Origin of the sequence: Algoriphagus oliviformis (assembly GCF_017254915.1) — a bacterium.
Classification (GTDB): Bacteria; Bacteroidota; Bacteroidia; order Cytophagales; family Cyclobacteriaceae; genus Algoriphagus; species Algoriphagus oliviformis.
Map to the genome: position 1 here is coordinate 115,343 of NZ_JAFKCT010000002.1, position 115,343 is coordinate 230,685.

A 115,343-nucleotide genomic window follows, 5' to 3' on the forward strand; every position below is an offset into this window, starting at 1 on the left:
AGGTTTGCTCGGCCCAGCTGCTCCATGTTGATCTTGGTGATGGGCATGCCCAGGTGCTGGTCGAGCAGGTTCCAGATTTCTCCCGCTTCGTAGGAGTTGATTCCGGTGCCCACGACCATGAGGATCTTGGGTTGCTGGATGGCGGAGACTGAGTTGGAGCCGAGGTCGATCCCGCTGAGGTTGAGTCCGGTGGTGACGGCGTACACCTTCTGGCTGTTTTTTGCCGCCAATTCTTTGATCTTGGCGCTGACTTCATCGGCTTTGAGCTTTTGGAAGCCCATGGGGATCATGAGCGTTCCTGCTGAAAAGTCCACCTTGCCGTCTTGGGTTTGGGAGGAAAAGGCCCCATGGACAGCTTCCACGTGGATGCCCGCTTTTTGGAGGTCGTAGAGCATTTTTGGCGCGTAGTAGTCTGACCAGTCGATGAGGTAGGCGTAGGCTTTTCCCTCGGGAAAAGAAAAACTTTGGCTCGACAGCTCGGTGACTTCCGTTCCTGCTTTTGCGCCAGCGGCAGCTGAAAAAGGCATCCCATAGGCGGCGGCCATGGTCCAGGCGGAAGCGTCATAAAAGACCGAATCGGCAAAGTCCTTCACATACTCAAACATGGTGCGTACCATACGGTATTGCGTCTGGTTGGTCGGGACGACCCAGGACTTGCCTTTCTTGAAAGACTGCCCACCAGCACTCAGGTCTGTGCTGTTTTCATAGACTTTGATCTTGTGGTCGAGGAGGAATTGGACAAAAAGCCGGTTTCTGCTTTCGTCGTATTCGTCGCCGAAGACATAGCTTTTCGCCGCGTCTTTGGCTCCCTCGGCTTTTGCGCTTTGGAAAAACTCCCGCAGGTACTCGTGCATGTATTCGCGGTTGTCCACGGCAGCTTCCATCGTGGCGAGGGAGTTGACGACGTGGTTTCGGATGGTGAAGGCAAAGGTGATGTCTCCCCGCTGGCTGCTCTGCACGTGGCCGCGGGAGCTGGCGGTTTCAAACACCAGCCCCAGCCCTCCATGGATGTCTGGATAGGTGGAGCCATAGCCCGGATAGCTGTTGTCAAAGACCTCTTTGGTCCAATACAGCGCACCGATCTCGTCCATGTATTTTGCAAAATAGGTGGCAAATCTCGGGTTGATGTCGTCGTAGTTTTTGCGCGGAACGACGGGGTTTTCCGAGCCATAGGGCTTCGTGGGTTCGAAGAAATAGGTGCTGTTGGTGCCCATTTCATGGAAGTCCGTTGTGACGTTGGGATACCACTGGTGGTACCACTCGACCTTGGCGCGGGACTCAGGATGGGCGAGGGGCAGCCAGTCCCGGTTGAGGTCAAACCAGTAGTGGTTTGTCCGCCCGCCTGGCCAGGCTTCGTTGTGCTCCCGGTCTAGCGGGTCGGCCACAGGGGGAAAGCCCTTGTTGGAATTGGCCCAAAGGCTGTGGCGGTCGCGCCCATCAGGGTTCAGGGTGGGGTCGATGTGGATGACCGCGTTTTCACGGATGTTTTTGGCGAGGTCGGACTGCGCGGCGAGCAGCCAGTAGGCGGTCAGCATGGCTGCTTCGGCCGAGGATGGCTCGTTGCCGTGGACTCCGTAGCCCAAATGGATGATCGACGGCATGGAGCTGAGGTCGGGCTTGGCCTGACTGGGGTCTGCCAGCTGGATTTGCTTCAGGCGGATTGCCTCCAGATTTCCCATATTGGCCGCAGAGGCCAGGGTGAGGATGACTTTTGGCCTATGCTCATGGGTATGGCCGATGGTCTGGAGCTGGGCCATATCGGTCACTTCGTCCAGCTTTTCGAAGTATTTGACAATGAGGTCGTAGCGGGTATGCCAATCCCCGATTTCGTAGCCCAAGAAGTCGGAGGGTGAGGGGATGGCGGGGTCGAATTTTTCCCCCGGAAAGTAATACTCCTCCTGAGCCAGCGCCGCAGGAGTGATCAAAAAGGCCAAAATCAGCCAGAGTAAAGGTTTATTCATGGTGGTCAATTTTCGATTAAAGTAAAAAAGGAAAGGCGCAATTCCCGCAAAAATCCATCAGCGGCTTTCCGATTCACGGCATTTTTCCAGTAATTTATCGGGTTAACAAACATCTCCTAAAATAATCTATTGTATGAAGAAGCAAGTATTTGCCCTGTCGCTGTTGGCAGTCGGCCTTAGCCTCAGTTCCTTGTCCCTGGCCCAAGAGCAGACTCCCCCCAAACTTCCGCCCCAAGCTACCGAGTTTTATACGCCTGTGCCTCCCAAGGTGACTCCGGGAGCCAACAATACCGCCCCGCCTTCGGATGCCATCGTGCTTTTTGACGGCAGCAGCCTCAATGGCTTTGTGAGCGCCAAGGAAGGAAATGGCCCGGCTGAGTGGACCATTGAAAACGGCGAGCTGGTCGTGGCGAGAGGCAAGGGGGATATCCAGTCCAAACTGGGTTTTGGAGACGCGCAGTACCATGTGGAATGGTCCGCGCCTACCGAGATCGTGGGCGAAGGACAGGGCCGTGGCAACTCCGGATTTTTCCTGATGGGAATGTACGAGGTGCAGGTGCTGGACAGCTACGAAAGCAAGACCTACACCAACGGTCAGGCAGGCTCTATCTACAAGCAACATCCGCCGCTCGTGAATCCGCTTCGCGCGCCAGGTGAGTGGAACTACTACGACATCATCTTCAAGGCGCCCCGCTTTGACAAAAACGGCATGGTGACCTCCCCGGCCACAGTGACGCTCCTGATCAACGGCGTGCTGGTGCAAAACAACGTGATCCTCAAAGGTCCAACCGAATACATCGGCATCCCCAACTACAAGGCCCACGCCGAGGAACTGCCCATCAAGCTCCAAGACCACGGCAACCCGGTCAGATTTCGGAATATCTGGGTAAGACCGCTATAATTTATGATTTGGGATTTTTGATTTACGACCTCAAACACTTAGTCTCAGCTTTTTTCTCCAGTTTAAACGGATTGTCAGGTTTGAAACTTAAAGAGCTATGACTTGGTGTTTGTGGTAATCTACAACGAATGACGTCGTAAATCGTAAATCAAAAATCTTACATTTCCGATATTTTTCTCAACAACCCAAAAACCTATCCCCCAATGTCTTCACGAAGAAAATTCCTCCAAAATACCATGCTGTTGGGAGCGGGGCTGAGCATGCCCTCGGTCCTCACGGCGGCGGATTTCGGGACTTTTACCCGGAAAATCAAGGCCTCCGACCAGATCAACTATGGCCTGATCGGCGCCAAAGGAATGGGCTGGTCCAATATGAACGCGCACCTCAAGATTCCCAATGCCAACTGCGTGGCCATCGCGGACATCGACCAGTCTGTGCTCGACCAGCGTACCGAAGATGTCTTCAAGCTGCGCGGCACACGCCCCAAGCAGTACAAAGACTACCGCAAGCTGCTCGAAGACAAGGATATCGACGTGGTGATCATCGGTACGCCGGATCACTGGCACTGTCTGAACATGGTAGATGCCGTCTCTGCGGGCAAGCATGTCTATGTGGAGAAGCCCATCGCCAATACCATCGAGGAATGCCAGCTCATGGTCAAGGCCCAAGAGCGCTATGGCAAAGTGGTGCAGGTAGGGCAGTGGCAGCGCTCGGGTTCGCAGTATGACGAAGCCATCCAGTACGTCAAGTCGGGCAAACTCGGCCAGATCCGTCTCGTCAAGTGCTGGGCCTACCAGGGCTGGATGAAGCCCGTGCCCGTACTTCCTGACGCGACGGTGCCTGCCGGCGTGGACTACGACATGTGGCTGGGCCCGGCGCCGAAGCGGCCTTTCAATCCCAACCGTTTCCACTTCAACTTCCGCTGGTTTTGGGACTATGCGGGCGGGCTGATGACCGACTGGGGCGTGCATGAGATCGACATTGCGCTCTATGCCATGGGCGTAAGTGCTCCCAAGTCGGTGATGGCTTCGGGAGGCAAGTTTGCTTATCCCAATGACGCCTCCGAGACTCCCGACACCTTGCAGACCGTGTACGAGTATGACGGGTTCAACATGCTGTGGGAGCACGCGACCGGCATCGATGGCGGCAACTACGGCACGACCGAGGGCATTGCCTTTATCGGTAACAATGCGACTTTGGTCGTCAACCGTGGAGGCTGGAAGGTCATCCCGGAGACCCAAACCGTGGATGGCAAAAAGGAAAACAAAGTCGAGGAAGTGCCCCACACCAAACCCCAAGGGAATGCGCTGGACCTTCATGCGGTGAACTTTGTGGAGGCGGTGACGGCCAACGATCCCTCCAAGCTCAAGTGCGCCATCCAGACCGGTTCGGTGGCAGCGATCAACGCCCAGATGGGCAACATCGCCTACAAGACCGGCAAGAAAGTGTATTGGGATGCGGGCAAAAACCAGTTTACCGACTCGGAAGCCAACCAGCTGATCAAGGCGCACTACCACAATGGCTGGAACCTGCCCAAAGTATAACGTCATTGCGAGAAAAGCCCCTCGACGATAGGAGAGGGGATTTGCGAAGCAATCTCATTTGTATTTATGAGTTTTGATTTGAGATTTACGAGCCCTCCAGAGAGATTTGGAGGGTTTTCTTTTAGTTTGGACTATGGATGAAGTGAGGTTTCCGCTATTTATAGAAAAGAAGGGCGGAATGCGAGTGTCGAGAAGTGTTTGGCTCTTTGGTCTTCTTATGGGAAGCTTACTGGCCTTATAGGCGAATCAAAAATATTTCAATTTAGACTGGATTGAATCCATCTTCTATCCAGTCGTATGGCTAGCCTTTTTGACATGGGTTTTTTTTATTTTTTATTCCCAAAACGAAATGGAGAAACTAACGGGTGATTTTAGCGGGCTGTTGATTTTTCGAAAAAGATCTATAAAGGTTGTTGATGATGAAATCGATCTGGATGAAATACAAAAGATGGAATTCAATGCTTCAGACTTTGACGGGAAAAAATGGATGAATTTTAGATCTCCTGATCCAAAATTGTCCAACGGGATAAACAATCGCGCTTCCTTAGTGACTAAGAAAGGAGTGAGGCTCGATTTCAATTTCCAACAAGCCTATGAGGACGAATTTCATCTGAAAATGAGAAATCTGTTGATTTCCTACCACTTAGCCGACAAGATCTCATGATCCAATACATCGGGATCTCGGATAGCTACGAGCGTATCCAAGAGTTTAAGAAGGAGCTGGAAGTTCGAAGACAGGCTCAGATATAAGGCTTTTTTGGTTGTAGTTCTCAACGGACCCACCCACGGTTACTGAAGGGTTTGACCCTTTCAGGGTCTTTAGTGTTCGTAGTCAATTTCGGATGAACGACCACGGAGTGGTCAAACCCTCAATAGCCTTGGGCTTAAGCCCAAGGAAATGAGGTCGGTTTCCGTCCCGCAAGCCCAAAGGGCTGGAACCATGGCAGCTGGGATGGTCAGATTTGGGATATCTCCCCTACTTCACTGCCTTGATCCAAACATTCCTGTACAGTACATCATGTCCCTCGGCTTGGAGCTTGAGGCCCCCAGGCGTGTCCGTGATGCCCTTTCCGCCATCGTTTCCCCCGTCTATCCCAGAGTTTGGTCCGCCCCAGACTTGCTGGATTTCCACATTGTCATGGATTTTTACCCCGTTGAAAAATACCGTCACACGAGCCTTTTCGGTCAGCTGGCCATCGACAAAGCGGGCAGCTCTAAACTGGATGTCGTAGGCATTCCACTTGCCAATGCCGCGGTATTCCTCGGAGGTAGGCAGGTGTTCGTTGATCACAGCGGCCATGCCGTGGGTGCCGTAGTCTCCGTCCAGTACCTGGATTTCGTAGCGGTTTTGGAGGTACACGCCGCTATTTCCGCCTTCCTTTTGTATCAAAAACTCCACGTGCGCCTCAAAGTCCCTGAACTCGTCCTTGGTCACGATGTCCGCTGAGCCGTACTTTCCGCCCGCGGCGGCTGGATCGTTGCTGCTGATGGCCGTGCCACCGTCCACCGGGTCGGAGACTTCCGGCCACTTGATCGGCATCTCGGCGCTGAAGCGTGGGCCTTCCCAATACTTCCAGTTTTTATGCAGGGATTTGGCGGTGCCGTCGAGGTATACTTTGGCTCCTTTGGGGGCTTTGGTACCCAGGTAGTCGGTGCTTTGGGCCAAAGCAGCCGTGGAGGCAAGGAGCAGGGCGGCCAGTGGGTAGGCAAAAAACTTCAGTTTCATAGGTTAGGGGTATTGTTTGTAGGTTTCGGTGAAATTCAAACATGATTATCCACAATCTTGCCAGTAAGCGAATTTGCTTCTATAGTCGGGCCTGCCTGAGCAGACAGGCTGGAAGACCCCGACACGTCGGGCAGGCGATGATCGAAGACCGAAGTAGGGCAAAGCCCCAATTTTAGCGTTCTTTCGGATTGTCGCGGCTGTCTACGGGCATAAAAGCGGATAATCATAAATTCAAATCAGGACAGTTCCATGATCGACCAATTTGGTTAAATTTAGCCGAATTCAAACTTTTTATCCCATGAAATCGAGCCTGCGGCAAAAGTCCCCGACGAACGGTGGGGAGACCCGCGGGATTTCGGTACACCTCTCAAATCAAATTACAGGCATATGAAATGGCAAGGCAGAAGACAAAGCTCAAATATCGATGACAGAAGAGGTCAGGGTGGCTCTGGAATGGGCGGAGGGGGATTCAATCCCCTCCTGATCGGGCCGCTGCTCAAGCTGCTTTTCTCCAAGACAGGCCTGATCCTCATTGCGGTCTTCATAGGCGGATCGCTTTTGCTGGGCTACAATCCGCTGAGCCTGATCGGAGGGATGATGGGGGCTGGCGGCAGCCAGGGACTGACTTCCGAGAGCTATGCCCCGACTGCGGCGGAGGAGGAGATGGCTGCCTTTTCCGCAACGATTCTGGCGGACACGGAAGACGTCTGGAACCAGCAGCTGCAAAACTACCGCGAGCCGACCTTGGTCTTGTTTACCGGCTCGGTCAATTCCGCCTGCGGATCTGCCAGCAGTGCGACGGGGCCTTTTTATTGCCCGGCAGATGAGAAGCTCTACCTCGACCTCAGCTTTTTCGAAGACATGGAGACCAAGCTGCGGGCAGGAGGGGATTTTGCCTATGCCTACGTGATAGCCCATGAAGTGGGACACCATATCCAGAAAATCATGGGAATCACCGACGAGGTGCATAGCCTCCGTGGCCGGGTGAGCGAAAAAGAATACAACCAAAACTCCGTCATGCTGGAGCTACAGGCCGATTTCCTCGCGGGAGTGTGGGCGCATCATAGCCAGCAGACCGCGGGCATGATGGAGGCGGGAGACTTGGAGGAAGCACTCAATGCCGCCAACGCAATCGGCGATGACCGTTTGCAAAAGCAGGCTAGCGGTCGCGTGGTACCGGACTCTTTCACGCATGGCACCTCCGCCCAAAGGATGAAGTGGTTTAAGAAAGGCTTTGAATCCGGCGACCTGCGCCAAGGCGATACCTTCAATGCGCCTGATCTGTGAAGATTCCAAGTTTGAGATTTGAGATTTGAAATTTGAGGTGCCTCTTTTTGCGTGGCACCGTTCCCTTGTTCCCCGTGACTCCTATTTCGTAGATCGTGGATTCTTTAAAACCATCCCAAGACCGTCCCCACGCTTTTGATCCCCAGTACCAGCGTGATCAGCCAGATGAGTATGGCCACGGCGGTAGCTAAGGGCGAGTTTTTGTATTTTCCCAAGACCGATGACTGAGCGGCGATCCAGATGATCCAGGCACTGATCAGCGGGAGCAGTACTCCATTCGCCAGCTGGGCCAGGGTGATCAGCTGCACCGGCTTGATGCCCAGAGAGGAAAATACGAGCCCCAAACCCACGATCAGCCCCATGCTCCAGCGCATGGCGTTTGACCTGATCTCGGTGTCCCAGCCCATCATCCCACAGACCACCAAGGCGGCAGCCAGGGGAGCGGTCATCGCCGAGGTCATGCCCGCAGCCAGCAGGCCAAAGCCCATCAAGTATCCGGCAAATCGCCCGAACACGGACTCCAAGCCTTTGGAAACGTCCATTGCGGAGCTGATTTCCTCGCTGGTATTGGCGGCTCCCACGATCAGTATTGCCATGGAGACCAAGCCGCCGAGGATCACAGAGAGCGCGATGTCCCTTCTCATCAGCGGTAGCTCTGATTCGCTTTTCCACTGCTTTTGGACCAGGGAGGCGTAGAGGAACAGGTTGTAGGGCACGACCGTCGTACCGATCAGCGCGACGAGGGTCGGGATTTCCTTTTCGCGCCAGCTGGGAACAAATCCCCGCAAAAGCTGCGTCCAGTCGGGCTGGGTCATGAGTGCTGTGCCCACGAAAGCAAAGGACATCAGGATGACCAGGGCGACAAGAACCCGCTCCAGCACACGATAGTTTCCACTCCAGAGCAGCAGAAAGGCCAAGGCGCCCAATACGAAGTTGCCCAGCTGGATCTGAAAACTGCCGACTTGGATACTCGGCGCTTCCCAGTAAAAGCCGAGGCCGAGGTTGGCTCCGGAGATATTGCCGGATTCATAGGCGGCGTTGCCCAGCACGATGGCGACGAGCACCAAGGTCATCGCGGCCAGTCTGACCAGGGGTTTGCCCTTTTGGCCTCGGATGAGGGTGCTCAGGTCCTTGCCGGTGACGATTCCTATCCGCCCGGAGATTTCCTGTAGGATGACTGTCGCCGTGATCGAGAGTGCCATCGCCCAGAGCAGCGAAAAGCCAAAATTGGCGCTTGCCAGGGTGCAGACCGTGACGGTGCCTGGCCCGATGAATGCGGCTGCGACCAGCGGCCCCGGCCCGATGTTTCTTAGTGGATTTTTCAGTTTCAAGGAAGGAATTTTGCTGAAAATAGAGATTTGAGAAGAATTTTTGTAGGTTTTGGTAAAAGGCTGGAAATATTCCGAGATCAGGCCTGAGTCCGTTTTGGATGGACGGCGAAGTCTGCAAAGAATAGAAGAGCCTGGGCAGGCGATTTTCAACCAATTTATCCGATGGCTTTTTCTATGAAATGGATCAACCGTATAGCCAAGCTCTTGGCGGTTTTGCTGTTGAGTTGCGTGTTCTTTTTTCTGCTGCTCTACCGTGGGGATATCCCTGCTGAGGAGCTTCTGGCCAAGTACAGGACTCCGGAATCCCATTTTGTAAAAGTCGACGGGGTGAATGTCCATATCCGGATGATGGGGGAGGGGCAGCCGATCATCCTGCTTCACGGCAGCTTTGCGTCCCTCCATACCTGGGAGGCCTGGCAAAAGGAATTGAGTCAGCATTTTCTCACCATTTCCCTGGATTTTCCGGGACATGGACTTACTGGTCCGGATGAGCTGAAGCGCTATACAGTGCAGGATTACAGGGACTTGGTGCTGTCCTTGGCAGAAAAGCTCAATGTGGAACGCTTCCATCTGGCGGGTAATTCCATGGGAGGCGCGGTGGCTTTGGAGGTAGCGGCGACGCGGCCCGACAAGGTGCTGACGCTGGCCTTGGTAGATGCTTCAGGCGCTCCGCGCAGGCGGGTGAGGACACTGGAGACGGAGGCCGATTCCCTCGAGACCGAAAAGCCCTGGATCATGAGCTTGATCCAAAACCGCCTCTTTTCCCAAATTCTCCTCAAATGCACTCCCAAATTTCTCTTTGCGATGAACCTCCGGGATGTGTATGGCGACGAATCCAGAATCCGGGCGGAGACCGTGGAGCGCTACTACGAGCTCATGCTCAGGGAGGGCAATCGCGAAGCTACCCTGGCTAGAGTCGGGGTCGACCGAAAGCCGTTTTCCGACTTTGGCCGACTGAATATGCCCACCCTGATTCTTTGGGGCGGAAAAGATGCCTGGATTCCAGTTTCCGATGCCTATGAGTTTGAGAAGTCCATTCCGGGGTCTAATCTGGTGGTCTTCGAGGAGGCGGGGCACGTACCGATGGAGGAAATCCCGACGGAATCTGTCGCGGAATACCTGTCCTTTCTCGGCGTGAGGGTGAGAAAAAACTACCTTGAGCCTCCAAAACAAATGGCCTATGCCCACTGAAGTGCTGCTGTTCATCGTCATCGGGATTCAGGTTTTGCTCCTGATCGTGGTGCTGATGAAGGGGAAGGGAGACCGGGAACAGGTTTTTCTCCAAAATGAACTGGCTCGGATGAGCAAAGACCTGGCTCAGGCGCTGGGTGAGGCGCGGCGGGAGTCCGGCGAAAACCTCAGCCGTCAGTTTGGCCTGATCTTCGAAACCCAACGCGCCGGAGCCAAAGACCAAAACGAGGCCTTGAAGGCTTTTGGGGAAGTGGTGCGCAACACCATGCAGGATCTGAACAACCTCCAGCGGGAGAAATTTGGCGAGCTGAGTCGACGGCAGGATGAGCTGGTGCGAAATACCGAGACGCGGCTGGAAAAAATCCGGGAAACGGTGGAGGAAAAGCTCCAAAAAACACTTGAGGCCCGACTAGGGCAGTCCTTTGAGTTGGTGAGCAATCAGCTGCAGGCGGTGCAAAAAGGCCTGGGGGAAATGCAGTCCCTGGCCAACGGCGTCGGAGATCTCAAGCGTGTCCTGAGCAATGTCAAAAGTCGCGGCGTGCTGGGTGAATACCAGCTGCAGGCCTTGCTGGAAAACATGCTTTCCCCCGACCAATACCTGTCCAATGCCTCGGTCAACGGCAGCCGGGAGCGGGTGGAGTTTGCCGTGAAGATGCCCGGTCAGGACGCACAGGTGCTTTTGCCCATCGATTCCAAGTTTCCGCAGGAGTCCTATCTCCGGCTGGTGGATGCCTATGACCTGGGGGAAAAGCAGGCGATAGAAGCCTGTCGCGCCGAGCTGATCCGCGCGGTGAGAAAGTCCGCCTTGGACATCCAGTCCAAATACATCCATCCTCCGGGGACGACCGATTTTGCCATACTTTTCCTCCCTGTGGAGAGCCTCTACGCTGAGATCCTCCGCGAGCCGGGGCTGGCCCAGCAGCTCCAGCAGGACTTCAAGGTCATCGTGACTGGGCCGGCGACCTTGTCGGCGATTCTGAATTCGCTCCAAATGGGCTTCCGTACTTTGGCGATCCAGAAGCGGAGCTCGGAGGTGTGGCAGATCCTGGGGGCGATCAAGACCGAGTTTGGCAAGTTTGGCGATCTGCTGGAAAAGACCCAAAAGAAGCTCAACGAGGCCAATTCCGAGCTGGACAAGCTGGTGGGGGTCCGTACGAGGATCATTCAAAGGAAACTCAAGGAGGTTCAGGAACTTCCGGACTCGGAGAGCAAAACGCTGCTGGAAGACTGAGGAATGCCAGGGCGAGAAAATCCCAAAAAGAGTAGGATGGGAGGGGGACTTATATTTACCTTTTAGGTCGTTTGGCAAAAGAAAAACCCTTATACCCTGAAAACCATGAATAAAGGTTATAATTTTGCCACCCTTCAAGATCACACGGGAATACCTCTATGGGGATGAACATTGTAATCGCAGGAGCCGGAGACATGGGCTACCATCTGGCTGAGCGGTTGAGCTACGACAACAAGGATATCACGCTGATAGATACCGACCGAAGTGTGTTGGACTATGTGGCTTCAAAGCTTGACGTGATGACCATCCAAGGAGACGCGACCTCCATCGACGTGCTACAGCAGGCCAATGTGGAGGACACCAGCATGCTCCTGGCAGTCACGACCTCCGAAAAGACCAATCTGGTCACGGCGGTTTTGGCCAAGCAGCTGGGGGCCAAGCGGGTGATGGCCCGGGTCAGAAACCACTCCTACCTGAATGAGGAAAATGTGCCCTACTTCCAAAATCTGGGCATAGACAACCTGATCTCTCCCACGATGCTCTGCTCCAGGGAAATCCACAAGATGGTGGAAAATTCCAGCTTTACCGAAGTTTTCGACTTTGGTGGAGGCAAGCTCAACATTGTGGGGATCACCCTCGACCAATACAGTCCGCTCGTCAACCAGCGGATCATGGACACCAAAGAGGATCCGATCTACGAGGATATCCGCATCATCGCCATCGTGCGGGATCAGAAGACCATCATCCCTCGGGGCAGTACCATCATCCGAAACAACGACCACGCTTTTTTCATCTCGCACAAGAAAAACACCGAAACCATCATCGAAGCGCTTGGCCAGAAGAAGGTCAAGATCAAAAACGTGATGATCATCGGCGGGGATGACATGGCGGTCACCACGGCACTCAAGCTGCAGAAGGACTACCGCGTGACCCTCGTCAACAACGAAAAGGATCGCTGCAAGTGGCTCGCTGAGCAGCTGCCCAATACCCTGGTGATCAACGGGGACTACAAAAACATCGAGCTCCTGGTGGAAGAGGGATTGGAGCAGATGGACGCGTTTTTGGCTTTGACCATGTCCTCCGAGACCAATATCATCACCAGCCTCTCCGCCAAAAACCACGGGGTCTACAAGACCATCGCCCATGTCGATACCCGCGAATACATCCATATCTCGCACAGCATCGGGGTGGATTCCCTGATCAACAAGAAGCTGGTCGCGGCTAACGAAATCACACGATACCTCAGAAAGGGTACTGTCGATGCCGTCTCGGGGATCTACGGCGTCGATGCGGAATTTATCCAATACAGCGTCTGCAAGACCAACCGCCTGACCAAGCATCCGCTGCGCGAACTCCATTTTCCGTCCACGGCTATCGTGGCTGGGGTCATCCGGGGGGAAAACGTCCACATTCCCGACGGGGACTTCATCCTTCAGGTGGATGACAAGGCCATTGTTTTGGCGCTGCCGGAAGCGAAACAGGCCCTAGAAAAACTCTTCCACTAAGCATGATCCATTTCAAAGCCATTGGGAAAATCATGGGCGCCCTGATGTTTTTGATCGGGGTGCTGATGCTGCCGGCGGTGTTTTTCTCCTGGATCTATGGGGAGAATTCCACTCCGATTGTCATTTCGGCGGCGATTTCCCTCTTTATCGGAACCATCTTTTACTTCTCTTTTGCCAAATACGACCAGCTGATCCGCAAGCGGGAGGGCTACTTGGTGGTCACCCTGAGCTGGGTGATCATGACCATCTTTGGGATGCTCCCGTTTTTTCTCTCAGCCGAGGTGAGCAGCATCAGCGACGCGGTATTTGAGACCGTTTCGGGGCTGACCACCACTGGCGCTTCCATCCTCACCGACATCGAGGCCATGCCCAAAGGGCTTCTTTTTTGGCGGAGCATGACGCAGTGGATCGGTGGTTTGGGGATCATCGTGCTGACGGTGGCGATCTTTCCGCTCTTGGGAATCGGGGGTAGTGAACTGTTTGTCGCGGAGTCGCCGGGGCCCACTTCCGACAAGGTGCACCCGAGGATCTCCGAGACTGCCAAGCGGCTTTGGTACATCTATGTGGGCCTTACGGTGCTGGCGACTTTGCTCTATTGGGTGGGGGGGATGACCTTTTACGACGCGATCAACCATAGCTTGACGACCATGGCCACTGGAGGATTTTCCACCAAAAATGCCAGCATGGCCTTCTACGACTCGGCATTTATCCAGTATGTGGCGATTGTGTTCATGTTTTTGGCAGGGACTAACTTTACCCTGATCTACTTCGGCTTGGTCGGCAAGTTTTCCAGGGTTTTGAAAAGCGACGAATTCAAAGCCTACGCCGGAGCCTTGATCCTTTTGACATTGGTGATTTTCATCGGCATTCTCATGCGCTCGGATTATCCCGGTGAATTGGCCTTTCGAAAGGCCGCCTTCCAGGTCGTCTCCATCGTCACCACCACGGGCTTTGTGACCGATGACTACACCCAATACGGCATGGGAATCACGTTCATCTGCTTCATGATGCTCTTTTTGGGCGGCTCTGCGGGTTCTACTGCGGGTAGTATCAAGTTTGTCCGGCATGTGGTGTTTTTGAAAAACTCCTGGCTCGAGTTCAAGCGCATCGTGCATCCGCGTGCCATCGTACCGCTGATCATCAACGGGGAAATGGTAACCGGCCGGATCATCAACAATATCATGAACTTCCTGCTGATCTACCTCAGCACCTTTGTGGTGGGGGCCCTCACGATCTCCGTTTTGGGCTACGATCTGGAGACTTCGCTTGGCGCGGTGGCAACCTGTCTGGGGAATGTTGGCCCGGCAATCGGCAAGGTCGGCCCAGTGGATAATTTCGCCTTCTTTTCTCCCGCCGCCAAAAACATCCTTTCCTTCCTCATGCTTCTTGGCCGACTGGAGCTCTTCACCATCCTCATCCTCTTCACGCCTTTCTTCTGGCGCGCCAACTAATCGGCTTCTCTCATCTGTGCCAAAATCTTCACCACCTGATCCTCGACCGTCTCCGAGCTGATGCTGGAGCGGCTTAGCCGGTCGACCATCAGCGGGAAGGAGAAGGGGGTAAATTGCACCGGATGCTTGATTGCTATCCTCAGCCCGTTGAGCTTTCGCATGGCTTGCACAAATTTCTCCTGCTCCATCTGCTGGTTGAGCGCTTCCTTGTGGGCTTGTTTGAGAAGGAGGTTTTCGGGATCGTATTGCTCAAAAACTTGGAAAAGAAGGCTTGCATTGGCTTGGATATGCTTGAAGCTGGTAGGCTTGCCGGGATATCCTTGGAATACCAGTCCGGCGATGCTGGCGATTTCGCGGAACTTGCGCCGGGACATCTCGCTCTCGTTGACGCAGTGCAGGATGTCCCGTTCGATGTTTTTTAGGGAAAAAATATCCTCCTCCATCACTTCCTCTGGGGAGACGTACACGTCCGACAAGAGCTCAAAACCATAGTCGTTCATCGCCATGCTGAAGGAGACCGGGAAGCTCTGGGAAATCCGATAGGCGATCAGCGCAGCCATGAGCTCGTGGATCATGCGGCCTTCGAAAGGGTAGAAAAACAGGTGGAAGCCTTCCTCGCTTCGGTGCGTCTCGATCAGAAAGGTGTCCCTATCCGGCACTAGGGAAAGCTTTGCCTGCAAATCCAACACCGGCAGCACCCGGCGGACTTCCTCCGACTGGACTATCCCATGGTTGTAGTCTTGGAAGACCTGGCGGATCTTGTCTGCCAGCTTGGAGGAAAGAGACATCCGGGCGCCAGACCAACTGACCACGTTTTTGGTTTTCTTTTCCGCAAGTCGGGTGATGGCGGTGAGGTCTTTTACCTGTACCAGCTCGAGACTTCGCCCTGCGAAAAAGAAGCGGTCGCCGATTTTCATTTTGGCGATGAAGTGCTCCTCGACTGTGCCTAGGTAGGCTCCGTTTTTCAGCTTGACTTTCAGCACCGGGTCGGAGACAATCGTGCCCATGGAGAGGCGGTGCTTCATGGCGATGCGTTTGTTTTTCACCCGGAAAAGGCCATCCTCGTCCCGCACGACCTTCAAAAAGTCCTCGTAGCTTCCCAGGGAATTGCCGCCCTTGGTGATGAAATCCATCATCCAGTCCATTTCTTCCCGTGTCAAGGCCCGAAAGGAAAGGGATCTTTTTGCTACCTGGAAGACAAAATCCGGGTCAAAACCCGAGCCCACAGCCAAGGTGACCAGAAACTGGATCAGTACGTCGTAGGGAAGATCCGGAGGGTACTGGGACTCCATTTCCTCCTTTTCTATCGCATCCCGGAGCGCCGCTGCCTCGATCAGTTCCAGGGAGTTGGTGGGGACAAAGAAGATCTCCGAGGGCAATCCCGGCTGGTGGCCTGCGCGGCCCGCCCGCTGGACAAAGCGCGCAACGCCCTTGGGACTTCCCACTTGGATCACGCGATCCACCGGCCGAAAATCCACGCCCAGATCTAGGCTGGAGGTGCAGACGACGAGCTTGAGCTTGCCTTCGTGCAGGGAGTTTTCCACCCAAGCCCGGACCGTATTGTCCAGCGAGCCGTGGTGCATGGCGATCCATCCCGCCCAGTCCGGACGCTCCGCCAGGATCTTTTGGTACCAGATCTCGGTCTGCGAGCGGGTGTTGGTAAACATCAGGACGGTCTTGCCTGCTTCGATGACGGGGATGACCTGATCCATCATGCGGATGCCGAGATGGCCCGACCAGGGATATTTCTCGATTTCCTCGGGAAAGACAGAATGCAGGACGATCTCCTTGTCGACTTTGGCCTTGATGATGTGGATGGGAAGCTCCGCTCCCAAGAGCGCCTTGGCAGCCTCCTCCAGGTTCCCGATGGTCGCAGAGATCGCCCAGCGACGGAACGTGTGCGGGCAGATGGCTTGGATGTATTCGAGGGCCAGCTGCATCTGTACACCGCGCTTGTTGCCCACCAGTTCATGCCATTCGTCCACGACCACGGCCTTCACCGTCTGGAAGAGGTGGTGATGGTCTTTTTGCGAAAGCAGCACGTGCAGGGTCTCGGGAGTGGTGATGAGGCACTCCGGTGGGCGGCGGTTCATCGCGGCCCGGGTTTTGGGATCGGTGTCGCCGTTGCGGACGGCCACTTGCCAAGGCAGGCCGATGACCTCGCAAACTTCCTGCATGGCCTTTTGGATATCCTGTGCCAAAGCACGGAGCGGTGTGACCCAGATGAGCTGTATGCCGTTGTTGCGCTGCTTTTGCCAAGAGTCGGGATGGTTTTGGATAAACTCCAAAATGGCCGGAAACCACAGCGCAAAGGTCTTTCCCGAGCCGGTGGGCGCATTGAGCAGGCCGGACTTTCCGTCCAAAAAATCCCTCCAGGTATCAAGCTGGAATGGAAATGGAGTCCATCCCTTTTTCTGAAAATACTCCAGGCCCAGACTCAGTCGCTTATCTTCCATGGTTTTGTTTCACGCCTCGCAAATTCGCCTGAAATAACGGTTTTGGGTTAAGACGTGACGCTATTTGTCGATGAATTTGGTATTTTTCCAAAGTAATCAAACAGGATACGAAAGCATTTCGTTACTTGGGATAAAACTACACCGCATGAGAAAGTTGATCCTTGCCTTTTTTATAGCCCTCGGACTGGGAGCCTGCTCCGAGCAGGAGCCCGATCTGTACACCGGCCAGCAATTGGAGTTTGACCTGTTCAAGTCCAGTGATTTTGACTCCAACGGCACGCTGACCGTGAAGGAGCTCCGGGACGGCAAGCTGGAGTTTGATATTCAGCTCGAGGGTGCGAAGTCTTCTACAGCATACGATTTTCCCGCCCACCTGCATTTCGGAGGCTATGATCAGGCGGATGCACCGATAGCTTTTTTGCTTAATCCGGTTTCTTCCAAAGACTTGGAAAGCCACACGGTCTTGGGCAGCTTGTCAGATGGTACGAGCTTGGATTTCGAGCAAATGAAGACCTTCGACGGGCACGTGAAAATCCACCTGGCCAGCGAAGGACCGGACTACGCCGTGATTTTGGTGGCTGGTAACCTTGGCTCAAACACCTATGGGGAAGTCGGCTTTGATGCCTCCCGGATCGCGGTTTGCGGCAAGAGTTTTTAAGCCAAACAAAGAACTTATCCAAAAGGCAGTCTTCGGGCTGCCTTTTGAGTTTGTGTACTATTGCAGCTTTGTGCAATAACCCGAGATATTGCAGGATTCCACAATAATTCGAAATATTGTAGGATCCCGCAATAATTGATAATATTGCAGGATTGTGCAATAATTGAAATTATTGCATATTACTGCAATAATTTTGTGACCGAGCTACTATGATTGCTGTATTAAAAGGGGATATCGTCGCGTCCAGAAAGCTGGAAAACCAAGAGTATTGGCTTCAGCCACTGAAGGAGCTACTTGGAAGCTGGGGGAGTACCCCCGAGAATTGGGAGCTGGTCTGGGGTGATTTTTTCCAAGTAGAAATAGCCAATCCGGAGGAAGCACTGCACAAGGCCTTTGAGATCAAGGCGCTCATCAAGAAGACCAAATCCCCCGACAGCCCAAAGCTGGTGGGTGCGATAGATGTACGGATGGCCATCGGGATCGGTGAGAAAACCTACTCCGGACAGCGAATCTCCGAAAGCAACGGCTCGGCCTTTATCCATTCGGGCGAAAAATTTGACTCGCTCAAGAAGGAAAACACCTTCCTGGCGGTCAAAAGCAAATGGGAGACCTTTGACGAGGAAATCAACCTGTACCTGAAGCTGGCCGAGACCTTCCTGGAGCGCTGGACGGTATCTTCGGCCGAGCTGGCGGAGATCGTCCTGCAAAACCCCGACATCACCCAAGAGGAGATAGGCAGGCGCATGGGCATCAAGCAAAGCGCCGTCAGCGGAAGATGGGGCAGGGCCAATTTGGATGAACTTTTGAAAATCGAGCAGGTCTTCCGCCGCAAAATCAAGGAACTGCTGCCATGATGGTGTTGCTGAAGCTGGTTTGTGCGCACTTTATCGGAGACTTTGTCTTACAGCCGAAGTCCTGGGTTTGGGAAAAAGAGCGAAACAAGGCCCAATCCCGCAAGCTCTACCTGCATGTCCTCATTCATGGCTTGCTGGTAGGCTTGTTTCTCTGGGATCGAAGCGGCTGGGCTTGGGCGCTGGCGGTGATGCTTTTTCACCTCACCATCGACTTGGTCAAGCTCTATGCGCAAAAGCCGGACAGCAAGGCGAGATGGTTTTTGATCGATCAGGCGATGCACCTGCTGAGCCTGATTGGGATCTGGATGGTGGGTTCTGGTGTGGATGTGTCGGAGATTTACTCTCGTACTGAGCCAAGTGTGCTATGGCTTTTTGGAACGGCGATACTGTTTTTGACGGCGGTCAGCGGCATCGTCGTACAAGTCCTGCTTTCGACTTGGTCGAGGGTTTTGGAAAAGGAATTTGACGATTCCCTGAGCAATGCGGGCAAGTATATCGGGATTTTGGAGCGCTTGTTTGTCTTTACCTTCGTCGTCACCGGCAACTGGGCCGCAATCGGGTTTCTGCTCGCCGCGAAGTCCGTGTTTCGGTTTGGAGACCTGAAGGAATCCAAAGACCGCAAGCTGACCGAATACATTCTGATTGGGACTTTGCTCAGCTTTGGGATAGCGATTGCTACGGGAATGTTGGTTGCAAGCCTTAGCTAAGATGGATGTAAACGGAGAAAAGCTAATGGACGGAGCTTTTGCAAAGTCGTCGCAGGTACGCACAAAGGGAAATCCGGCGTAGTCCGCGATATCAACACCAGCAAAACCGGCCATATCACGATCACTGTGGTGCAGGCGGATGGAGTTAGGTTTAAGACGCTTGGGAGGAATGTGGAAGTTCTGAGGGAAAGTTAATGATAGGCGTATGGCCGGATTTACCACTAGGAGTCAAAATCCGTCGAATTCGACGGGTTTAGCTTTGGTACTAAAACGGAAAAACCATAGACGACATAAGTTCTTAAAATGAAAAAGGCAGCTTTTCGGCTGCCTTTTGTAATTCAATAAGTTTTCTGATCAATTCTCGATCACGACCGGAAAGGTGATGTCCAGGTCTGTTTCTCCGCCTGCTTGCTCGTAGGTCGGGAAGTTGGGGTTGGTGGCACCGGGATAGCTTTTGTCCAGGGCATGTCTCAGGACGATTTGCATCTGGGTGTTGTTGGTGCCGGGAGAGGAAGATACGCCCAGCTCGGTCTGTAGACCGATGAGCTCCCCGCTAGGATCGTCATAGGCGATAGTGAGGATATTGCCGGCAAAAGCACCTCCGACGAAGAAGAACTGGTGCTCGTCGGCTTCTTCCAGAATCTCTTCGGTGATGTCCTCGCCCGCGATGCTGTTGGTTACGGTGATGTTCATGCGGTAGGTCTTTCCTTTTTTCACGGTGACCGTCTCGATGGTCGGAGTGGCGCCGATCTCGATGCCTTCCGGATCGCTGGCCTTTGCAGAGAAAGGTGTACCTACTGCGTTGCCGCTCGCGTCAAGCTCCTGAAACGTCAAGGTCACGTCAGTGATCACTTCGGCGTCGTTTTCCGGAACCGGATCATCGCTTTCGCAGGAGGCAAATCCCATCGCCAGGATGGAAAAAAGGTAGATCGGGAGCTTTTGGAGATTTTTCATAAGTGGTTAGTTAAAATTGGTAATTGAGTTTTAGCAAGATATTTCTGCCCATGTCCGCGGTAAAATAGCGGAATCGATTCATGTATTCTTTGTATTCGGTATCGAAGAGATTGTTGACCTGAAGTCCGATATTGAATTGGTTTTTAGCCAATTGTATTTTTTTCTGGTAGCCAATGTTGAAAAGCGCATAGCCTGGAGGGGCAGGAGCCAGGTCAAAGTCCGGTTCGCGCGTTTGCTGGGCCACCAGGACATTGCTGATGGTGATCTTGTCGGAGTTGATATTCTCTTTTTTCCCAAGGGCATAGGAAAAGCCCCAGTCCATGCGGTCGGAGGGAATGAAAGGGAAGTAGTTGTCCGCGTCTGTATTCTTGGCCCGGATGATCGATCCTTTCAGATAGGCGCTTGCCCGGTCGGTGAAGTTGTAGCTGCCCGAGAGGTCAAAGCCATAGAAGAAGGCATCCGCCTGAAGGTACTCGTAGACGTTGAACGTCCCGCGCAGGGAGACGTAGGTTTCGCCGGTAGGATTCAGATAGATGTAGTTGTTGATCTGGTTGACGTAGGCGGTCAGTTCGACCAGTGCTTTGTCACTTTCGTATTCCAGGCCGTTGACCCACTTGATGGACTTCTCGGAGACCATAGTCGGATCGCCGATTTCCACTGCCGCAGCACCGTGGTGCAGCCCTTGGCTGAAAAGCTCGTTCACGTTGGGCGGTCTCCAGGCCGTGCCTAGATTGCTGGTGAAGGCAAAATAGGGGCTCAACTGGTACAGCCCGCCGACAAAAGCCGAGAAGTTTTGGTACTCCAGATTGGACTGCTGCAGCTCTTCCTCCACATAGCGCGCGGCTTCCACTGTTCGATAGTCATAGCGCAGTCCCGCCTCCAGCTCCAAGGGACCTTTGAGGTATTTTTCCATCGCATAGATCCCGCCGTTGAAGAGGTCATAGTTCGGGATCAGCGGGGTGACTCCGGTGCCGGGCACATTGGAATTGGCCTGCTGGATCACGTTCAGCCCAAAGGAGCCGCTCCAGTTTGGCTTCAGGTTGTGGTCGAGGAAGAGGTCAACTGTGTTGGTGAAAAGCTCCAAATCCAAGCTGGGTTTGGCATTGAGGTCGCCGCGTCTCTTGTCATATTCCTGTCGGTTGTTGAGCTGGAATCCATATTGGAAGTTGAGCTTCCAGTTGGGATTGAGGTGATAGTGGGACTTGAGCTTGGCCAGGTGGTGCGTGACCTGCTGCTTGGGATTTTTTATTTCGTAGGAAAAGTCCGCGTCCGTAAACGGCCTTCCATTTTCGATGATGTCTTCCAGATCGGAAAGGTTGCCGGTATGGGCATCCGTGAGAATACCGATTTCGGTATTGAAATAGCTGTAGTAGGCTTCCACGCCGAGTTTTTCCGAGCTGTAGCCCGCCGATCCCGAAAAGTTGTATTCAGCCATCCCGGTATTGTCTTGGTAATAGTCGGGAGACTTGACGTTTCCGGCTCTTTTGGCGGAGCCCTGCACCCGATAGCCGAGGCCTTTGATCTTGCCGGAGCCGCCGAGATAGGAGGCGGAAAGATTGCCCATGCCTCCGTTGGTGGCACCGAGCAGGTGGATGTCGGTTTGGCTGGTCTTGGTGGTCGGCAGGGCAGGGGGATTGACCAGGATCACGCCGCCCATGGCCTCTGGCCCAAAGCGAACGGTTTCCGCGCCTTTGATCACCGTGATTTCGTCGGCGAGAAAAGGATCGATCTCCGGTGCATGCTCGGCGCCCCACTGCTGGCCTTCCAGTCGGATGCCGTTGTTGAGGATCATGATTCGATTGCTGTGCATGCCGTGGATCACGGGCTTGGAGATGGTATTTCCGGTGGAAAAGGTCGTCACCCCGGCTACGCGCTTGAGGCTTTCGCCTAGGCTTTCGCCCCGCGCTTGAAGCATCTGGTCTCCGTACAGCGACGTGACCGCTGTGGTCGTCTGCACCGCATCCCGGTGTCCATGCACTTCCACCGAGCCCAGGTCTAGGGACTCTTCCTCCAGTCGGAAGGTCTGCGCCGTGGAGTTGCCGGATAGGTTGACGGTTTGCCGGATTTCCTTGTGTCCGAGAAACTTCACGCTGACGGTGTAGGTGCCCGGGCAGAGATCCCGGACGACGAAATTGCCGTTTTGGTCGGAGACCGCCCCGGTGCGGGTTTCCAAAATCCAGACATACGCCGCCTCAATGGCCTCATCGTTTTCCAGATGCAGGATTTTGCCCCGCAGCACCAGGTCACAGGTCTGGGACATCCCGAGCTGCGAGAGGAGAAATAAGATGAGAAAGAGGGCCGGAGTACTGTACTTCGATTTCACGCCCCAAAAATAGAATCAGTTCGAGGATAAACCCAAGCTTTTTGAAACAAAGTTGCAGAAAGTGATAAATGGCAAAAAAGAGCCAAAAGGCAAGGTCAACACCGGGACAAAAAAAAGCCTGCGCCTTCCTACGGGCACAGGCAAAAAAAATCAACACAACCCAATCTATGTTGTCTTTTACTCCTCTCGGAGCTTTGTATTTCTATATTCGGTTGGCAGCACGCCGGTTTCCTTTTGAAAAACACTTGCGAAAGTGGGCTGGGAGTCAAAGCCAGACTTGCTGGCAAGCTTTCCAAGGGAGACATTTTCCAATACGCCCTGCTCAATCTGCTTTTTGGCGAAATCCACTCTGTACATGTCCAGCAGCTCGCCAAAGGAATGGCCATACAGCTGTCGAATCAGCTCCTCCGCCTTGGAGTACTCTATATCCAGTTTATTGGCCAGCTGATCCAGGGAAAAATCCCGGCTCAGGTAGAGGCTGTCTTTTCCGAAGGCTTCATTGAGTCCCTCGACTAGTTTCGCTTGATCTTTCATCGCTCTTGAGTTTGGTTCGCGGGAGTGGTTGGACACTCCACCGCTCGGGTAGCCAAGCGCGGATGTTGGAGTCGGCCCCTGAGGTTTGCCAGGATGGTGATGCCCAGGTCGAGTAGTGATACCATACCCAGGACGATAGTGAGGCTCAAAAGCAGGCTTGACATTTCCATTTTTTCAGTGGTTTAGAATACTGTTTGGCAATAACTCCCTCCAATCCGATGCGAAAATTCTTTTTCGAATTCCCTTAGCAACACGGCAAAACTAGTGGTACTGTTACCGAATAGTCCTAGACCTGTCTTGGTTTGTAAATAAACTGCGGAGGTGTAAACCAAAGAAAATCAGTCGATTTGGTTTTTGTTGACGGGAATTTCTTCCTCGGAGAGCGTATTGAAAACTGCGGCGATGCCCGGACTGTTTAGCCCTGTAAATGAAAAAATCCGGCTTTTGGCCGGATTTGAAGTGTTGTTTTTGCAAGGCTCAATTGAGCCAGTTGGCCCAAGGAATGCGGCTCAGGATGAGTACCAGGCCGACAGCGTACATCATGTAGATGCTTCGGAACTTTGCCCTGGAGCTGCCGAGTTTTTTGGCGCGGCTGTAGCCGATGGTGATCAGGACGATCGCCACGATGTTGATCAGGGGATGCTCCACGGCAGTCAGTCGCGCAGCCGGATCAGACATGGCTCCGCCGCCTTGCAGGAGGGAGAATCCCAGGGGGCTGACGAAATAAAGGATCAAGCCTACCAGCAGCTGGATGTGGGAAAGGATAAAGGCGATCAGGGCGATTTTTCTGTCCTTCTCGGTGAATTCCCTGCCGGAAAGTGCTCCGATCAGCGCATAGATGATCACGACGATCAAGGCGAGCAGCGCCAGATAGGCGACTCCCGAGTGGAGATGTTGGATTCCTGTGTACATGAGTTTGAGTTTATGGGGTTGAAAATAGCAGAATTGCCGGTGAAAATGCGTCTCGCACGCGCCGAATCCTAGTCTACGTAGAGCACGAGGCCCTTGAGGTATTCAGTCTCAGGGTGAAAGATGTTCACCGGATGGTCGGCAGGCTGGCTGAGCTGATGGAGGATTTTGACCCTTCGCCCGCTCTCCATGGCTGCCGCGGTGATCGTGTGTGCAAAAAGGCTCTTGTCCACCACCTGCGAGCAGGAGAAGGTAAAGAGAATTCCTCCCGGCTTGATCTTGCGAAAAGCCTCGGCGTTTAGGCGCTTGTAGGCCTGCACGGCGTTGTGACGGGCTTTGATGTTTTTGGCGAAAGCCGGGGGATCTAGCACGATCAGGTCAAAGTCATCGCCGATCTCGCGGATGTACTTTACCACATCGGCCACGATGGATTCGTGCTTTCCGGCAAAGCCGGGATTCAACGCGACATTTTGCTCGGTGAGCTCGATGGCCTTGGCCGAGATGTCCACGGAGTGAACCTCAGAAGCTCCTTCATTCAGTGCCAAGACCGAAAATCCGCCCGAATAGCAAAAGGTGTTCAGCACTTTCTTTCCCTTGGAATAGGCCGAAACCAGCTTTCGGTTTTCCCGCTGGTCGATGAAAAAGCCGGTCTTTTGGCCTTTTTCCCAATCGATCTTGTAGGTCGCGCCATATTCTTTGACCAGGTCGGTTTCGGCATTGCCCCAAACCCAGTCGTTGGATTCGATGCCCAGGTTTTTGGGAAGGGTCTCGGCACTCTTGTCGTACACGCCTTTCAGCTTTTCTCCCAACACCGCACGCATCGCCTCGGTGATCTGCGCCACGTGGCGATGCATTCCGATTTGATGCGCTTGGATCACGGCGGTGCCGTTGTAGTAGTCGATGATCAGTCCCGGCAGCAAGTCGCCTTCCCCATGGACCAGGCGAAAAACGTTGGTTTCTGGATTGTCGGTGAGTCCCAGGCTTTTTCTCAAAGCATAAGCAGCAGCCATTCTCTCCTCCCAAAAAGCCGCATCGATCTCCCGCTCTTCGAAGGAAATGATCCGCACCATGATGGAGCCCTGGGCGAAATGGCCGATGCCGAGAAAATCGTTTTTGGAAGAGTAAACGGAGACCAGGTCGCCGTTTTCTATGCCAGGCTCGGCCTTGGCGATGGCTCCGGAAAACACCCAGTGGTGGCGACGGAGCAGGGAGACTTCTTTTCCTTTTTGTAATACTAGTCTAGGATAGTTCATCAGGGCTGTGGGTTGGGTCGGGGAAGAGCAGGCTTCCCAAGATCATCGCAAAGATACTCGCCAGGAGTCCTAAAACATGCGAATCTATCGCGAATTCGACGCTGTCGCAGATCAGGTAGGTGGCCATGCCGATGACCATGGAGGCGATTGCTCCGAGTTTGGAGGCTTTTTTCCAATACAATCCCGCCGTGAGCGGGGCAAAAAGCGAAACGAGGAGCAGGATGGAAGCGCCGGCCACCAGCTCGTAGATGTTGGAATCGCGGGTAGCCATGTAGGTGGAAAGTGCGGCGACCAGCAGCACATTGCAGCGAAGTAGCCAGAGCAAGTGCCTGTCAGTGAGTTTGTTTTTGAAAAGGGGCTTGACGAGGTTTTCGGAGATCAACGCGGCCGGGGCGAGGAGGCCGGAGCTCGCTGTGCTCATCACCGCGGAGATCAGCGCGCCAAAGAAGATGATCTGAACCGGCGGTCCTCCGTGTGCCAAAACCATGGATGGGAGGAGCATCTGCTTGTTTTCCAGATAAAGCTCGGGATAGAGCGTTTTTGCGCCCAGCGCGATGAAAAGCGGCAAAAGCCCGAAGGTCAGGTAAAATCCGCCCGCGAGATAGGTGGAGCGAACGGCCACTTTTTCCGACTTGGAGGACATCACCCGCTGGTAGATATCCTGGCTGGGAATGCTTCCCAAGCCGAGAATAATCCAGGCGCCGAAGTAATTGGTCCAGCTAGTCAGGCCTCCCTCGGGAATAAAGCGAAAGGTCTCTGTCGGGGCTTCGCTGAGGATTTTTCCCACGCCGCCTGCTTCCTGGGCGATCATTACACTGACTGCAAGAAGCCCAATCACGATCATGGCGGTTTGGATAAAGTCCGTGATAGACACCGCCCACATTCCTCCCATGAATGTATAAATCACGACGATCCCCGCTGAGAGAAAGATCCCTTCGCTGAGCGAAAGTCCGGTCACCGTCCCGAAGATGAGGCTCAGAGCGACCAATTGTGCGGCGACATAGCCGAAGAAAACCGGCACCATGAACACGGTGGCGAAGAACTCCACGCGCTTTCCGAAGGCCTGCTTAAACACATCCCCGATGGTCAGCACGCCCATGCGGTACATGGGGCGGAGATAGAACATTCCAAAAAGGATCAAACACAAGGCTCCTCCAAAGGGATCCTCGATCACGCCGATGAGACCTTCCTCCAAAAAAACAGAAGAGGCTCCGAAAATCGTTTCGGAGCCAAACCAGGTTGCAAAGAGCGCGGATGCGGAAAGGAAGAGCGGCAGGGAGCGTCCCGCCAACACGAAATCATTGGAGCTTTTTACCAGCCGGGAGGCCCAGGCTCCGATGGCGATGGTGATCGCCAGATAGCAGATGATCGCGGTCAGCAGCACAGGCTCGCGCGCTTAGCCTTTGGCGTACATTTTTTCACGAAGTGCCTTGATCTCCTCGCTGGCCAGGTAGTCTTCGTAAGGCATGCGTCGGTCTATCGTCCCGTTGGGGGTAAACTCGATGATGCGGTTGGCGGAAGACTGCACGAAGGCGTGGTCATAGGAGCTCATCAGCACGGTGCCGCCGAATTCGATGATGGCGTTGTTGAAGGCCGTGATGGATTCCAAGTCCAGGTGGTTGGTCGGCTCGTCCATCACCAGCAGATTGGGGTTTTGCAGCATCATGCGGGAGATCATGCAGCGCACTTTTTCACCCCCGGAGAGAACGGTACACTTCTTAAAAGTCTCCTCGCCGGTGAAGAGCATTCGGCCCAAGAAGGTTCTCACGTAGGCTTCCTCTTGGTTGCTGGAGTATTGGCGCAGCCAGTCGATCAGGTTGAGATCGGTCTGGAAGTACTTGGAGTTGTCGTTGGGCAAGTAGGCCTTGTTGATGGTCACGCCCCACTTGAAGGAACCCTTGGTCGCCGGGATCTCCTCCATGATGGTTTGGAAAAACTTGTTGACCGCCTGCTTGGTCTTGGAGATAAAGGCAATCTTGTCGCCCTTGTCCACCATCAGGTTCACGTCGGTGAAGTAGGTCACGCCATCATCCTTCAGCTCGAGCTGCTCGGTCATGAAGATCTGGTCACCGGCTTCGCGCTCAGGCTTGAAGATGATGCCAGGATACTTCCTGGAAGATGGCTCGATCTCGTCGATGTTGAGTTTTTCGATCATCTTCTTACGAGCGGTCGCCTGCTTGGACTTGGCCACGTTGGCGGAGAAGCGGTCGATGAAAGACTGGAGTTCCTTGCGCTTGTCTTCGGCCTTCTTGTTGGCGTCGGAGCGCTGCTTGAGGGCAAGCTGGGAGGACTCGTACCAGAAGGTATAGTTACCGGAGAAGATCTTGATCTTGCCAAAGTCTATATCCACCACGTGCGTAGAGACGACGTCGAGGAAGTGACGGTCGTGGGAGACGACGATCACGATGTTTTTGAAGTCCAATAGGAAGTTTTCCAGCCACTCGATGGTGTCGGCATCGAGGTCGTTGGTAGGTTCGTCAAGGATGAGGATGTCCGGGTTGCCAAAAAGGGCCTGCGCGAGCAATACCCGCACTTTTTGGTTACCGGCCAGCTGGTTCATGGTCTGGTAGTGCAGGTCTTCGGTGATGCCCAGGCCGGAGAGGAGGGAAGCGGCGTCTGACTCGGCATTCCAGCCATCCATCTCAGCAAATTCCGCTTCCAGCTCGGAAGCACGGATGCCGTCCGCCTCGCTGAAGTCTTCCTTCATATACAGCGCGTCCTTCTCTGACATGATCGCGAAGAGCTTCTTGTGGCCCATGAGGACGGTTTTGAGGACTTCGACTTCGTCAAAGGCAAAGTGGTTTTGGCTCAGGACGGCCATGCGCTGGCCGGGGGTGATGTTGACCGAGCCGCTGGTGGAGTCGATTTCCCCGGCGAGAATCTTCAAAAAAGTGGATTTTCCCGCTCCATTGGCACCGATCACCCCGTAGCAGTTGCCTTGGGTAAATTTCAGGCTGACATCTTCAAAAAGGGTTCGCTTGCCAAACTTGAGGGATAAATTATCTACTGAGATCATGAATAGTTCTTGGTTTTAGGAGGCGCAAAGATAGGAAATAATATTTGGTGACTTTCTCCAAACTTATTGACGGACGAGGTAAATCTGTTTTGATTTGGCCATGAATTAGGTCAAGCCGACGCTTGCCCACGCGCAAAGGAATCTCTTGTCGCATTTTTTTTTTGGGCCAATCCAACGTGTTTCAGGCAATTCTTTTTCTTTGTTTTTTTTTTTTTTTGATAAAAAAGAACGAATCCCGATGGCCATCGGGACAAGACGCAGCAAAGCTCCAGCCGCACGAGGCCGAACGCCGGCCCGCTGCTGCGTCTGCCCACCGCGCCTATCCGACTGGGAGCTATTACTAGGTGAAGGGATTCGAACGTTTAATCCAAAGTTGAAAGTATTGGGTTTGGGCTATGGATTTAAGAGACAGGGTTGAGTGCAACAGAGTTTGCGTGACTATTACTTCCAGTACTTTCTTTTTTCGCAGATTTCTTTGGTGATTTCCTAGTCCTGCATTTTGTGGGAATGGAAATAGCCGCTCTCAGTCCTATCCCGAACCTTGGCATAAAAATATGCCTTGATCCAAGTCTTTGGACTATTTTTACCAATAACCCGATTCCAACCCAAAAGCATCATGCCCAAAAAACTTCTCCTTCTCATTCTTATGGCCTTTTCCTTAAGCGTATCCGCGCAGGAGAAATTTGACCTGATCATCGTCGGCGGAGGAGCCAGTGGCACGGCGGCCGGCATTTCGGCTGCAAGAATGGGGATCAAAACCATCATCATTGAGCCTGGCACGTGGCTGGGAGGAATGCTGACCTCGGCGGGCGTGTCGGCAATAGACGGAAACCATCGCTTGCCTTCAGGGATTTGGGGAGAGTTTAGATCCCAGCTGATCTCGCACTACGGTTCTCAGGAAGCGCTGTCCACCGGCTGGGTTTCCCATACGCTTTTCGAACCGAAAGTAGGGAATGACATCCTTCAAGACCTAGTCCGAAAAGAGCGGCATTTGCAGGTTTCCTTCGAAAGTGAGTGGAAAAATGCCAGCTACACGAATGGAGTCTGGAAAGTGGGCTATGTCAAGAACGGGGCTGAGCACCATTTGGAAGCGCCCATCCTGATCGATGCCACCGAGCTGGGGGATGTCGCCGCGTCCTTGGGCATGCCCTACCGATTGGGGATGGATGCGAGGGATGAGATCGCTGAGGAGTATGCTCCCGAGCAGGCCAACGACATCGTGCAGGACTTGACCTATGTGGTGACATTGGCCGATTTTGGGCAGGACAGCGACCGCACGATCCCCGAGCCGGCAGGCTATGATCCTGCCGAGTTTGCCTGTGCCTGCGCCCATGCAGACCCGATTTCTGACGATGATCCCACGCTGGATTGCGACAAGATGATCAGCTATGGCAGGTTGCCCAATGGGAAATACATGATCAACTGGCCCAACTGCGGTAATGACCACTATGTGAATCTGGTCAATCTAAACCCAGAGGAAAGGGCCGTGGAAATCGAAAAAGCCAAGCAGACCAGCCTTCGGTTTGTGTATTACATCCAACATGAGTTGGGTTATAAAAACCTGGGGATTGCCGAGGGAGAATATCCTACGCCGGACGGCTTGCCTATGATTCCCTACCACCGAGAATCCAGGAGATTTTTGGGGAAAGTGGACTTTACCCTGCCTTTCGTCAGGACTCCCTACGAGGCTGCCACACCGCTCTATCGCACGGGCGTAGCGGTGGGAGACTATACCATAGACCATCACCACAAGAAAAATCCCGAAGCTCCAGCCATCGATTTTATCAAAATCCGTGTGCCATCCTATACCATTCCCCTGGGAGCCTTGGTGCCAAAAGACCAGCCAGGCTTGATCCTCGCGGAAAAAAGCATCTCGGTGTCCAACATCGTCAACGGAGCCACGCGGCTTCAACCGGTGGTGTTGGGAATCGGGCATGCGGCTGGAGCGCTGGCGGCTGTTTCCATCAAAAACGGAAAGTCCCTGGACCAGATTTCGATTCGGGAGGTGCAGCAGGCGCTGTTGGATCAGCAGGGGTATATCATGCCCTTTTTGGACATGAATCCTACGGATCGCCATTTTCAGGCGATGCAACGAATTGGAGCCACTGGAATATTGAAGGGGGAGGGAGTGCCGTATCTATGGGCAAACCAAACCTGGTTTTACCCGGAAGTGGAAGTAACCGAATACGAGCTGGTATCAGGCCTTAAAAGCTACTATTCCCAATTGGACGGATTTTGGGGAGCATCTGGGGATTACCTGAGCTTGGATAGGCTTGCCGTGTTTTTGAAGATGATAGACCCAAGCCTGACTATGGAAAGCTTGGAAAAGAGCTGGATCCAATCGGATTTGGCCGGAGACTTCAAAGCCGAGCGGAAGCTGAGCCGAAGGGAAGTTTCTGTCTTGTTGGATCAGGTACTGAATCCCTTTGCAATTCCAGTGGATTGGGAGGGGAATATTAAAAGGTGAGCACTTGGAAGGAGGTAGCTCTTTGTTAAAACCATTGAAATGGTTTTCGTCAAACGTGCCGCCGTCCATAGCCCCCGGCTTAAGCCGGGGGCTATGGAGTCGCTGCCGACCGGGCAATGGCTTTAGCCATTTGTGATTACATCATACTACATATTTCGACAAGACAGGAAGGCTTATTGCTCCCGATGGCTTACTGCGTCTAAACAATCGTTAGGCGACTCCCAGCCGAAAACGCCTTTATCGGTAGTTTTTTTAATTCACATGATCCAAATCAATCAGGAATCGATAAGGCTTCGATCCATTAAAAGGGCCATTGTTAGTGTCATAGATTAAATCATATACAGCTCCTACCGAATTTGAAAAAGATGTAAATACCAGATTCAGTTCGGTAATTGAAGCTGGTTTGGAGAATTTGCCTCCAATCGATAAGTCATTTAATGCTTGACTGTTAACTTCATCTGCGTTTCCAATGAAGCCAACGGTATAGCTTCTGATCGATGATTGTTTTAAAGCATTTATAACAACTTGTCTATCGTCGTTATTTGGATCAAATTGAAAATTATTAGCCCCATCTGTGAATGTGATCAACCCTTGGCCTCTTGAATTGGAATTGTTCAGTATTTCGATTCCTTTGAGCATAGCTTCGTACAATGCCGTCTCATTTTTGTTTTCAAGTTGATATGAGCCACCGCCAAGTTTACTATCTGAATAGGTTTGTTGCTGCGCTATGAACTGACTCAATTCAAACTCATTTGATGATAGAGCATGAGCCAAATTACCTCTTGAAAACTTGACAATTGCAACCTTCGCATTTGGATTGTTTTTAAAAATCTGGTTAAGAACCTGTCTGGCACTATTTTTTACATCGTCTAAATTATCTCCAAGAGAAGAACTGACGTCTAGGACAAGAACAAGACTCAAACTTTTAGAAGGTTCATAGTCTAAAAAATTTTCACTATCAACTTGCCATCGGTTTTCCTCAAATTTTTCACTAACAATCTTGTTTACTTCGAAGACATTTTCACCTTCTAAAAAAGTAACTCCAGAAAATACAAAATTATATCTTGACCCTACTGGATTTAGAGTGACTTGATTCTCTATTTGTATTGGTCCATCTGTTTTGGTTTCATTTAGGATTAAAGCTTGCGTATTGCCATTATTAGTAAAATCAGCGTATAGGATTGCATCATAATTTGGGCAATCTGCACAATCATCACATTCTTGCCCAATAAATCCAAGGAAGCAGTCACAGCCGTAAAGTGCAACTGCCAAAAAAAGAATTGACAAGTTTTTTGCTTTCATGATAGGTGTTTTTTAATTTATAACTAATTATATATTTTTATTTTAAAATTAAATACAGTTGGCATCAACAATTGAAATAATATTGCAGCAATTATATTTTTACGACTTGTGCGTTATTACCAAATTAGACTTAATGGAATAGGTGATTTTGTTTTTTTAAGAAAAGTGGTATCCAAAACAGGAAAAACAGATTTTTCAATACAAATTAAAGATTGCGAAACTTCCACTAGGGATTTCGGTAAGTTGACAGTTTTCTTTCTGGGAACTTTGGCTAATAAAGGAAATTTATTGAAATGAAAAATACCCTGTACTGGGTATTTTTCATGAGTTGGATCGAAATCCTCTTTCGATAAAATCTATACAAAGAAATGTAGCTGGCACGCTCCCACTGGGAGTAATTTGCGACGATTCCCAAATATCCCTTCCATTTTTCTAATTGGCTACTTTTCTATGCTTCTGTCAATTAGCGAATATCAAATTCAAAGGGATAACTAGGCATTTTGCTCCCGATGAACATCGAAGATTACGCCTAGCCAGTTACGGTTACTTCCTCTTCTTCTGCCCAGCCATCCACTCCATAATGGTTACTGGTCTGCCTTCCAGCATGACGGGTGAGCCATCCAGGTCTTTTCTGGCTACGTTGGCATGGGAGTAGATCCAAGACCAGTGGCCTGGGTAGCGGAAGTCGTCCCCGCCATAGAATCCGGTGATGTCCGTGACGTTGTCGTAATAGGAGAAGTGGACGTTTTTGGCTCCGGCTTTTTTCAGCCGGTCGAACAGGGGAACCACCGTCTCGTCCGGCTTGGTCGTCATGTCGTCCTTGGAGTGGACAAACCACATCGGCACGTTTTTGATTTTCTGCACCATCGCATCGGTGACAAACTCATTGTTGTACGCCAAAGCGCTGATATAGCCCGCGGCAAAGTAGTCAGGATGCTCCAGGATCAGCTTCAAGGACATGTAGCCACCGTTGGAGCAGCCACCCACGTAGATCCGGGTAGGGTCTATGTTTGGGTTTTTGGCTACGAAATCCTGAAACAGGGCAAATAATGCCTCATTGTAAATGTCATTGGTCTGTCCACGGGTCATGCCCTCGGCGGCCTGCATCCAGAAGGTCGGAGCCTGTGGCACCAGCACGTAGGCGCCCTGTCCGAAGAGTGTCTGAATCTCGGGGGACGCATAGTTGAAGGACTTGTTGCCCAAGAGTGGGATCGTCGGATCATCGCCTCCCTCGCCGCCTCCATGCAGCCAGATGATCAGCGGGGCTTTGGCGGTCAATCCTTTCGGCGTAAATGCCGCATAGGGCAGGGTGACATTCCCATGGGTGAATTTTCCGGTCAGGTCAAAGTCGTCCACGATAGGCAGGATTCGCCCGGCTTCCTCATTCCAGATCTTGCCGGACTTGGTATCCATCACGGTCACGGCATAGTCTATCCACACGTTTCCGCCCCGGTTGCCCATGCGGAGGTACTGGATAGGCGAACCGATGGGAGCGACGGGACTGACCGCCAAGACCAAGGTAGCGTGGTTCCCTTCGGCAACTCGATTTCCCTTTTCATCAGAAATGTAGGAATAGACCACCGTTCTCTTTCCGGAAGTCTGGGCAGCTGGGATCTCCCCGTCCTGGGAGCTTCTGTTTACAAAAACCTCAAAGTCTGCGGCGCTGATTTCCTTTGTGGGCTGGTCGAGGTTTAGGATGATTTTGTTCACCGCTGGGCCCCAGTCAAAGCCCTCGATGATCAGCTTGTAAGAGCCTGCGGGCGGGTTGTTTTCGTTTGAAATCGCGAGGAGCGGGATCAGAAAGACGATCCAGAGGAAGTATAGGCTTTTTTTCATCAGGTTTTTGGGTTTGAAATGGTTGATGCTTGGCACTAGCCGCAGATGCACAGAGAGATCCGCGCATCAGTGGGACTTAATTAAGTCATTTTTGGCCAACAAGGCACTGGTTATTTGTGAAACGGTACCCAAAAAATGTTTTGCGGGATATGAAGTCAGGGCGACGGTGCGATTGTCTTGGAAATGCCGCCGCAGGAAGCTTGGCCGTCCGATTTTGCTTTGGTAGGCCTTTCTGAACGAAGAGTCGAGAGCGAAATCCTTTGGCCCGAGGCTGAAGAAAAGACCGAAGTGGTGAAATAGCGCAAATCCGGAACTTTGCCCACCTAGTCTAAGCCGCCTACCCAAAAATCCCACCGGGCTGATTTCGCCATTTAACATCTTTTTCGGAAGAATATTTTCCGCTCTTCGCTATATTGAAATCCTTATTTTCCGTCACCCAACCATGACTAAAAAGCTACTGAGGCTGTTTTTTTTGATTCTTTTTTTGGGCCAAAGCTTGACCGCCAGCGCACAGATCTCCACCGTGGGCAAGGAGTTTTGGGTGGGTTTCATGGAAAACAACCGGGTGATCGGCGGAGGACAGGGAGGGGGCGCTCCGGATTTTGCCGTTTTGGTCGTCACCGCCAACGAGACCACCACCGGAGCCATCGAGTACCTGGGGCAGTCCCTGCCTTTTTCCCTCAATGCCGGGCAGCAGTTTGCGGTACGGGTTCCTTCCCAGGATCTGGACCTGCTCCACCGCAGTTCGGGAGTCGTCGAAAATAAGGGGATCCACATCACCGCGACGGGCAATATTGCCGTCCATGCCTTCAACGAGCGGGTGAGAAGTGCCGACGGCACTGTGGTGCTGCCTGTAGGCGCCCTCGGCAGGGACTATTACATCACCTCGCACTTTGAGGTGCTGACGGCCCCGATCACCTACGACGGCAACGTCAACAACGAAAGCCTGCTCCTGGTCGTGGCTACAGAGGACAATACGGAGATAGAAATCACCACCAGCGTCAACACGCTCAGCGGCAACCAGGCCGATGTGCCGTCCATGATCACGCTGGATCGCGGACAAAGCTACCAGATCAAGGCCAGGGGAGACCTCACCGGGTCAAGGGTACGCGTGGTCGGCGCCAATGCCGATGAATGCAAGAAAATCGCCGTCTTCGGAGGCAATAAGTGGACTTCCGTGGGCAACTGCGGCGAGGCAAACGACCACCTTTTCCAACAGGCCTATCCCGTGAACACTTGGGGAACCAGCTTTGTGCACGTGGGACTTTTAGGACGATCCTCGGGGGAAATGGTCAAAGTGCTGGCCTCGGAGGACAACACGGAGGTATTTGTGAACGGAACCTCCCGGGGGAGTGTGGATCGCGGTAAGTTTTTGACCCTGGACTTTGCCGCCAACCAGTCCGGCAAGATCGATACTTCCAAGCCGGCTTCGGTTTCCGTTTTTTCAAAGAGCATGGCCTGCAACGACCCCACTGCTCCCGGCGCTTCCACGGGAGACCCCTTTATCATCACCTATAGCCCCAGCGAGCAGTTTCTGACCACCTTGACCTTCAATGCTATCGACCTGCCCTCCATCGTCAACCATTATGTGAATGTGGTGGTGAAGACGGGCACGCAAAACGGGACTTTTCTGGACGGACAAAACATCGGCGGCAGTTTTTCCGCCTTGCCCGGCGACGCCGACTTCCAGTTTGCGAGGATCAACATCTCCCGTGGTGTCCACAATCTGCAAAACGCAGACGGCTTTGCCGCCTATTCCTATGGTTTTGGGGAGCTGGAGTCCTATGGCTATGCCGCCGGAGCGGCTTTAGACAACCTGAATTTTGAGGCGGAAGTAGATTATGACTTTGAGGTGGAAGGGGAAAAAGTGGCCTGCCTCAATCAGGAAGGCCTCTGGGCACTCAGCTCGACCAATCCCGATTTTAGCTACTTTGTCTGGGATTTTGGGGATGATACGCCGACGCAGACCGGGCAGGAGGTGTCCCACACTTTTGCGGAGCCGGGGCTCTATGAAGTGAAAGTCCTGGCAGCGCTGAGTCCCAATTCCTGCGAGCAGCAGGAGGAGGTGACTTTCGAAGTCGAAGTGATCGAAACGGAGGCCATTCTGGAGGGAGAACTCTCCGTGTGTCCGGAAGTCGAGCAGGTGATGTATCGGGCCCGCGGATTCGTGAACGTGGCCAAAAAGGAGTTTGAGGTTGAGGGAGGCTTGATCGTGCAGGACTATGGAGACTCCGTTTTGGTCAATTGGGGCCCGGCGAATCCCGATGCCAAGATCCGGCTGATTCCCTATTCGGAAAACGGATGTCCGGGCACGCCGATAGAGCTGGCCGTGACCGTGAACGAGCGCATAGTCGTGGGGCCGGCCACAGGAGAGCTGGAAGTGTGCTTTGATCCCTCATCCACCCATCGCTATGCCGCACCGGTGACCGTGGACGGCAGGGGCTATGACTGGGTGGTGACCGGCGGACAGGTCGTCTCCGGTCAAGGCTCCAGCGAGATTGAGGTGAGTTGGGATCAGCCTGGTGTCACCGGGGTGGTCGAGTACACGGCCTACAGCCTCTTGGACAACCAGTGCGAGGGAAAGGCCGACGCGATCCAAGTCCAGGTGGCGGATGAGTTTGTCGTCAGCACGCAAGCCATGGTAAATCTCCTGTGCGCGGGTGACAATCAGGGCAGCATTGGCTTGGAGGTCAGGGGAGGAGTGCCCCCTTACCGCTTTGAGTGGTCGCATGATCCGTCTCTGGATGCTCCCAATGCCTCTGGACTTGTCGCGGGCAGTTATTCGGTGAGGGTCACCGACCAGCTGGGCTGCGTGCAGCTGAGCGAAAATATGGTCTTGACTGAGCCTGAGCCACTTTCCATCCAGTCGGTAGCTCCGGAGGGAGTCTCTTGCTATGGCAAGGCTGACGGCACCTTGGAATTGGCGGTGATAGGGGGAGTGGGGCCTTATACGTTCGAGTATGAGGGGACAAAAACATTCGATGGACAGCTGGCGATGGCTGATATGGCTTCGGGAGTCTATGCCTGGGAAGTCAGGGACGCCAATGGCTGCATCCTTCCGGTCAGCTTCGAGATCACCTCGCCTGCTCCCTTGGCCGTTGAGGTACGGCTGCAGAAGGCCGCCTGTCCCGGCGGCTCCAACGGAGAGCTGTTTGTGGTGCCTAGCGGAGGGGTTTCACCTTTTGTGTTTATTTGGAAAGATCCCCGACTCAGTGGAGAGCTGGTGACCGGACTTGCCGCGGGCAGCTACGAACTGGAAATGCAGGATGCCAGTGGCTGTATCGGCATAGGTCTGGGAGTCGTGAGCGAAGCCGCGCCAGAAGTGAGGATGCCGACCGGATTTGACCCGAGACAGAGCCCGGGAGTGTATCAAGGCGTCTCCTCCTGTGACACGGACTTTCAGCTGTGGATATACAACCGCTGGGGACAGCTCATCTACTCGGGCATCGAGGGATGGGATGGTACAGTAAACGGACAGGAGGCCAGCGCAGGTACCTACACTTATATTGCGCGGTATGAATATCAGCTGGCCGGTGTCGCCCAAGCCAGCGAATTCCGGGGAGGATTTACGCTGATTCGCTAGCCTACTGGGACTTCCAAAGGCAGTGCGGTGTCAGTTACCGGGAGGCAAAAGCTTTCCCGTCTGCACCATGTAGCTGTTTTTGTTTTTGAATTCCTCAAACTCCCCATTCAGTCGGTTGAATGCAGGGGTGTCCTCCACCGGGTCGATGTTCAGACCATCTGAAACCACAAACACCTGTCCGTCGGAGAGGAAATACTCGCCGTGGATGTACTCCATGAGCTGGTTTTTGTTTCGCATGAGCGGCATGGCGATGAGGGACTGGAAGGTTCTCGCCGTATCCAGCACCTGCCCCTGCCAGATCACCTCTTTGGGCAGGGTGACGAAATTCTGCTTCTCGAGCAAGGCGAGCAGAGAAGGGGTGATTTCATAGTGGCTGCTCACGCCTTTGAAGTATTCCCCCTGCTTGAGTCTTGGGGAATAGATGAGCAGGGGCACGTGGAAGCGGTCCAGTCGGGAAGACATGGGGATCTCCGGCAGACGGTGGTCCCCGGTGATCACAAAGATGGTATTCTCATACTCCGGACGCTTTTTGTACTCTTCAAAAAACAGCCTGACCGCATCATCCGCATAGAGAATGGTCATGTAGATGTCGTCATAGGCCATGTATTCCTGCACCTTTTCCGCACTTAGGCCCAGAGTCGTATGGAGATGATCCCGCAGCTTCTGCTCATAGACGGGGCGCTCGGGCACCAGGTAGGGATCGTGGGAGGTCAGTGTCTGAAAGATCCTCACTTCGGGACCGCTGACCTCCTCAGGTAGCGTCTCCAGCGCGTAGCGAAACAAATCCTTGTCCGTATAGCCCCAGGAGAAACCACTGTTGGAAGGAGCTTTTTGGTAAGTCGTGGGAAACATGCGTTCCTCCACGATCTGCTCCATTCCCTGGTATTTCAGAAAGGGCGCTTCGTTGTCAAAGTTGGCGTCGCTGCCTAGGTAAAACCGGTTTTTGTAGCCGTTTTCCCGGAGCACGCTCAGGAGTGAGTTGTGGGGAGGAAAATCGGGGGAAAGCTCCAAGAAGCCCTTTTCCCCAAAAGGAAGCCCGCCAAATACCCCCGGCAGCAGGCCAAAGGTCCGGCCGGTGGAAGACAGCGCGTTGGTCCAGACCAGACTGTGCTGCTCCAGGGAATCCAGAAAAGGGGTGAAGCTTCCCAGGTAGGCGTCCTTGCCAGAATAGGCTTTGCCAAAGCTCTCCATAAAGAGAAACACCAGGTGTGGCGCCTCTGGCAGGCTGTCGAAAAAGGGGCTCAGGACATCCGGATAGTTGTTGGTATGGAGAAATGGGTATTCGTCGTTGAGGTACTCTTTGGCGACGAGCAGGTCGTCATCTGCCGCCCGGAGGTAGAAGTCAAAGTAGAATTCCCCCCCATACATCAAGTGGTCAAAGGTCTCTTCGGCAAGAAAACGGGACTTGTTCAGTTCGATGTTTTGCTTGGTCAAATTGGTCTCCTGCTTTTTTTCCTCCGGCCAAAAGGCAATGACCAAGAGGATCGTCAAGTGGGCTCCGGTCATCAGAAGGAGGGTTTTCAGCCCGACGTTTAAAACCCGTATGCCCAGGTAGAGGAGGCCGAAGACCAGCAGGGCAAAGAGAATGGCGATCGAAATGCTCGTGGCATTCAGCTGCCCCGAAGCCGTCACGGTCCGCTCCAAGTCGGCAAAGCTGTAGGCAAAGAGGTCTTTGCCCAGCGGAACCAAAGTCGTCAGAAAGTAAAAAACCAGACCGAGATGGATGAGGATAAACAGGGTGAAGGTCAGCTGCAGCAGGATCCGGGCGACCTTGGTGGAGAGCAGGCTGACAAAGACGTGCAGGATCAGCAGCAAGCCCAAGAAGTATAGGATCCAGCCCAAGTCGTGAAAAAGGCTAAAACTGACCACTTCCCATGGGGAAAAATCCAGGGTGTGTGTCTTGAAAACCAGCATCGTCTCCACGACTCGGAGGAGGATCATCAAGACTATAAAAACCAGAGACATACCCCAGAAATTGCGAAAGGTAGTCTGTACATGAAGCGGTAAAGTAGAGCGGATTTCAGCCTTTTGGGCCATAAAGAGCGTTCAAGTTTTTGGAGAGAGGCCGAAAATATAAGCCAAAATCGGGTATCTTCAACGGACATCATCATATTATGGGCAAATCAGATTTGTTGTTGGAGCTCTATTCCAATCTGAGTACGACGGGGGCTTTGGCCTTCAGTTCGCGTGCTTTGGTAAACAAGATGCTTTCTTACACCCATATAGAGCAGGCCGATCTCATCCTTGAGTTGGGCGGCGGGGACGGAAGCATCACCCAGGGGATTATCGAGAGACTTTCACCCCAGGGAGAGCTGCTGGTCTTTGAGATCAACAGTTCCTTTTGCGAGTCGATGAGGCGGCAGTTTCCGCAGGAAAACGTCCGAATCATCTGCGACTCGGCGGAAAACATGGACAAGTACCTAGGCGGAAGATCCGCGGACTACATCATCTCTTCCCTCCCTTTTGTCATCTTGCCCAAGGAGGTGACGGATGAGATCCTGTCCAAAAGCAGGGATTCGCTTGCCCCCAAGGGCAAGATGGTCATCATGACCTATTCTTTCCACCTGAAGAGGCTTTTCAAGAAGTTCTTTTCCCACCTGGAAACCAAATTCACTTTCCGAAACCTCCCTCCGGCATTTGTGATGATCTGCCACTAAGAGCCTACACATGGAAGTACTCCGCACGGCGATATTCGACTTTTGCAGAAGGAGCAGAGGCAAGGCCTTTTGCCCCACAGAAGTAGTGCGCCACATGTACCCGGAGGACTGGGAGCAGTTTGTCGGGGATATCCTCAGCGAGGCCATGCAGATGGAGCGGGAAAACCTGATCGCCCTCAGCCAGACCAAGGCCGGCGATGGGGAAAGCAGTCCCGACGGCATTTTGATCCTGGGACTCCACAAACCAAAATAGGCTGCCGCTTGTTAGCCCTAAAAAACATGATATGAGCATTGAGAAAAATCTGCCACTGAGCCCCCTGGAGGTGCCGGTGGGATTGGAGTTGATCACGCTGGGAGCGGGCTGCTTCTGGTGTACGGAGGCGGTATTTCAGAGGTTGGAAGGAGTGGAGCGCGTGGTCTCCGGCTATGCCGGCGGGATCGTGGAAGCTCCCAGCTACAAGCAAATCTGTACCGGCACTACCGGCCATGCCGAAGTGATCAACGTCTATTTTGACCCGAAGAAAACCAGCCTGGAAAGCCTCTTGGAGGTGTTTTGGGCGACCCATGACCCTACCACGCTAAACCGCCAGGGAGGGGATGTGGGCCCGCAGTACCGCTCGGCGATTTTTTTCCATTCCGGGGAGCAGCAGGCCATCGCCACGCGCATGAAGGAAGAGCTGGACGCCGCCCACGTTTTCGACGATCCCATCGTCACGGAGATCACGGCCTTTACCAACTTTTATCCCGCCGAGGACTACCACCAGGAATATTTCAACCTAAACGGCATGCAGCCCTATTGCCAGTTTGTGATCCGTCCCAAGGTGGACAAGCTGAAGAAGTACTTTGCCGAAAGGCTGAAGTAGCTTTTGGAGATCATCTAAGACTGAATATCCGACATCTTGCCAGTTCGCGAATTTGCTTCTTCAGTCGGGAAGGGAGACCCCGCCAAGGCGGGCAGGCGATGACGGATGCCTCGGTGTACGCTACCCCCTTAGCTCCAGTGCTCGGCACAGGCGGTCGAAGTAGGGCAAAGCCTAAAGAATCAGCGTTCTTTCGGATCGCCACGGCTGCATACTGGCATAAAGGCGGATAGCCACTATTTTACGACTTTCACCTGGTGGACAGATACTTGAAACTTGGGCCGCCAACTTTCGCCCAAAAACCCTATTTTTAGGGAATTTAACCCCTTTTTACCCGTATGAAACGAACCAGAGCACAGGAATCCCGCGGAGCTATCGAGCGACTGTATATCACCATGCGCCACCTGTTTAACCGAGGAAACTACAAGCCCATGGGCATTTCCGGAGAGGGTCTGGTCAGCGCGCTGATGACCTTGAGCCCGGAGATCTACGGCTCCGTGACCGATCCCGAGCGCCTGGAACTGGACGGTCTCCTCTACGTGATGGAGCGCTTGCCACAGGGCATAGAGGAGTGCCGCTACGTCCGACTGGTCAGCAGGGAGGGCTTTGAAACTTCCCATCTGAAGCCGCTGGTGCCCTCCAAGCGCAAGCGCAACTGCTACCGGCTAGACGAGCAGATCATGTATGTGGAGATGACGCGGGGGCGCTCCGATATCTACGATATCCTGACCCACCTGACTTTTCTCTACATCGAGTCTCGCAAAATCCTCAGAAACAGCACCGACTCCAAGGGAAGGATCTCTTCCAACTGGACCATGCTGGAGGAGTTTGCTAAAAAAGAACTGGCCGGGGAGGAGTTTGACAAGGAGACGGCCAGCGCCTACCTCAGCCATATCATCGGGAGGACTTTTGAGGAGACCATGGTGGCGGTGGACAAGTTTTCCAGAAGCTCCAATTCCAACAGTCTGGTCTCAATCGTCTATCACCTGGGCAAGTTGGCCCTGGACGAAGCCAACCACGGTTTGGATCGCGAGATCAGTTTCTCAGCTACCCTGCGGGAGCGGGTGGGACACCATGTGTACGGAGAGCTCTGGGCAAATCGGATCAAGGAAACCCTCATGGGGCTGGACCTGCTCAAGCGGCCGATCCACATCATCTCAGCCAACCTCCACTCTGTCGTCAACACCATCTACGGGCATCAGGCCCTGGGACTGAAGTCCTTTGAGGAAATCGAGTCTGTGGCGATGGACATCTCCGTGAAAGGCAAAAACAACAAAGGCAAAGCGATCTGGGACTACGCGCTCAAGCACGGCTTCATCAACCTGCCCGACGAATCTGGCACCAACATCGGAGCCCAGCTCATCGATACGGCCTGGCTGGAAAAATCAACGCTGATCCCCGGTATCGAGCTGCCCAAAGAGAAGGAAAAAAGGCCTGTCTTCGTCGTGATGGACTACGCTTTTGGAGAGCAGGCCTATGAATGCTTTGACGAGCTGCTAAAGCCCTATACGGTTGAAAACAAGAAAATCCCCCTCAATGTGGTCTCCACCTCCATCATGGGCAAAGCAGGCATTCTCCACGGGGGCAAGGGCGACCTGATGGTGCCGCACTCCCACGTTTTTGAAGGTACCGCCGACAATTACCCGTTTAAGAATGAGCTGAAAAAAGCCGATTTCGAAGGCTATGGCCTCGGGGTTTACGACGGGTCGATGATCACCGTACTTGGGACTTCCCTCCAAAACCGCGACATACTGACCTATTTCATGGAGTCCTCCTGGAACGCCGTAGGGCTGGAAATGGAAGGCGCGCACTACCAAAAAGCCATCCAGTCCGCTTCCAAGATCCGAGGCAGCATCCGCTCCAGCGTGAAGGTGCTCTACGCCTACTACGCCTCGGACAATCCCCTGGAGACGGGCAGCACTCTGGCGTCCGGAGCGCTGGGCATGGAGGGAGTAAGACCTACCTATCTGATCACCTACAAGATTTTGGAGGCGCTGTTTAAGTAGGAAGCGCACAGGCAGGATCTTCCCAAGACGAGGGGCGCCTGCAAAGCCATCAGTCCAGAATCAACATCAGGCGCAGGTTCATGCCGGAGCTTTTTCCCACGATGTCATCCCTGTCCAGGGAAATGAAGCGGTAGTTCCAGCCAAGCTGGGCGCGGGGAGAGGGCCACCAGGTAAGGCCTGCTGAGGTGGTGCGCATTTTTCCGCCCTGGATTTCGGCGTTGTTCAGATCCAGCAGGGAATAGCGAAAGGCCAGCTCCAAGGCACCAAATCCTCCCTGTCCGACTGGTTTGGACACGGGCAGGGGATCGAAAATGCCGCTCCGCTTTCTGTAGGGGCGCATCTCGCCGGTGACGGCCCAGGTGCCACCCAGGTTAAATCCATAGAGGTCAGGGTTGCCGAGATCCGGTGCCGAGACGCTGTTGGTGATGTACTCGCCTCCTACCAGCAGGGGCCCCTTTCGCCAGTAGAGCTCAAAATCATTGGTAAAAAAGTGTCCGGCCTGCATCTCAGGAGTCCTCACGAAGACCGGTGAGAGGTAAAACTCCGATTCCGTTTTGGCCACCACCGGCTGCTTTGCATCGGAGTAGCGAATACCCAGTCCCATGTGGAGGAGATTGCTCTGATCCTCGGTGACTAAGGGGACGCCGGTAATCCGCCCAGTGAGCTGCATGGGCGTATCCCGGAAGGTGGTGTCGCCTTCCAAGTTTTTAAAAACGCCAACGGCCCAGGTTCCGCGACCCTTGAGGTACATGCTGTTCAACACCGCGCCCCAGTTTCGGGCCGGAAGAAAGGCGTCTTCCGCGGCCTGCCGCTCCTGCATGGGCAAAAAGACCAGGGTGGTGAGACGGCTCAGGGAGATGGGTTCTTTTTGCTTGCCCACACTCAGCGTGACTCCGGAGGGCAGGGGGATGTCCACCCTCAGGTCGTAGAGTGTCAGTCGGTTGCCACTCTCGGTATAGTCTCTGTCGAAGGTATTGTTGGTGATGAAAACGGTGTAAACCCAAGGCCGCTTGAAATTGAAGGTGCCGATCAGGCCAAAGCGAATCGCGCGGATTTCACCCAGAGAGCTTTCCGACAGCTTGCCTACCTGGCTGTGGCTGTTTTGGTTTTGCGACAGCCAAACCATCCTATCTAGAGCGATGATGCCGTTGAAAAGCCCGGAGATATACTTGGTTTCAAATCGATTCCATTTGCGGGAAGAGTAATAGTTGAAGGGAACCGCCATGGGCGGGGGATTGTAGGCCGTCCATGCAAAGCGTCTGCCCTGTTCCTTTTCCTCTTCCGGCTCCAGGCTTACCTCGTCTAGGGCATTGTTGACGATGGCGCCGTCCTCCATGGCGAAGATCACGTAGTCCTTGGTGTTGAGAAAAATATCGAAATTTTCCCTGGGGTTTTCTTTGAGCACGACAAAGCTCGGAGGCTCGCCGATGATCACCCTACCCATCAGAAATCCGCCCTTGCCGTCGTAGACTTTGGCTCCCGGGGCAGCCTTGATATCGTCACGGGTGACGAGCTCCAGCTTGCCGTCGAGGATGATCAGGCTGATTTTCAGATTGGCAGTGTCCTCCTGGCTGAGCAGGTGGACATTGCGGATGAGGACGCTGTCGGCATGTTCCGCGGACGACACATTCGTCTGGGCGCGGAGCGGGGTGGATAGCAGGATCAGGGATAGGATCCCGAGTAGGAGCAGCTGCATTTTTTTTCCGAAAAGCGCCAGCACCCCAGTGCCGCGTGAAGGGCTTTGATAGGAAGCGTTCCCTAGACCTGACGGAAAAATCGGAGGAAAGGTGAATAGATCAGGCAAGACAAGGGGATTTAGGAGCCATGGAACTATTAGGTCTTTCAAAATAGAAAAAAAACCGCTTACTCTTCGATGCGGGAGATCCGGTTTGCTTAGGTTTTTTCGGTTTGTATTTCGGCGGAGAGCCAAGCGTTGATCCCAGTAGAAATGAAGCAACATCCCGGTTTATCCCAGACCAACCGAAAAAAAAACAGCCCGGGTTTTGGATGTCCCGGGCTGTTTTTCAAATCATCAATATCCAGCTTTCAAAGGCGGAGGGCCATCGGGGACGATGCCCTTGTACACGTAGTCGCCCTTTTTCTCCTTGAACTCCGCTTGCACCTGACTGCGCAGGGCCTCGTCTTGGTACAGATCGACCATGGTCATGGCGAGGGCCTTGGCCGCATAGCCCATTCCTTTGTGGCCAATGGACATTCCGCCAGAAGCTACTACCGCCCAAGAGTGCCAAGGGGTACCGTTGGGAGCAGTGGTGGCGCTGAGGCGGATCGTAGGCACTACCCAGCTCACGTCGCCCACGTCGGTGCTGCCGCCCATGCTATGCTCTTCGGTTTCCTCCATGGGCGTGATTTCTGACACGACTCCGATTTGGGGCTTGCCGGTGGCTTCTTGGATTTTCTTGGCGAAGTCCTGCTCCTCGTCTGTATAGGAGATAGGGCCAAGGGTTTCCAGGTTCTTTTGCAAAGCGGCAGATCCGCTGCGGTTCACGAGGATCTCGTGGATGCCGGATACGAGGGTGACCTTGTAGTCGACATTGGCCAGGATGGCTGCGCCTTGGGCCATTTTTTCCACCTGCTTCCACACCGGCTCCAGTCCCTCGCGGCTGGTGTCCCGTACCCTTACCCAGAGTCTGGAGTAGTCAGGGACTACGTTGACCACCTGGCCGCCGTCCTGGATGTGGTAGTGGATACGCACGGTAGGCTTGATGTGCTCGCGGTAGTAGTTGATCCCGCTGGTGTAGAGCTCCAGGGCATCGGAGGCGGAGCGTCCGTTCCAAGGATCGGCGGAAGCGTGTGCAGCCTGCCCGTTGAATTCCACGATGAAGTCCACCAGAGCCAGTCCTTTCTGCACGGCGGTTTTGGTCTCGGCGGCGGGATGCCAATCCATCATCACGTCCACGTCATCCATGAGTCCGGCGCGGATCATCCAGAGCTTGCCAAAGTATTTTTCCTCCGCAGGAGTGCCGTAAAATCGAACTGTTCCTTTGAGCTTGCCCTCCGCGATCAGATCCTTGATCGCTGCCGCGGCGCCGAGAGAGGCTACGCCAAAGAGATTATGGCCGCAACCATGGCCTGGAGCATCCTCATGAAGCGGGGATTTGAAAGGAACCTTGTTTTGGGAAAGTCCAGGAAGGGCGTCAAACTCTCCCAAAATGCCAATAATGGGAGAGCCGGAACCATATTCCGCCACAAAGGCAGTTGGGATCTCGCCCACACCTCGGGTGACTTTGAAGCCGAGCTCTTCCGCATAGCCGGACAGCGCGGCGGCGGACTGGGATTCCTGAAAGGCGATTTCCTCAAAGGCCCAGATCTGGTCGCTGAGCTCCGTCATGTCTGCAAAGCGCGCGTCGATGGTCTGCTGGACGGATTGCTTGAGGGGATCGGGTTTGCTGGATTTCTTTTGTGCCAAAAGCGGCGAAGCGGTAAGGATGCCCGCAGCGGCTAGGGCCAGGTAGCGTTTTTTCATAGGGTAGAATCTTGTAAGGTTTGCTTCCAAAATATAGTCAATGCTTTGGCAAAGATCAGAATGATCGATTCCCAATGGCAAAAAGAAGGTAAGGCTGGATGGACGTCTGGCTGGAAGGGAAGTGACGGGCTTTGATTCTTGGATGCTTTTTTCTTTTTTGAAAAAAATACCGCCATGAACGTCCACTACCTTCCCAACTTCACCGAGATGAGCCGCAAGGGCTTTGAATTTGTCAAAGCAGCAATCGACCAGAAGCCCGACTTACTGTTTTGCGTGGCCAGTGGTGGCTCGCCCTCGGGACTCTACGCCAAAATGGCGAAGCATAGGCTGACTGAGCCGGATTTTTGCTCCCGCCTCCGAGTGGTGAAGCTGGACGAGTGGGGCGGACTGGAGCCGGGCTCCACCTTCACGTCCGAGCACGATGTGCAGGGCAAGTTTATCGAGCCCTTGGGAATCTCCGCTGATCGATACAGGACGATCGATCCCTTCACCGACGATCCTGCCGGAGACTGCGCCAGCATGGCGGCTTTTCTGGGAAAATCCGGCCCCGTGGACCTCTGCATCCTCGGCATTGGGGTGAATGGACACATCGCGCTCAACGAGCCCTCGGATCGCTTGGTCCCAGATTTCCACGTCTGTGAATTGGCCGAGTCGACGCTGAACAACGGCATGATCAAATCCCTGAAGCAGCCTCCGACCTTTGGGATGACCATGGGCGTGGGGGAGATCCTTCGCTCCCGGAAAATCCTGTTGTTTATCTCCGGCTCGGGAAAAAAAGCCGCTTTCCAGCGGCTTTTGAATCAGGAAGTCTCTACCCAATTTCCGGCCTCCCTGCTCTGGCTTCACGCCAACGTGGAGGTGATCGTAGACCAGAGTGCGGTCTAAAGTTACTTTCGCTGCAAGCAATGGTGAAAAGATAAGGCCACAGATGCACAGATAAAAATCCCTGCTTCTGTGGCCTTTGCGATACAGCGGTTTCTCTACGGGTTGTTTTGCGTCGTTGTGGTATCCGGCTTCGCCGGTGCTGGCTTTGGCAAAAAGCCCTTCAACAGCTTTTTCGCTTCTTCCACGGCTTTGTCTTTGGTAGCATCGGTTTGCTTGCCCAGTTCTTTTTTCACGCTATCCTGCAAGGCCGTCGCTTTTACTTGGAGCTGTTGCTTGATGCTGTCCTGCGCGGCGTTAAACTGCCGGGTGGCTTCGGCTTGGAGTTTTTCCGACTCCCCGCTGACTCTTGACTTGAGTGCGTTGGCCAGAAGGGTTTCCATGCTGTTGCCGCCAGCAAGGGCGATTTTTGGCGCATTGTAGCTGCCGGTCAGGTTCAGGGCAAGCGGGATGGTCGTACTTTCACTGGCCCCCGTCCCAGAGATGCTTGCGAGTAGGGCATTAGCTTGCGCACCGAATTTTCCCGCCGGAATATCCATGTTGATTAGGTAGTTGATCGAGCCGTCAAATCCCGCCGACCCCTGCACCTTGGCCTGGTAGTCCCAGAGCTTGACATCAAAAGGACGGACGTCCATCACGCCGTTGTTGATCGTGATCGGGATGGCGATGTTTTTCAGTTGCAGGCTGTTGCCGTCTTTGAGATTGGTCAGGCTGGTGATTCCGGAGAGGATTTTACTGTCTTTCAGCGCCGCCTCGGCGACTTTGAGCAAGCCCGTACCGTCCAGGCTGGCGAGCAAAGGCATCATGTCCTGTCCCAGATTTCCGGAGAAAGCCAGGTTGGAATTGAACTTGCCCGTCAGGTGCTGGGCGATGGGCGCAAACACTTTCACCGTATTGAAGGATCGGAAGGCCTCGGCGATGCTCAGGTCCGCCAAGCTGAGGCTAAAGTCAAATTTCGGTGCGGCAAGGTCTCTGGGATCGTAGCTCCCGCTGAGACCGATGGTGCCGCCCAGCGTGGCCATCGAAGCATCGGAAAAGCGCAGCACACCGTCCTTGAGGCGCATGTCGCCCTTGACTGTTTTGAGGTTGAGGTTGTCGTACAACACCTCGTTGGCGGCTACGGTCATGTTGAAGTCGATGTCTTTGGGGAGCTCGATGACTGTCAGCGGAGCGCTCGTGGTGTCCGCACTGGCGTCTTCGGTCATCCATTCGTTTACGTCAAATCGGCTGCTGTTCAAGGCCAGTTGCCCAGTCAGCACGTCGCCTTCACCGAGCAGGTATCCCATGTAGTTGGAGAGGTATCCGGTAGCCTGTACCGGACTTTGGCCCAGCTTGGAGTCAAACTCGGTCAGGTTGATCCGCTCGGGGGTAAATTCCGCCTTCGCTTTGGCGATCTGTACTCCCTGAGGCACATCTACGGAGGTATAGCTGAAGTTGGAGACATCCATGGTGCCGCGGGTTTCCAGCTGCTGGTATTTTCCGGCCTCGACGGCAGCATACGAGCCCTTGGTGGCGACATCCAGCTTGATTTTTCCCGCCATGCTCATGTCTTCCATGGGGAAAATGGCCAGGATTTTTTCCAAATCCACACCTCCGACGACCTGTCCTTCCCAGAAAAGCTTGTCCAGATCCCGGAGCTTCATATTCCCCTGGATAGCCTCTCCCTCCAGCACAAAGCCGAAGCGGGAAAGGTCCACCAAGAAGTCGTCCATCTTTCCACTGGGATTTTGGACCAGCGCGCTCACGTTGAGATTTTCGATGGGGGCGGGGTAGTCGGCACTTTTGGCGTAGCCATCGGCCAGCTGGAGCTTGGCGTCGATGGCCGGGATGATGCCTGCGACAGAGTCATAGCGGCCCTTGGCGGTGGCGTTGACGTCCAGATTGCCCTTCAGCGTCATCCCTTCAATAGGGAAGATCGAGTTGAGTTCTTCCAGGTTTAGCTTGCCATTGAGCACTCCGTCCATGGTGTAGCTCACCAGATCGCTGAGGTGAAGCCTGCCTGAGATGGGATTGCTGCCAAAGTCGAGCCGGAAAGTGGGAATGTCCACGGCCGTTTGCTCGACGATGCCCGTTTCGTTTTTGACGTGGAGGCCAAGGTTTACATTTTTTACCGGACGGGGCAGGTCTGGGTACTTAAACATGCCATCCGCGATTTTCAGCGATACGTCAAATGTCGGTATCGTTTCCTCGTTGTAGATTCCCTTGATTTTCCCCTGGAAATCCATGGTACCGGAAGTCTCCAGGCTGGAAAAGCTTTCGGTGTAAATGCCTGGTACGAGCGAGAGGATGCTTTTGAATTCATTATCCTTGCCGACCAGGTTGAGATCCATATCGATGTCATCTCCGGGCATGGCCAGGTATCCGGAAAGTCCGAAAAGGAAGTCGTTTAGCCTAAAGTCGCCCTCGGCTAGGGAGAACTTCATCTGCTTCAAGTCCACTCCCAGCTCCACATCGCCCTCAAATTCCTTTTCCGAAAGGTAGCTGACCCCGCCATAGCTGATGTCTGCGATCATGGCTTCGAGCTTGATCGGGAGCTCGTACACATTCGTGGTGAACTCGCCCTCGCCGAGGGCATTGATGCCACCCAGCGCCATGAAATAGTCGAGCTGGCGGTCGTCGTATACAAGGTTTAGGTTGCTCACCTCGATCTGGTCTATGCCGATCCGCATGGTGCTCGCCGCGGTATCAGCCTCGGACTGGCCGGAGTCACGCATGATGTCATAGTTGGCGGTGCCATCCTTGAGCACTTGGACATAGAGGCTACCTCCGTCCAGATGCACTCCAGTGAGGGTAGGATAGTCGTCAAATAGAACCGATTTGAGATTGAAATCTACGGCGAGCTCACGGATGGAAAGCAGCGTGTCGTTTTGAAAAGGTGCATTTCCCACGATGCCGAAGTCTTCGATGGTGGCGGAGATATTTGGGAAGCGGCGGAAAATACTCAAGCTCACCTTGTCCAGGTCTACGATGACCTGGGCATCCACAGATTGGGCAATTTCTTGGTCAATCCGCGCTGCGATTTTGTCCTTGAAGACAAAAGGGACGGCAATCGCTGCGGCGATCAAAAACAAAAATCCTCCAAGAATGATCAATAAGGTCTTTTTCATAAACGGGTTTGGTTTGCCAGAAGGGCTTTTTTTCCTAACAAGCGTTTGGGGCCTCCAGTTTCCTCTGACGGGAATCGGGCCATAGACGGATAGCTTGTTTGCAAGATTTAAGCCGAAGATAAAGGCTCTGTTTGCATTTAGCTGCGGAAATTGGGAAAGCCTTTTTTAGCTAAAAGTAAGAGGTGAGTGATAAGTAGTGAGTGGTAAGTGGTGGGTAGTGAGTGGTAAGTAGTAAGTAGAGCGAGTACCTAGGTGCTGGGCCGAATAAACTACCAAGCGAATAGTCGCAAAAAAGTTTGACTGCGAACAAAAACAGAAAAGCCTTGAATTTCATCAAGGCATTAAGCGGAATGGACAGCCTGTCCCGAAGGATTTCGGGAGGACTCGAACCCGCGACCTTCCCGACGGATCGGGACAGGGTTCTAACCAGCTGACCTGTTGATGGATTGGGACAAAAACAAAAAAGTCCCGAAAATTCGGGACTTTAAGCGGAATGGACGGGACTCGAACCCGCGACCTCCTGCGTGACAGGCAGGCATTCTAACCAGCTGAACTACCACTCCTAATGGTTTAGCTTTTTAATCAAGATGCGGAATGGACGGGACTCGAACCCGCGACCTCCTGCGTGACAGGCAGGCATTCTAACCAGCTGAACTACCACTCCGTTTGTTTCCTTCTCGTTTGAAGTGGTGCAAAGGTACCATTTTGAACTTTCCCCGCAATACCCGTTTTCAATAAATTTGAAGCTTTGTTCTATCTGTTTCTATTTCAGTGGAATAATTTTTCGTTCTTGGCGGGCTGTTTCTGTCCTTCGGCGGGGTTTGTCACTAGCGTTTAATCCTTATCTTTGTTCCTTCCAAAAATCACCGAAATGGTATTAGAATTCGAAAAACCCATTGCTGATTTAGAGCAAAAACTCCAAGAGATGAAAGACCTGGCCAAGGGCCGGAATATCGATCTGAGTAGCGATATTGAGTCTTTGGAAGAAAAAATTCTTGCGTTGAAAAAAGAGACTTTTGAGAATCTGACCCGCTGGCAGCGGGTGCAGCTTTCCCGACACGCAGATCGTCCCTATGCATTGGATTACATCTACGAGATCACCAACGACTTCATCGAGATCTTTGGCGACCGCAACGTCGCGGATGACAAGGCCATGGTCGGCGGACTGGGGGATGTGGACGGCCGCACGGTCATGTTCATCGGCCAGCAAAAAGGCCGGAATACCAAGCAGCGCCAAATGCGCAACTTTGGGATGGCCAATCCGGAAGGCTACCGCAAGGCGCTCCGCCTGATGAAAATGGCGGAGAAATTTGGCAAGCCTATCGTCACCCTCATCGACACTCCCGGGGCATTTCCGGGTTTGGAGGCCGAAGAGAGAGGCCAGGGCGAGGCTATCGCCAGAAACCTCAAGGAGATGTTTATGCTGAAGGTACCCGTGATCTGCATCGTCATCGGCGAGGGCGCATCCGGAGGGGCTTTGGGCATAGCGATCGGTGACCGAGTGCTGATGCTCGAAAACTCCTGGTATTCCGTCATTTCCCCGGAAAACTGCTCCACTATCCTCTGGAGATCTTGGGACTACAAAGAGCAGGCGGCCGAGTCACTCAAGCTCACCGCCAAGGATATGAAAGGCAACGGACTCGTGGACGACATCATCCCAGAGCCACTCGGGGGTGCGCACAAGGACATCAAGTGGATGGCCAACCAGGTCAAGCAGGCCATCTTGAGCTCGCTCAAGGAACTCGACAAGATCAAACCTGAAAAACGCATCGAGCAGCGAATCGACAAGTTCTGCTCCATGGGCGTGGTGGTCGAATAGAACCCTTTCAAATGAAGCAACAAACGAAGCAATCTCTGTTTAGGTAGAGGTTGCTTCCGTCTTTTTAACTAAACCCAAATGGAATTATACACGGTAAATACGGGCTTTTTCAAGTTGGACGGCGGAGCGATGTTTGGTGTGGTACCCAAGGTGATCTGGTCCCGCAGCAATCCCGCCGATGACAAGAACCTTTGCAGTTGGGCCATGCGCAGTCTTTTGGCCGTGGATGGCAATAGGATAGTGCTCATCGACAATGGGATAGGAGACAAACAGGATGCAAAATTCCTCTCCTACTATTACCTCCATGGGGATGATTCCCTGCAGAAAAACCTCCATCGACTCGGAGTCAATTTTCACCAGGTAACGGACAACTTCCTGACTCACCTGCACTTTGACCACTGCGGGGGCGGAATACGCTACGGCTCGCATGGGCAGTTCGAGGCTACTTTTCCGCGAGCGACTTATTGGTCAAATCAAGACCATTGGCACTGGGCGACGGTTCCTAATCCACGAGAAAAGGCTTCCTTCCTGACAGACAACATCTTGCCAATGCAGGATCTCGGTCAGTTGCAGTTTTTGGATTTGGGTCAAAAAAGCCTGTTCCCGGGTTTTGACTTTATCACCGTGGATGGCCATACCGACAAGCAGATGCTGCCCAAGATCCAGTACAAAGGCAAAACGGTGGTTTTTGTCGCGGATCTTCTTCCTTCCGTGGGCCATATTCCGCTGCCCTATGTGATGGGCTACGACACCCGGCCTTTGCTCACGATGAGCGAGAAGGAGGCCTTTCTGGAAGAAGCGGCGAGGGAAGGATACATTCTTTTCCTGGAGCACGATCCAGTCCACGAATGCTGCACCGTCAAGATGACCGATCGCGGGGTACGCTTGGACCAAACCTTTAGATTGGATGAAATCTAAGCTGAAGATCGGCATTGCGCTGTCCGGTGGCGGTGTCCGGGGAGTGTCCCACTTAGGCGTGTTGAAAGCGCTAAATGAAGTGGGCATCTTTCCCACGAAGGTCTCTGGAACTTCCGCCGGAGCCATCGCCGGAGCGATGTACTGCAATGGCTATCAGCCGGAGGAAGTGGTGAAGATCATCGTGGAGACCAACTATTTCCGTTTTATGCGACCGGCGGTTTCGCTCAAGGGCATCTTCAGAATGCAGAGCGTGGGGGATCTTTTTCGCCTCTACCTTCCTCATGATGACTTTGCGAAGCTGAAAATCCCGCTCTCCGTCGCCACCACGAACATCAAAAAAGGCAAGATCGTGTACTTCGACGAGGGGGAGCTGATCAAGCCGCTGATGGCGTCGAGTTGTATCCCAGGGATGTTTGAGCCGATCATGATCGGGAAAAAATACCTGGTGGACGGGGGCGTACTCAACAATATGCCCGTGGAGCCCCTCGACGGGATCTGTGACTACGTCATCGGCGTCAATTGCAACCAGCTGCCTTCCGAAAGCAACATCCGAAACATGAAAAACCTGATCGAGCGCTCGGTGATCATGTCCATGAACTACAATGTGTATAGCCGCAAGTCGAAATGCGACTATTTCCTGGAGCCTCCTGGATTGGGGAAATACGGCGTTTTCGACATCAAAAAGGCACCCGAGCTTTTCCAGGCCGGATATGACTACACCCTGAAACTAATCGAGCAAAACCCCGCTATCTTGGAACTTGCCAAGCGCAACAAAAAACAATTACCTATATGATGAAGCTCCTTTCCAGATTCGTGTTTTGGATATCCGGCTGGACCCTCAATGACCAATGGCCGAAGGGCCTGAAAAAGGCGGTGCTGATCGCCATTCCCCATACTTCCAATTGGGACATCCTCTATGCCCGGGCGGCGTTTTTCCTGATGGACATTCCGGTACGCTTTACGATCAAGAAGGAAGTGATGGTAGGCCCCTTGGGTTGGCTGCTGAGCGGACTGGGAGCAATCTCCATCGACCGAAAGCGTATTCCGGGTGGACGCAAGCAGACCTATACCGAGGCGATGGTCAACATGCTGAAGGAGCGTGAAGAACTGGTGATCATGGTCACACCTGAGGGGACTAGAAGTGCGGTGAAAAAATGGAAATCAGGTTTTTATCATATCGCCTTGGAAGCGAATGTTCCGATCATTGTTGGCTACCTCGACTATAAAAAGAAGGAGGCTGGCATCGGGCCTTGTATCTATCCCGATGGCAATATGGACGCACAGATCGAGGAGCTGAAGGTCTTCGGACGAACCGTGACAGGCAGACATCCGGAGAAGGGAATCGTTTGAGATTGGGGGTACGAAATTGGAAAGACGAGGGGCTGGTTTTTGGAATTGTTCAGAAACCAGCCCCGGTTTTATTCATTCCTTTAGCAAATCTTTGATTCCATACAATTCCTCCTCCTCTTTCAAAAAATCAAAAGACTTCCCTTTTTCGACCAAAACCTGAATTCCCTTCGTAAGGGTATGGTCTTCCATCTTTTTGAAGACGAGATCCGCAAAATCGCTAACCTCCAGGATCTTGTCCAAGGGAAGCTTCTGCAATACCCTGAGGGTTTTCTCTATCGCTTCATTTTTGTCCATGATCGTTGGGTTTACCGGTATGAATTAAGTGAAAATACGACAATCTGCTAATTCTAAGGCGTGTCTAGCGTCTCCAGTCTCAAATCTTGCGTCTTGTGTCTTACGTCTCCAATCTTCAGTCTTCCGTCCCCCCTTTGAAATCCATGCTCAATGAATTGATGCAATAGCGGATGCCGCCTTGGTCTTTGGGCCCGTCGGGGAAGCGGTGGCCGAGGTGTCCGCCGCATTTGCCGCAGAGGATTTCCTCCCGAACCATAAAATGGCTGTAGTCCATCTTCACGTCTATGGCCTCGGGATTGACCGGCTCGGTAAAGCTCGGCCAGCCACAGCCGCTGTCGTACTTTTTGGAGGAGTGAAAGATGGGGTTGCCACAGGCTTTGCAGTCGTAGATCCCCGTTTCCTTATTGAGGTAGTATTGTCCTGAGAATGGCCGCTCGGTCCCTTTTTCCCTTAGTACATGAAAAGACTGGGCATCGAGCTGCTCTTTCCATTCGGCTTCGGATTTGCTGATTTCGTAGTTTTTTGGCTCTTGCTTCTTCATGCTTGATAAACCGTTTTGCCGGATTGAAAGTTTGTTTGGCGGAAAAAGGGGGAATGCCTAGGCCTCGTCTATTGCCCGGAGGATAGCCTGGCAAGCGTCGTGGATCTGCTCCTCGGTGATGATGAGGGGCGGGGCGATGCGCATGGAGTCGTCACAAAACAGAAACCAGTCCGTGATCACCCCCAATTCAATCGCGCGATCGATGATCGGCTTGAGCACCTCAAAAGAGCCAAATTCCACCGCCATCATCAGCCCTTTGTTGCGTATTCCCTTGATTTTGGGGTGAACGAGGAGACTTTTGAAAAGCGCTGCTTTCGCTTCCACCTGGCTGATGAGTTGCTCTTCCTGCAGGATTTGAACTGTAGCCAAAGACGCAGCGGCACTCACCGGATGCCCACCAAACGTGGTGATGTGTCCGAGTAGGGGATTGTTTTTAAAAACCCCCATGACTTCCTTGTTGGCTATAAATGCGCCAATGGGCATTCCCCCGCCCATGCCTTTGGCACAAAGCAGGATATCCGGCACAATGTCAAAGTGCTCAAAGGCCCAAAACTTGCCTGTGCGCCCAAATCCCGCCTGGATCTCGTCCAAAATCAGCAAGGTGCCCGTCTCGTCACAGCGGCGGCGTAGGGCCTGAAAGTATTCCCGATCCGCTACCCGAATGCCCGCCTCGCCCTGGATGGTCTCCAGAATCACCGCTGCGGTTTGGCGGTTGATTTTTTCCAAGTCAGCCAGGTGGCCGTAGTGGATGTGGCTGATACCGGGCAGTAGAGGACGATAGGCTCGCTTGAACAGTTCGTTTCCTCCCGCGCTCAATGAACCGTGGCTGCTGCCATGATAGGCATTGACGCAGGAGATCATCTCTCGGCGTCCGGTAAAGCGCTTGGCCAGTTTGAGCGCACCCTCCACCGCTTCGGAGCCGCTGTTGACCAGATAGACGTTGTCGAGGGAGTCTGGAAGCGTATCGCACAGCGCCTTGGCCAGTTGGGTTTGCGGCGTCTGCACATATTCCCCATACACCATCAGATGTAGGTATTTGTCCAGTTGGGATTGGATAGCGGCGAGGACCTTTGGATGTCGATGGCCGACGTTGCTCACGCCTATCCCGGAGATGAGGTCGATGTATTTTTCCCCGTTGGGGCCAAAAAGGTGGATTCCCTCCGCCTTTTCCACTTCGATCAACAGGGGAAAATCGGTCGTCTGGGCAAGGTGGGAGAGGAAAAGCTGGCGGTTGTTCATGGATTTAAATCAGGGTCAAAAGCTGGAAAAGCGGAAGAAAATGCCCAAGGGGAGCTTTTTGCCCTGCTTTTCCTCCAGGTAGAGCTCTCCATGCTCGGCGTTTTTCACCTCTCCAAAATTGGATCGGATGAGGTTGGCGGCGATCAGGGAAGAGAAGCTCAGCGAGTACATGTTGAGCAGGAGGAAGTGGTTTTTGGGATCCAGGATCTCGGCGCAGGTTTTGAGCATCTCATTGATCTGCTCTTCGAGGATCCATTTTTCTCCATCCGGCCCGCGTCCATAGGCAGGCGGATCGAGGATGATGCCTTGGTACACATTTCCACGACGTGCTTCCCGCTTGATAAACTTCATCGCGTCGTCCACGATCCAGCGTATGCTGTCCAGATTGGAGGATTCCATGTTGTGCTTGGACCAAGTGACTACCTGCTTCACCGAGTCGAGGTGAGTGACTTCGGCTCCAGCTGCCCGGCAAGCGACGGAGGCGGCACCAGTGTAGGCAAAGAGGTTGAGCACCTTTGGTTTTTGGCCGGGAAAAGCCTTGATTTTACGGTATAGATAGTCCCAGTTGACTGCCTGCTCGGGGAAAAGCCCGATGTGCTTGAAGGAAGTCTGGGCGAGATTGAGCGTCAGCTTGAGCCCGTCGGCATTGTGATAACCAACCGACCAATTGTGCGGCATGGCCTTGAGCTGCTGCCACTGGCCTTTTTCAGGGTTGTTTTTTTCCTTGTTGAAATGCGCGTGGGCGAGGCTCCTCCATTCGGACTCGGGAAGGCTCTTGTCCCAGATCGCCTGCGGCTCTGGACGGCTGAGGATAAACTTGCCGAAGCGCTCTAGTTTTTCAAACCCGCCGGTGTCGATCAGTTCGTAGTCGCTCCAGGGCCCGGGGCAGAGGGAGAGGATGGTTTCTTTCATGGGGGGCAAAAATAACGATAATCGATGAGCCAGTGGCAACAGCTGCGCCCAAAGGCGCCGGAAGTGGGGGGAATACTTTCGCTGGTGCGAGCCAAAAATCTAGGGGATTGGTTTTCAGGAAACTAGTTTCCATATCCTACCCAGACGGTAGGCAAAGGCTTATTTTTTGTACTTTTGAAGCAGTCCGTTGTGAAAATTTCAATTTTTCCTTCGATTTTAAATTGTGGTTCACAATTTTTTGGCCCCATGTCAAAGAAATTTATCGATATCGAAAAAGCCATCCGTTCCAAGAATCCCAAACTCCTCAAGTGGATGCCGGGATTTTTGCTGGGGTACGTCAAGCGGGTGACCCATGAGGAGTGGCTCAATTCGATCGTGAACAAACATCCCAACAAAAAAGGATTGGACTTTGCCGATGCGTTGATTTCTGAGTTTGGGATGGACGTGAGGCTGATCGGAGGGGAAAACATCCCCAAAACCGGGGGCGTGATCCTGGCTTCCAACCACCCTCTAGGCGGGATGGATGGGATCGCATTCATGCACGCCATCGGGAAGGTGAGGCCGGACGTGCGCTTTCTGGTCAATGACCTGCTGATGAGTTTTGACAACTTTGAGCCGATCTTTGTGCCGGTGAACAAGCACGGAGCCAATTCCAAACTCGCCAACCAGCGGATCGAGGAGGCCTATGCCAATGGGCATGCGGTGCTGATCTTTCCCGCAGGGCTGGTGTCGAGAAAGCAGGAAGGCGAGATCAGGGACTTGCAGTGGAAGAAGAGCTTTATCTCCAAGGCAAAAAAATACAAGCTGGATATCCTCCCATGCCATATCGGGGGGAGGAATTCTGAGTTTTTTTACAATCTTGCCAATTGGCGGAAAAAAATCGGCATCAAGGCCAACATCGAGATGTTTTGGCTGGTCGATGAAATGTACAAGCAAAGAGGGAAAAAAGTCGAAATCCGGATTGGGAAACCTCTGTCGCCCGACTTTTTCACCCCGGAAAAAACAGAGATGCAATGGGCCGAATATATGAAGGGCTTGGTATATAAACTGGGAGAAGGACATGTATAGTGAAATGCCGTTAATAGCGGCTGTAGATCGCAGCCTGCTGAAGAAGGAGCTGACACCTGAGCGTTTTCTCCGGTACACCAACAACGGTGACAACCTGGTGTATCTGGTCAACTACCACAATGCACCCAATGTGGTGCAGGAAATCGGCCGATTGAGGGAGTTGACGTTTCGGGCGGCCGGAGGAGGTACAGGCATGGAAGTCGATCTGGATGAAAACGACACCTGCGAAAAATGCTACGACCAGCTCATCACCTGGAATCCCGAGGACGAGGAGATCGTCGCCGGCTATCGGGTGATCATGTGCAAAAACGCCATCAACCCCGACGGATCGCTTCACCTCTCTACCACCCATTTGTTTGACTTTTCGGAGAAGTTTGTCGAGGAGTACATCCCCAATACCTTGGAATTGGGCAGGTCCTTTGTCCAGCCCAAGTATCAGCCCAGCCTGGACAACCGCAAGGGCCTCTTCAGTCTGGACAACCTCTGGGACGGGTTGGGGGCGGTCGTACTGCTGAACCCCGATGTCAAATACCTCTTTGGCAAGGTGACCATGTACCCGCACTACAATCGGGAGGGAAGGGATCTGCTGCTTTACTTCATGAATCATTACTTTCCTGATCACGAGGATCTTGTGAAGCCTAAGGAGGAAATCAGGTTGAGCTACGAGACAGACATTCTGTCCCGTCCCAATCCTTTTGAAAACCTGGACTACAAGGAAGGCTACAAGTACCTAAACGGGCGGATCAGAGCCCTGGGCGAAAACATCCCTCCGCTGATCAATACCTACATGAACCTGTCACCCACGATGCGGACCTTTGGCACCGCACTCAACGACGAGTTTGGCGACGTGGAAGAGACTGGGATCATGATCACCCTCGCAGATATCTACGAGAGCAAAAAGCATCGCCACATGGACACTTTCTACCGCGATAGGACGTTTGGAGAAAGAAAACACTGAGATGAAAAAGACCCTCGTGGTGGGCGCGACCACTGACCCTTCCCGATACGCTTACCTGGCAGCCAAGATGCTTTCCGAAAGGAGAGTGGACTTTGTCCCCATCGGGATCAAGAGGGGCGAGGTATTTGGCGAGGAGATCGTCGACCTTCGCACGAAGCCCGCGCTGCAGGATATTCACACCATCACGCTCTACATCGGACCGGCGCACCAAGAGGAATGGATAGACTATCTGGTCAGTCTCAATCCGCAGCGAATCATCTTCAATCCCGGCACCGAAAATCCGGAATTCTTCGCCAAGGCTGCCGAGGCTGGAATCGAAGCCCTTCCGGCCTGCACGCTGGTCATGCTGAGCACCGGACAATTTTAGTCCAAAGACTTCACGGTCAGCGCTTTTTTCCAAGGCTTTCCGGCCGAATTGAGTTTGGCAAAAGGCTGGGAAAAATGACTTTTTCTGCCTAACTTGCGGAATCTTAAAATGAACGCAAAATCACCATTCTGAGCCCGTTTTGAGGGCTTTTTCCAAAAAATATGAGTGAAGAAAAAGATAAGAAGCCCGCGGATTATTCAGCGGGTAATATCCAGATATTAGAAGGTCTGGAAGCAGTCAGAAAGCGTCCCGCGATGTACATTGGCGACATCGGCATCAAAGGCCTGCACCACCTGATCTGGGAAGTGGTCGACAACTCCATCGATGAAGCCCTCGCCGGACACTGCGACACCATCCACGTCACCGTACATGAAAACAACTCCATCACGGTAGAGGACAACGGCCGCGGTATTCCTACCGACATGCACCCCAAGGAGAAAAAATCCGCATTGGAGGTCGTGTTGACCGTACTTCACGCCGGGGGTAAGTTTGACAAGGATACCTACAAAGTCTCCGGTGGTCTGCACGGTGTGGGGGTTTCCTGTGTGAACGCGCTCTCTACAGACCTGAAGGCGACCGTTCATCGGAATGGCGTCATCACCGAGCAGGAGTTCAAGATCGGTGTACCGCAATACCCGGCCCGCGAGGTAGGAAAGACCGACAAGCGCGGCACCATCATCCATTTCCAGCCGGATGCCAGCATCTTCATCGTCACCGAATACAAGTACGAAACGATCGCCAACCGCCTTCGCGAGATGGCCTTCCTCAACGCGGGTATCCGCATTACCCTCACCGACCTCCGCGAGATCGAGGATGGCGAGCCAAAAAGAGACGAATTCTTCTCTGAGGGTGGTCTGGTGGAATTTGTCCAGTACCTGGATGAGACCCGCGAGAAAATCATCGAGCAGCCGATCTACATCGAGTCTGAGCAAAACGGCGTGCCCGTGCAGGTGGCGATGAGCTACAACAGCTCCTACGCCGAAAACGTGGTTTCCTACGTCAACACCATCAACACCTACGAGGGCGGTACGCACGTGACCGGATTTAGGAGGGCCTTGACGAGAACGCTAAAGACCTATGCGGACAAATCCGGCATGCTGGACAAGCTGAAGCTGGAAGTGTCGGGTGACGACTTCCGCGAGGGCTTGACCGCGGTCATCTCCGTGAAAGTGGCCGAGCCGCAGTTTGAGGGCCAAACCAAAACCAAACTGGGTAACTCCGACGTGGTGGGAGCCGTGGACAGTGCAGTTTCGGACACGCTTCAGAGCTGGCTGGAAGAGCATCCAAAAGAGGCGAAAACCATCGTGGGAAAGGTGATCCTGGCCGCTCAGGCCAGACATGCGGCCCGCAAGGCCCGCGAGATGGTGCAGCGAAAAAGCGTCTTGGGAGGCGGTGGCCTTCCTGGTAAGCTGGCCGACTGCGCCAATTCCGATCCTACCGTTTGCGAGCTTTACCTGGTCGAAGGGGACTCCGCGGGTGGCTCTGCCAAGCAGGGACGGGACCGTGATTTTCAGGCGATTTTGCCCCTGAAAGGCAAGATCCTCAACGTGGAGAAAGCCCACGAGCACAAGATCTACGACAACGACGAGATCAAGAATATCCTCACAGCCCTTGGGGTGAAGTTTGGTACGCTAAACGACGACAAGGAGCTGGACCTCTCAGGACTCAGATACCACAAGATCATCATCATGACGGATGCCGACATCGACGGATCACACATTCGTACCCTGATTTTGACCCTATTCTTCAGATACATGAGGCCGCTGATCGAGCATGGCTATGTCTACATCGCCTTGCCGCCTCTCTATCTCCTGAAGCGGGGCAAAGACGAACGCTACTGCTGGACAGAAGAGGAGAGAAAAACTCTGATCGCCGAGATGGCCAAAGACGGAAAAGAGGACAGCGTGGGAATCCAGCGATACAAAGGTCTCGGAGAGATGAACCCGGAGCAGCTCTGGACGACCACGATGGATCCAAACGTAAGGTCTATCAAGCAGGTCAACATCGAATCTGCGGCTGAAGCCGACCACCTTTTCAGCATGCTGATGGGGGATGAGGTAGCTCCCCGCAGGGATTTTATCGAGAAGAATGCGAAGTACGCAAAGATCGACACCTGATAGAGAAGGGGCTTTTCAGGCCCCTTTTTTTGAGTAATTTTGATTTTCCCATTTTATCTGAAAGCGTTTTATTTTGAGTTTGTATGAATAAGTTGACTGTTGGGGATAAATACGAGTCCGTCATCCAAAAGAGTGACCTGGTCAGCCGGGACCTGAGTTGGGTGAAGTTCAATGTACGGGTGCTGGACCAGGCGAAGAAAGAGCATCGCTCCATTTTTGAGAAGCTGAAGTTTCTGGCCATCACGGCCTCCAACCTGGACGAGTTTTTCATGATCCGTGTGGGCTCTTTGTACAACTACCTGGACTATGAAAAAGAGCGGGTGGACTACTCTGGCTTGAGGGAGGAACCTTTCAAGGCCAAACTGATGAAGGATTGCCAGCAGTTTCACCACGACCAGCACGAGCACTTTGCCCAAGTGATTCTTCCCAAACTCCAGGAAGAGGGAATTACGGTTTGCAACGTTTCAAAGCTCACTGCGGAGGAGCAAGAGAAGGTACGTCAGTACTTCCACAAAGCCATCTACCCCATGCTCACGCCGATGGTTTACGATGGCTATCGCACTTTTCCCATCTTGATGAACAAGCTTCTGGTGTTTGGGGTGGTCACCACCAGCCCGGGAGAGCGCAAGGACATGCGCAAGATGAGCTTTGTGCAGATTCCGGCCAACATCCCGCGATTCTTTGAGCTGGACCGCGAGCATCAGCCGGTGCTGGTACCTATCGAAGAGGTGATCCGCGAGAATATCGTTTCCCTTTTCCGAAATGTGGAGATAGAATCGATCAGCTTGTTTAGGATCATCAGAAACGGTGATTTTACCCTGGAGGAAAGCGAAGACATGGATGCCAACTTCCTCGAGGAAGTGAAGCGTAAACTGATGGAGCGCAAGACCGGCCGCGTGGTGCGGATAGAGATAGAGGAAGGCTACTCCAAGTGGATGCTCAATTCCCTGCTGGAGCGATGGAACCTCCGACCCGACTCCGTGTACTTGGTCAAGCGGTCGAGTATGATCGATTTTACGGGGCTTTGGCAGATCGTGGGCAACAAACGCTTTCGCGAGAGATTACCCCAAAATCCCGAGCCGGTCAAGCCGGTCTCGTATCCTGAGGAGGGAACAGCGGATATCTTTGAAATCCTGAAGGAAAAAGACATCCTGCTCCATCATCCGTACAACAACATCGATTCTATTCTGGATCTGATCGAAAAGGCAGCCGACGATCCGGACGTCATGGCGATCAAGATGACCATCTACCGGCTGGCCAAAGAAAGCCGCATCACCAAAACGCTGCTCCGCGCCGCCGAAAACGGCAAACACGTTTCCGTGCTTTTCGAAGTGAAAGCACGATTTGACGAGGAAAACAACATCCGCGAGGCCAAGCGACTGCAAAAGGCGGGCTGTTTTGTCATCTACGGGATCTCCAATGTGAAGACCCACACCAAGCTACTCCTGATCGTCAAAAAGGACGCTTCGGAGATCACACGCTACGTGCATCTCGGCTCGGGCAACTACAACGAGGACACTGCGAGGCTCTATACGGACATCGGTTTGCTCACGACCAACGAGACCCTAGCCAACGACGTTTCGGAATTCTTCAACGTCATCACGGGACACTCCGTGCCGAGTACGTACCGAAACCTGATCACCGCTCCGCGGGATATGAGAAACCAGCTGATCGAGTACATCGAGCAGGAGGCCGAAAATGCAAGAAATGGCTTGCCGGCGGGGATTTTCATCAAAGTCAATTCCCTCGAAGACTCTGAGACGATCTATGCCCTCTATCGTGCGTCCCAGTCTGGCGTGACGATCAAGCTGATCGTACGGGGTATCTGCTGCCTCCGTCCTGGAAGACCGGGCCTGAGCGAAAACATCGAGGTGCTTTCCATCGTCGGAGATTTCCTGGAGCACAGCCGCATCTACCACTTTCACAACAACGGGGAAACCCGCACTTATTCCGGCAGTGCGGACATGATGGTGAGAAGCTTTGACAAGAGGCTGGAGTCGCTCTTTAAGGTTGAGTCCCCGCTTTTGGAAAGGCAGCTGATGAACATACTGGCCTACAACCTGCGCGACAACGTCAATTCCTACGTGATGCAAGAGGATGGTACCTACGTGGCCAAGCATCCTGTGGGAGACGAGCCGGAATTCAACGTCCACCGGGAGTTTTTCAACGTGAACGAGGAGGAAGTGATGAACGTGAAATTGGTGGAGTAGCCGAGGGAAGAGATAGAGTGGCCGAAAAATAGCCTTGACCAACCAACCAGTAGAAACTAGAAAAAGCCCTCGGAAGAGGGCTTTTTCTAGTTTCTGGTAATCTGTCTCAAGGTGACTTCAGGACTGGATACCTGGTTGCTTCGGTTGAGTGCCCGGTCTTGTATCTCCACGTCTATACGCAGCGTGTCGGTCCGGAAGATAGATTCCCAGCCCGACGAAAGCATGCGGTATTTGATGTTGCCTTCTACGGATTGACCTTCTTCGGAGGTCAGAATTCTTGGGAATCGACCGTTGAACGTGGTGTAAAACGGGGGATCTTGCCACCTGAATTCGGTAAACCTGCCGTTTCTTTTGATGTAAAACCGGACGAATATGTTGTATTGGTTCTCGTTTTGTTCGACCCAGATGGTGTCCTTCACAGTCGTATTGTTGATGATAGGATCTACCACCCAATCGATGGGATTGTAGGAGGGAGCCTCAGGAGGCCTTTTGGAGTAGGTGATGAGGTTGCCAGCTGCATCCCGCTTGTAAAACAGCGGATTAAACGGAGGGTTGACGTCGGTGGAGGAGAGACCCAAATCGCCCTCGGCATCTTTGAAATCCACACTGACGATCAGCGAATCCTGCGCTGGCGTCTGTACGTATTCGATGGACGAAAACTGGATTTCAGGGACGCTGGGGAAATTTTCGGGGGGGCTAATGCAGGAAGTCCAGCCTAGGGCTATCACCAACATAAATCCTGAATAGTTTTTGAATCGCATCGGCTGAAGGTAAATTTACTCCCGAAAATAAGGTTAGTTTTTCTCAGTAAAAACGCAAAATATAAAACGATGCGAGATTTTAAAAGTTTTTCCGAAAGGCTGTCAACTATGGATCGAGACAGCTTTGAGGATCTTGCATTGGACCTGTTTCGTTTTCAGTCTACTGAAAATGAGGTGTATAAAGCGTATCTGAAGGCGAGAAAAATAGATGCAGGACAGGTCAGGTCCCTAGAGGCGATCCCCTTTTTGCCGATCCGCTTCTTCAAGGATTTTTCGGTCGTGTGCGGAGACGAAACCGATTTTTCATCCTTTTACTCCAGCAGCGGGACTACCGGGGCGATCACTTCCAAGCATTTCATCTGGTCAGAATCCTGGTATCTGAGGCACGCGCAGCGGATTTTTGAGGGGCAGTTTGGCTCGCTGAGGGACTTCCATGTCCTGGCTTTGCTGCCGGCTTACCTGGAGCGGCCGGGGAGTAGCTTGGTGGCGATGGCAAAGCACTTCATCGAGCAGTCTGAGTCTGGGTCTGAGCATTCGGGCTTTTACCTTTATAATCAAGACGAGTTGCTCCGCAAAATGGACTTGCTGCGAGGTGGAGACAGAAAAGTACTTTTGCTGGGCGTGACCTTTGCGCTTTTGGATCTGGCAGAGTCGGGAAGGGATTTTTTCCCTATGGAAAATCTCCTTGTGATGGAGACCGGCGGCATGAAGGGGCGGAGGAAAGAGATGATCCGGGAAGAAGTCCACGATATCCTCAGGGGCTTTTTTGGGCTGAAGGCCATCCATTCGGAATATGGGATGACTGAGCTGATGTCCCAGGCTTATTCAAAAGGGGAGGGGAAATATACACTTCCCACTTCCATGCGCGTGATGCTCAGGGATGTGAACGATCCCCTGAGCTGGTCGTCCAGATCCCAGGGAGGTATCAATGTCATCGACCTGGGCAACTTTCATTCCTGTGCCTTTATCGAGACCCAGGATCTGGGTAGATTCGACGAAAATGGCTTTTTGGAGGTGCTGGGCCGCTTTGACAACTCGGAGATCCGCGGTTGCAATTTAATGGTGCAGTAATTGCTACCTTAAGATTAATTGGACATATTTGAAAAGCATAAAAACGGAAGTATGAAAAAGTTAGCAACGATTGCACTATTGGTGGGAATTTTAGCCTTGGGAGCCTGTGCCTCCAGCAAACCCTGCCCGGCCTACGCCAAAGCGCCAACTGCGCAGAAATCCAATAGCTAAAAAATATGCTGACCTCAATAGTCAGCATATTTTTTTATGTCCTCCAGGCTGATGACCGGCTCACCCAAGATCACCAGTCTTTCCACCACATTTCGGAGTTCGCGGATGTTGCCCGTCCATGGGAACTGCTGTAGCATCTGCAGCGCCTCCTTGGCGATTCCTCTTTTCGCATCCCCGTTTTCCTGGGAGATGTCATCCAAAAACTTGTCTACCAGCAGCGGAATATCCTCTTTTCGGTCTTTCAGCGCGGGCACCTGCACCAGGATCACGCTAAGGCGGTGATAGAGGTCTTCCCTGAATCTGCCCGCCTCGATCTCTTTTTTCAGGTCCTTGTTGGTAGCCGCGAGCACCCGCACGTCCACTTTGATGTCTTTGTCGCTGCCCACCCGGTTGATCAGGTTTTCCTGCAGGGCGCGGAGTACCTTGGACTGGGCGGAGAGGGACATGTCGCCGATTTCGTCCAGAAACAGAGTCCCGCCTTGCGCTTGCTCAAACTTCCCGTTTCGCTGCTTATGAGCTGAAGTAAAAGCGCCTTTTTCATGTCCAAATAGCTCCGACTCGATCAGCTCGGAGGGGATTGCCGCGCAGTTCACTGCCACAAATGGCTCGGACTGGCGGTTGCTTTTTTGGTGGATCCAGTGGGCGACGAGCTCTTTGCCCGTTCCGTTTGGGCCGGTGATGAGCACGCGGGCATCGGTGGGGGCTACCTTTTCTATGGTGTCCTTCACGCGTGCGATGGCCGGGGACTCGCCCACCATGTCAAACTTTTTGGAAAGCTTCTTCTTCAGCACCTTGGTCTCGGTCACGAGCTGTTTTTTGTCCAGGGCGTTGCGGACGGTGAGCAGGAGCCGGTTGAGGTCCGGCGGCTTGGGGATGAAGTCAAAGGCACCCTTTTTGGTCGCTTCCACCGCCGTCTCGATGCTGCCATGGGCGGAGATCATGATGAACTGCGGGGAGCGGTTGAGGCTTTTGGCTTGCTCCAGTACCTCGATGCCGTCCATTTTGGGCATTTTGACATCGCAGAGCACCAGGTCAAATTCCTCTTCCTGGATCTTGGCCAGGCCTTCTTCCCCGTCTTGGGCCTCGGTGACCTCGAATTTTTCGTACTCTAGGATTTCCCTGAGGGAGGCGCGGATGAAGCGCTCGTCATCGATAATGAGAATTTTTGGCATAGTGTAAAGTAAAGAAAAAAGTGCAAGTCTGTAAGCCGGGTTCTGTATCCCCGTGGATTGCTCCGGCGGGGCTCTTGCCATTTATCTAGCCCCTACCTCGCGATAGGGATCCATCGATCTACCCACCCCGGAATCCTCCCGACGAATCGGGAGAAATCGAACGAGCAGCTCTTTGCCCGGGGTCTATTTGATCTTTCAACCCATAAGGTTTGCCTAGCCCCAGCTGTCACCAGCTGGACGGTGGGCTCTTACCCCACCTTTTCACCCTTATCCCGATAGCTATCGGGACGGTTTGTTTCTGTGGCCCTGTCTGTCACCCTACCGTCACCAGTAGAATGCCTTCCCGTTAGGAAGTATGGTGCTCTGTGTTGCCCGGACTTTCCTCCCTCCAGACGGATCTGGACGGCGGCAAGACGACTTGCACGGTGCAAAATACGGTAATTTTTGGCGATTGGTTGAGGCCTGCCGGAGAAAGAGTGTGGCCGGTCATCGCCCTTAGTTGCGGCAAAGTGGGCCAAACGGAAGCCGTGACAGGGCAATTTGGTCTTATTCAGGAGATTGCCTATTACTGTTTTATTCGGGGAAAGGGAGGCTGCCGGAAAACCCTCATGCTGTAAAAAACACGGCCAATCGTCCGGTTTTTCAGCCTTTGGGAGGCCAGGTTTGGCAAATCCAAGGCCTCAAACGGTATATTCTCCACCAATTAAACCCATTTTACCGCAATTGTAATATTGTCGAGGAATTGATCTGAGAATAGGATTACATTAGTGGATACAGAAGAAAACCTAACCATAAAAACAAACATCCTTGAAAAGAAGAGATTTTATCCACCTGTCCAGCTTGGGCCTTGGAGCCTTGATGACTCCGGGAGTCATGGCGATGGGAAATCCCGTCTCCGCCGAGCGACTCATTGAGCCAGGTATCGACGTGGCCGCCAAAAAGCTCCTCGCGGACACCGCCCTCAATGCGGCCAAAGCCAAAGGGGCGACCTACTCGGACGTACGTATCGGACGATACCTGTCCCAGAGCATTTTCACCCGCGAGAAAAACGTCCAAAACATCTCCAATACCGAGACTTTCGGTGTCGGCATCCGAGTGATCGCCAATGGAACCTGGGGCTTCTCGGCTACCTCGGACGTGACTCCTGAGGGCATTGCCAAGTGCGCGGAGACTGCCGTGGCTATCGCCAAAGCCAACTCCAAACTCCAAAAAGAACCCGTAGTCCTCGCCCCAGAAAAAGGCCATGGAGAGGTCACCTGGAACACGCCCATCAAAAAGAACGCGATGGCCGTGCCGGTGAAGGAGAAAATCGACCTTATGCTGGCAGCCAACAATGCCGCACTGGACAACGGTGCCGCTTTCGTGAACTCCGCCATGTTTATGATCAACGAGCAGAAGTATTTCGCTTCTACCGACGGCTCCTACATCGATCAGGACGTGCACCGCATGTGGCCAAACCTGACCGTGACCGCGGTCAATAAGGCTTCGGGTGGCTTCCGCTCCCGACAAGGCCTCAGCACCCCAATGGGTATGGGCTACGAATACATGGATGGCCTGGCCTCCGAAAAAATCCCCAACGCCGCTGGATTCAACAGCTACCGCTATTCCTACGACATGGTCGAGGATGCCATCACAGCGGCCAAGCAGGCCAAGGAGAAGATCGCGGCCAAGTCCGTTTTGCCAGGAAAGTACGACCTCGTACTGGACCCTGACCATCTCGGCCTGACCATCCACGAGTCCATCGGCCACCCGCTGGAGCTGGATCGTGTACTCGGCTATGAAGCAAACTATGCGGGTACCAGCTTTGCGACCCTGGACAAGTGGAAGTCCGGTGACTTCAAGTACGGCTCGGACATTGTCAATGTCATTGCGGACAAAACCCAACCTTACTCCCTGGGCAACATGGGCTACGACGACGAAGGCGTGAAGTGCAAGGAGTGGGACCTGATCAAAAACGGCGTGTTGGTCAACTACCAAGCGATCCGTGACCAAGTAGGCATCTTGGGTGAAAACGCTTCCCATGGCTGTTCTTTTGCTGACAACTGGAGCTCCGTGCAGTTCCAGCGTATGGCAAATGTGTCCCTGAAGCCTGGAACCGAAAAGATGACTCCGATGGACATGATCAAAAACGTGGAAAAAGGAATCTACATCCTCGGTCGTGGATCTTTCTCCATCGACCAGCAGCGGTACAACTTCCAGTTTGGTGGGACAGTTTTCTTCGAAATCAAAAACGGAGAAATCGCCGGCATGCTCGAGGACGTGGCCTACCAGTCCAATACGCAGGAGTTTTGGAACTCATGCTCTGCGATCTGCGACCAGGACGACTACCGATTTATGGGTACTTTCTTCGATGGAAAAGGGCAGCCGTCCCAATCCTCCGCGGTATCCCACGGAAGCTCGACCACGCGCTTTGACGGAGTGAATGTCATCAACACGGCAAGAAGTATTTAATCCACAACACGAGCATTATGGCCATTTTGACTAAAGAAGAAGCTAAAAAATATATAGATAAGGCGCTGTCCTATGCCAAAGCAGACGAGACGGAAGTTTCGATTTTCGGCGGCCGGACAGGCAATATCCGCTATGCAAGAAATACAGTAAGTACCAGCGGGGAATCCAATGAGATTCAGCTCAATGTGACTTCTGTGTTTGGAAAGAAAATCGGTTCCTCCTCCATCAACGAACTGGATGACGCCTCCCTGAAAAAGGCGGTAGAAAGATCCGAGGAGATCGCCCAGCTGGCACCGGAAAACCCAGAGTACATGCCAATGCTTGGCCCTCAGCCCGATCCGGGCTCCGCGACTTTCAGCGCTGCTACCGACAAGATCGACCCAGACTACCGCGCCCAGCTGGCAATCGACTCCATCGAGCCTTGCGCCGCGGCAGGATTGGTGGCGGCCGGTTACCTGGAGGACTTCTCGGGCTTTGTCGCCAGAGGCAACAGCAAGGGACAATTCAACTACAACACCAATACATCCGTGGACTTTTCCGTCACCGTACGGACTGAGGACGGCACAGGCTCCGGCTACGCGATCCGCGATTTCAACGACGTAAGCCTGCTCAGTTCCAAGGACGTGACGACTGTCGCCATGCAAAAGGCACAGGCTTCCAAAGGCGCTCAGGCGATCGAGCCGGGTAAATACACGGTGATCCTGGAGCCAACCGCCGCGGGTGATCTGATCCGCTTGATGTTTGGCGGCTTTGATGCCAGAAATGCCGACGAAGGCCGAAGCTACATGAGCAAAAAGGGCGGAGGAACACGTTTGGGGGAAAAGCTTTTTGACGAGCGGATCACCATCATCTCCGATCCTGCCAATACCGAAATTCCGACATCTCCCTGGGATGGCGACGGTGTGCCAAGACAGAAGACTGTTTGGGTGGAAAATGGCGTGGTGAAAAACCTGGCTTATTCCCGCTACTGGGCGGAGAAGCAGGGCGTTCCTCCTTTGTCAAGACCCGGAGGAGGATTTGGTGGGGGAGGATATATCTTCTCCGGAGGAGACCAGTCCGTAGCCGACATGATCAAGAGCACCGAGCGGGGTGTCCTCGTGACCCGCTTTTGGTATATCCGGGCAGTCGACCCGCAGACCTTGCTCTACACAGGTCTGACCCGAGACGGTACTTTCTACATCGAAGACGGCAAGATCAAGTTCCCGCTGAAAAACTTCCGATTCAACGAGAGTCCGATCATCATGCTCAACAACATCGAAGCGCTAGGCAAGCCCCAGCGAGTGGGAGGAAGCATGATCCCCGCGATGAAAATCCGGGATTTCACCTTCTCCAGCTTGTCTGACGCCGTTTAAATCAGTCAGCAGTAGGCAGTGGTCAGTAGGCAGGAAGCCCTTGATCACTGCCTGCTTTGATTGAGCGATTTTACCCTTGCGAAATGCCAACTGCGAACTGGAAACTGCCAACTGCCAATTGGAATCTGCCAACTGAAAACTGGAACCTGCCAACTGGCACCTTTTTCTTCACCCGTCTCAAATACACCTCTGGCAACTGGGACACGGATCAGCGCATGCCTTCCAATCTCCTGCACAGCCTGGTGGAGTACACGACGATCCCGATAGACGAAAAGGAACGCATCATCGAACTCAGCAGCGAGGAAGTCTTCAAGAGTCCTTTCTGTTATCTGAGTGGACACAAGTTGGTGGAGTTTACCCAGGAGGAACGCAGGATCTTCAAGACCTACGTGGAGCAGGGCGGCTTTGTCTTTGTCGATGATTGCAACCATGACATCGACGGACTCTTCGCCAAGTCCTTTGAGGAGGAAATGGCGCGCACCTTTGGGCCGGAGGCCCTACAAAAAATCCCAAATGACCACTACCTCTACCGCTGCTTCTTCGAGTTTGAGGACGGTCCGCCTGCGACTTCCTTCGAGCTGAATGGCTGGGGAGACGACCTGGTACACGACTACCTCAAAGCAATACAAGTCAACGGCCGCATCGGGGTACTGTATAGCAACAAAGATTACGGCTGCGAATGGGACTACGACTTTCGCAACAAGCGCTTCAACAAGATCGACAACACGCGATTTGGAGTCAATATCGTGGTATACGCCTTAACCTAAACCAACCTTGGAAACAGAACTGAAGAAATATCAGCAGCTCGTGGATAAGATTCCCTTGCTGAAAAAAGAAATTGCCAAAGTCATCGTCGGGCAGGATGAAGTGCTCGATGAGGTGATCATCACGCTTCTGGCGGGTGGACATTGCCTGCTCGAAGGTGTGCCTGGCTTGGCCAAAACCCTCATGGTGCAGACCATTTCCAAGGTGATGGAGCTCAGCTTCAAGCGTATCCAATTCACCCCAGACCTCATGCCGGGCGACATCCTCGGTACCGAAGTGCTGGAGGAAGACCATAGCACCGGCAAGAAGTTTTTCCAGTTTACCCAGGGGCCGATCTTCGCCAACATGGTTTTGGCTGACGAAATCAACCGAACGCCGCCCAAAACCCAGGCGGCGCTACTAGAAGCCATGCAGGAAAAAATGGTGACCTACGGAGGCAAAAACTATAAGCTGCCGGATCCCTTCCTGATCATCGCGACCCAAAACCCCATCGAGCAAAGCGGCACCTATCCGCTTCCCGAGGCGCAACTTGACCGCTTTCTCCTCTACATCAAGCTCGGATATCCGAACGAAAACGAGGAGCTGGAAGTATTGCAACGAACCACCGGAACCTACAAAGCCAGCCCGGAGAAAATCCTCAATTCAGAGGAAATCAGAGAGCTGCAAAAACTCACTCGTGAAGTTCATCTCGACTCAGCCTTGCTCAATTACATCACGCGGCTCATCCGTGCCACGCGATTGGAAAACACGACCGTGCCCGAGGTAAAAAACTACGTGGAATGGGGTGCTGGCACGCGTGCCGGACAGGCCTTGGTGCTTTGTGCCAAAGCGCGCGCCATCGTCAAAGGCCGCTATTCGGTCATCCCGGAGGACATCGAGCACCTGATTTTCCCGGTGCTTCGCCATCGGATTTCCCTGCATTTCCGCGCCGAAGCGGAGCAGCTGGACGCAGACTTTGTGATCGGAAAAATCCTCGCCCAAACTCCCGTTCATGCCAAGTAACCTGGAGATCATCAAGCTCAACGACCTTCGTCTGTCCGCCCGGCTTATATCCGAGCAGCTGCGGCAGGGAGTCCACTCGGGCATCCGCGTGGGCGTAGGGAGCGAGTTTGAGCAGTACCGGCACTATCGGCCGGGGGATGATCTCAAGCGCATCGACTGGAAGTATTTTTCCCGTTCGGGCAAGTACATGGTGAAGGAGTCCACCACGGAAAGCAACCTCCATATCCGCATGATGCTGGATCTCTCCGGCTCGATGAACTATGAAGAAAAAGGTGTTTCCAGGCTGGAGTACGCCAAAAACCTCCTCGCTTCCTTGGCTTATCTGGGCTATTTGCAGGGGGATTCGCTGAGCTACTATACCCTCTCCGAAGGGAAAGTCGAGCAGAAAGTCTCGCCTACACCCAAGAGCTTCCAGCGGATTCTGTACTATTTGGAAGGTGAAAAAGCCAAGGGATCTTGGCCTTTGGAGCCTTTTCCGGAAAATCTGACCCAAGGTCGAAACCGGGAGTTGATCATCTGGGTGTCCGACTTTTTGCAAAAGGAAACGGAGTGGGAAAATCTCGTGAAAGAATTTATCCACCCGAGAAAAGAACTGGTACTCATCCAGCTTTTGGGCGAGCAAGAGCTTGATTTCAAGCTCGAAGGGAACTTCGTGTTCCGCGATCTGGAGACGGGAGAGGAGCTGGTGCAGGACGGAAAAGCGGTTCAGAGTGAGTTTCGAACTCGATTCAAAAAATATTTGGACGAGCTGAGTCAGCGCCTGCTTTTGCCCAAAGTCCACCTTCTGCGCGTATCCATGCAGACTCCGCTCACGGAAGTGGTGCGGACAGTGCTCAACCGAAAACAGCTCGCGTGATGGAGTGGATTCAGCCGACGTTGTTTTGGGCCATGGCGGGGATCGCTGTTCCGCTTGGCATCCATCTCTGGAATGGCCGCAAAGGGAAAGTGATCGCCTGGGCGGCCACGGCCTGGCTAGACACCAAGGAGTCCCAATCCAGCCGCTCCCTGAAGCTGGAGCATTGGTGGCTTTTGTTGGCTAGGATCATCCTCTGGGCGCTGCTGGTATTGTTGGCGGTGGGGCTATGGTGGAAAAGCCTGGAGCAATCCGGTGCGCCGAAGATCGTCCACGCGCTCTTGCCCGATCCCCAGGTGGAAGCCGAGTTTCGCTTCGAACTGGAGCAGGCGCTTTCCCGTGGGGAGGAGGTTTTCTGGCTGGCTCTGGGACTTCCCGAGTATGAAATTGGGCACGTTTCCCCGGTAGATTTTGACCCAAACCAGATGCAGGCTTATCTCGATCTTTTGCCTAAGGGCCTGGACTCTCTGCACTTCTACGCCCCTGGATTGGACTCTGACTGGGGTGATGGGCTGCTTTGGGTGCAAAAGGCCCCTGTCATGCACCTTGCAACCGAAACCGTCAAGCCAAGCCCAAGTGATCGCCTGATCGGCTTGTCCTCTGGCGATTTTCTAGGTTTGGATGAGTCAGGTGTTCTGCAGAAAATCTCTCCCGAATCCGCTCCAACTTCTGAAAAAACCGCTTCCTCTGGGACAGTCCCGTTCTTTCTCGATGTAAAAGACGAGCAGAAGAAAGCGGAAATCCTGGCGTCACTGGCAGCCTTGGAGGAAGTGTATGGTTTGTCCTTTGAGCAGGCGGATCTTCCGGTCGCCCAAGTGGTATTTTCCGATCAGCCAAATGGGATCGCTGATACTGGGAAGCTTAACTTCCTTGTAGGCGGAAGCGAAACGTCCAATGAGACAGGTCATGTTTCCTTGGCCTCGCCGGCTTCCCTGCCTTGGGAAGAAGTGGTAGAGAAAGGGATTTTGCCGGAATTGATCTTGGCTCCTCTGATTGAGTTTTTGGGGATTGCGCGGACGGACGTCCGCCTCAGCCAAGCCCAAGTCAACCAGAAATTCGTAGAAATACCCAGAGCCAAGCAAGCTGCCGCGGCCAATACCACGGAGATTATGCTTTTCCTGATCGCCCTTTGCTTTGCCCTGGAGCGCTTTTTAGCCTATCGTAGCCGCCTGTGAAGACGCTTAACCAACATATCAAATCACTGGAAAACCAGCTTTGGCTCAATGCTTGGCTGAAGGGTTTGCTCTGTTCTGTTGTCTTGGGCTCGCTGCTTTCCATTTTCGGCTTGAATGGCTTGGCGCGTAGTGGAGTTGTCGGAGGAGCTGGAGCTATTTTAGCGATTTATTTTGGTGCCTTCCGTCCCCAACGTGCCCGTGCAGTTCGGATTCTCCACGAGCGGGTTGGAGGGCTGGAGTTTAGCTTGGAGCTGTTGGAAAAAGGGAATCCCAGCATTGTCGAAAGACTGCAATTGGATCGGATCGCCTCCAGAATACCTCCAAAAATCTGGGTTTTCCATAAAGGACTTACTCCGTTTTTGTTGTCCTGTGGAGTGGTCATGGCGTTCAGTTTATTGCTCAATTTCCTGCCCATCACGCAAAAAAGTGCCAACTCGAACTCTTTGGAAAAGGAACGTCTCCCGGCTGTTTTGGCCGAAAACGCTCCCGTTCTTTTATCCCAAAGCCAAGTCCAGATCGCCGCGCCCAGCTATACGGGAATCGCTCCCCAAGAGCAAACCAGCCTCGATATCAAGGCCATCAAAGGTTCAAATATCACTTGGAGTCTTGGTTTTGAAAGTGCTGATAACCTGTCTGTTTTCTTGGTGAGTTCTACCGGGGCCATGTTGCCATTTTCAAAAGATGAAGACAGATACCAACTCAAGGAAGAGCTGACCGGATCGGGTATTTATTCTATTCAGGCCTTCCGTGGGGAGGCCCAGGTTTTCGAGTCGAAGTTTTATACGTTGGAAGCCATCGTCGACCAAAGCCCGCAGATTTTGCCGGAGGAAAAGGAGAGCTACAAGTTCTTTTTCCCTGGAAACGATCCCAAGCTCCAGCTCAAGGCCCAGGTCAGTGACGACTTCAGGGTGAGCCGCGTGGAGATCGTGGCGACTTTGGCGCGGGGTAAGGGAGAAAACGTGAAGTTTCGCGAGACACGCTTTCCGGTGGAGACCAAACCTTTTTCTTCCAAGCAATCCACCTTCACGCTCAATGTGAATTCCCTGGATTTCCAGCCGGGCGACGAACTGTACTACTACTGGGTGGCGGCGGACAACAAGGCTCCAGAGGCCAATATCAGCCGCACGGACACGTATTTCATCAAGTATTTTGACGACTCGGAGGAGAGTAATGCGGTGCTGGAGGGCATGGCGATTCAGGTTTTGCCGGAGTACTTCCGCAGTCAGCGCCAGATCATCATTGATACCGAGAAGCTGCTGGCCGACAAGCCCAAGCTCGCCGAGAAGAAGTTTAACTCCACTTCCAACGAGATCGGCTACGACCAAAAACTCCTCCGGCTACGCTATGGACAGTATCTGGGGGAGGAGTTTGAGACGGCTGCCGTAGGGGTAGTGGTGGAGCCGACCAATGATGGGGATATGCTGGCGGGCTACATGCACCTGCATGATCAGGAGGGCGAGCATGATCCAGATCCAGCGAAACCAGGACAGTTTGGACCTACGGTGGAGCACCAGCACGAGACTGGAGGCCACGACCATGGCCACGAGTCGGAGGAGGGCGATGCCATGGAAGACCTGATGAGCGCGTATATCCACGCGCATGATTCGGAGGAAATGAACACTTTTTACGAGCAGTCCACTCGTGGTGCGTTGAAAGGCGCTCTAGAACAGATGTGGCAGGCGGAGCTCCACATGCGGCTTTTTGAGCCGGAAAAAGCACTGCCTTACCAGTACAAGGCCCTGGAACTTCTGAAGAGCGTACAGCAAAAGTCCCGGGTCTATGTGAAGCGCACGGCCTACGATCCGCCGCCGATCAAGGAGGAGGAAAAGCGCCTGTCTGGGGAATTGGAGGAATTGGACTTGGAGATCCAAAAGGAACTGGCGATGCTGGACCGGCAGATCGAGCCCCTGGCTTCGGCTGTGCTGGGTTTTTTGGCGAAAGCCGAACTCAGCGCCCAAGAGCGGGAAACCGTGCGTGAACTCGGCAGTCTTTGGACTAAAAAGGCGCAAAATTCCCAACTGGCTGACCTCAACCTGATCTTGCATCTGCAAGAGCTCGAAGCGGGAAAATTGGACGAGAAAGGCCGAAGGGAGCTTCGCGACAAGCTCTACCCCCTGGCCAAAAACTATAAAAATCCCGGCGCTTCCACACTTGCCAACGAATCCCTGAAATCCGCTTTCCGAAAGAACCTGAGATGAATTTCCATTACCAACCTTTAGTTTCTTGGCCGTTTTTCTTCGGGTTTGTCGCGATCCTGGTCTTGGTCGGGGGACTGACTTTGTTTTTCCAATGGAGAAATAAGACAGCCTCCAAGCGACTGCTGATTCGCGGCCTGCTGCTGCTGGGGTTTGTTTTTTGCCTCGCAATGCTGCTACTCCGCCCTCAGCGTGAAGTGGAGCCGGGCGAAAGACAAGTGATCGTGTACCAAGACGATTTGGATAAAAAGCAGGTTGATTTCTGGCGGGACAGCTTGGAAGTAAATCGTGCAGTGGCGCTATCGAGGTTTCAGCCAAGGTCTGAGATGGTGTTTTTGCTTGGGGAAAAATTCGATGCGCAGCAGCTCTATGGCCTCAGAAACCTCGATTTTGAGTGGATTCTTCCGCATGAAAACGCCGCGGTTCGCGACTTGGCTTGGAAAGGCTTTGTGCGGAAAGGGGAGAAGCAAAGGTTGGCCTACGAAGTTTATTCCGAGTCGGATAGCTCCATGCTGGCCATTTCCGGATCAAATCTGGAGCCGAAACCCTTGACCAAGGGTTGGAATTCGGGCTTGCTGGAGTTTTCGCCCAGCGGCCTCGGTCGGGCGGAGTTTCCGCTGCTTTTGGACGAGGACACGCTGGCCAATGTCCGGTTTTACATCGGAGCGGCTTCGCCAAAAAAGTACCATTTCCAGCTGGGGTTCCCGAGTGCGGAGAGCCGTACGCTGGGCAACTGGCTGCGGGAGAAAGGGGAGAAAGTCACCGAGGAGATCCAGCTGTCCAGAGAGACGGTTTTGTATAGCGGCTTGGCGGGTGATTCCTTGCAGGTCTTGATCGTCGATCCAGCCCAGTTGGAGCAAAAGTCGGTTCAAAACCTGGTGAAGGAGGGAAAGGCAGCCTTGGTCGTGATGAATGTCAGCCAGGCTGTGGAGACCGCGCAGACGCTCAATCGGCTCTTCGGGACGGATTTCCAGGTGTCGAGGATCAGTCAGGAAGAAACGAGGACGTTGGAAAGCGGAGCGGAAACGCTTCCTTTTTCCTTTCTTGAAAAGTCCGGGCAAAAGCTGCGGCAAGACGGCAGCCTGGCAGTTCAACTGGCGGGCAGTGTTCCGGTCTCCATGTCTTTGATCACTGCGAGTTATCCTTTTTCTCTTCAAGGGAAAAGTGAGGAATATGAGGCTGTCTGGGGCGAACTTTTTGGTTTGCTGGAGCCGGATGAGAAATCGGCCTGGCGCATGGAAGCGCCCCTGCTAACGGGCGTCTCCAAAGACCTTGAGCGGCTTTCCCAAGATTCCCTTCCCGATCAGCTCATTTGGGCGAAGGACACGATCTACTTGCGAAGAAGCGCTGCAAACCCGTTTTTGGCCGAGGGCAAGCTGCAAATCACAGACAGCTCTTGGGTGGATTTGGATTCCGGTTTTTCGGCTTTTGTCTACGGGGAAGACGAATTGGCGGCGCTTAGGACAAGGGCTTTGATTTCTGATTTGAAAAGCAACTCGCCCAGTCTTGGTGGCGAAAGCAGCAGTTTTCGTCTTCCTTTTTCACCTTGGATTTGGATCGTGGGGATGCTGCTGACTTTGGGTCTGCTATGGTTGGAGCCGAAGTTGCAGCTTTAGGCTGGACTTTTTCTCACCAAACCCAAGTCCCGACGGCTCCCGGATTCAGCTGTGCTTCGATCAGTTTTTCCCCGTCCTTGATGACAAAGTCTTTGGGCTCTTTGGACTCATTGAGCACGATGAGGACTTTTTTGCGGTCAGGCCTCCCAAAAGCGACATTGGGCAGTCCCTCCAATTCGTTGGAATCTATCCTGACAGCGCCTGGATCCACAAATTTGCTGGCATGGGCGATGATGTAGTAGGCTGGATTGCGGGTCACGGAGTCCCCGGCGATGGTCACCGCGCCAAGGCAGCGGTCGCAGCCGCCGCGGTCGGTATGCGGGGTGAGTTCGGGATTGGAGCTCAGGTTCCATTCCAAGACAGTCTTCGCCCAGTTACGAGGAGCGCCGATCACCAGATTTTTCACATGCCAAGCCAGATCGCCTGCCAAGTCGCCCGGAGCGCCTACCCACTGCTCGGTGAAGTAGATGTTTTTGTCAGGGAAAGCCTGGTGTACCTCGGACAATGCCTCGATTTTTCCCCCATAGAGGTGAAAAGCCGATCCGTCGATAAACGGATGAGCCAAGCTGTCCTGCAACACCGAGATCGGGTAGTCTGGCCGGTCCGCGTTGTGGTCGTACACGACGATCTTGGTTTTGATCCCGTTTTCTTCGAAAGCTGGCCCGAGATGCAAGCCGATAAACCTTGCCTGCTGCTCAGGAAGCATGAGAAGCGAGGGATTGTTGCCGGGATGGAGGGGCTCGTTTTGGATGGTAAGGGCATCGATGGCAATGCCCAGAGCCTCCATTTCCTGGATGTATTTGACCAGGTAGCAGGCGTAAGCGGATTCAAACTCCTCCAAAAGGGAACCGCCGCGGGTGTCCTTGTTGTCTTTCATCCAGGCAGGAGGTGACCAAGGAGAGGCCATGAGCTTTAGATTCGGGTTGATTTGCAGGATCTCCCGCAGCACGGGGATCACGTCCAGCGTGTCCGGCCCCAGGCTAAACTGGGTCAATTCCGGATCGGTCGCCAGAGAGTCCCTCAGGTCATTGTAGGAGAAAGGATACTCGTTCAGGTCGGAAGCGGCCACTGAAAGGCGCAGGTAGGAGATTCGGATTTCCTTTTCCCCATCCCCGAAAAGCTCCCTCAGAAGAGCTCTCCTTGCTGGGGCTCCCATCGCCAGCAGGTGCTTTGCGCTGCCTTGGCTCAGGGTATAGCCAAAGCCATCCATGGCTTGGAATCCTGTCTCTGCATCGATGGTAATGGTCAGTTCGGACGCTTCTGGCTCCTGACCCTGGTCTTGTTTTTGAAAGAACACATTGGCTTTGGGGTCGGTCAGCCAGAGCTCGTAGCTTTGCTTCTCCTTTGCGCAGCTTAGACAAAAAAGGGCAAGTAGGAGAGGAAGAATTTTTTTCATTTGGGTGAAAAGAAAAAGCCTTGGAAGGATTTCCAAGGCTTCAAATTGAGTGAATTGCCGTCAGAAAGCAAGCGCTGCCAGCCCTAATTTTGACTTGAGGGGGTTGATGCCGCTGATGACTTTTCCCAGATACTTCTGGGCCAGTTCATTGCCCATCAGGTCGGTGAGAAATTTAAGACGTTTGTTTTTCAGGCCCAGGATGCTGGACTTTTTGCTGTCGTCTGAGCCGGAGCCCCCGACCACCTTCATGAGGTCGTTGACGAAAGACTTGTTGTTGGCCTTCAGCTTGGAGGTTTGGTCCCCGGTGAGGTTGAGATCGGAGGAGCTATTGTCCAAGATGGAAAGCACCTGGCTGGAAAGGGCGTCGGAGCCGACATTGGGGACTTTGGGTATCTGTGCCTGGGCAGCAAATGCAAAGAAGAGCAGGAAAAGGAAAGCCGAGAGAAATTTTGTTGCGTTCATAAATTTTGAAGTTGAATAATACTTGAATTCAGGATATTCTGGGTGTCCATTGACTAAACCGTGAAACCCCATTGGGGAGGCAGTTTCTGGTTTTTTACTTTTTGAAAAGGCTGGAGCCAAACTTGATCACGTCGCCCAAATCAAAAGAGTCGGTGTCGTTGCTCGTACCGAAGATGGAGCTGAACACCTCTCCGAGTCCGCTTTCGTCGTTTTTCTTCATGGAGTTGACGACCGATTCGGCGATTTCCTGGTTGGGACGGGGGGCTGCGTTTACGCGGTTGTTGAAGAAGTTGAGCAGCAGGGGGAGGGCCTGTGAGGCAAGAGCCATGGCCTTGTCGCCGTCTATTCCCAGTTTTTCGCTGATGCCGCTGCCAAAGGCTCCTTTGAGGTGGTTGACTGTAGGGCTGTCAGCTGGGGTTTCGGATCCCGAAAACATCTCCATTATGCCACTGTAGTCCCCAGAGCTCGCCTGGCGCTGGATGACGTCGAGGAAGGATTCCCTCACTGCGTCTGACGAGTCCCTGCTTCCTCCCGCGCTGGCGAGCAAATCCTGGAGGGGGCCGTTTGCCGACTTTAACAATTGGTCTATCATAAGAATAAAAGTTTGATTTCTATAAAGTTGGGGATATTTCCGAGAATATGCGAGAAACGCTGCCAGTAAGTGGGGGATTCGGGATCTGGAGGAGGACCGCTTTCCAGCTGGGCCGGCTCGCTGGTCAGAGCTTTCTCCCTAGCGAAATATTCCCCTTGGTATTTCCCTAAATCCCGAAGGCATTTATGCCGATTCTTCTACCTTTGCTGCCTCACAGCGCGACGATGAAAAAGCAGGCTTTCTTTGGCTTTGTCCTGGCAGGCTGGATTCTGGGGGTCTTTTTGATCTGCATGTTTCCACCGGTAGCCGACTACCAAGTCATACAGCCCAGCGCCGGCTACCTTGGCCAAGACACTTTGCCTGAGCTTCACATGAGAAGCTCCGCCCAAACCCTGTCCCTTGTGCAGGCGGAGTGGATGAAGCAGCTTCCTGGCGAAGTCATCGTGTTTGAGGCAGGAGCGGTGCAGGTGCTTGATCCAGAGCTGGTCAGCCCAGGGCAAGACGAGCACACCTCCCCGCTGTTTGACGCCAAAGTGCTCTTTCAGCCATTTTTTGAGACCTGGTAGGGAAAAGTCCTCCAGTAGTCCTCCTTTTCGGCTTGCGCCGGTGTATGATCCTTTCCCCAGATTTTCCCTTTCCATGAATTCATTAATCAACCATCCCGGTATCCTGATCGGTTTTGCCCTAGTCGTAGCCTTTATGCTCTTGCTCGACCTGGGTGTTTTCAACAAAAAGAGCCACATCATCTCCAACAAAGAGGCAGCGATCTGGTCGGTGTTTTGGATTGGCCTATCCATGGTCTTCAGCATTTTCATCTACATCGTCACCAATGAGGAAGTGGGCATGGAGAAGTTTTCCCAGTTCCAGTCGGCTTATTGGATAGAAAAAGCCCTTTCGGTGGACAACCTCTTCGTCTTTATTCTGGTCTTTGGCTTTTTCAAAGTTCCCAGGGAATATCACCACCGCGTGCTGTTTTGGGGGATTATTGGGGCCTTGGTGATGCGCGCAATCTTCATTTTCGCGGGGGTGGGGATCATTTCGATGACTTACCTGCCGGAAATGGAGATCCTCGAGCGATCCGTCCGTATCAATGTCGTGCTGACTGTTTTTGGGGCTTTTCTCATCTATGCCGGCTACAAATCCTGGTTTGCCGACCACGATGCGGAGGAAACCGAGGACTACAGTAAAAATCCGGGCGCACGGCTGATCTACCGCTACTTCAAGGTGACGCCGGAGTACCACGGGGACAGGTTTTTCACGGTGAAAAATGGAGTGAAAATGGCTACCCCCTTGCTGGTCGTCGTTGCCGTGATCGAGTTTACCGACCTGCTTTTCGCAGTGGACTCCATCCCGGCGATTTTCGCCATCGCGCCAGACGACCCCTTCATCCTCTACACGTCCAACATATTTGCGATTTTGGGGCTCCGTTCCCTTTATTTTCTGCTGGCCAATTTCATCCACATGTTTAGCCGACTGAAGTTTGGCCTGGCCATCATCCTGGCTTTTATCGGCTTCAAGATGATCTCAGCGCCATTTTACCATGTAGGCTCCACGCCGTCGTTGGGAATCGTCGGGGGGATCTTAGCGGCGTCGGTGCTGGCGTCGGTGATTTGGCCGGAGAAACTTTAAAATTTTCCAATCAGAGCTACTTAAAAGCCGCAATCCCCGTGATCTCCTGACCCAGAATCAGCAGGTGGATGTCCTGCGTGCCTTCGTAGGTGACGACAGATTCCAAATTCATCATGTGGCGCATGATGGGGTATTCGCCTGTGATGCCCATGCCGCCGTGGATCTGGCGGGCTTCCCGGGCGATATTTAGCGCCATCTCCACGTTGTTGCGCTTGGCCATGGAGATGTGGACGGTCTTGGCAGTGCCCTCATTCATCATCTTTCCGACCTTCCAAGCCAAGAGCTGCGCCTTGGTGATCTCGGTGAGCATCTCGGAGAGTTTCTTTTGCGTCAGCTGGAATCCCGCGATAGGCTTGCCAAACTGGATGCGCTCGGCGGCATACCTTCTCGCTGAGTCGTAGCAGTCCATGGCCGCACCGATAGCTCCCCAGGCGATCCCAAAGCGCGCCGAGTCCAAGCACATCATCGGTGCACCCAAACCAGACTTGCCAGGCAGCAGGTTTTCCTTTGGCACCTTCACGTTGTCAAAGACGAGTTCGCCGGTGCAGGAAGCGCGTAGCGACCACTTGCCGTGGGTCTCGGGAGTGGAAAAGCCCTCCATGCCCCGCTCCACGATCAGGCCGTGGATGCGGCCTTCCTCGTTTTTCGCCCAGACGACGGCAATGTCCGCCTTGGGTGAGTTGGAGATCCACATCTTGGCGCCATTGAGCAGGTAGTGGTCGCCCATGTCCTTGTAGTGCGTCACCATGCCGCTGGGATTGGAGCCGTGGTCGGGCTCGGTGAGGCCGAAGCAGCCCAGGTACTCCCCGGAGGCCAGCTTGGGAAGGTATTTTTTCCGCTGCTCCTCGGAGCCAAACTTATAGATCGGATACATCACGAGTGAACCCTGCACCGAGGCCGTGGAGCGCATGCCCGAGTCGCCGCGCTCGATCTCTTGCATGATCAGGCCGTAAGAGATGTAGTCCAGCCCACCGCCACCGTACTGCTCTGGGAGTTGGGGGCCAAAGGCTCCCACTTCGCCAAACTTCCGTACGATCTCGTAGGGGAAATGGGCTTTCTGAGCCCAGTCTTCGATGTACGGAGAGATCTCCTTTTTCACAAAATCCCGCATCGAGGCCCGAATAAGCTTCTGCTCTTCGGTCAACAAATCGTCCAGATCAAGAAAATCTACACCTTCAAAAAGATCCTGTTTTTGGGATTTCCTGATGTCAACAGCCTCCATGTTATATTTGGTTTATTTTTGGGAATCACTCATTTTTGCCGCACAGAGTGCCGGGCTAGTCCCGAAATTAAGGAGAAAGCCTTCGAATTTGCTACCCTTTTGATTAAAAAATCCCCATGCCCAGTTCCCAGTTTGACCCGAAAGTGCTAGAGAAAATCCACCAGTTGGAATCCAAATTCAAGTCTTCGGGCCAAGACCTTCTTTCCTACCTGGAGGGCCTGCTCCATGCCGACTACCTGACCTATTGGGACTATATCAACCTCGACGTGCTGCTCTCCCTGCAGCAGCCCAAAACCAGCTTCAAAGACGAACGGATCTTCATCATCTACCACCAGATCACTGAGCTGTACTTCAAGCTGATCATCTCCGAAATGGAGCAGATCGCCGATCAGCAGAAGCTGACCGAGACTTTTTTCAAAACCCGTCTGGAGCGGATTCTGATGTACTTTGACCACCTGATCAGCTCCTTTGCCATGATGTGGAAGGGGATGGAGCGGGAGCAGTTTCTCCAGTTTCGCATGTCGCTGTTGCCTTCTTCTGGTTTTCAGAGTGCGCAGTTTCGGGAGATTGAGCTGATGGCCACGGATGCTTTTCACCTGATCGCTTTGGAGAAGCGGGCCGAATACGACTACCACAGTCCTGGAGATGATCTCTTCGAAAACCTGTATTGGCAGCAGGGAGCCATCGAGTTGGCGACGGGGGAGAAGACGCTGACACTGAAAAACTTCGAGGAAAAATACGGCAAGAAGCTCATCGAGCTCATCGAAAGCTACCGCCGCAAAAACCTCTGGCAGAAGTATATGGAGCTGGAGTTTCCATCCGAATCCCTGCGTGAGATGATGCGTCAGTTTGACTTGAAAGCCAACGTCTTCTGGCCTTTGGCACACTACAAGTCGGCCGTACGCTACCTGCAGCGCGACCCCGTCGATATTGCCGCGACCGGCGGCACCAATTGGCAGAAGTACCTCCCTCCGCGCTTCCAAAAGGTCATCTTCTTTCCCGAGCTCTGGTCTGAAAAGGAGATGGAGGAATGGGGCAAAGGCTGGGTCGTGAAGGAGATTTTCGGAGAGGAAATCCAAAAAGGCTAAGAAGAAAAATGCCAGCTTGTTGGCTGGCAAGGCTCTCCGTTGGCAAGTTTGCAGGTATGCGATCCTGCGGTAGGCGGGCCTGTCGAGCCTATCGTTTCGTCTGAGTCATGGAGTCCGCCACCACGATGATGTAGTTGGCGATGCTGGATCGATCTTCTTTGCTCAACTCATTCCATTCTTTTTCGGTCAGGGTGGTGATGGACTTGATGTCAAAGCCCGGGCGGATTTGGTTGATCCACCAGATGATGCCCTGGGAGTAGTTGGAATGGTAAGAACCCTCGAAGTGAAACAGCAAGTTGCCGGCGCGATGGGACTCGATGGAGAAATGGGCCATCGTGGCGTCCTTCGCCGCTTGGGCTGCTTGGATGTTGAGCATGTTGGGAGGAGTGTGGTTTCCCATCGCCTTGGCCATTTCGGCATAGGCCTTTACTGTAGGATCGAAGTACTTTTCCAGATCCGGGCCTATCATCGCCAAGCCCTCAGGACTCAGCAGTTTGAGGGATTCTAGACCTTTCTTGTTGATCATAGAGGCATAGCGCCGGGGGATGTTGGTGGCGATAAAGCGCAGGTTTTTTTCCTTCGCAAAGTCCAGCAGAGGCTTGTAGTCCGTCTGGTAGTTGCCCCAGAGCTGGGTGATCTCCGGGAGCATTTTGTCCTCGGGATACAGATCCTGCAGGTATTCGTCTATCACCAGCTGGTTGCCGTTTTCAAACATTTCCGCACCGAGATACAGGTCTTGCCCTTTGATCTCGTACAGGCTTTTCGTCATCTCCAGTTGTAGCCAATGCGAAATAGGGTTGGTATGGTACTCCCCAAAGAAGACCATGTCGCTTTCGGACAGATCCCGGATCATCTTATCATAGTCCGCCAGCTTGCCTCGGTGGTCGTAGAGCTGGTAGGCGGGTTTGTTTTGGGCAAAAGTGAGGGTGGCCAGAACGAAAGTGAATAAAAAACCGAGCGTAACCTGTTTCATGGTGTGACAAATGGATCTCTTGTGTGGGTTACAAAAAAAGCAAGAAATCACGAAAGACATCGTCAAAGTCTCGGAAAGAAAATCAGAATGCCCAAGGCTTATGCCCTAGGCATTGAAAGGAAGTAGAGCAGTCTAGAGCTTTGTCACTGGGCCTTGGTCGCTGGATCGATCCGGTCCTATTCAAGCACGCCGCTGCGCAACTTGCCCAATTCAAATTTCCAAGCGGGCAGAAGGGCCAATCGGCATCCTCGCGAACAAAGTTGTGGTCTCGAAGCTACCGGCTCCTTACAATATCCTCACCTCAGCTTTGTATTTGCTGATCAGGTTTTCGTTGTGGGATTCGCCCTCGTTGGAGTTGGAGCTGTTGAAGACCTCGGGGACGATGCCGTTTTCCAAGGCCAGGGCGGCTGCCTGCACCATGATTGCATTGAGGAGGGCGGCACCGACTACGGTAGAGGTCGCGCCGACGTTGGTATGGAGGCCGTCCAGGTCGATGGCTGCGTCGCCGATCTCTCCAAAAGTATCCAGGAAGATGTCGCTGACTTGGAAAAGCTTCAGACCGGAAGAGTGGCGGGAATCCACCGACTTGCTATGGGCATAGTTGGTGATCACGATGACCTTCGCGCCCTTTTCCTGCGCGATCTGGGCCATCTCCACGCTCACCGAGTTGCGGCCGGAATTGGAGGCGATGATGAACACGTCCTTGTTAGTAATGGCATAGGGCTGGAAGAGCGTCTGGGCATAGCCCTCGCGGCGCTCCACGACCGTGCTGCCGGAGGCGTCCTTGTGCAGCATCAGCGAATCATCCAAAATGGGAATAACCCGGGCAAATCCCCCGGCCCGGTAGAAGATCTCCTCTGCGAGCATGTGGGAGTGGCCGGTGCCGCTGGTGTAGATCCAGCCATGGTTTGCTATGGCCTGCGCGATCCATTTGGCGGCGATTGATATTTCTTTTTCCTGCCGGAAAGCCTTCTGGAGTTTTTCAAAAACGGATTCCCGATAGCGCTTGTACGGTTCTGTACTCATCAATAGTTTTTTGGGTGAAAGGCTAATTCAATAATATTTCGTCCACAAATACCCATCCTTTTGCCCCTGCTCCAGGGTGCCAAGAAGGGAGTTTCGAAATAGGTTTCAGCCTGATTTTGACTTGGTCAAAACCCGTTTCCGGCAGGGGAAACGTCAACACTCCAAATCTAGCTTCTTCTATTTTAGTAGACTGGGTGCTCTCCGTTTCCGGAATTTTCTGCCAGTTCTGCTGATTTCCGGTCCAAATCTCCACTTTTTCCGGTGGAAAGATGTAGGCGGTCTCGTTTAGAAGAATACTGATGCTAATCTCTTTCGGGCTATTGTTTTTCTCCAAAAATATCTCAAGCTCCAGGGGCGACTCGTTAAATCCGAGCCAATTCCCTGATCCATGGGTAGTCTTTCCCTTTTCGTGGTCAAAGAGGGAGCTGGCACCGTTGGCCTTGTAGCGGCCGTTGCCCTCGTGGGCGAGGCGGTAGGATTGGGGGACTATGCCTGCTTTGAAAAAGACGTCCTTGGTCGGCAAGCTGCCAATCCAGTCCGCGGCAAAGGCCTTCGCGCGAAACTCGCCGGTTTTCTTGACCCAGATCGGCGCGGTGTAGATGGGGCTGCTGAGGCTGTCCGGCTCCGTGCCGTCGAGCGTATAGCGGATCTCGGCTTTACGGATAGGATGGGAGAGGATCAGCTCCATGGAATCTTGGAAAAAGACCTTGTCGTAGCTGACCTTGGGCGAGTTGAGGGGATAGATCACCCCTTTTCCGTCAAATCCAAAATCGATGTGGGCGGAAGAAAGCGCCTGTTGAAGTCTGTCCTGTGACTCTTTGTCCAGTCCCGAGTTCCAAAGGAAAAGCCTCTTGACCTGGCTTAGTTTGCCTAGCGCTTCCACGGCATCCGCACCAAGCTGGTTGCCGGAAAGAGCCAGGTTCCTGAGGCTTTCCAAGGGCTCCAAATTGGCGAGTTGGCTGGCCTGTACACCGGTGAAATTCAGCTGCAGCTCTTCCAGATGGGGGAAGTCACGGAGGAAAGCCAGGTCGACCCCCTCCAGCGGCATGCGGTTGAGGTTCAGCTTGACAACTTGGGCTTTGATGCTTTTCAGCTCCTTCAGCGAGGCCGGATCAAAAGCCGAGGTGCCATAGTAGGCTACCTCCAGGGCGGGAGAACCCGGAAATACCGGGTTGACCTTACGGAAGAAATTGTTCAAGTCCGCGATGTCCGAGTCCGACGCTGCGTCGAAGGTGTAGTTTTTTTGGTTGGAAAATCTGTTGGAAGCCAGCTGAAACAATGGAGTTTCCTTGGGCAGCTCGGCCACCTTTTGGTCAAAGGAACTCCCGGACTCTACCCAAAGCTGGAGGATCTCCAGTTCCTCCTCGGTGAGTTGGGCTTTGTTTTTGGGCGGCATGTGCTCCTTGGATTCCTCCGGTAGGTGGATGCGCTGGATCAGCAGTGATTCCTTTAAGTCTCCGGGTACGACAAAGGGGCCATTTTTTCCGCCCTTCTGCATGCCCGCCAGGTCATCCAGTCGCAGTTCTCCTTTTACCTTGCCTTCCTTGTGGCAGGCGACGCACTTGGCCTCGAGTATGGGCTTTACCATGTGCTGGAAGACTTCGGCATCATCCAGGGCGACAAACTCCACTTCCTCGCTTTGGATGGGAGCGAGGAGGAAATTCTCCCCATGGGTCAAATCCGCACCAAAATGTCCCGTGAGGGTGATCACCAGCGCAAGGGAGGCCGTCGAGAACTTGACGAACTGGGTAGATTTGTTTCTATAGAAGTAGATCAAAACGGCCAAACCAAGCGAAGCCACGCCCAGCCACTGGTGCCACACCAGCATGTCTCCGTCATAGTCTTCGTTGGCCAGCAGCAGGCCCGCCAGTACCGTGAGGCCGGTAAGGTTGGCGCCGAGGAGCAGTGTCCAGGTGCCGAGCTCCCGGAGCTTGGCATCTTTCACCCAAAGCAAGACCACTGCCATCAGCAGCAGGACGATGGGAAAATGCAGGATCAGCGGATGGGCCCTGCCCAGCACTTGGAGGATGGGGGGAATGGACAGGCTTTCTCCGGCGACGCTCAAGATCAGCGCGAGACCGAGCCAAAAGAAAAGGAGGTTTTCGAGGATAGCGGCTATCCGGGATACTTTGGGCATGATGGGTATTTATGCGATGGAAATTTAGCGCGGGACCAATTGTGAAATTGGCTTGTTTTCTTGGATGGAAGACCGGGGACGGAAGACCGAAGACGGGAGGCCGGAGTAGGGCTGTGGTCTGTGGTCTGTGGTCGGTCGACGGTGGACGAGTATCCGTCATTAATGTGTTTTGATTTGGATAGCCACAAAATGTCGGATACTAATCTTATGCAATCAGGTCTTTTACTACTTTGCCGTGCACGTCGGTGAGGCGATAGCGCCGTCCCAGGTGTTTGTAGGTCAGTTTTTCGTGGTCTATGCCCATGAGGTGCATGACCGTAGCCTGGAAGTCGTGGACATGGACGGGATTTTCGGTGATGTTGTAGCCAAAGTCGTCCGTCTCGCCATAGACCATTCCGGACTTGACGCCGCCGCCAGCCATGAAGATGGAGAAGGCTCTTGGATGGTGGTCCCTTCCGTAGTTTTCAGGCATGATCTTGCCTTGGCAATAGTTTGTCCTTCCAAACTCACCACCCCAGATAATCAAGGTCTCGTCCAAGAGTCCGCGCTGCTTCAAGTCGGTGATCAGGCCGGCTGTGGCTTGATCGACATCCTTGGCTTGTCCGATCATCTGGTTAGGCAGGTTGTCGTGCGCATCCCAGCCCTGATGGTAGAGCTGCACGAAGCGTACGCCGTTTTCGGAGAGCTTTCTCGCCAAAAGGCAGTTGGCGGCATAGGTGCCGGGCACCAGGCAGTCCGGACCGTAAAGCTTCACGACGCTGTCGGGTTCTTTGGAAGTGTCCGTGATCTCCGGCACGGCGGTCTGCATGCGGTAGGCCATTTCGTATTGCTGCACCTTGGCGGTGATCTGGGGATCGTTGAATTCCCGATAGCTCAGGTCGTTCATCGCCGCGATCTGGTCGATCATCTTGCGACGCTGGTCGCGGGTCATGCCGTTGGGGTCGGAGAGGTAGAGGACGGGATCTTCTGAGTTTGAAAACTGCACGCCCTGATGGGTGGCATCGAGGAAGCCATTGCTCCAAAGCTTGGAGTACACGCCCTGTCCGTTCCCCTTGCCGCGGCTGAGCAGCACGCAGAAGGCAGGCAGGTTGGCATTTTCGCTGCCCAGACCATAGCTGAGCCAGGATCCCATGCTGGGGCGGTTGCCGACCTGTGCTCCGGTCTGGAAGAAGGTCAGCGCCGGGTCATGGTTGATCGCCTCGGTGTGCATGGACTTCACGATCAGGAGATCGTCCACCACGCTGGAGATGTGGGGGAAAAGCGAGGAGATCCAGGCCCGGCTTTCTCCGTATTGGTTAAAGCCAAAGTAGGAGCCTACCAGGGGAAAGGAACTCTGCCCGGCAGTCATTCCTGTCAGTCGCTGGCCGCCACGGATGGAGTCGGGCAGCTCTTGCCCAAAATTTTTGGTCAAAAGCGGCTTGTAGTCAAAGGTTTCCAGCTGGGAGGGAGCACCGTTTTGGAAGAGGTAGATGATGCGCTTGGCCTTGGGTGCAAAGTGCGGCAAAGCCCGCATCAAGCCGTCCTCGGCTTCCTGCTTGCCATTGAACAAATCCGGTATCATCAGCGAGCCCAAGGCGACGCTGCCTATTCCCAAACTCAGTCGAGAGAGAAATTTCCTTCTGTTGTGGTTGAGTCCCTGTTCTAATATTTCCTTTTCCATCTCAGCTTTTGGTTATAGTCTCCTCTAGGTTATACATACTTACGATCACCTGCATCAGCGCGGCGTTTTCGGGGCTTATGGCTTCGTCGTCCATAGGGTATTCTCCCACGTCCAGGGCCTTTTTGGCACTTTCCGGGTCGGACTGGAATTCAGCCAACACGGTTTCGTAGTAGCCCTCCAGCAGGTCTTGCTCCTCGGACTTCATCTCCCGGCACACGATGCGCTTGAAGGCCTGCGCGATGGCTTCCTCGCCGGAGTAGCGCTGCGAAAGCTTGGTCGCCAAAACCCGCGACGCTTCCAGCACCATGGGGTCGTTCATCATCACGAGCGCCTGGAGGGGCGTGTTGGTACGGTTTCGGCTGATCTCGCAGCGATCCCGATTACTGGAGTCGAAGATGATGGCCTTGGGCGGCGGCACGGTCAGCTTGATGAAGTTGTAGATGCCGCGGCGGTAGAGCTTGTCGCCCCTGTCTTGGACGTAGGTCGCGAGGGTTCCCCGTCCGGAGGTGGCCGCTTCCCAAAGTCCCGAAGGCTGGTATGGCTTGACGCTAGGGCCGCCGATTTCGGTATGGAGCAGTCCGCTGCTGGCCAGTACGAGATCCTGGATGTTTTCCGCAGGCAATCGCAGACGAGGGGCTCGGGCCAAGTAGAGGTTTTCGGGATCGACCTTCAGGTGGTCCTTGTTGATCTCGGCGGATTGGCGATAGGTGGAGGAAAGCAGGATCTGCTTCAGCAGGCGCTTGATGTCCCAGCCATTCTCCATAAAATCCGCCGCCAGCCAGTTGAGCAGCTCGGGATGGGTGGGCAGGTCGCCCTGCATGCCAAAATCCCCCGCAGACTTCACGATGCCTTTGCCAAAGATCTCCTGCCAGACCAGGTTGACGAAGACGCGGGAGGTGAGCGGATTATCCCGGCTGGTGGTCCACTTGGCCAGGCCGAGACGGTTTTTCTCCAGGTCGTCGGCAAACTCAAAGATAGAAGCGGGTGTGGACACCTCTACCGAATCGGTCGGCGCGTCATACACGCCCCGGTCCAGGATGTAGGTGGTGCGCTTTTCCTCGTTTTCGCCCATCACCGAGACGCTGAGCTTGGTGGTGTCGGGATGGTTGATGAAGCTCATGATCCCGTCCAGGTCGTCGCGCTCTATCCAAAGTATAGGGGTTTTGGCGGGTTTGGATTGGCTCACGTCGCCTTCGAAGCCCTTTTCCTTGGAGTTGTTGAAAAAGGCGAACAGCTCATAGTATTCCTTTTGGGAAAAGGGGTCGTATTTGTGGTCGTGGCATTGGGCACACTCCATGGTGATGCCCAGGATTCCCTTGCTGAAGGTGTTGGTCTTGTCCAGAACATATTCGACGCGGTACTCCTCGTGGATGATGCCGCCTTCCTCGGTGTATTTGTGGTTTCTGTTGAAAGCCGTCGCCAGGATCTGCTCCTTGCTGGCATCCGGCAATAGATCCCCAGCCAGTTGCCAGGTGATAAACTGGTCGTAGGGCATGTTGTCGTTGAAGGCGTGGATCACCCAGTCGCGGTAGGGCCACTGGGATCTGACTTCGTCGTCCTGGTAGCCATAGCTGTCGGCATAGCGGGAGATGTCCATCCAGAGCACACCCAGCTTTTCCCCATAGGCGGGCTGGGCTATAAGCTCGTCGATCAGTTTCTCATAGGTGTTTTCTCCGGAGAAGTCCGCGTATTTGTCCAAAGTCTCAGGCGTAGGAGGGAGGCCGGTGAGGTCCAGGCTGGCCCGCTTGATGAGTTCATGGGGCTTGGCCTCTGGATTGGGCTCCAGTTTTTTAGCCCTCATTTTTTGATAGACGAAAGCGTCTATTTCGCTGATTCCCCAGTCACTTTCGGGTACAGCGGGCTTTTCCACTTTCAGAAAGGCCCAGTGGGGCTCGTACTTCGCACCCTGCTCGATCCACTTTTTGATCAGGGCGATTTCCTCTTGAGAGAGGGAAAGATTGGACTCTGGCGGGGGCATGATTTCCCCCGGATCTTCGGAGACGATGCGGTGGTAGACCGCGGACTCCTCTGGCTTGCCCGCCACGAGGGCAAACATGCCAGGACTTTCCTTAAGTGCCTTGAAGGCACCTTCTTCCGTATCCAAGCGAAGGTCGGCCTCGCGCTTGTTGGCATCGGGGCCATGGCAGGCAAAACACTTGTCGGAGAGGATGGGTCGGATGTGGAAATTGTAGCTGACCTGGTCTGAACCGGCCAAGTCCACCGAATTGGGTTCCTTTTGTCCACAACTCCACAGACCGCCTAGCGACGCCAAAAGCGTCAGCGGGAGAAAGGCTTTTCGGAAAGGCATTTTTGGAAATTATTGTTTGAGGGAAAAAAGTTACTGAAAAAAATTAAAAAAGTGAGAAATGAAGAGGGAAATGCGGGGAAAGGGAGGGAATGTTTGATTATTTGCTCCCAGACTTGTTTTTTATACTGTTTTTTCAGGTGATTTCCTGTTTTGAGACTGTAATACTGGATTTCAGGTTGGGTGACTTTCACCGGAAATAAGCAAGGTTTTCGTCCAAGTCGGCTGATGTCGGATTGGCTTTTGGAAGATGGGATGTCGACGATTTTGCTTTTGCCGTTCTTTCGCCCTTTTGCCAAAAATCAAAGAGGACAATTGCCGGTATATAAATGTGATGAACGGGAATTTAGTTGTCAGAAAAGCCGCATATTTTCGCCGCTGCAAGGTCTTATCTTTTTCGGTCATCAGGCTAAACCATTCAGGGTTAGCATCCGCCCCAGAACGGAACACGATACCCGAAGTGAAGATATTCCGATCTCCCCAGGCAGCAGTGCCGAGGGATTGGGCCAAGCCTGAGAACGACCAACTGTTACATGAAAGCAATTTTTACCCTATTGGGTTGCTTGCTGCTCTTCGCCACCGCAGGCGCACAGCAGAAGCCAGACCCCAACTCACTGCCCTTATTGGTAAACCGATACCATGAGACCACAGGAAAGCGACTTTTGATCCTGGACAGCGATGTGGCCGAGCTGAATGCCGTCACCGTCGGAGACCTGGAGCGGCTTCCCGAGGCCCTGACTATTGGCAGTCCTTATTCCTATTTCACCTTTGGAGAGAACTACATCGTGGTCTATCCCACCTATCTCAGGGAGCGGTATCGACGGCAAGACGCCAGTGTCGGGGCGAGCACCGAAAAGCGGGCCTTTCTTCTCAGGGGTAAAGTGCGGGACAACGAAATGAAAAGCATGCTACCGGGGGCTCTTTTTTCCATTCCCCAGCTGGAGCTCGCCGCCCAGGCTGATGGCAAGGGAGAGTTTTCGGTGCAGATTCCGGAAGGCACCTACATTGGCTACTTCAGCTCCATGGGCAAGCAGACGGAGCAAAAAATCCTCAAAGTCTACCGAGACCAGGAGATCGACGTGACGCTATTCGAGTCCGTGAGCGAGCTGGATCTGGTCACGGTCACTGACCGCGCGATCGACGCCAACGTGATGAGTACCCTTCCCGGCGCGACTCGTATGCCGATGGAAGAGCTGAAGCTGCTTCCGCCACTGCTCGGAGAGGTGGATGTGGTGAAGAGCATGCTTTTGCTTCCCGGGGTATCCACCGTAGGGGAGGGAGCCTCCGGCTTCAACGTGCGTGGAGGTGGGGTGGACCAAAACCTCATTCTCATGGATGGCACGCCGGTTTTCAATCCCTCGCACATGTTTGGCTTCTTCAGCATCTTCAACCAAGACGCGGTAAATGACGCGATGCTCTACAAGGGTGATATTCCGGCGGCCTATGGCGGACGCTTGAGTTCTGTCTTGGACATCAAGACCAAAGCCGGGGATGCCGAAGAGTGGTCGCTCCAAGGGGGAGTGGGCTTCCTCTCGAGCAGGCTTGGGTTTAGTGGCCCCATCAGCGACAGGACCCAAGTGATGGCCACCGCGCGCGCAGCCTATCCGACCTGGGTACTTCAGAAAATCCCCAACCCCAGCGTCAGCGGCAGCAGTACCAACTTCCTGGATGGAAACCTGCGCATCGACCATAAAATTGACGACCGAAACAGCCTCGTGCTGAGCGGCTATACCAGTACGGACTACTTTCGATTTGACTCCGATACGGCCTATACCTGGCAGAGCAATCTGGCCAGCCTGAAGTGGAAGGCTTATTGGGGAGAAAAACTTGGCTCCGAAGTCAACCTAAGCTACTCCGGCTACCGCTACTCGGTGCTGGGAGAGCGGACCCCGATGGATTTCGAGCTGCGGTCCTCCATAGACTATGTGGGACTGCAGCAGCAGTTTGAATGGTCGGGGGAGAAGCTCGAAGGACTGACCTTCGGCTATCAGATCGGTTCCTACCAGATGGGGATGGGAGACTTGCAGGCAAACTCCCCCGAAAGTATCGTAGCTCCTGAGCTCGTCCAGGATGAGCAGGGACTGGAGGGCGCGGTGTATTTCCAGATGCCCTGGAAGATCAGCGATAGACTGGAGGGACAGGCCGGATTGCGCTATTCGCACTTTGCGGCCATGGGACCCAAGGAAGTCTATCTCTACGAACCCGGGATGCCGATGGACCAAGAGACGGTCACGGATACCGTTTACTACAATTCGGGAGAGGTCATCAAGTCCTATGGAGGATTTGAGCCAAGGTTTACCCTGCGCTATGCCTTCACGGAGGATTTTTCGCTCAAGGCCTCGGTCAACCGAAGCATCCAGTACCTGCACCTGCTGACCAACAACTTTGCCTCGGCTCCCGTGGATCTCTGGAAGCTCAGTGACAGCTACATCCAGCCCCAAAAGGCCTGGCAATATGCCTTGGGTCTGTACAAAAACCTGAAGCAAAACACCGTCGAGACCTCCTTGGAGCTCTATTACAAGGACATGCCGAGCATCGTGGAGTACAAGGACGGAGCGGAGCTTTTTCTCAATCCCACCCTGGAGACCGATCTGGTGATGGGAACAGGCTATGCCTATGGCTCAGAATTCATGGTCAAAAAGAACGGGGGCAAGGTCAACGGTTGGGTCTCCTATACCTTCAGCCGAAGCTTCAGGAAGGTCGTACCCGAATACGGCGAACCCATCAACAACGGCGACTACTTTCCCGCCAACTGGGACCAGCCCCATGACCTGACCGTGGTCGCAACCTGGCAGCCCGTGAAGCGCGTGTCCTTCAATGCGACTTTCAACTACCGCACGGGTCGTCCCATCACCCTGCCGAGCGGCGTTTACGACATAGGTGGTGAGATCGTGATCGACTACCAGGAACGAAACCAAGCCCGGATTCCGGACTACCACCGTCTGGACTTGGGAGCCACGTACTACTTCTACCAGAGAAAAAACAGCGACTTCCGTAGCTATATCACGTTCTCGCTCTACAATGCCTACGGGCGGAAAAATGCCTTCTCTTGGTTTTTCCAGTCTTCACCCGAGGCCGGTATCCCCAAGTCCTATCGCCTAGCCGTGATCGGCACCATGATCCCATCCGTCACCTACAATTTCTCCATCCGATGAAAAAGCGATTGATAGCCTATGTGATCCTCTTTGTGGCGCTTTCGTCTTGCATAGACGAGATCTACCTGAGCGTTCCGGCATCGGAGTCCAACCTGGTCATCGACGCTTGGCTAGGTTCCACCTCGGAGCAGTCCTATGTGCGCGTGTACCGCTCGGGCTCCTATCTCTCTGGCAGCACGCAGCCCAACTATACCAAAGTGGCCACGACCAGCATCTATGTGGAGGACGAGTCGGGCCGACGCGTGTATTTTCCCAACACGGCCGATACTACGCTATTGCACCAGCCCAATGCCGGGCAGTCTTTTCCAGCTGGGATGAAATACCGAGTCCATGTGAATACCCGTGACGGTGCCTATGAGTCGGAGTGGGTTTTGATGCCGGAGCCTTCCACTTTCGGCGATTTCGAGGCCGTGGCGAGGGAAAAGTCACTGTTCGTCATTTCCGGGAGTTCCCCTGTACGCGTGATAGGCACTACCGTGGACCTCACGCTCCAGGCAAGCAATAGCTCCGGCGAGGAAGTCGGCTACCTGATCGAAGCGGATGGGATTTCCGAGGTCTTCACGACCGGGGACGCTGAAAACTGCAGGTGCAACTGCTACCTCGAGGAGCCACTCTTTGTGACGGGGATGAACCTGGGATCGGGCAGCGATGTGCCCAGTCCGATTATCCTCGCAGAGCTTGAGGTGACTTCCTTGGGGAGGTTTTATCTGCAGTCAACCATCCGTACCATTCCCAAGGCCAATCTGGACTATCTCCGCCAAATCGACAAACAACGGCGCAATACGGGCAGCATATTTGACCCGGCGCCGTTTAAGATCCGCGGAAACATCAAAAACCTGGACAACCCGGACGAGGAAGTCTTGGGCAATTTCATGGCCTATCAGGAGGTGGAGTACAACAGGATGGTGTACCGCGCTGACATCTATCGCTTAAATCAGCAGTTTCCTTTTGTGTTTGATGAGGTCGGCCATGTGAGTGAAGATTGCAAAGACTATTATCCTTTTACGCTTCCTTACACTCCCGCTCCATTTCAGCCATGAAGATCAGATCAATCCTCAGTATCCTGTTTTCCTTTTTTTTGCTCTCCGGGGCTGCTGCGCAGCAAAGTGGGCTGATGAAGGAGGAGTTGGAAAATTTCCTGGTGATCACGGATCGGGACTTCTACCTTTCCGGTGACCGGGTGTGGTTTGCGGCGAAGCTCCTGAAAAACCACGAAAGCTATCGCTACAGCAAGCTGGCCTACATTGCCGTGCTGGACGCCTCGGGCAAAGCCGTACATGAGGAGAAGATGCTGCTCACTGGGCAGGATATGGCCTACGGGGATCTTTTTATCCCCGAGACCAGCGCTTCGGGCGTTTTTTCCATCGTCGTCTATACCAAGTGGATGTCCAACTACGGGGATTTTCCCATCGCTAGAAAACAGTTTTTGGTCACCAACCCTTCCGCTCCGGTGGCGGCGGGGGAGCCAGCCCTTTTTTGGGAGCAGGTGCCTTTCGAAAATGCGCCCATCAGCCTCTACCATACTTCCGACCAGAGCGAGGTGATCGAGATTCTGGACAGCTCGGGTAGGAGTCTGGAAGTACTCGAGGCCGTCGCCCCCTTGCAGCAGGTGCTGTCCAAGGTGAAGCCATCCGAAGCGTATCGCCTAGTCTTCAGAAACAAAGAGTACCGTGTCGAGCCAAAGGTTTGGTTTTGGGATCCGGCGGACTTTTCCCTGAGCTCCGCAAAAGTGCCCCAAGGTGCAAAAGTCGTGACGCACAGCGACTGGATGCTGCTGGAGGAGCTGGAGGCTCAGGCTGGAAAGACGCTTCTTGAGAAGTCACGCTATCAAAACCTGAACTCTTTCAACATTTCCGTGCTGGACCAGTCCGGCAGCCTGCTCTGGAGCTATCAGGTACAGCTTCCTGCGAAAAGCCAGGGACAGCTGCAGTTGAGTTCCAAGGGGCAGGTGGGAGAAGGGATGAAATTGGATCTGGCGGGTTTTCCGCAGCAGTTTAAGAATGGTTTGGTCTTGGCCGGTAGGGTGGAAGACGCGAGGGTAACCGAGCTCGCGGAGCTCATCAACCATCCCAACTGGAAAAACCTAAGTGCTCCAAGTTCTGAGGCAAACCTCCCAGCTGCCTTGGCCCACGCGGTGGAAGGTCCCAAATTGCTCAAAGACTACAGCCCGATGTTTGACTATAAGGTTTGGTCGGTGTCTCTCCAGGACCGCTTTGCAAGCTCGACTCGTCCTGCCGGGTTTGGCTTTAGCCTACCCGAGGCCCTGGTAGAGGCGGAGGTCGATCGCCGGGTGTACCAAGAGCACTTCGAGATCGGCGATGAAGTGGTGGCGCTGCAGTCGCCGTTTACCCCAGACAAAAGTTACAAAATGGACGAATACGACGAGTTTCCCGACCTGGAGTCGCTGATCAAGGAGATCATCCCTCAGGTACGACTCAAGAAGGCCAGCACTGGTGGACGCAAGGAGATATTCGTCGCCAATACCGACAACCAGAATGTGAAGTTCAACAAAAGGCCACTGGTGCTGATTGATTTCTATCGTCCGGCGTCCATGGAGGAAGTTTGGAACATAGACCTCACCAGCTTGGATAGGATAGAGCTTTACTACCATCGGTCCACGGTGGAGTCCACCAACCTGGGGGAGGAAGTCGGGGACGGACTTCTGATCCTCTATACCAAAAACAACAGCTACTTCCTGAAGAACAACGTGCCCAAGCAGCGCTATTTCCTCTCCGATGTGACGGTGCCCCGCATTCAGGACTATTCGCGGCGCGCGGCTAGGCCGGTCACGGCAAATCCGCTCCAATACATGGATACCGGCCTGCGCTTTGACCGGGGCAAGAGCAAGTCAGGAAACCTGACCTTCGACACGGCGGGGGATTGGCTGGTGGAGACCTGGGTTTTCGGCAATTCCGAATTTGAGCGGATGCAGAAGAGAATACAGGTGGAGCACTGAGCCGGGCTGGGAGAGAAGTCTTTGCGAAGCGGGCAAAAAAATCACAAGCGGGTAGCAAACGCAAGGAATTTACCGTAACTGTAGTAGCTTTCACTTTTTATCACAAGCCATGAAAAAGACAATAGCCCTCCTCGCCCTCCTCTTCACCGTCTTTTCGGTAAGAGCCCAAGACTCCCTTCCCACTCAGTCCATTTACCTGGAACTGGGGGGAGCAGGTCTTCCTTACAGTTTCAATTACGACTTTCGCTTCGACAAGCAGCGTATGGACTCCTGGGGAATGCGCGTGGGAGCGGGAGGATACGCCACGGAAAACGACTCTTTCTTTTCCATGCCGGTGATGGTCAACAAGCTCTACGGCAAAGGCCCGCACTATTTCGAGATGGGATTTGGCTTCACCTTCTTTATGTTCGACGAAGACTCCTACAGCTATTCCTACTGTGCCAACGGCTACTACGATACCAACGGCAACTATATCTGCACCTCCTACTACACTGAGGAGAGCACCTACGAGTTTATCCTGCCGGTGGATGGATCGCCCAGCCTGATGGGCACGATGAACTTTGGCTATAGACGGGTGCCCGTGGACGGGGGCTTCACCTGGAGGATAAACCTGACTCCGATCTTCAACAACAATGGCTTTTGGCCGCTGTATGCCGGAGTCGGCTTTGGATACGCCTTTTAGAATTGACTTTTGTCAAACACATTGTTTCCTAGTGGACAAAGCCTGTACGGGAGCGTACAGGTTTTTTTGTTCGCAATCGATTGAACTCCCGTGGGTTAAGTTTTTTGAAGATTAAATTTCCTTAACAGCCCACAATATCCTGTAACCCCGGTTTTTGGCCAAACCGTCCAATTCTGTCCGCTGTCGTGACAGAAAAGCGGCGAAATCCCAATTTCGCACAAGGTCAGATGATCAAATTGCGGACAATTCAGAAGGATCTTCGGTAGGAAACCTTAACGGAAACTAAAATTGGGGAATTTGTAAAAGGCTGGTTTTGGCATGCCAGGTCCTGTTGGTATGCGCTTCGCATGAGGACAAGCACAACACTAAACCAACACATTTATGAAAACCTTATTCACTTTAGCACTTGCAGGCGCACTTTCTTTTAGCAGCCTTGCCGTATCCGCAGCCGATGACGATTTGATGGCCTTGTCAAACGTAAAGGCGAAATTCAAAAAAGTCAACGTACTTCTTAAAGAAGGGGTGGGAGAAGCCAAAATCGCTCTCTATGACCATACCGGAAGAAAACTCCACCAAAGAAAAGTCAAAGTGGGAGACGGCGACTTGGTCGTTCCTTACAACCTTTCCGACCTTCCGGTGGGAGAATACAAAGTAAGAATCTCCACCGATACCGAGCAGGTGGACTACACCGTAGCGACCTTTGAGCAGCCTATCCCGAAAGAGCAGCTGCCGCTGATGGCCTATGGCAAGATCATCGACGACCAGACGGTCAACCTGACCGTGATCGGTCTGGAAGAGCCGGGAGTGGGCGTGGAAATCCGCTATGCCGAAACCAACAAGCTGATCCACCAAGATCAAATCGAACAGCCTGAAGGTTTCCGCAAAAACTACCGCCTCAATGGCGTGTCTCCTGAGGACGTCTATATCAACGTCACCGACGCAAAAGGCCGCAACAAAACCATCCACTTCGAATAACGAAGCCAGCCTATTGCAGAGAAGCTCCGGCCCATTGGGTCCGGAGCTTTTTCTTTGCCCATTTCTTTTCCTTTTTTTCAAAGAACAGGCTTTTTGAGCTTTCAGAAGCCCCCTGGTCAGTGCCTGCAACCGGCCAAAATCCCTATTTTTGGATAGACTAACCCACCCCGTCATGTTTGGTTTGCATAGATCACTTTTTACCGAAGAGCATGAGCTTTTCAGACAAAGCGTACGAGAATTTGTCGCCAGGGAGATCACTCCGCACAATGCGGAATGGGAAAAACAAAAAAAGGTCTCACGCGAGATTTGGAAAAAACTCGGCGAAAACGGCTTTCTGGGAATTCAGGCTCCAGAGGATCTGGGGGGATTGCATATCCGGGATTTCAGGTACAACGCCATCTTCATCGAGGAACTGGGCTTGAGCGGCTGCTCGGCACCTGCGGTGGGCTTTCCCCTGCACTCGGACATCGTGATGCCCTACATACTCCACTACGGCACAGCGCAAGTCAAGAAAAAATACATCCCCAAAATGATCTCCGGAGACTACATCGGAGCCATCGCGATGACCGAACCGGGTGCAGGGTCTGACCTACAGGCGATCCGATCCACTGCCCTGGATCAGGGGGACCACTACCTGGTCAACGGCTCCAAGACCTTCATCACCAACGGCTACCTCGCCGATGTGGTCGTGGTGGCTGTGAAGACCGATCCTGAAAAAGGCGCCAAGGGCATCAGCCTTTTGCTCATCGATCGGGATATGCAGGGATTCGGCAGGGGAGTGCCCTTTGACAAGGTCGGCCTCCATGCCCAGGATACCTGCGAGCTGTTTTTTGAAGATGTGCGGGTGCCAAAGGAAAACCTGCTTGGAAAAGAAGGCCAGGGATTTCAGTACATGATGAGCGAGCTGCCACAGGAGCGCCTCGTAGTCGCCTTAGCGGCGATTGCCCTGGGCGAGTACATGCTGCAGGAGACCATCGCCTACGTCAAGCAGCGCCGGGCCTTTGGTCGGAGCATTTCGGAGTTTCAAAACACCCGCTTCAAGCTCGCCGAGATGAATGCCGCTTTGGAGCAAGGACGGATCTACTGTGACTACTTGGTACAGCTGCACCATGAGGGCAAGCTCGATTCTGCCATGGCCTCCGCAGCCAAATACAACATGACCGAGCTCCAGTGCAAGGTCGCCGACGAGTGCGTGCAGCTGCACGGTGGCTATGGATACATGTGGGACTATGGCGTCGCCCGTGCCTGGGCGGATGCGCGGGTGCAGCGGATCTATGCCGGGACCAACGAGATCATGAAAGAGCTGATTGCGCGAAAAATTCTACAGTAGGGACAAATTGCTTGGCGAAGCACAATAATTTTGAGTAATTGAAGACAGGTAAAAACTCACCCAAAATATCCATTGACATGACCGAATTTCCTTGGCTGAAACACTATCCTGCCGCCGTTGACAAAGAAATCAACTACGAGGCCTATTCCAGCGTCGTCGATCTCTTCGACGAGAGCGTCAAGAAGTTTGGGGATGCAGTGGCCTTCGAGTGCATGGGCAAGACCATGAGCTACTCCGAGCTGGATAGGCTCAGTGCCCATTTTGCAAACTATCTTTCCCAGGGGCTCAGCCTGAAAAAAGGCACGAGGGTAGCGATCCAAATGCCCAATACACTCCAGTATCCCGTGGCGATGTTTGGCGCCCTTCGGGCCGGAATGATCGTGGTGAACACCAACCCGCTCTACACCCCGGCGGAGATGAAGCACCAGTTTGTCGACTCGGGAGCCGAGGTGATCGTGATCGTGGAGAATTTCGCCTCCAATCTGGAGAAGATCAAAAACGAGATCCCCGCCAAACACATCATCGTCACCGGTCTGGGAGACCTGCTGGGCGGACTCAAGGGATTGATTGTAAACCTAGTGGTAAAACACGTAAAAAAGCTCGTGCCAGCCTTTTCCCTGCCCGGCGCCGTCAGTTTCAAATCCACGCTTTCCAAAGGAGCTGGATTTACCTTCAAGCCTGTCAAGCTCAGCCTGGAGGACACCGCTTTTCTCCAATATACCGGCGGCACCACCGGCGTGTCCAAGGGTGCCGAGCTCACCCATGGCAATATCGTGGCCAACATGCAGCAGATCTCCGCCTGGATGAAGCCAAAGCTGCGGGAGCGGGAGGAGATCGTGGTCACCGCCTTGCCCCTATACCACATCTTTGCGCTTACTGTCAATTGCTTGGCAATGTTTAAAATTGGGGCTCATAACCTGCTGATTACCAATCCTAGGGATATGAAGTCCTTCATCGGGGATTTAGCGAAGAAAAAGTTTTCCGTGATCACGGGAGTAAATACCCTGTTCAATGGCCTGCTCAACCAGGAGGCATTTAGAGCCTTGGATTTTTCCGGACTGAAGATCGCCGTGGGCGGTGGGATGGCGGTGCAAAAAGCCACTGCCGAGAAGTGGAAAGCCGTCACTGGCGTGCCTTTGGCCGAAGGCTACGGACTGACCGAGACCTCGCCGGTAGCTTCCTGCAACTGCATCGATGGCACGGAGCGGGTGGGCACGATTGGTTTGCCCCTGCCCAATACGGAATTTATGATCGCCGATGACGCTGGCAATCCCGTGCCGCTCGGCGAGCGGGGAGAGGTGCTCATCAAAGGACCCCAAGTGATGAAGGGCTACTGGAACAAGCCGGAGGAGACCGCCAACGTGATGCACGGAGACTGGTTTAAGTCCGGTGATATAGGCGTGATGGATGAGGATGGCTTTGTGAAGATCGTAGATCGCAAAAAGGAGATGATTCTCGTGTCTGGCTTCAACGTCTATCCCAACGAGGTGGAGGATGTCATCGCCTCCTGTCCCGGAGTATCCGAAGTAGGGGTGATCGGCATGCCCGATGCCAAGTCCACGGAGAAGGTGGTGGCCTATGTGGTCAAAAAGGACGATGCACTGACCCCCGAGAAAGTAATCGAATATTGCAAAGGCTCGCTGACCAACTATAAGGTGCCTCGCGAGGTTCACTTTGTGGATGAGCTGCCCAAGTCAAACGTCGGAAAAATCCTCCGTCGCAAGATCAAAGAGGCGCACTTGGAGAAAACAGGAGCTTCCGCGGCATAAATTGTCGTAACCTGAGCTTTGGATAGCAATGAGAACCGCGGATCTCGCGGTTTTTTCGTTTTTTTGCGGCGGTTCCGCCGGATGGTGACAGACGGTTTTCATTTTGTGCCTGAGTCCCCACGCTGAATTTTCTACATTTTCCCCATCCCCATGACCTGGCAACTCATCAAAGACGCAATCCTTGGCAAGGAGCAAGATTTTACCAGTCTCTCGCTGAAGACCGCCATTTTCGTTTTGGCCATTCCCATGATCCTCGAGATGATGATGGAATCGGCTTTTGCGGTAGTGGATATTTTCTTCGTAGCCAAACTCGGTGAATACGCTGTGGCAACGGTAGGCTTGACCGAGGCGGTCATCGTCTTGACCTATGCCATCGGTTTTGGGATCAGCATGGCGGCGACGGCTTTGATTTCCCGCCGGTTTGGGGAGAAAGAGTACGAGGAGGCTGGTACGGCCACGTTTCAGCTCCTGCTGGTTGGGGGGATTGTGTCCCTCTTTATCGGCGTGGGAGGCTTTCTTTTTGCCTCCGATCTCCTCAGGCTGATGGGGGCGGAGGAGTCCGTCGTGGAGACGGGTACCAACTATGCCCGGATCGTCTTTGCAGGCAATACGGCGATCATGCTATTGTTTTTGATCAATGGCGCTTTTCGTGGGGCAGGACAGGCCCACCTTGCCATGCGCTCCCTTTGGATCGCCAATGGACTCAACATCATCCTCGATCCGCTCCTCATCTTTGGATTGGGCAGCTGGGATGGCTTCGGGCTGGACGGTGCCGCGATTGCGACGACCTTTGGACGCAGCGTGGGGGTGGTCTACCAGCTCTACCACTTGGTCAATGGCAAGCACAAACTGAAGATCCTGCGGCAAAACCTCCATGTGAAGTGGGAGACGATCCGCAAGATCATCGACCTGTCCATCGGCGGCATGGGCCAGTTTCTCATCGATTCCATTTCGTGGGTGGCGCTCACGCGGATGAACGCGGAGTTTGGCTCGGCGGCATTGGCTGGGTACACCATTGCGTTCCGGGTTTTGATCTTCACGATTTTGCCTGCGTGGGGCCTGTCCGGCGCCGCGGCGACTCTGGTGGGACAAAATCTGGGAGCAAAAGAGGTCTCCCGAGCCGAAAAAGCCGTCTGGCTGACTGCCCGCTACAACGTGATCTTCATGGCCTCGGTCACGGGAATCTACCTGCTCTTCAACCAGCAGCTGGCGGGATTCTTCACCGACATCCCCGAAGTCCGTGAGGTGGCAGCCCAGGGGCTGTGGGTGATCGTGCTAGGCTACGTCTTTTTTGCCATCGGGATGGTGCTCACCCAGGCCTTCAACGGCGCCGGCGACACCCGCACACCCGCTTGGATCAATATTGGCGTCTTGCTCTGTATGGAAGTGCCATTGGCTTACTTCCTGGCATTCCCTATGGGCATGCGGTATTTGGGGATCTTTATCGCGATCGCTTTTTGCCACTCTTTCCACGCCTTGGTTTCGCTCTACTTTTTCCGAAAGGGAAGATGGAAGACCATGCAGGTTTGAGAGTCCCAACTTTCAAATTTCAGATCCTTGTCACCAGGATCTTGTCGATCCGCTGTCCGTCTTTGTCCACCACTTCGAGTTGGAGGTCTTCGACGATGACCGTGTCTCCGATTTCCGGGATGTTTGCGGTCTTATAGATCACCAAGCCAGCCACGGTGGTGAAGCCCTTGGTTTTGAGCATGCCGCTTAGCTCAAAGTATTTGACGAAGTCTATGAGTGCGTATTGCCCATCGACCAGCCAGCTGTTTTCCCCCCGCTGGATGATCCGGTACTCCTCCTGGTCCATCTCGCTGGCATCGCCGACGAGCGCATCCAGGACATCGTCCATCGAGACGATGCCCATGGTGCTGCCGTATTCGTCGATCACGATGCCATAGTGCATCTTTTCCTTTTTGAAAAGCTCCATGACCTGGTAGGCAAAGGAGTTTTCGTTGATGAAAAGTGGCTTTTTGGCCACCTTGCGCACGTCAAAATCCTGCTCCAGTCCCGGGGCGAACAGGTCTTTGACCAAGACCATCCCCACGATGTCGTCGAGGTCGTCCTCTCGGCAGACAGGGTAGGCGGAGTGTTTTTCGCTGTGGATTTTGGTGCGGATGGTCTCCCAGCTATCTCCGAGGTTGAAATAGACGAGATCGGAGCGATGGGTGAACAGTGTGTTGATCCTCCTGTCGCCGAGCTCAAAGACCCGCTCCACGATGTCCTGCTCGATCCCCATGATCTCGCCTCCCTCCGCACTTTCCTTGATGATGGCTTTGATCTCTTCTTCGGAGACCTTGGACTCGGTGATGTTTTTGATGCCAAAAAGAGTCAGCAGAAAGTCGTTGGAAATACTGAGAAGCCAGACAAAAGGCGAAGCGAGCGTGGAGAGCCAGCGCATGGGCTTGGCCACGGCCATGGCGATGGGCTCTGGGAAGACCATGCCTAGGCGCTTGGGAAAGAGCTCACCCAGGACGATGGAAAGGTAGGTGATCACCGCCACCACGATGCTGGTAGATATGGGTTGGGCGTAGGGGGCGAGCAGCTCTACCTGGGACAGGATGGCGGTCAGCTTTGAGGTGGCACTTTCCCCGGAGAAGATACCCAGCAAAATGCCGATCAGCGTGATGCCGATCTGGACGGTGGACAGGAAGCGGGTCGGGTTTTCAGACAGCTCCAGAGCGATCTTGGCATTGGAGCTTCCCCGTCTTTTCGCGTTTTCGAGTTTGAATTTTCGGGCGGAAACCAGCGAGAGCTCGGACATGGCAAAGAGGCCATTGAGCAGGATAAGCAGGAGTAAAATGAAGAATCCCAAAGCAGAAAAGGAGTTGTTTTGCTGAAATTCGGATAAAAAACAGGAAATCCAAAAAGGCCTTCCTCAAGCCCTTTGTTTTGCTAGTGGATTGGCTGCTGGTAGCTGTATTGAGTGGATTTGGGTAAAAGCAAAAGGACAGCGGGGAGCTGTCCTTTATACTGACCTTTTGGGTGCTGGCTGATCGGGGATCAGTCTTTTTTGCTGTTTTTCTTTTCTGCCTTGGCAGCTCTTTTTTCTTTCAAAGACTTCGCAGGCGCTTTCTTTTCGTTCTTTTTGGCTTCAGGTTGCTTTGACATGATGGGGATGTTTAGAAGTGGATTGCACTAGAGGGAAGATACTCATTTCGACCCCGCTTTGTTGCGGCGACAGCCTACAATTTTTCAAAGGATCCGCATGCTGATGATCCTCACCTCCGAGAGGGGACGATCCCGCCCATCCGTATCCACGGCCGCGATGGCATCCACCACTTCCAGTCCCGAAATCACCTCTCCAAACACAGTGTAATTTTGGTCTAGGTGGGGCGTGCCTCCGACGGTTTTGTAGACTTGCCGATGGGCTTCGGGAATGGCGTATTTGTCAAAATTCCAATAGGTGTCCAAGATGGCATTCAGGCGCAAATCCAGCTCCTTTTCCAAAACGGAGTCCTTCTCTGTGCGGGCGGTTTCCAGGGAGTCGACCAGAGGTTTGTTGGCTGGGTCGTTGACGCCGTAGTGCCGGGCGAGCATCTTGTTGATGCGGCCTTCGTTGTGGGCGAGGAGGCTGTCGTTTTGGATTTTGCCCTGCACGATGTAAAACTGCGTGCTGCTGGACGCTCGCTGGGGATTGTTGGTGCGGGCTGCGGCGAGGACACCCTTTTTGTGAAACAAGTTCGGGACGATCTCGGCAGGCACCTGATAGGGGAGGTCGGCGCTGCCCAAACTCGCCAGACTGTCCGCGTATTTGCTTTGGGTATCTCCCCCTTGTATCATAAATCCCCCGATGACCCGATGGAAAAGCAGACTGTCGTACACCCCTTTCTTCACCAGCTTGACGAAATTGTCCCGGTGCAGGGGAGTCTCGTCGGAAAGCTGCAGGACGATGGTGCCATAGTTGGTGACCATCTCCACACGTATGGGGGGATCTTGTTGGAAACCGAAAAGGAGAAATGCCAAGTAGAAAAGCGCTGAAATCATAAAGCTGGGGATTGGCTCTCAAGTAAGCGAGAAAATGGAGGATATGGAAATACCCCTTTTTTTATCGTCGCCTCGGATCTATTCGGCATCCAGTGATAGGATGTACAAAACCATCGCTTCGGCGTCCTCGGCGGACAGTTTGGGATGTGCGCTCATCACCGGATAACCCCAGACGCCGAAGCCACCTCGGATGACTTTTTGCGCCAGCATAGCGATGTATGCTTCCTGGATGGGGTAGCGGCGGGCGATATCCGAGAAAGACGGTCCTTTGGCTTTGTTTTCCTCTCGATGGCACTGGTAGCAATCGGAGTAGGCTATCAGTACTTTTCCCTTCTGGACCATAGTGGTGTCAAAGGGTTCGTCTGGCCCCGGCACGACGTAAAACTCCTTTTTGGGCTTTTCCGGCGGGATCTCGACCTGGGAGTCCTTGGGATTGCAGGAAAGTGCAAGGCAAAACAGCGCTAAAGTCGCCAGGTTGGTTTGGGTTTTCATTTGCCGGGAATTGCGGACAGGGCTTGAAAATAGCCACTTCGGGGATAAAGAGAAAGCAAGCCTTTGGCCGACCTGTCCCTCCAAAAAAACAAAAGCCGAAAGAGACGTGCTCCCTCGGCTTTTAGGTTGGCGGTTTTTGAAGTTATTTCTGCTGTGACAGGAAGGTCACGAGCGAGGCCAGTTCCTCATAGGAGAGGGAATTGGCCAAGCCGGCAGGCATCATGGAGTTTTCCAGCTCCTTACGCTCCTTGATGTTCTTCTTTTCCAGCTTGGTAGCGGTGCCGGTGATGTCGCGGATGGTCAGCTCCTGGGCGGATTCTGCGGTGACAAAGCCCATGTAGAACTTGCCGTCGTTGGTGGTGATCTGCACGGATGCAAAGCCCTGGGAGATGGACGCATTCGGCTTGAGGATCGCCTCGACGATTTGGTCACGGTTCATGATCGACCCGATCTGCCCCATGAATGGGCCTTTCATCACTTGGCCAGCTTCGATGGCGTGGCAGGCGATACAGCCTTGGCTGGTGAAGAGCGTTTTGCCGATGACAGGATCGCCTTTGAGGCCGCCTACCGCGAGGATCACATCTTCGATGGAGGCTGCTCCGACTTGTCCTTTCTTGTTTTTGATGGATTCGAGATCTACGGTCGTTTCCTCGACGACAGGAGCGGCAGACTCAGTGCCCAGCTCCACGATACCGAGGCGATGGCGGTCGTTGAGGCCTGCGTAGAATGCTTTCTGGGAATCGCCTGAGGCACTTGATTCCGCTACGAGGAAGGTCTTGATTTTGTCGGAGGCCTCCCAGTTTTCGGCTTTGTAGTAGGGGCCATGGGTGTCCGGACGGGTGCCCCACCACCAGCTGCCGTCGTATGGCGCTTCTTTTTGATAGAGACGTCCCAGCGCGGTTTGGATTTCGGCCTTCTTCACGGCATCCTCACTGGCTGCATAGGCAGCCATCAGGCCGTCCACTGCCTTGGGATCGTGCATGTTTCGCAGTGCCCAAAGTGCAAGCTTGTAGTTGTCGGAGTCGAGGGCTTCTACAGCCGCATCCACGGCATTGAGCTCCACGAGCGCTCTTACCGCCAGATGGGGCAGGACGATGTCGGAGTTTGGAGTGGCATGAGGGCCTTCTGTATCCTTGGCCGGAATCTGCGCAGAAGCCGGGACAGGCACGTCCAGCAATACTTCGGCGGCTTTTTTGTCACCCAATCTTCCCAAGCCAACGATGGCCGCGGCTCGCACTCGTGGGTTGGCATCTTGGGCAGCAGCGATGAACAGGTCTACCGGAACTCCGGAAATGCAGGCCTTCTGGTCGGTCAGCGCTCGGAGCGCAAACTCGCGTAGCTTGTCTTCCTCGCCCAGTTTGACCAATTCTTCGACTCCAGCGCCGCAGGCAGCTTGGGAGTAGGTAAAGATCGCGGCTACTCGGGCTTCCAGAGGGAGCGTGTTGTCTTTTGCCACGGCAAGTGCTGCGGCGGCGGCTTCGTCCTTGGATCGGGTCAGCAGCTCTTGCTGAGCGTCCAGTCGGGTGACGGAGTTGGTGGCTTTGAGCAGCTCGGCCAGTTCGGCAACAGAGGCTGCTTTGAGGTCAGGGTAGGCTTCGTGTTTCCATCCTACCGGTACCACGCGTACCACGTAGCCTTTTTCAGGATTTCCCCTGAAGCCAGCTCCATCCCAAGCCGCCAAATACATGGTGCCTGATCCATCCACGTCCACGTCGGTGATCTGGGACAGCTTGATGAAGTTTTCGTCCTGTTGGGTAAAACTCGGTCCATCCATGGCTACACGGTGGATGTAGAGTTGGCTTTTGCCCCAGTCTGCCATCATCGGTACCCGGTTGTATTGGGCTGGCCAGCGAGCGTCGTCCATGAAGTAGGCACCGGTGCCGGAGCCGCCGCCCAAGTCGGCAAGCGCAGGGAGGATTTCGTCGGTGAAGTGCTTAAACAAGCTCGGATAGCCGTACTCTCCGCTTTGGAGGTGGTGGATGAAGCGGATGTTCCATCCTCCGCCATCGTTGGTGTTGCCGCGGGTGTAGATGTTCATGAAGGGGTCGATGGCCACATCATAGATGTTTCGGGTGCCATGCGTATAGACTTCCATGCCGGTGCCATCGGGCCGCACGCGGACGATTCCGCCGCCGAGCATGGTGAGCTTGGTGCCTTCGCGGTCTTCCGCATCGACGAAGCCAAAGTCTCCGACGGCAATGTAAATCCACCCGTCGATGCCCATTCGGATGCCGTTGGTGGAGTGGTCCGTCCCACGGCTTCGGAGTTGGTTGGCGGTGCTGATGCCGGTAATCAGAGGCTTGGCTGGGCCGTCGGCCACGCCGTCTTTGTTTTTGTCCTCAAACACCACCAGATCCATCCCTGTAGCCAGGCTGTCGGCTCCAAAGGTCGTGTGGAGCACATACACCTGGTCGTCCAAGGCGATGATTCCCCGGGGGTTGTCCACCTTGACGAATTCGGTGTGGGAGTCCAGGGTGCCGTCGTGGTCGCTGTCCACCAGCTTGACGATGCTGCCTTTGCCCGGAGTCTTGCCCAGGGAGCCGATCATATCCACTCCTACAAAGACCTCTCCAGTCGATGCCACAGCTAGGCAGGAAGGGCTGGGGACGATCTCAGGTCCGGCAAAGTTGGTGATGAGGAGCTCGGTGCTGTCCGCGCCGATGCTGTCGGACACGATGCCCTCCGAAGAGAAATAGGCGGTGAGTTCGGAAAGGTCGGAGGTTTGGGCGGGCTTGTACTTGCTACATCCCGCCATGGCGGTGAGGGCGAGCAAGCCCAAAAGGGAATTTGAAACTTTAGACATGCAAAAAGCGGAATTAGGGTTTTTTCGAGAGGTTTTGAAATAAAAACCGGCACGAATATATCGGTTTAGGAAGGGGAATCTTCCCTGTTTGATGCAAAACGATGACACTAATCCGCTTTTTTTATGGACGGTGGGCTTTTTTGCCTTTGGTTTTGCCGCCGGACAGACCATCGTCGATACAAAATGAAGGTGTTCCGGCCTGCAGTTGTTTTTCCCTTTCCACGCTTCGCCAGACTTCGGACGAAACTCAGGATGCTGGCTGGCAGGTGCCTGGAAAGTGGATGCGCTACAAAAAGTAGGGAAGGTAGATCAGCATCCCGATCAGGAAGGCGGTCAAAACCGCAAAGGTGACGGCACCAGAGGCGATGTCCTTGATGAAACCGATCTTCTGGTGGTAGTCCGGGTGCACGAAATCGCAGACCTTTTCCACCGCAGTGTTGAGGCTTTCGATGGCCAGCACCAGTCCCATGGCCAAAAACTGCAAGGCCCAGTCCACGCGGTCGATCTTAAAATAAAAGCCCATCCCCACGAAGACCAAGGAGATGGCAGTCTGGGTGATGATGGAGTTTTCCGTAGTGAGCAGGAGAAAAAAACCTTTGACGGCGTACTTGAGGCTTTTGACGCGACCGATGAAGAATCCTGGCATGACTGTAAAATTTGGGTCAAAAATAGGGAAAACCAGCCACAGTGCGCTTGTTCTTCGCCCTTGATTTGGGACTATTGCCATGCCTGGAATTCGGGATAGCGCAGCTTGGGCATAAGAGACCAACGTCGTTGATGACCTATGTTCAAGCAGGTATTTGCAGGCCTGTATAGATTGATTGGTGTTGCGTAAGTATCAGAAAACCAATTAAAAATGCTATATTAAAGAAGCGTCGACCGACCTTGAATCGATTTTTCATCCCGGTAAAGTTTCATCCCATAGACCCCAGGACCATGAAAAAGACATCGTTTTTCCCCGTTTTCATTCTGTTGATTTCCCTTTTTTCCTGCATCAAAAAAGAAGCGCCTCCCGAGCTGGGTGCCGAGAATGTAGCTGGATTCCTCAATACCCAGGTAGGCATCCTCTTCACGACCGCTACCGATCAGGCAGACGTCCTGGCCAAGCTGGAGGCCAAGCCTGCGGAGGAAGGCATGTTTGCCATGCCGATCATGGAGCACGAGGGCAAGACCGTGTGGTACACCTTTCAAGTCTCCCAAGTGGAGAAGCCTTGGGAATACCTCGACTACGTGATCGAAGACATCTGTATGGACCAGGTGTTTTTTGATTTTGAGAGCCAGGTGGATGATCTGATCGACGGGGCCGTGCCAAATCTCGGTGACCAGATCGTGATGGCCTGTGGCGATCTGGTGGGCGATCTGGAGGAGGAAGTCCAGGAAAAGACTCCTGAGGAAAGGCTAAAGGAACAGCAGGAGAAGCTTCGGGAATTTAGCGAGCGGCTGCTGGAAATGGGCCGGGAATTAGGACGTGCCGCTGAGGAGGCGCTAAAGCAGCAGGACACTGATGCAGCCAAAGAAAAAGGGAAGGAGCTGGCCAAAAAAGCCAAGCGGGAGTTTTCGCTGGACTTGGACTATTGTCTGGACAAGGATTGGAACTTCGGCTTTGGCTGGAGGTATCGTTACGAGTTTCAGGAGGAACTTCCCCCAGAACTGATCCAGGAGTTTTCCAAGAATTTTGTGCGCTACAAAGTGTACAAGGAGGCCACCTGTGGCGTCGGTCCACCGACTATGGCGAGGAATTGCTCCATGGAGCTTCCCATGATGCTTCCCGGGGACTCGCGTTCGAAGCCAATCCCCATGCCTACGCGATGGGTCACCGACGAGTACTACGAGCGCAAGGTATGTAGGATAGGCAAGGGGTTTTGCGTGGAGCAGGAGGTGGTCATCGGACTGGCCAAAGTCTATTCCGACCCCAACTGCACGCGAATGATCCATGTCAGGAGCTTCAAGGGTTTCAGCTGCTTTGACAGCTAGGAGGCAGCTCCGATAGCCCTGCGGAAACAAACCGATACCCTATTGCTAACATTTGATGGACCTGCGAAAAAGCCGGGCGGGGTAGATTTGGGCATTGTATCTACTGCCCATGAATAGCCTCGTTTCCAGATTTTCCATCGTTCTCTGTTCGGTTGTCTTTTTGTTTTCCTGTGGGGAAAAAGAAGAAGCACCTGCCAGCCTCCAACTGTCCACGGAAGAGATCCGTGCAGCAGCCAGCGGAGGGACTTTCAATTTAGCCATCGCCAGCAATGTGTCTTGGAAAGTGATCCTGACCGGAGACTGGGTGGAGGCGAGTCCTGCGGAGGGATTTGGTGATGAGGAGGTCATTTTTTCCGTCAAAGAAAACAGCGACGAGGCAGTCCGAAGTCTGGACATTAGGGTGACGGGCGGAGGAATCGTCCGGACATTGACGGTCTCCCAAGCGGCTGCCGAGCCGGAGTTTCCCAGCTATCACATCCCTGCTGACCACACCGGCATGCGAGATATTAGCAGCCTAGAGCTGGCCGCGGACATGGGCGTGGGCTGGAATTTGGGCAATTCCCTCGAAGCCATAGGAGGGGAGACGGCCTGGGGCAACCCGAAGGTCACCCAGGCACTGATCGACCAAATCCAAGCCGCGGGCTTCAATGCCGTACGGATTCCGGTGGCTTGGAGCAAGTTTGCCAACGCTACCGACTTCACCATAGACCCAGCCTGGATGGCTCGGGTGCAGGAGGTGGTGGACTATGTGGTCGGCAAGGGGATGTACGCCGTCCTCAACCAGCACTGGGACGAAGGCTGGATGCAGCCCACCTATGCACAGCAGGCCTATGTCAACGGCCGATTGGAGAAAATGTGGATTCAAATCGCCCTACATTTCCGGCACTACGATGATCATCTGCTCTTTGCTGGCACCAATGAGGTGATGGTGACCGGCGACTACGGCACACCCAAAGCGGAATACTACACGGTGCAAAACTCCTTCAACCAGACCTTTGTGGAGGCAGTCCGATCCACGGGCGGCAGAAATGCCCATAGAAACCTGGTCGTGCAGACTTTCAATACCAACATCGACCATGGCATCAACTTTTTCGCCCTGCCGGAGGACGCGACGGATGATCGACTGATGGTGGAGGTGCACTACTACGATCCCTACGAATTTGTCCTGAAGGAGGAAGGCGGCGCGAGCCAATGGGGGAAAAATGCCACCGACCCAGTCAGGAAAGCGGCATGGGGTGATGAGTCGCATGTGGATGCGCAATTCAAAAAACTAAAGGGGAAATTTGTAGACCAAGGCATTCCTGTACTGGTAGGGGAATATGGAGTGATCTCCAGAACGGCCCTGTCCGACCATGAACAGTATCGAAAAGACTACTTGGACTACGTCTCGGCCAGCATGAAAGCCCACGGTTTGGTTCCCTTCTATTGGGACAACGGCCATGCCGGCAACTATGGCTTTGCCCTGTTTGACCGCAATACCGGGACACAGCTCTATCCAGACTTGATTCGGGCTATTGTCGGGAAGTAAGAGGTTTTTCCCGACCTCATGGGGATCTGGCTTTTTCGCTCCGTGATCGTAGGATAAGCCTTCGGCAGGGTGGCACTCTATGTCCGAGGCAGCAGCCCAAAGGATCTGTCAGTGTTCCAGACACAGCGCCGTTGTAGGGAAAGGTACTCCGCCACGCGTCCGTCGAAGTATTTGATCTCTATGCCGGGATAGGAGGTTTTGAGCGGCTCGTAGTGCCGCACGAAGTCCGATTGGCTGCGAAAGCCGGATTTCATGAGGTGGATCACGATCTCCCGCTGCCGGTCGGTACTGACCAAGAAGTCCCGCATCCATTCGTCCAGCGCACGCTGCTTTTTGCCGATGGCGGATTCATAGCAAGTGATGCCAAAGGGAGGAATCGGCCCGTAATGGTCCACAATCGTCCGTTGGGAGCTGTCAAACTCGAAGGGGCCCAAGCGCTCCTCCCAGCTGTCCATTCTTCGGATCGAGGGCAGGTTCACGTGCAGCAGGGCCAGCGTGTCGTACCAGAAGCGCTTGGAGCCGGGTAGGTAGCGATGGGTTCTGACCGGCACGCGGTGCCTGCGGGACCAGTCCTGCACAAAGTCAAACAAAGGCCTGTTGAAGGTCAGTACGTCATGGTGGGAGGTGAGGTGGTCGGGCTCTCGACCGAAAACCTCCTTGAAACGCTCATATTGGGCCTGAAACTCTACCTTGATCTGGGCGACATAGTCCTCGGTCTCAAACCTTCGGTTGAATTTCCGAAAGTCCAGAAACCGGTTGTCTCCGTCCACCAGGCTTCCCACGGAGGCATGGTGGGAGAGCGGTGAGCCGGAGGTGATGGTGAAGTGCAGTCCTATGTGCGTG

The 115,343-nt window shown here is 53.6% G+C and carries 88 protein-coding genes, 2 tRNA genes, 1 other RNA gene and 1 pseudogene (2 of these 92 running past the window's edge); 51 read left to right on the top strand and 41 right to left on the bottom strand.

Annotated elements, in window-relative coordinates; all coding sequences use genetic code 11:
- Positions 1–1,961, bottom strand: partial view of a M14 metallopeptidase family protein gene (locus J0A68_RS06180; RefSeq protein ID WP_206577319.1) — the 5' portion only. It extends 583 nt beyond the left edge of the window; only the first 1,961 of its 2,544 coding nucleotides appear in the window; it begins with the start codon at positions 1,959–1,961; the stop codon falls past the left edge of the window.
- 133 nt (positions 1,962–2,094) lie between these two features.
- Here J0A68_RS06180 and J0A68_RS06185 point away from each other — a divergent pair, with 133 nt between their 5' ends.
- From J0A68_RS06185 to J0A68_RS06195, 3 genes are all read left to right on the top strand, one after another.
- Entirely contained in the window at positions 2,095–2,862 is a 768-nt protein-coding gene (locus tag J0A68_RS06185) for a 3-keto-disaccharide hydrolase (protein WP_206577320.1), read from the top strand.
- A gap of 203 nt (positions 2,863–3,065) precedes the next feature.
- Positions 3,066–4,406 carry a Gfo/Idh/MocA family protein gene (locus J0A68_RS06190; protein WP_206577321.1) on the top strand — a complete coding sequence of 447 codons (1,341 nt, stop codon included), beginning with the start codon at positions 3,066–3,068 and terminating at the stop codon, positions 4,404–4,406.
- Between the two features lie 349 nt (positions 4,407–4,755).
- Positions 4,756–5,070 (top strand): hypothetical protein, encoded by a 315-nt coding sequence (locus J0A68_RS06195; protein WP_206577322.1) that lies wholly within the window; start codon positions 4,756–4,758, stop codon positions 5,068–5,070.
- A gap of 312 nt (positions 5,071–5,382) precedes the next feature.
- On the opposite strand, the gene J0A68_RS06200 is transcribed toward J0A68_RS06195, so the two are convergent.
- Positions 5,383–6,132 carry a 3-keto-disaccharide hydrolase gene (locus J0A68_RS06200; protein WP_206577323.1) on the bottom strand — a complete coding sequence of 250 codons (750 nt, stop codon included), beginning with the start codon at positions 6,130–6,132 and terminating at the stop codon, positions 5,383–5,385.
- A gap of 387 nt (positions 6,133–6,519) precedes the next feature.
- Between J0A68_RS06200 and ypfJ the strand changes: the two genes are divergently transcribed.
- Positions 6,520–7,419 carry a KPN_02809 family neutral zinc metallopeptidase gene (gene ypfJ / locus J0A68_RS06205; RefSeq protein WP_206577324.1) on the top strand — a complete coding sequence of 300 codons (900 nt, stop codon included), beginning with the start codon at positions 6,520–6,522 and terminating at the stop codon, positions 7,417–7,419.
- A 104-nt stretch (positions 7,420–7,523) separates the two neighbouring features.
- On the opposite strand, the gene J0A68_RS06210 is transcribed toward ypfJ, so the two are convergent.
- On the bottom strand, positions 7,524–8,750 hold the full coding sequence (locus J0A68_RS06210; protein WP_236021377.1) for an Nramp family divalent metal transporter: 1,227 nt from the start codon (positions 8,748–8,750) through the stop codon (positions 7,524–7,526).
- 174 nt (positions 8,751–8,924) lie between these two features.
- Here J0A68_RS06210 and J0A68_RS06215 point away from each other — a divergent pair, with 174 nt between their 5' ends.
- The 4 genes from J0A68_RS06215 to J0A68_RS06230 all read left to right on the top strand — a co-directional run bounded on the left by J0A68_RS06215 (position 8,925) and on the right by J0A68_RS06230 (position 14,128).
- Positions 8,925–9,941, top strand: a complete 1,017-nt coding sequence (locus tag J0A68_RS06215; protein WP_206577325.1) for an alpha/beta fold hydrolase — start codon at positions 8,925–8,927, stop codon at positions 9,939–9,941.
- Positions 9,931–11,172 (top strand): DNA recombination protein RmuC, encoded by a 1,242-nt coding sequence (locus J0A68_RS06220; RefSeq protein WP_206577326.1) that lies wholly within the window; start codon positions 9,931–9,933, stop codon positions 11,170–11,172. The genes J0A68_RS06215 and J0A68_RS06220 overlap by 11 nt, the downstream gene beginning before the upstream one ends.
- Before the next feature lie 158 nt (positions 11,173–11,330).
- Positions 11,331–12,677, top strand: a complete 1,347-nt coding sequence (gene trkA, locus J0A68_RS06225) for a Trk system potassium transporter TrkA (protein ID WP_206577327.1) — start codon at positions 11,331–11,333, stop codon at positions 12,675–12,677.
- 2 nt (positions 12,678–12,679) lie between these two features.
- Complete coding sequence (locus J0A68_RS06230; RefSeq protein ID WP_206577328.1) at positions 12,680–14,128, top strand: TrkH family potassium uptake protein; 1,449 nt, start codon at positions 12,680–12,682, stop codon at positions 14,126–14,128.
- Here the strand turns inward: J0A68_RS06230 and J0A68_RS06235 are convergent.
- Complete coding sequence (locus J0A68_RS06235; RefSeq protein WP_206577329.1) at positions 14,125–16,584, bottom strand: ligase-associated DNA damage response DEXH box helicase; 2,460 nt, start codon at positions 16,582–16,584, stop codon at positions 14,125–14,127. The genes J0A68_RS06230 and J0A68_RS06235 overlap by 4 nt on opposite strands.
- Before the next feature lie 145 nt (positions 16,585–16,729).
- Between J0A68_RS06235 and J0A68_RS06240 the strand changes: the two genes are divergently transcribed.
- The 4 genes and pseudogenes from J0A68_RS06240 to J0A68_RS23130 form a co-directional block, all read left to right on the top strand.
- Positions 16,730–17,242 (top strand): hypothetical protein, encoded by a 513-nt coding sequence (locus tag J0A68_RS06240; protein WP_206577330.1) that lies wholly within the window; start codon positions 16,730–16,732, stop codon positions 17,240–17,242.
- Between the two features lie 209 nt (positions 17,243–17,451).
- Positions 17,452–18,096 (top strand): hypothetical protein, encoded by a 645-nt coding sequence (locus tag J0A68_RS06245; RefSeq protein WP_206577331.1) that lies wholly within the window; start codon positions 17,452–17,454, stop codon positions 18,094–18,096.
- On the top strand, positions 18,093–18,803 hold the full coding sequence (locus J0A68_RS06250; RefSeq protein ID WP_206577332.1) for a DUF3307 domain-containing protein: 711 nt from the start codon (positions 18,093–18,095) through the stop codon (positions 18,801–18,803). Before J0A68_RS06245 ends, J0A68_RS06250 begins: the two co-directional genes overlap by 4 nt.
- A 51-nt stretch (positions 18,804–18,854) precedes the next feature.
- A pseudogene (locus J0A68_RS23130) lies at positions 18,855–18,998 on the top strand (hypothetical protein); the annotation flags it as partial.
- A gap of 159 nt (positions 18,999–19,157) precedes the next feature.
- Here the strand turns inward: J0A68_RS23130 and J0A68_RS06255 are convergent.
- The 7 genes from J0A68_RS06255 to J0A68_RS06285 form a co-directional block, all read right to left on the bottom strand.
- Positions 19,158–19,757: a hypothetical protein gene (locus J0A68_RS06255; RefSeq protein WP_206577333.1), complete on the bottom strand. Its 600-nt coding sequence runs from the start codon at positions 19,755–19,757 to the stop codon at positions 19,158–19,160.
- Between the two features lie 10 nt (positions 19,758–19,767).
- Positions 19,768–22,080 (bottom strand): TonB-dependent receptor, encoded by a 2,313-nt coding sequence (locus J0A68_RS06260; RefSeq protein ID WP_317195092.1) that lies wholly within the window; start codon positions 22,078–22,080, stop codon positions 19,768–19,770.
- Between the two features lie 177 nt (positions 22,081–22,257).
- A complete protein-coding gene (locus J0A68_RS06265; RefSeq protein WP_206577334.1) occupies positions 22,258–22,614 on the bottom strand; it encodes a helix-turn-helix transcriptional regulator in 357 nt (118 codons plus the stop codon).
- Positions 22,615–23,091: 477 nt separating this feature from the next.
- Complete coding sequence (locus J0A68_RS06270) at positions 23,092–23,526, bottom strand: hypothetical protein (protein WP_206577335.1); 435 nt, start codon at positions 23,524–23,526, stop codon at positions 23,092–23,094.
- Positions 23,527–23,594: 68 nt separating this feature from the next.
- Complete coding sequence (locus tag J0A68_RS06275) at positions 23,595–24,776, bottom strand: class I SAM-dependent rRNA methyltransferase (RefSeq protein WP_206577336.1); 1,182 nt, start codon at positions 24,774–24,776, stop codon at positions 23,595–23,597.
- Entirely contained in the window at positions 24,763–26,160 is a 1,398-nt protein-coding gene (locus J0A68_RS06280; RefSeq protein ID WP_206577337.1) for a high affinity choline transporter 1, read from the bottom strand. The genes J0A68_RS06275 and J0A68_RS06280 overlap by 14 nt, the downstream gene beginning before the upstream one ends.
- A 12-nt stretch (positions 26,161–26,172) precedes the next feature.
- Entirely contained in the window at positions 26,173–27,792 is a 1,620-nt protein-coding gene (locus J0A68_RS06285; RefSeq protein WP_206577338.1) for an ABC-F family ATP-binding cassette domain-containing protein, read from the bottom strand.
- Between the two features lie 616 nt (positions 27,793–28,408).
- On the opposite strand from J0A68_RS06285, the gene J0A68_RS06290 reads away from it, so the two are divergent.
- Complete coding sequence (locus J0A68_RS06290; protein ID WP_206577339.1) at positions 28,409–30,259, top strand: FAD-dependent oxidoreductase; 1,851 nt, start codon at positions 28,409–28,411, stop codon at positions 30,257–30,259.
- A 252-nt stretch (positions 30,260–30,511) separates the two neighbouring features.
- Here J0A68_RS06290 and J0A68_RS06295 read toward each other — a convergent pair whose 3' ends face one another.
- Together J0A68_RS06295 and J0A68_RS06300 are read right to left on the bottom strand one after the other, a co-directional pair.
- Positions 30,512–31,561 (bottom strand): vWA domain-containing protein, encoded by a 1,050-nt coding sequence (locus tag J0A68_RS06295; RefSeq protein ID WP_206577340.1) that lies wholly within the window; start codon positions 31,559–31,561, stop codon positions 30,512–30,514.
- Positions 31,562–32,104: 543 nt separating this feature from the next.
- Complete coding sequence (locus J0A68_RS06300; RefSeq protein WP_206577341.1) at positions 32,105–33,397, bottom strand: prolyl oligopeptidase family serine peptidase; 1,293 nt, start codon at positions 33,395–33,397, stop codon at positions 32,105–32,107.
- A 442-nt stretch (positions 33,398–33,839) separates the two neighbouring features.
- On the opposite strand from J0A68_RS06300, the gene J0A68_RS06305 reads away from it, so the two are divergent.
- Complete coding sequence (locus J0A68_RS06305; RefSeq protein ID WP_206577342.1) at positions 33,840–36,980, top strand: PKD domain-containing protein; 3,141 nt, start codon at positions 33,840–33,842, stop codon at positions 36,978–36,980.
- Positions 36,981–37,010: 30 nt separating this feature from the next.
- On the opposite strand, the gene J0A68_RS06310 is transcribed toward J0A68_RS06305, so the two are convergent.
- Positions 37,011–38,945 carry a sulfatase-like hydrolase/transferase gene (locus tag J0A68_RS06310; protein WP_206577343.1) on the bottom strand — a complete coding sequence of 645 codons (1,935 nt, stop codon included), beginning with the start codon at positions 38,943–38,945 and terminating at the stop codon, positions 37,011–37,013.
- A 149-nt stretch (positions 38,946–39,094) separates the two neighbouring features.
- Between J0A68_RS06310 and J0A68_RS06315 the strand changes: the two genes are divergently transcribed.
- The 4 genes from J0A68_RS06315 to J0A68_RS06330 all read left to right on the top strand — a co-directional run bounded on the left by J0A68_RS06315 (position 39,095) and on the right by J0A68_RS06330 (position 42,503).
- Positions 39,095–39,637, top strand: a complete 543-nt coding sequence (locus tag J0A68_RS06315; RefSeq protein ID WP_206577344.1) for a class I SAM-dependent methyltransferase — start codon at positions 39,095–39,097, stop codon at positions 39,635–39,637.
- A gap of 10 nt (positions 39,638–39,647) precedes the next feature.
- Complete coding sequence (locus J0A68_RS06320; RefSeq protein ID WP_206577345.1) at positions 39,648–39,890, top strand: DUF3253 domain-containing protein; 243 nt, start codon at positions 39,648–39,650, stop codon at positions 39,888–39,890.
- A 31-nt stretch (positions 39,891–39,921) separates the two neighbouring features.
- Positions 39,922–40,500: a peptide-methionine (S)-S-oxide reductase MsrA gene (gene msrA, locus J0A68_RS06325; RefSeq protein WP_206577346.1), complete on the top strand. Its 579-nt coding sequence runs from the start codon at positions 39,922–39,924 to the stop codon at positions 40,498–40,500.
- A gap of 335 nt (positions 40,501–40,835) precedes the next feature.
- A complete protein-coding gene (locus tag J0A68_RS06330; protein WP_206577347.1) occupies positions 40,836–42,503 on the top strand; it encodes a DUF6909 family protein in 1,668 nt (555 codons plus the stop codon).
- A gap of 49 nt (positions 42,504–42,552) precedes the next feature.
- Here the strand turns inward: J0A68_RS06330 and J0A68_RS06335 are convergent, their stop codons facing one another.
- Both J0A68_RS06335 and J0A68_RS06340 read right to left on the bottom strand, forming a co-directional pair.
- Positions 42,553–44,199, bottom strand: a complete 1,647-nt coding sequence (locus J0A68_RS06335) for an OprO/OprP family phosphate-selective porin (RefSeq protein WP_206577348.1) — start codon at positions 44,197–44,199, stop codon at positions 42,553–42,555.
- A 336-nt stretch (positions 44,200–44,535) separates the two neighbouring features.
- A complete protein-coding gene (locus J0A68_RS06340; RefSeq protein ID WP_206577349.1) occupies positions 44,536–45,987 on the bottom strand; it encodes an amidohydrolase in 1,452 nt (483 codons plus the stop codon).
- A gap of 174 nt (positions 45,988–46,161) precedes the next feature.
- Here J0A68_RS06340 and J0A68_RS06345 point away from each other — a divergent pair, with 174 nt between their 5' ends.
- Entirely contained in the window at positions 46,162–46,872 is a 711-nt protein-coding gene (locus tag J0A68_RS06345) for a 6-phosphogluconolactonase (protein ID WP_206577350.1), read from the top strand.
- Positions 46,873–46,967: 95 nt separating this feature from the next.
- Here the strand turns inward: J0A68_RS06345 and J0A68_RS06350 are convergent, their stop codons facing one another.
- The 3 genes from J0A68_RS06350 to J0A68_RS06360 form a co-directional block, all read right to left on the bottom strand.
- Positions 46,968–49,976, bottom strand: a complete 3,009-nt coding sequence (locus J0A68_RS06350; RefSeq protein WP_206577351.1) for an AsmA-like C-terminal region-containing protein — start codon at positions 49,974–49,976, stop codon at positions 46,968–46,970.
- 489 nt (positions 49,977–50,465) lie between these two features.
- Positions 50,466–50,539, bottom strand: a tRNA-Asp gene (locus tag J0A68_RS06355).
- A 27-nt stretch (positions 50,540–50,566) separates the two neighbouring features.
- Positions 50,567–50,640: transfer RNA gene (locus tag J0A68_RS06360), tRNA-Asp, on the bottom strand.
- Between the two features lie 207 nt (positions 50,641–50,847).
- Here J0A68_RS06360 and J0A68_RS06365 point away from each other — a divergent pair.
- The 4 genes from J0A68_RS06365 (at position 50,848) to J0A68_RS06380 (ending at position 54,063) form a co-directional block, all read left to right on the top strand.
- The gene (locus tag J0A68_RS06365; RefSeq protein ID WP_206577352.1) at positions 50,848–51,795 is read left to right on the top strand and encodes an acetyl-CoA carboxylase carboxyltransferase subunit alpha; all 948 of its coding nucleotides are present in this window, start codon (positions 50,848–50,850) and stop codon (positions 51,793–51,795) included.
- 78 nt (positions 51,796–51,873) lie between these two features.
- On the top strand, positions 51,874–52,713 hold the full coding sequence (locus tag J0A68_RS06370; protein ID WP_206577353.1) for an MBL fold metallo-hydrolase: 840 nt from the start codon (positions 51,874–51,876) through the stop codon (positions 52,711–52,713).
- The gene (locus J0A68_RS06375; RefSeq protein WP_206577354.1) at positions 52,703–53,506 is read left to right on the top strand and encodes a patatin-like phospholipase family protein; all 804 of its coding nucleotides are present in this window, start codon (positions 52,703–52,705) and stop codon (positions 53,504–53,506) included. The genes J0A68_RS06370 and J0A68_RS06375 overlap by 11 nt, the downstream gene beginning before the upstream one ends.
- Positions 53,503–54,063: a 1-acyl-sn-glycerol-3-phosphate acyltransferase gene (locus J0A68_RS06380; RefSeq protein ID WP_206577355.1), complete on the top strand. Its 561-nt coding sequence runs from the start codon at positions 53,503–53,505 to the stop codon at positions 54,061–54,063. The genes J0A68_RS06375 and J0A68_RS06380 overlap by 4 nt, the downstream gene beginning before the upstream one ends.
- A gap of 72 nt (positions 54,064–54,135) precedes the next feature.
- Here the strand turns inward: J0A68_RS06380 and J0A68_RS06385 are convergent, their stop codons facing one another.
- From J0A68_RS06385 to J0A68_RS06400, 4 genes are all read right to left on the bottom strand, one after another.
- Positions 54,136–54,357 (bottom strand): hypothetical protein, encoded by a 222-nt coding sequence (locus tag J0A68_RS06385; protein WP_206577356.1) that lies wholly within the window; start codon positions 54,355–54,357, stop codon positions 54,136–54,138.
- A gap of 115 nt (positions 54,358–54,472) precedes the next feature.
- Complete coding sequence (msrB, locus tag J0A68_RS06390; protein ID WP_206577357.1) at positions 54,473–54,898, bottom strand: peptide-methionine (R)-S-oxide reductase MsrB; 426 nt, start codon at positions 54,896–54,898, stop codon at positions 54,473–54,475.
- A gap of 57 nt (positions 54,899–54,955) precedes the next feature.
- Positions 54,956–56,137: an aspartate aminotransferase family protein gene (locus tag J0A68_RS06395; protein WP_206577358.1), complete on the bottom strand. Its 1,182-nt coding sequence runs from the start codon at positions 56,135–56,137 to the stop codon at positions 54,956–54,958.
- A 15-nt stretch (positions 56,138–56,152) separates the two neighbouring features.
- Positions 56,153–57,049: a class I SAM-dependent methyltransferase gene (locus J0A68_RS06400; RefSeq protein WP_206577359.1), complete on the bottom strand. Its 897-nt coding sequence runs from the start codon at positions 57,047–57,049 to the stop codon at positions 56,153–56,155.
- Between the two features lie 246 nt (positions 57,050–57,295).
- Between J0A68_RS06400 and glsA the strand changes: the two genes are divergently transcribed.
- The 5 genes from glsA to ppk1 all read left to right on the top strand — a co-directional run bounded on the left by glsA (position 57,296) and on the right by ppk1 (position 63,769).
- On the top strand, positions 57,296–58,117 hold the full coding sequence (gene glsA / locus J0A68_RS06405) for a lyso-glycine lipid O-acyltransferase GlsA (protein WP_206577360.1): 822 nt from the start codon (positions 57,296–57,298) through the stop codon (positions 58,115–58,117).
- Positions 58,110–59,075 carry a glycine N(alpha)-acyltransferase GlsB gene (gene glsB / locus J0A68_RS06410; protein ID WP_236021378.1) on the top strand — a complete coding sequence of 322 codons (966 nt, stop codon included), beginning with the start codon at positions 58,110–58,112 and terminating at the stop codon, positions 59,073–59,075. The genes glsA and glsB overlap by 8 nt, the downstream gene beginning before the upstream one ends.
- Before the next feature lies 1 nt (position 59,076).
- On the top strand, positions 59,077–59,442 hold the full coding sequence (locus J0A68_RS06415; protein WP_206577361.1) for a CoA-binding protein: 366 nt from the start codon (positions 59,077–59,079) through the stop codon (positions 59,440–59,442).
- Positions 59,443–59,603: 161 nt separating this feature from the next.
- Entirely contained in the window at positions 59,604–61,559 is a 1,956-nt protein-coding gene (gyrB, locus tag J0A68_RS06420; protein ID WP_206577362.1) for a DNA topoisomerase (ATP-hydrolyzing) subunit B, read from the top strand.
- Between the two features lie 83 nt (positions 61,560–61,642).
- Complete coding sequence (gene ppk1 / locus J0A68_RS06425; protein ID WP_206577363.1) at positions 61,643–63,769, top strand: polyphosphate kinase 1; 2,127 nt, start codon at positions 61,643–61,645, stop codon at positions 63,767–63,769.
- An 86-nt stretch (positions 63,770–63,855) separates the two neighbouring features.
- Here the strand turns inward: ppk1 and J0A68_RS06430 are convergent, their stop codons facing one another.
- Positions 63,856–64,503, bottom strand: coding sequence for a hypothetical protein (locus J0A68_RS06430; protein WP_236021379.1), 648 nt, complete (start codon positions 64,501–64,503; stop codon positions 63,856–63,858).
- Between the two features lie 96 nt (positions 64,504–64,599).
- Here J0A68_RS06430 and J0A68_RS06435 point away from each other — a divergent pair, with 96 nt between their 5' ends.
- On the top strand, positions 64,600–65,601 hold the full coding sequence (locus tag J0A68_RS06435) for an acyl-CoA synthetase family protein (RefSeq protein ID WP_206577365.1): 1,002 nt from the start codon (positions 64,600–64,602) through the stop codon (positions 65,599–65,601).
- A 185-nt stretch (positions 65,602–65,786) separates the two neighbouring features.
- Here J0A68_RS06435 and J0A68_RS06440 read toward each other — a convergent pair whose 3' ends face one another.
- Both J0A68_RS06440 and rnpB read right to left on the bottom strand, forming a co-directional pair.
- Positions 65,787–66,944 (bottom strand): sigma-54-dependent transcriptional regulator, encoded by a 1,158-nt coding sequence (locus tag J0A68_RS06440; protein ID WP_206577366.1) that lies wholly within the window; start codon positions 66,942–66,944, stop codon positions 65,787–65,789.
- A gap of 15 nt (positions 66,945–66,959) precedes the next feature.
- Positions 66,960–67,369: RNase P RNA component class A (gene rnpB / locus J0A68_RS06445), an RNA gene on the bottom strand.
- Positions 67,370–67,751: 382 nt separating this feature from the next.
- Between rnpB and J0A68_RS06450 the strand changes: the two genes are divergently transcribed.
- From J0A68_RS06450 to J0A68_RS06485, 8 genes are all read left to right on the top strand, one after another.
- Positions 67,752–69,395, top strand: coding sequence for a TldD/PmbA family protein (locus tag J0A68_RS06450; protein ID WP_206577367.1), 1,644 nt, complete (start codon positions 67,752–67,754; stop codon positions 69,393–69,395).
- A gap of 17 nt (positions 69,396–69,412) precedes the next feature.
- On the top strand, positions 69,413–70,747 hold the full coding sequence (locus J0A68_RS06455) for a TldD/PmbA family protein (protein ID WP_206577368.1): 1,335 nt from the start codon (positions 69,413–69,415) through the stop codon (positions 70,745–70,747).
- A gap of 83 nt (positions 70,748–70,830) precedes the next feature.
- Positions 70,831–71,514: a DUF4159 domain-containing protein gene (locus J0A68_RS06460; RefSeq protein ID WP_206577369.1), complete on the top strand. Its 684-nt coding sequence runs from the start codon at positions 70,831–70,833 to the stop codon at positions 71,512–71,514.
- A gap of 7 nt (positions 71,515–71,521) precedes the next feature.
- Positions 71,522–72,514: an AAA family ATPase gene (locus J0A68_RS06465; RefSeq protein WP_206577370.1), complete on the top strand. Its 993-nt coding sequence runs from the start codon at positions 71,522–71,524 to the stop codon at positions 72,512–72,514.
- Positions 72,504–73,370, top strand: a complete 867-nt coding sequence (locus J0A68_RS06470) for a DUF58 domain-containing protein (protein ID WP_206577371.1) — start codon at positions 72,504–72,506, stop codon at positions 73,368–73,370. The genes J0A68_RS06465 and J0A68_RS06470 overlap by 11 nt, the downstream gene beginning before the upstream one ends.
- Positions 73,370–74,542, top strand: coding sequence for a BatA domain-containing protein (locus J0A68_RS06475; RefSeq protein WP_206577372.1), 1,173 nt, complete (start codon positions 73,370–73,372; stop codon positions 74,540–74,542). Before J0A68_RS06470 ends, J0A68_RS06475 begins: the two co-directional genes overlap by 1 nt.
- Positions 74,539–76,740 (top strand): hypothetical protein, encoded by a 2,202-nt coding sequence (locus tag J0A68_RS06480; RefSeq protein ID WP_206577373.1) that lies wholly within the window; start codon positions 74,539–74,541, stop codon positions 76,738–76,740. The genes J0A68_RS06475 and J0A68_RS06480 overlap by 4 nt, the downstream gene beginning before the upstream one ends.
- Positions 76,737–78,353 (top strand): hypothetical protein, encoded by a 1,617-nt coding sequence (locus J0A68_RS06485; protein WP_206577374.1) that lies wholly within the window; start codon positions 76,737–76,739, stop codon positions 78,351–78,353. The genes J0A68_RS06480 and J0A68_RS06485 overlap by 4 nt, the downstream gene beginning before the upstream one ends.
- Before the next feature lie 13 nt (positions 78,354–78,366).
- Here J0A68_RS06485 and J0A68_RS06490 read toward each other — a convergent pair whose 3' ends face one another.
- The 3 genes from J0A68_RS06490 to J0A68_RS06500 form a co-directional block, all read right to left on the bottom strand.
- Positions 78,367–79,749 carry a glycoside hydrolase family 30 protein gene (locus J0A68_RS06490; RefSeq protein ID WP_206577375.1) on the bottom strand — a complete coding sequence of 461 codons (1,383 nt, stop codon included), beginning with the start codon at positions 79,747–79,749 and terminating at the stop codon, positions 78,367–78,369.
- A gap of 60 nt (positions 79,750–79,809) precedes the next feature.
- On the bottom strand, positions 79,810–80,211 hold the full coding sequence (locus J0A68_RS06495; protein WP_206577376.1) for a hypothetical protein: 402 nt from the start codon (positions 80,209–80,211) through the stop codon (positions 79,810–79,812).
- Positions 80,212–80,305: 94 nt separating this feature from the next.
- Complete coding sequence (locus J0A68_RS06500) at positions 80,306–80,803, bottom strand: hypothetical protein (protein WP_206577377.1); 498 nt, start codon at positions 80,801–80,803, stop codon at positions 80,306–80,308.
- A 185-nt stretch (positions 80,804–80,988) separates the two neighbouring features.
- On the opposite strand from J0A68_RS06500, the gene J0A68_RS06505 reads away from it, so the two are divergent.
- Both J0A68_RS06505 and J0A68_RS06510 read left to right on the top strand, forming a co-directional pair.
- Entirely contained in the window at positions 80,989–81,369 is a 381-nt protein-coding gene (locus tag J0A68_RS06505; protein WP_206577378.1) for a hypothetical protein, read from the top strand.
- 73 nt (positions 81,370–81,442) lie between these two features.
- Entirely contained in the window at positions 81,443–82,432 is a 990-nt protein-coding gene (locus J0A68_RS06510; protein WP_206577379.1) for a TerC family protein, read from the top strand.
- Between the two features lie 16 nt (positions 82,433–82,448).
- Here the strand turns inward: J0A68_RS06510 and J0A68_RS06515 are convergent, their stop codons facing one another.
- A complete protein-coding gene (locus J0A68_RS06515; protein WP_206577380.1) occupies positions 82,449–83,654 on the bottom strand; it encodes an acyl-CoA dehydrogenase family protein in 1,206 nt (401 codons plus the stop codon).
- A gap of 116 nt (positions 83,655–83,770) precedes the next feature.
- Between J0A68_RS06515 and J0A68_RS06520 the strand changes: the two genes are divergently transcribed.
- On the top strand, positions 83,771–84,742 hold the full coding sequence (locus J0A68_RS06520; RefSeq protein WP_206577381.1) for a tryptophan 2,3-dioxygenase family protein: 972 nt from the start codon (positions 83,771–83,773) through the stop codon (positions 84,740–84,742).
- 88 nt (positions 84,743–84,830) lie between these two features.
- Here J0A68_RS06520 and J0A68_RS06525 read toward each other — a convergent pair whose 3' ends face one another.
- The 5 genes from J0A68_RS06525 to J0A68_RS06545 all read right to left on the bottom strand — a co-directional run bounded on the left by J0A68_RS06525 (position 84,831) and on the right by J0A68_RS06545 (position 92,846).
- Positions 84,831–85,715, bottom strand: coding sequence for a ChaN family lipoprotein (locus tag J0A68_RS06525; protein ID WP_206577382.1), 885 nt, complete (start codon positions 85,713–85,715; stop codon positions 84,831–84,833).
- 285 nt (positions 85,716–86,000) lie between these two features.
- Positions 86,001–86,741: a sugar isomerase domain-containing protein gene (locus J0A68_RS06530; RefSeq protein WP_206577383.1), complete on the bottom strand. Its 741-nt coding sequence runs from the start codon at positions 86,739–86,741 to the stop codon at positions 86,001–86,003.
- 22 nt (positions 86,742–86,763) lie between these two features.
- Positions 86,764–88,878 carry a c-type cytochrome domain-containing protein gene (locus tag J0A68_RS06535; protein ID WP_206577384.1) on the bottom strand — a complete coding sequence of 705 codons (2,115 nt, stop codon included), beginning with the start codon at positions 88,876–88,878 and terminating at the stop codon, positions 86,764–86,766.
- A gap of 205 nt (positions 88,879–89,083) precedes the next feature.
- On the bottom strand, positions 89,084–90,538 hold the full coding sequence (locus J0A68_RS06540) for a DUF1501 domain-containing protein (RefSeq protein WP_206577385.1): 1,455 nt from the start codon (positions 90,536–90,538) through the stop codon (positions 89,084–89,086).
- Position 90,539: 1 nt separating this feature from the next.
- Positions 90,540–92,846 carry a PSD1 and planctomycete cytochrome C domain-containing protein gene (locus J0A68_RS06545; protein WP_206577386.1) on the bottom strand — a complete coding sequence of 769 codons (2,307 nt, stop codon included), beginning with the start codon at positions 92,844–92,846 and terminating at the stop codon, positions 90,540–90,542.
- A 180-nt stretch (positions 92,847–93,026) separates the two neighbouring features.
- Between J0A68_RS06545 and J0A68_RS06550 the strand changes: the two genes are divergently transcribed.
- From J0A68_RS06550 to J0A68_RS06590, 9 genes are all read left to right on the top strand, one after another.
- A complete protein-coding gene (locus tag J0A68_RS06550; RefSeq protein WP_206577387.1) occupies positions 93,027–93,359 on the top strand; it encodes a hypothetical protein in 333 nt (110 codons plus the stop codon).
- Between the two features lie 17 nt (positions 93,360–93,376).
- Entirely contained in the window at positions 93,377–95,998 is a 2,622-nt protein-coding gene (locus J0A68_RS06555; RefSeq protein WP_206577388.1) for a TonB-dependent receptor, read from the top strand.
- Entirely contained in the window at positions 95,995–97,038 is a 1,044-nt protein-coding gene (locus J0A68_RS06560; protein WP_206577389.1) for a DUF4249 family protein, read from the top strand. The genes J0A68_RS06555 and J0A68_RS06560 overlap by 4 nt, the downstream gene beginning before the upstream one ends.
- Complete coding sequence (locus J0A68_RS06565; protein ID WP_206577390.1) at positions 97,035–98,954, top strand: hypothetical protein; 1,920 nt, start codon at positions 97,035–97,037, stop codon at positions 98,952–98,954. Before J0A68_RS06560 ends, J0A68_RS06565 begins: the two co-directional genes overlap by 4 nt.
- Positions 98,955–99,063: 109 nt before the next feature.
- Positions 99,064–99,636 carry a hypothetical protein gene (locus J0A68_RS06570; protein ID WP_206577391.1) on the top strand — a complete coding sequence of 191 codons (573 nt, stop codon included), beginning with the start codon at positions 99,064–99,066 and terminating at the stop codon, positions 99,634–99,636.
- 381 nt (positions 99,637–100,017) lie between these two features.
- The gene (locus tag J0A68_RS06575) at positions 100,018–100,611 is read left to right on the top strand and encodes a hypothetical protein (protein ID WP_206577392.1); all 594 of its coding nucleotides are present in this window, start codon (positions 100,018–100,020) and stop codon (positions 100,609–100,611) included.
- Positions 100,612–100,783: 172 nt separating this feature from the next.
- Positions 100,784–101,941, top strand: a complete 1,158-nt coding sequence (locus J0A68_RS06580; protein ID WP_206577706.1) for an acyl-CoA dehydrogenase family protein — start codon at positions 100,784–100,786, stop codon at positions 101,939–101,941.
- A gap of 77 nt (positions 101,942–102,018) precedes the next feature.
- Complete coding sequence (locus J0A68_RS06585; protein ID WP_206577393.1) at positions 102,019–103,710, top strand: AMP-binding protein; 1,692 nt, start codon at positions 102,019–102,021, stop codon at positions 103,708–103,710.
- Between the two features lie 150 nt (positions 103,711–103,860).
- Entirely contained in the window at positions 103,861–105,240 is a 1,380-nt protein-coding gene (locus tag J0A68_RS06590; protein ID WP_206577394.1) for an MATE family efflux transporter, read from the top strand.
- 19 nt (positions 105,241–105,259) lie between these two features.
- On the opposite strand, the gene J0A68_RS06595 is transcribed toward J0A68_RS06590, so the two are convergent.
- The 5 genes from J0A68_RS06595 to J0A68_RS06615 all read right to left on the bottom strand — a co-directional run bounded on the left by J0A68_RS06595 (position 105,260) and on the right by J0A68_RS06615 (position 111,644).
- Positions 105,260–106,531: a hemolysin family protein gene (locus J0A68_RS06595; RefSeq protein ID WP_206577395.1), complete on the bottom strand. Its 1,272-nt coding sequence runs from the start codon at positions 106,529–106,531 to the stop codon at positions 105,260–105,262.
- Between the two features lie 380 nt (positions 106,532–106,911).
- Positions 106,912–107,703, bottom strand: coding sequence for a peptidylprolyl isomerase (locus J0A68_RS06600; RefSeq protein WP_206577396.1), 792 nt, complete (start codon positions 107,701–107,703; stop codon positions 106,912–106,914).
- Positions 107,704–107,781: 78 nt separating this feature from the next.
- A complete protein-coding gene (locus J0A68_RS06605; protein WP_206577397.1) occupies positions 107,782–108,195 on the bottom strand; it encodes a c-type cytochrome in 414 nt (137 codons plus the stop codon).
- Positions 108,196–108,337: 142 nt separating this feature from the next.
- On the bottom strand, positions 108,338–110,998 hold the full coding sequence (locus J0A68_RS06610) for a DUF7133 domain-containing protein (RefSeq protein WP_206577398.1): 2,661 nt from the start codon (positions 110,996–110,998) through the stop codon (positions 108,338–108,340).
- A 286-nt stretch (positions 110,999–111,284) separates the two neighbouring features.
- On the bottom strand, positions 111,285–111,644 hold the full coding sequence (locus J0A68_RS06615; RefSeq protein ID WP_206577399.1) for a diacylglycerol kinase family protein: 360 nt from the start codon (positions 111,642–111,644) through the stop codon (positions 111,285–111,287).
- Between the two features lie 290 nt (positions 111,645–111,934).
- Between J0A68_RS06615 and J0A68_RS06620 the strand changes: the two genes are divergently transcribed.
- Positions 111,935–112,972, top strand: coding sequence for a hypothetical protein (locus tag J0A68_RS06620; RefSeq protein ID WP_206577400.1), 1,038 nt, complete (start codon positions 111,935–111,937; stop codon positions 112,970–112,972).
- A 109-nt stretch (positions 112,973–113,081) separates the two neighbouring features.
- Entirely contained in the window at positions 113,082–114,500 is a 1,419-nt protein-coding gene (locus tag J0A68_RS06625) for a cellulase family glycosylhydrolase (RefSeq protein WP_206577401.1), read from the top strand.
- Positions 114,501–114,577: 77 nt separating this feature from the next.
- Here the strand turns inward: J0A68_RS06625 and J0A68_RS06630 are convergent, their stop codons facing one another.
- Positions 114,578–115,343 carry the 3' portion of a ChbG/HpnK family deacetylase gene (locus J0A68_RS06630; RefSeq protein ID WP_206577402.1) on the bottom strand. The gene runs 431 nt beyond the window's last position, so only the last 766 of its 1,197 coding nucleotides appear in the window; its start codon lies off the right edge, out of view; the stop codon is at positions 114,578–114,580.

Excerpts from the sequence above, each read along its gene's own strand:
- J0A68_RS06375 (WP_206577354.1), top strand. The coding sequence starts at position 52,703 with ATGAAATCTAAGCTGAAGATCGGCATTGCGCTGTCCGGTGGCGGTGTC.
- J0A68_RS06610 (WP_206577398.1), bottom strand. The coding sequence starts at position 110,998 with ATGTCTAAAGTTTCAAATTCCCTTTTGGGCTTGCTCGCCCTCACCGCC.
- J0A68_RS06370 (WP_206577353.1), top strand. The coding sequence starts at position 51,874 with ATGGAATTATACACGGTAAATACGGGCTTTTTCAAGTTGGACGGCGGA.
- J0A68_RS06345 (WP_206577350.1), top strand. The coding sequence starts at position 46,162 with ATGAACGTCCACTACCTTCCCAACTTCACCGAGATGAGCCGCAAGGGC.
- J0A68_RS06270 (WP_206577335.1), bottom strand. The coding sequence starts at position 23,526 with ATGTACACAGGAATCCAACATCTCCACTCGGGAGTCGCCTATCTGGCG.
- J0A68_RS06500 (WP_206577377.1), bottom strand. The coding sequence starts at position 80,803 with ATGATAGACCAATTGTTAAAGTCGGCAAACGGCCCCCTCCAGGATTTG.
- J0A68_RS06435 (WP_206577365.1), top strand. The coding sequence starts at position 64,600 with ATGCGAGATTTTAAAAGTTTTTCCGAAAGGCTGTCAACTATGGATCGA.
- J0A68_RS06215 (WP_206577325.1), top strand. The coding sequence starts at position 8,925 with ATGAAATGGATCAACCGTATAGCCAAGCTCTTGGCGGTTTTGCTGTTG.
- J0A68_RS06620 (WP_206577400.1), top strand. The coding sequence starts at position 111,935 with ATGAAAAAGACATCGTTTTTCCCCGTTTTCATTCTGTTGATTTCCCTT.
- J0A68_RS06625 (WP_206577401.1), top strand. The coding sequence starts at position 113,082 with ATGAATAGCCTCGTTTCCAGATTTTCCATCGTTCTCTGTTCGGTTGTC.
- J0A68_RS06600 (WP_206577396.1), bottom strand. The coding sequence starts at position 107,703 with ATGATTTCAGCGCTTTTCTACTTGGCATTTCTCCTTTTCGGTTTCCAA.
- J0A68_RS06525 (WP_206577382.1), bottom strand. The coding sequence starts at position 85,715 with ATGAAACAGGTTACGCTCGGTTTTTTATTCACTTTCGTTCTGGCCACC.
- J0A68_RS06230 (WP_206577328.1), top strand. The coding sequence starts at position 12,680 with ATGATCCATTTCAAAGCCATTGGGAAAATCATGGGCGCCCTGATGTTT.
- J0A68_RS06365 (WP_206577352.1), top strand. The coding sequence starts at position 50,848 with ATGGTATTAGAATTCGAAAAACCCATTGCTGATTTAGAGCAAAAACTC.
- J0A68_RS06295 (WP_206577340.1), bottom strand. The coding sequence starts at position 31,561 with ATGAAAGCAAAAAACTTGTCAATTCTTTTTTTGGCAGTTGCACTTTAC.
- J0A68_RS06505 (WP_206577378.1), top strand. The coding sequence starts at position 80,989 with ATGCCGATTCTTCTACCTTTGCTGCCTCACAGCGCGACGATGAAAAAG.
- J0A68_RS06185 (WP_206577320.1), top strand. The coding sequence starts at position 2,095 with ATGAAGAAGCAAGTATTTGCCCTGTCGCTGTTGGCAGTCGGCCTTAGC.
- J0A68_RS06615 (WP_206577399.1), bottom strand. The coding sequence starts at position 111,644 with ATGCCAGGATTCTTCATCGGTCGCGTCAAAAGCCTCAAGTACGCCGTC.
- J0A68_RS06545 (WP_206577386.1), bottom strand. The coding sequence starts at position 92,846 with ATGCCTTTCCGAAAAGCCTTTCTCCCGCTGACGCTTTTGGCGTCGCTA.
- J0A68_RS06255 (WP_206577333.1), bottom strand. The coding sequence starts at position 19,757 with ATGAAAAATCTCCAAAAGCTCCCGATCTACCTTTTTTCCATCCTGGCG.
- J0A68_RS06245 (WP_206577331.1), top strand. The coding sequence starts at position 17,452 with ATGATTGCTGTATTAAAAGGGGATATCGTCGCGTCCAGAAAGCTGGAA.
- J0A68_RS06380 (WP_206577355.1), top strand. The coding sequence starts at position 53,503 with ATGATGAAGCTCCTTTCCAGATTCGTGTTTTGGATATCCGGCTGGACC.
- J0A68_RS06605 (WP_206577397.1), bottom strand. The coding sequence starts at position 108,195 with ATGAAAACCCAAACCAACCTGGCGACTTTAGCGCTGTTTTGCCTTGCA.
- J0A68_RS06415 (WP_206577361.1), top strand. The coding sequence starts at position 59,077 with ATGAAAAAGACCCTCGTGGTGGGCGCGACCACTGACCCTTCCCGATAC.
- J0A68_RS06455 (WP_206577368.1), top strand. The coding sequence starts at position 69,413 with ATGGCCATTTTGACTAAAGAAGAAGCTAAAAAATATATAGATAAGGCG.
- J0A68_RS06400 (WP_206577359.1), bottom strand. The coding sequence starts at position 57,049 with ATGAAAGAAACCATCCTCTCCCTCTGCCCCGGGCCCTGGAGCGACTAC.
- J0A68_RS06585 (WP_206577393.1), top strand. The coding sequence starts at position 102,019 with ATGACCGAATTTCCTTGGCTGAAACACTATCCTGCCGCCGTTGACAAA.
- J0A68_RS06540 (WP_206577385.1), bottom strand. The coding sequence starts at position 90,538 with ATGGAAAAGGAAATATTAGAACAGGGACTCAACCACAACAGAAGGAAA.
- J0A68_RS06285 (WP_206577338.1), bottom strand. The coding sequence starts at position 27,792 with ATGATCTCAGTAGATAATTTATCCCTCAAGTTTGGCAAGCGAACCCTT.
- trkA (WP_206577327.1), top strand. The coding sequence starts at position 11,331 with ATGGGGATGAACATTGTAATCGCAGGAGCCGGAGACATGGGCTACCAT.
- J0A68_RS06495 (WP_206577376.1), bottom strand. The coding sequence starts at position 80,211 with ATGAACGCAACAAAATTTCTCTCGGCTTTCCTTTTCCTGCTCTTCTTT.
- J0A68_RS06340 (WP_206577349.1), bottom strand. The coding sequence starts at position 45,987 with ATGAAAAAACGCTACCTGGCCCTAGCCGCTGCGGGCATCCTTACCGCT.
- J0A68_RS06520 (WP_206577381.1), top strand. The coding sequence starts at position 83,771 with ATGCCCAGTTCCCAGTTTGACCCGAAAGTGCTAGAGAAAATCCACCAG.
- J0A68_RS06265 (WP_206577334.1), bottom strand. The coding sequence starts at position 22,614 with ATGAAAGATCAAGCGAAACTAGTCGAGGGACTCAATGAAGCCTTCGGA.
- glsB (WP_236021378.1), top strand. The coding sequence starts at position 58,110 with ATGTATAGTGAAATGCCGTTAATAGCGGCTGTAGATCGCAGCCTGCTG.
- J0A68_RS06195 (WP_206577322.1), top strand. The coding sequence starts at position 4,756 with ATGGAGAAACTAACGGGTGATTTTAGCGGGCTGTTGATTTTTCGAAAA.
- J0A68_RS06290 (WP_206577339.1), top strand. The coding sequence starts at position 28,409 with ATGCCCAAAAAACTTCTCCTTCTCATTCTTATGGCCTTTTCCTTAAGC.
- J0A68_RS06470 (WP_206577371.1), top strand. The coding sequence starts at position 72,504 with ATGCCAAGTAACCTGGAGATCATCAAGCTCAACGACCTTCGTCTGTCC.
- J0A68_RS06220 (WP_206577326.1), top strand. The coding sequence starts at position 9,931 with ATGCCCACTGAAGTGCTGCTGTTCATCGTCATCGGGATTCAGGTTTTG.
- gyrB (WP_206577362.1), top strand. The coding sequence starts at position 59,604 with ATGAGTGAAGAAAAAGATAAGAAGCCCGCGGATTATTCAGCGGGTAAT.
- J0A68_RS06535 (WP_206577384.1), bottom strand. The coding sequence starts at position 88,878 with ATGCCCAAAGTATCCCGGATAGCCGCTATCCTCGAAAACCTCCTTTTC.
- J0A68_RS06440 (WP_206577366.1), bottom strand. The coding sequence starts at position 66,944 with ATGCCAAAAATTCTCATTATCGATGACGAGCGCTTCATCCGCGCCTCC.
- J0A68_RS06315 (WP_206577344.1), top strand. The coding sequence starts at position 39,095 with ATGGGCAAATCAGATTTGTTGTTGGAGCTCTATTCCAATCTGAGTACG.
- J0A68_RS06200 (WP_206577323.1), bottom strand. The coding sequence starts at position 6,132 with ATGAAACTGAAGTTTTTTGCCTACCCACTGGCCGCCCTGCTCCTTGCC.
- ppk1 (WP_206577363.1), top strand. The coding sequence starts at position 61,643 with ATGAATAAGTTGACTGTTGGGGATAAATACGAGTCCGTCATCCAAAAG.
- J0A68_RS06300 (WP_206577341.1), bottom strand. The coding sequence starts at position 33,397 with ATGAAAAAAAGCCTATACTTCCTCTGGATCGTCTTTCTGATCCCGCTC.
- J0A68_RS06475 (WP_206577372.1), top strand. The coding sequence starts at position 73,370 with ATGGAGTGGATTCAGCCGACGTTGTTTTGGGCCATGGCGGGGATCGCT.
- J0A68_RS06460 (WP_206577369.1), top strand. The coding sequence starts at position 70,831 with ATGCCAACTGCGAACTGGAAACTGCCAACTGCCAATTGGAATCTGCCA.
- J0A68_RS06275 (WP_206577336.1), bottom strand. The coding sequence starts at position 24,776 with ATGAACTATCCTAGACTAGTATTACAAAAAGGAAAAGAAGTCTCCCTG.
- J0A68_RS06580 (WP_206577706.1), top strand. The coding sequence starts at position 100,784 with ATGTTTGGTTTGCATAGATCACTTTTTACCGAAGAGCATGAGCTTTTC.
- glsA (WP_206577360.1), top strand. The coding sequence starts at position 57,296 with ATGTCAAAGAAATTTATCGATATCGAAAAAGCCATCCGTTCCAAGAAT.
- J0A68_RS06395 (WP_206577358.1), bottom strand. The coding sequence starts at position 56,137 with ATGAACAACCGCCAGCTTTTCCTCTCCCACCTTGCCCAGACGACCGAT.
- J0A68_RS06335 (WP_206577348.1), bottom strand. The coding sequence starts at position 44,199 with ATGCAGCTGCTCCTACTCGGGATCCTATCCCTGATCCTGCTATCCACC.
- J0A68_RS06485 (WP_206577374.1), top strand. The coding sequence starts at position 76,737 with ATGAATTTCCATTACCAACCTTTAGTTTCTTGGCCGTTTTTCTTCGGG.
- J0A68_RS06235 (WP_206577329.1), bottom strand. The coding sequence starts at position 16,584 with ATGGAAGATAAGCGACTGAGTCTGGGCCTGGAGTATTTTCAGAAAAAG.
- J0A68_RS06430 (WP_236021379.1), bottom strand. The coding sequence starts at position 64,503 with ATGTTGGTGATAGCCCTAGGCTGGACTTCCTGCATTAGCCCCCCCGAA.
- ypfJ (WP_206577324.1), top strand. The coding sequence starts at position 6,520 with ATGAAATGGCAAGGCAGAAGACAAAGCTCAAATATCGATGACAGAAGA.
- J0A68_RS06570 (WP_206577391.1), top strand. The coding sequence starts at position 99,064 with ATGAAAAAGACAATAGCCCTCCTCGCCCTCCTCTTCACCGTCTTTTCG.
- J0A68_RS06385 (WP_206577356.1), bottom strand. The coding sequence starts at position 54,357 with ATGGACAAAAATGAAGCGATAGAGAAAACCCTCAGGGTATTGCAGAAG.
- J0A68_RS06250 (WP_206577332.1), top strand. The coding sequence starts at position 18,093 with ATGATGGTGTTGCTGAAGCTGGTTTGTGCGCACTTTATCGGAGACTTT.
- J0A68_RS06510 (WP_206577379.1), top strand. The coding sequence starts at position 81,443 with ATGAATTCATTAATCAACCATCCCGGTATCCTGATCGGTTTTGCCCTA.
- J0A68_RS06190 (WP_206577321.1), top strand. The coding sequence starts at position 3,066 with ATGTCTTCACGAAGAAAATTCCTCCAAAATACCATGCTGTTGGGAGCG.
- J0A68_RS06590 (WP_206577394.1), top strand. The coding sequence starts at position 103,861 with ATGACCTGGCAACTCATCAAAGACGCAATCCTTGGCAAGGAGCAAGAT.
- J0A68_RS06350 (WP_206577351.1), bottom strand. The coding sequence starts at position 49,976 with ATGAAAAAGACCTTATTGATCATTCTTGGAGGATTTTTGTTTTTGATC.
- J0A68_RS06560 (WP_206577389.1), top strand. The coding sequence starts at position 95,995 with ATGAAAAAGCGATTGATAGCCTATGTGATCCTCTTTGTGGCGCTTTCG.
- J0A68_RS06515 (WP_206577380.1), bottom strand. The coding sequence starts at position 83,654 with ATGGAGGCTGTTGACATCAGGAAATCCCAAAAACAGGATCTTTTTGAA.
- J0A68_RS06320 (WP_206577345.1), top strand. The coding sequence starts at position 39,648 with ATGGAAGTACTCCGCACGGCGATATTCGACTTTTGCAGAAGGAGCAGA.
- J0A68_RS06310 (WP_206577343.1), bottom strand. The coding sequence starts at position 38,945 with ATGTCTCTGGTTTTTATAGTCTTGATGATCCTCCTCCGAGTCGTGGAG.
- J0A68_RS06555 (WP_206577388.1), top strand. The coding sequence starts at position 93,377 with ATGAAAGCAATTTTTACCCTATTGGGTTGCTTGCTGCTCTTCGCCACC.
- J0A68_RS06565 (WP_206577390.1), top strand. The coding sequence starts at position 97,035 with ATGAAGATCAGATCAATCCTCAGTATCCTGTTTTCCTTTTTTTTGCTC.
- J0A68_RS06330 (WP_206577347.1), top strand. The coding sequence starts at position 40,836 with ATGAAACGAACCAGAGCACAGGAATCCCGCGGAGCTATCGAGCGACTG.
- J0A68_RS06490 (WP_206577375.1), bottom strand. The coding sequence starts at position 79,749 with ATGAAAAAAATTCTTCCTCTCCTACTTGCCCTTTTTTGTCTAAGCTGC.
- msrA (WP_206577346.1), top strand. The coding sequence starts at position 39,922 with ATGAGCATTGAGAAAAATCTGCCACTGAGCCCCCTGGAGGTGCCGGTG.
- J0A68_RS06530 (WP_206577383.1), bottom strand. The coding sequence starts at position 86,741 with ATGAGTACAGAACCGTACAAGCGCTATCGGGAATCCGTTTTTGAAAAA.
- J0A68_RS06240 (WP_206577330.1), top strand. The coding sequence starts at position 16,730 with ATGAGAAAGTTGATCCTTGCCTTTTTTATAGCCCTCGGACTGGGAGCC.
- J0A68_RS06575 (WP_206577392.1), top strand. The coding sequence starts at position 100,018 with ATGAAAACCTTATTCACTTTAGCACTTGCAGGCGCACTTTCTTTTAGC.
- msrB (WP_206577357.1), bottom strand. The coding sequence starts at position 54,898 with ATGAAGAAGCAAGAGCCAAAAAACTACGAAATCAGCAAATCCGAAGCC.
- J0A68_RS06305 (WP_206577342.1), top strand. The coding sequence starts at position 33,840 with ATGACTAAAAAGCTACTGAGGCTGTTTTTTTTGATTCTTTTTTTGGGC.